This window comes from Blautia sp. 210820-DFI.6.14 (assembly GCF_020558815.1).
Lineage (GTDB): Bacteria > Bacillota > Clostridia > Lachnospirales > Lachnospiraceae > Blautia_A > Blautia_A obeum.
Genome location: NZ_JAJCKS010000015.1, coordinates 1 through 87,964, shown reverse-complemented (window position 1 = coordinate 87,964; position 87,964 = coordinate 1). Strand labels below are relative to the sequence as shown.

The 87,964-nt window shown below is 41.1% G+C and carries 66 protein-coding genes, 1 tRNA gene and 1 riboswitch; of the genes, 16 read left to right on the top strand and 51 right to left on the bottom strand.

All coding sequences use genetic code 11. The annotated features are described in order from the left end of the window. Nucleotides 1-250: 250 nt before the first annotated feature. The 48 genes from LI112_RS11660 to dnaA all read right to left on the bottom strand — a co-directional run bounded on the left by LI112_RS11660 (nucleotide 251) and on the right by dnaA (nucleotide 66,814). Nucleotides 251-338, bottom strand: a tRNA-Ser gene (locus LI112_RS11660). 133 nt (nucleotides 339-471) lie between these two features. Continuing rightward, nucleotides 472-1,785: an ATP-binding protein gene (locus LI112_RS11655; protein WP_022388924.1), complete on the bottom strand. Its 1,314-nt coding sequence runs from the start codon at nucleotides 1,783-1,785 to the stop codon at nucleotides 472-474. Next, nucleotides 1,782-2,498 (bottom strand): LytTR family DNA-binding domain-containing protein, encoded by a 717-nt coding sequence (locus tag LI112_RS11650; RefSeq protein WP_005423966.1) that lies wholly within the window; start codon nucleotides 2,496-2,498, stop codon nucleotides 1,782-1,784. The genes LI112_RS11655 and LI112_RS11650 overlap by 4 nt, the downstream gene beginning before the upstream one ends. 69 nt (nucleotides 2,499-2,567) lie before the next feature. After that, nucleotides 2,568-4,019 (bottom strand): family 43 glycosylhydrolase, encoded by a 1,452-nt coding sequence (locus tag LI112_RS11645; RefSeq protein WP_005423963.1) that lies wholly within the window; start codon nucleotides 4,017-4,019, stop codon nucleotides 2,568-2,570. 132 nt (nucleotides 4,020-4,151) lie between these two features. Further along, nucleotides 4,152-5,462: a hypothetical protein gene (locus LI112_RS11640; protein ID WP_005423960.1), complete on the bottom strand. Its 1,311-nt coding sequence runs from the start codon at nucleotides 5,460-5,462 to the stop codon at nucleotides 4,152-4,154. A 2-nt stretch (nucleotides 5,463-5,464) separates the two neighbouring features. Then, entirely contained in the window at nucleotides 5,465-6,823 is a 1,359-nt protein-coding gene (locus LI112_RS11635; protein ID WP_227190773.1) for an MBOAT family protein, read from the bottom strand. Then, nucleotides 6,820-8,628, bottom strand: coding sequence for a leucine-rich repeat protein (locus tag LI112_RS11630; protein WP_005423951.1), 1,809 nt, complete (start codon nucleotides 8,626-8,628; stop codon nucleotides 6,820-6,822). The genes LI112_RS11635 and LI112_RS11630 overlap by 4 nt, the downstream gene beginning before the upstream one ends. A gap of 135 nt (nucleotides 8,629-8,763) precedes the next feature. Continuing rightward, a complete protein-coding gene (locus LI112_RS11625; protein ID WP_005423949.1) occupies nucleotides 8,764-10,233 on the bottom strand; it encodes an MFS transporter in 1,470 nt (489 codons plus the stop codon). Between the two features lie 4 nt (nucleotides 10,234-10,237). Then, nucleotides 10,238-10,672 carry a hypothetical protein gene (locus LI112_RS11620; RefSeq protein WP_005423947.1) on the bottom strand — a complete coding sequence of 145 codons (435 nt, stop codon included), beginning with the start codon at nucleotides 10,670-10,672 and terminating at the stop codon, nucleotides 10,238-10,240. Nucleotides 10,673-10,684: 12 nt separating this feature from the next. Continuing rightward, nucleotides 10,685-13,750 (bottom strand): glycoside hydrolase family 3 C-terminal domain-containing protein, encoded by a 3,066-nt coding sequence (locus tag LI112_RS11615; RefSeq protein ID WP_227190772.1) that lies wholly within the window; start codon nucleotides 13,748-13,750, stop codon nucleotides 10,685-10,687. A 234-nt stretch (nucleotides 13,751-13,984) separates the two neighbouring features. Beyond that, nucleotides 13,985-16,384 carry a glycoside hydrolase family 2 TIM barrel-domain containing protein gene (locus LI112_RS11610; RefSeq protein WP_227190771.1) on the bottom strand — a complete coding sequence of 800 codons (2,400 nt, stop codon included), beginning with the start codon at nucleotides 16,382-16,384 and terminating at the stop codon, nucleotides 13,985-13,987. A gap of 1 nt (nucleotide 16,385) precedes the next feature. After that, nucleotides 16,386-18,350 carry a trehalase family glycosidase gene (locus LI112_RS11605; RefSeq protein WP_227190770.1) on the bottom strand — a complete coding sequence of 655 codons (1,965 nt, stop codon included), beginning with the start codon at nucleotides 18,348-18,350 and terminating at the stop codon, nucleotides 16,386-16,388. 262 nt (nucleotides 18,351-18,612) lie between these two features. Further along, nucleotides 18,613-19,332, bottom strand: coding sequence for a 1-acyl-sn-glycerol-3-phosphate acyltransferase (locus LI112_RS11600; RefSeq protein WP_138344185.1), 720 nt, complete (start codon nucleotides 19,330-19,332; stop codon nucleotides 18,613-18,615). A 47-nt stretch (nucleotides 19,333-19,379) separates the two neighbouring features. After that, nucleotides 19,380-20,108, bottom strand: a complete 729-nt coding sequence (locus LI112_RS11595; RefSeq protein WP_227190769.1) for a hypothetical protein — start codon at nucleotides 20,106-20,108, stop codon at nucleotides 19,380-19,382. 5 nt (nucleotides 20,109-20,113) lie between these two features. Continuing rightward, nucleotides 20,114-22,660 (bottom strand): DNA gyrase subunit A, encoded by a 2,547-nt coding sequence (gyrA, locus tag LI112_RS11590; RefSeq protein WP_227190768.1) that lies wholly within the window; start codon nucleotides 22,658-22,660, stop codon nucleotides 20,114-20,116. An 11-nt stretch (nucleotides 22,661-22,671) separates the two neighbouring features. Beyond that, entirely contained in the window at nucleotides 22,672-24,597 is a 1,926-nt protein-coding gene (gene gyrB / locus LI112_RS11585) for a DNA topoisomerase (ATP-hydrolyzing) subunit B (RefSeq protein WP_227190767.1), read from the bottom strand. 193 nt (nucleotides 24,598-24,790) lie between these two features. Then, a complete protein-coding gene (locus LI112_RS11580; protein WP_227190766.1) occupies nucleotides 24,791-26,302 on the bottom strand; it encodes a pilin N-terminal domain-containing protein in 1,512 nt (503 codons plus the stop codon). Nucleotides 26,303-26,335: 33 nt separating this feature from the next. Continuing rightward, nucleotides 26,336-27,220, bottom strand: a complete 885-nt coding sequence (locus tag LI112_RS11575; protein ID WP_227190765.1) for a class C sortase — start codon at nucleotides 27,218-27,220, stop codon at nucleotides 26,336-26,338. Between the two features lie 3 nt (nucleotides 27,221-27,223). Further along, entirely contained in the window at nucleotides 27,224-28,096 is an 873-nt protein-coding gene (locus LI112_RS11570) for a class C sortase (RefSeq protein ID WP_227190764.1), read from the bottom strand. A gap of 89 nt (nucleotides 28,097-28,185) precedes the next feature. Further along, nucleotides 28,186-29,577 (bottom strand): SpaH/EbpB family LPXTG-anchored major pilin, encoded by a 1,392-nt coding sequence (locus LI112_RS11565; RefSeq protein WP_055066478.1) that lies wholly within the window; start codon nucleotides 29,575-29,577, stop codon nucleotides 28,186-28,188. Between the two features lie 113 nt (nucleotides 29,578-29,690). Next, entirely contained in the window at nucleotides 29,691-36,572 is a 6,882-nt protein-coding gene (locus LI112_RS11560) for a VWA domain-containing protein (protein ID WP_227190763.1), read from the bottom strand. Nucleotides 36,573-36,692: 120 nt separating this feature from the next. Beyond that, nucleotides 36,693-37,160, bottom strand: a complete 468-nt coding sequence (locus tag LI112_RS11555) for a hypothetical protein (protein ID WP_227190762.1) — start codon at nucleotides 37,158-37,160, stop codon at nucleotides 36,693-36,695. Continuing rightward, the gene (locus LI112_RS11550) at nucleotides 37,157-37,330 is read right to left on the bottom strand and encodes a hypothetical protein (RefSeq protein ID WP_005423923.1); all 174 of its coding nucleotides are present in this window, start codon (nucleotides 37,328-37,330) and stop codon (nucleotides 37,157-37,159) included. The genes LI112_RS11555 and LI112_RS11550 overlap by 4 nt, the downstream gene beginning before the upstream one ends. 293 nt (nucleotides 37,331-37,623) lie before the next feature. Further along, nucleotides 37,624-40,572 (bottom strand): hypothetical protein, encoded by a 2,949-nt coding sequence (locus LI112_RS11545; RefSeq protein ID WP_227190761.1) that lies wholly within the window; start codon nucleotides 40,570-40,572, stop codon nucleotides 37,624-37,626. A gap of 199 nt (nucleotides 40,573-40,771) precedes the next feature. Continuing rightward, nucleotides 40,772-41,998, bottom strand: coding sequence for a bacterial transcriptional activator domain-containing protein (locus LI112_RS11540; RefSeq protein ID WP_227190760.1), 1,227 nt, complete (start codon nucleotides 41,996-41,998; stop codon nucleotides 40,772-40,774). A 167-nt stretch (nucleotides 41,999-42,165) separates the two neighbouring features. Beyond that, a complete protein-coding gene (locus tag LI112_RS11535) occupies nucleotides 42,166-42,498 on the bottom strand; it encodes a hypothetical protein (protein ID WP_049940392.1) in 333 nt (110 codons plus the stop codon). Between the two features lie 299 nt (nucleotides 42,499-42,797). Then, nucleotides 42,798-43,325 (bottom strand): hypothetical protein, encoded by a 528-nt coding sequence (locus tag LI112_RS11530; RefSeq protein ID WP_227190759.1) that lies wholly within the window; start codon nucleotides 43,323-43,325, stop codon nucleotides 42,798-42,800. Between the two features lie 167 nt (nucleotides 43,326-43,492). Then, on the bottom strand, nucleotides 43,493-44,332 hold the full coding sequence (gene rsmI / locus LI112_RS11525) for a 16S rRNA (cytidine(1402)-2'-O)-methyltransferase (RefSeq protein ID WP_055066474.1): 840 nt from the start codon (nucleotides 44,330-44,332) through the stop codon (nucleotides 43,493-43,495). Nucleotides 44,333-44,368: 36 nt separating this feature from the next. Continuing rightward, nucleotides 44,369-45,121 (bottom strand): tRNA1(Val) (adenine(37)-N6)-methyltransferase, encoded by a 753-nt coding sequence (locus LI112_RS11520; protein ID WP_005423918.1) that lies wholly within the window; start codon nucleotides 45,119-45,121, stop codon nucleotides 44,369-44,371. A 22-nt stretch (nucleotides 45,122-45,143) separates the two neighbouring features. Next, a complete protein-coding gene (locus tag LI112_RS11515) occupies nucleotides 45,144-46,004 on the bottom strand; it encodes a stage 0 sporulation family protein (RefSeq protein WP_118198137.1) in 861 nt (286 codons plus the stop codon). A 1-nt stretch (nucleotide 46,005) separates the two neighbouring features. Continuing rightward, nucleotides 46,006-46,995 carry a DNA polymerase III subunit delta' gene (holB, locus tag LI112_RS11510; protein WP_022388860.1) on the bottom strand — a complete coding sequence of 330 codons (990 nt, stop codon included), beginning with the start codon at nucleotides 46,993-46,995 and terminating at the stop codon, nucleotides 46,006-46,008. A 98-nt stretch (nucleotides 46,996-47,093) separates the two neighbouring features. Continuing rightward, nucleotides 47,094-47,681 (bottom strand): guanylate kinase, encoded by a 588-nt coding sequence (locus LI112_RS11505; RefSeq protein ID WP_227190758.1) that lies wholly within the window; start codon nucleotides 47,679-47,681, stop codon nucleotides 47,094-47,096. Beyond that, on the bottom strand, nucleotides 47,674-49,161 hold the full coding sequence (locus LI112_RS11500) for an aminotransferase class I/II-fold pyridoxal phosphate-dependent enzyme (protein WP_227190757.1): 1,488 nt from the start codon (nucleotides 49,159-49,161) through the stop codon (nucleotides 47,674-47,676). The genes LI112_RS11505 and LI112_RS11500 overlap by 8 nt, the downstream gene beginning before the upstream one ends. Before the next feature lie 19 nt (nucleotides 49,162-49,180). Further along, complete coding sequence (locus tag LI112_RS11495) at nucleotides 49,181-49,870, bottom strand: response regulator transcription factor (RefSeq protein ID WP_055056462.1); 690 nt, start codon at nucleotides 49,868-49,870, stop codon at nucleotides 49,181-49,183. Continuing rightward, nucleotides 49,867-51,024 carry a cell wall metabolism sensor histidine kinase WalK gene (locus LI112_RS11490; protein ID WP_173904562.1) on the bottom strand — a complete coding sequence of 386 codons (1,158 nt, stop codon included), beginning with the start codon at nucleotides 51,022-51,024 and terminating at the stop codon, nucleotides 49,867-49,869. Before LI112_RS11490 ends, LI112_RS11495 begins: the two co-directional genes overlap by 4 nt. 176 nt (nucleotides 51,025-51,200) lie before the next feature. Further along, nucleotides 51,201-52,385, bottom strand: coding sequence for a methionine adenosyltransferase (gene metK, locus LI112_RS11485; protein ID WP_055056464.1), 1,185 nt, complete (start codon nucleotides 52,383-52,385; stop codon nucleotides 51,201-51,203). 135 nt (nucleotides 52,386-52,520) lie between these two features. Continuing rightward, nucleotides 52,521-52,623: riboswitch (SAM riboswitch) on the bottom strand. A 92-nt stretch (nucleotides 52,624-52,715) separates the two neighbouring features. Continuing rightward, entirely contained in the window at nucleotides 52,716-54,008 is a 1,293-nt protein-coding gene (locus tag LI112_RS11480; protein WP_005423907.1) for a UDP-N-acetylglucosamine 1-carboxyvinyltransferase, read from the bottom strand. A 185-nt stretch (nucleotides 54,009-54,193) separates the two neighbouring features. Further along, the gene (locus LI112_RS11475) at nucleotides 54,194-54,694 is read right to left on the bottom strand and encodes a shikimate kinase (RefSeq protein WP_005423905.1); all 501 of its coding nucleotides are present in this window, start codon (nucleotides 54,692-54,694) and stop codon (nucleotides 54,194-54,196) included. Between the two features lie 82 nt (nucleotides 54,695-54,776). Beyond that, nucleotides 54,777-55,382 carry a flavin reductase family protein gene (locus LI112_RS11470; RefSeq protein ID WP_005423903.1) on the bottom strand — a complete coding sequence of 202 codons (606 nt, stop codon included), beginning with the start codon at nucleotides 55,380-55,382 and terminating at the stop codon, nucleotides 54,777-54,779. A gap of 15 nt (nucleotides 55,383-55,397) precedes the next feature. After that, nucleotides 55,398-57,068 (bottom strand): putative manganese-dependent inorganic diphosphatase, encoded by a 1,671-nt coding sequence (locus LI112_RS11465; RefSeq protein ID WP_227190756.1) that lies wholly within the window; start codon nucleotides 57,066-57,068, stop codon nucleotides 55,398-55,400. Nucleotides 57,069-57,090: 22 nt separating this feature from the next. Beyond that, nucleotides 57,091-57,996, bottom strand: coding sequence for a S1 RNA-binding domain-containing protein (locus LI112_RS11460; protein ID WP_117639688.1), 906 nt, complete (start codon nucleotides 57,994-57,996; stop codon nucleotides 57,091-57,093). Nucleotides 57,997-58,443: 447 nt separating this feature from the next. After that, complete coding sequence (locus LI112_RS11455) at nucleotides 58,444-58,908, bottom strand: DUF1002 domain-containing protein (RefSeq protein WP_022388851.1); 465 nt, start codon at nucleotides 58,906-58,908, stop codon at nucleotides 58,444-58,446. A gap of 336 nt (nucleotides 58,909-59,244) precedes the next feature. Beyond that, nucleotides 59,245-60,117 (bottom strand): 16S rRNA (adenine(1518)-N(6)/adenine(1519)-N(6))-dimethyltransferase RsmA, encoded by an 873-nt coding sequence (rsmA, locus tag LI112_RS11450; protein WP_005423882.1) that lies wholly within the window; start codon nucleotides 60,115-60,117, stop codon nucleotides 59,245-59,247. 35 nt (nucleotides 60,118-60,152) lie between these two features. After that, nucleotides 60,153-62,711, bottom strand: a complete 2,559-nt coding sequence (locus LI112_RS11445; protein WP_255646981.1) for a hypothetical protein — start codon at nucleotides 62,709-62,711, stop codon at nucleotides 60,153-60,155. 82 nt (nucleotides 62,712-62,793) lie between these two features. Next, nucleotides 62,794-63,882, bottom strand: coding sequence for a DNA replication/repair protein RecF (gene recF, locus LI112_RS11440; protein WP_227190754.1), 1,089 nt, complete (start codon nucleotides 63,880-63,882; stop codon nucleotides 62,794-62,796). A 2-nt stretch (nucleotides 63,883-63,884) separates the two neighbouring features. Next, nucleotides 63,885-64,091: an RNA-binding S4 domain-containing protein gene (locus tag LI112_RS11435; protein ID WP_022388848.1), complete on the bottom strand. Its 207-nt coding sequence runs from the start codon at nucleotides 64,089-64,091 to the stop codon at nucleotides 63,885-63,887. Between the two features lie 33 nt (nucleotides 64,092-64,124). Further along, a complete protein-coding gene (gene dnaN / locus LI112_RS11430; protein ID WP_022388847.1) occupies nucleotides 64,125-65,240 on the bottom strand; it encodes a DNA polymerase III subunit beta in 1,116 nt (371 codons plus the stop codon). A 194-nt stretch (nucleotides 65,241-65,434) separates the two neighbouring features. After that, the gene (dnaA, locus tag LI112_RS11425; RefSeq protein ID WP_005423870.1) at nucleotides 65,435-66,814 is read right to left on the bottom strand and encodes a chromosomal replication initiator protein DnaA; all 1,380 of its coding nucleotides are present in this window, start codon (nucleotides 66,812-66,814) and stop codon (nucleotides 65,435-65,437) included. Nucleotides 66,815-67,380: 566 nt separating this feature from the next. Here dnaA and rpmH point away from each other — a divergent pair. From rpmH to LI112_RS11355, 14 genes are all read left to right on the top strand, one after another. After that, nucleotides 67,381-67,515 carry a 50S ribosomal protein L34 gene (gene rpmH / locus LI112_RS11420; protein ID WP_005423866.1) on the top strand — a complete coding sequence of 45 codons (135 nt, stop codon included), beginning with the start codon at nucleotides 67,381-67,383 and terminating at the stop codon, nucleotides 67,513-67,515. A gap of 58 nt (nucleotides 67,516-67,573) precedes the next feature. After that, the gene (rnpA, locus tag LI112_RS11415) at nucleotides 67,574-67,933 is read left to right on the top strand and encodes a ribonuclease P protein component (protein WP_005423864.1); all 360 of its coding nucleotides are present in this window, start codon (nucleotides 67,574-67,576) and stop codon (nucleotides 67,931-67,933) included. Next, nucleotides 67,914-68,123 (top strand): membrane protein insertion efficiency factor YidD, encoded by a 210-nt coding sequence (gene yidD / locus LI112_RS11410; RefSeq protein WP_005423862.1) that lies wholly within the window; start codon nucleotides 67,914-67,916, stop codon nucleotides 68,121-68,123. The genes rnpA and yidD overlap by 20 nt, the downstream gene beginning before the upstream one ends. Before the next feature lie 68 nt (nucleotides 68,124-68,191). Then, on the top strand, nucleotides 68,192-69,454 hold the full coding sequence (locus LI112_RS11405) for a YidC/Oxa1 family membrane protein insertase (RefSeq protein ID WP_055066492.1): 1,263 nt from the start codon (nucleotides 68,192-68,194) through the stop codon (nucleotides 69,452-69,454). A gap of 24 nt (nucleotides 69,455-69,478) precedes the next feature. Beyond that, entirely contained in the window at nucleotides 69,479-70,417 is a 939-nt protein-coding gene (gene jag, locus LI112_RS11400; RefSeq protein ID WP_055066468.1) for an RNA-binding cell elongation regulator Jag/EloR, read from the top strand. Between the two features lie 167 nt (nucleotides 70,418-70,584). Continuing rightward, nucleotides 70,585-71,958 carry a tRNA uridine-5-carboxymethylaminomethyl(34) synthesis GTPase MnmE gene (mnmE, locus tag LI112_RS11395; RefSeq protein WP_044925332.1) on the top strand — a complete coding sequence of 458 codons (1,374 nt, stop codon included), beginning with the start codon at nucleotides 70,585-70,587 and terminating at the stop codon, nucleotides 71,956-71,958. Nucleotides 71,959-71,974: 16 nt separating this feature from the next. Next, on the top strand, nucleotides 71,975-73,870 hold the full coding sequence (mnmG, locus tag LI112_RS11390; RefSeq protein WP_227190753.1) for a tRNA uridine-5-carboxymethylaminomethyl(34) synthesis enzyme MnmG: 1,896 nt from the start codon (nucleotides 71,975-71,977) through the stop codon (nucleotides 73,868-73,870). Between the two features lie 18 nt (nucleotides 73,871-73,888). Continuing rightward, nucleotides 73,889-74,611, top strand: a complete 723-nt coding sequence (gene rsmG, locus LI112_RS11385; RefSeq protein WP_022388841.1) for a 16S rRNA (guanine(527)-N(7))-methyltransferase RsmG — start codon at nucleotides 73,889-73,891, stop codon at nucleotides 74,609-74,611. Nucleotides 74,612-74,854: 243 nt separating this feature from the next. Continuing rightward, entirely contained in the window at nucleotides 74,855-75,841 is a 987-nt protein-coding gene (locus LI112_RS11380; RefSeq protein WP_022388840.1) for an ABC transporter ATP-binding protein, read from the top strand. After that, on the top strand, nucleotides 75,838-76,701 hold the full coding sequence (locus LI112_RS11375) for an ABC transporter permease (protein ID WP_227190752.1): 864 nt from the start codon (nucleotides 75,838-75,840) through the stop codon (nucleotides 76,699-76,701). Before LI112_RS11380 ends, LI112_RS11375 begins: the two co-directional genes overlap by 4 nt. Before the next feature lie 14 nt (nucleotides 76,702-76,715). After that, a complete protein-coding gene (locus LI112_RS11370) occupies nucleotides 76,716-78,239 on the top strand; it encodes a GldG family protein (protein WP_227190751.1) in 1,524 nt (507 codons plus the stop codon). Next, a complete protein-coding gene (locus tag LI112_RS11365) occupies nucleotides 78,240-79,916 on the top strand; it encodes a DUF4340 domain-containing protein (protein WP_227190750.1) in 1,677 nt (558 codons plus the stop codon). A 116-nt stretch (nucleotides 79,917-80,032) separates the two neighbouring features. Next, nucleotides 80,033-81,058, top strand: coding sequence for a low specificity L-threonine aldolase (locus LI112_RS11360; RefSeq protein WP_227190749.1), 1,026 nt, complete (start codon nucleotides 80,033-80,035; stop codon nucleotides 81,056-81,058). A gap of 66 nt (nucleotides 81,059-81,124) precedes the next feature. Next, entirely contained in the window at nucleotides 81,125-82,078 is a 954-nt protein-coding gene (locus tag LI112_RS11355; protein WP_022388835.1) for an alpha/beta fold hydrolase, read from the top strand. Between the two features lie 133 nt (nucleotides 82,079-82,211). Here LI112_RS11355 and LI112_RS11350 read toward each other — a convergent pair whose 3' ends face one another. Genes LI112_RS11350 through LI112_RS11340 form a run of 3 tightly spaced genes read right to left on the bottom strand, consistent with a single transcriptional unit; the run spans nucleotide 82,212 to nucleotide 85,454 of the window. After that, complete coding sequence (locus tag LI112_RS11350) at nucleotides 82,212-83,360, bottom strand: ABC transporter permease (RefSeq protein WP_055066463.1); 1,149 nt, start codon at nucleotides 83,358-83,360, stop codon at nucleotides 82,212-82,214. Beyond that, entirely contained in the window at nucleotides 83,347-84,471 is a 1,125-nt protein-coding gene (locus LI112_RS11345; protein WP_227190748.1) for an ABC transporter permease, read from the bottom strand. The genes LI112_RS11350 and LI112_RS11345 overlap by 14 nt, the downstream gene beginning before the upstream one ends. A 53-nt stretch (nucleotides 84,472-84,524) precedes the next feature. Beyond that, a complete protein-coding gene (locus LI112_RS11340) occupies nucleotides 84,525-85,454 on the bottom strand; it encodes an ABC transporter ATP-binding protein (protein ID WP_022388832.1) in 930 nt (309 codons plus the stop codon). A gap of 341 nt (nucleotides 85,455-85,795) precedes the next feature. Between LI112_RS11340 and LI112_RS11335 the strand changes: the two genes are divergently transcribed. Next, on the top strand, nucleotides 85,796-86,869 hold the full coding sequence (locus tag LI112_RS11335) for a sensor histidine kinase (protein ID WP_227190747.1): 1,074 nt from the start codon (nucleotides 85,796-85,798) through the stop codon (nucleotides 86,867-86,869). A gap of 40 nt (nucleotides 86,870-86,909) precedes the next feature. After that, nucleotides 86,910-87,530, top strand: a complete 621-nt coding sequence (locus tag LI112_RS11330; protein WP_117739586.1) for a response regulator transcription factor — start codon at nucleotides 86,910-86,912, stop codon at nucleotides 87,528-87,530. Nucleotides 87,531-87,964: the final 434 nt, after the last annotated feature.

The following is an 87,964-nucleotide window of genomic DNA, read 5'->3' as shown; positions in this document are numbered from 1 at the left end:
GAATTTTCGAGAATCGTATGTGTTTCACTGTTTAGTTATCAAGGTTCTTTGTTTGCCGTCTTGCGACAGCTCATTTAGTTTATCACAGTCATTTCCGTTTGTCAAGAACTTTTTTAAGTTTTTTTCAAAACTTTTTAATGGCTTTTGTGATTCGTCGCTTATCAGCAACTCGTTTACTTTATCACATTCATTTCTGAATGTCAAGTACTTTTTTGAAGTTTTTTATTTTTTCAAAATTCAAAACTTCAAACGGAGAAGGAGGGATTTGAACCCTCGCGCCGGTTGCCCGACCTATACCCTTAGCAGGGGCACCTCTTCGGCCTCTTGAGTACTTCTCCTGACTCCGAATTCATAATACCTTATGCAATTTGAAGTGCATTTCTTTCCGAAACGCATGGTTAATTATACATAACTGATTTTACATTGTCAACACTTTTTTTGCATTTATTTTAATATTTTTTTATACAGTCTTTACCTGCCTGCCGGAAGCAGTATTTTAAGTTCAAACCAGTTGTTTTCCTGCGCTGCAACAACAGAACCATGGTACTTTTCTACTGTACTCTTTATACTCTTCATACCATATCCATGAAGTCGTCTGTCCTTCTTCATTGTCACCGGCATACCATTCTTGAAGTGTATCTTCTCATCACAGTAATTTTCTGTACGGATGCGGACAAACTGTTTTTCTCTGGTTACATAAAGCCAGATCAGGCGTTTCTGTTTCTCCTGCTGTTTTTCCGCACTCTCAATTGCATTATCCAGCATATTACCAAATAATGCACTTACATCCATATCATCCATAAAAGACAGTGCTTCCCCGTCTACAATAAATTTCAGTTCAATTTCCTTATTCTGGCATATCATTGCTTTATTTGTCAGCACAGCATCCAGAATCTGATTTCCCGTCTTATTCTGTGTCTCGTATACCCGGATCTCCCGTTCCATCTTTTCCAGATAGCTTGTAGACTTTCCGGTATAAGACTGCGTTTTGAGAATATTGATCTGATGCTTCAGATCATGATATTTTTGATTCACCATATCAATATTTTCTTTGGATAGCTGATAGTTTTTATATTGCATCTCCATAATATTATGCAAAGCATCTTTTTCAAACCGGATCTGAACTTCTTTTACCTGAATATGATATGCATACAGCACTGCAATACCACTCAGATCTACAAGTGTACGGATAATAAAAATATCCATAACAAAGCTTCCACTGAACAATCCATTCTGATCAAGATAGCTTAAGTTACTCATGGCAAATACTGATGCAGCAATGATAATGACCACCAGCAGTTCTCTTCTTGTAATATGTAGTTCTTCAAGATCTTTTTTGAGATTCAGCTCAATCAATGTCAATATGGCAAAAATCACTGCATACACCAGGACCAGTTCCACCCATCTCCAGTGTTCTCCATCCATTCCACGCACATACCGCAGATAATAATAGATCTGCCAGCACATAGACGCAGCAAACTCTCCGTTAATAAAAGCCTTTACACAATAAAATCCAGCCTCTCTGAGCGAAAAATCATTACATATATAAATATATCCAAAAAGTAGTCCTACGATCACCATCATTGATGGAATAAACAGTTCCTGTCTCACGCCATCTGTTTCTGTCATAAAAAATAAAAGGAGGGCAAACTGAACACAGCTTACTGCTGCCAGCTTCCATCTCCCAAGTTTTCTTTCATTCGTACATGCAATCACAAATACGGATAAAGCATAAGCTATGGCATAGTAATACCCTGGTGTATTTAGCACCTCTGCTGTGTTCATTTGCCCACCTCATTCAAATATTCATTTAATGCGTCCAGGAATGGTTTTCGTCTGCTCCTGCTTACCTGAATCGTATCTCCATTGACGCTGACGTCACTTCCCATATAATTATCCACATACTCCAGATTTACCAGATAGCATCTGTTACATCTGAAAAAGCTTTTTGCATCCAGCTGACTTTCCGCATCCCGGATCGTTCCTTTGGTCGCAAAGCTCCCTTCTGTTGTATGATAAAGCAGAAGGTGGTCCTGCACCTCTACATAACAGATCTGTGTAATATCCAGTTTCTTTTTGCCGCCTTTCAGCGCAATGGTGATAAATTCTTTTTCCTGTACGTTTACTCTGTGAAGCGCTCTTCCCATACTCTCCGAAAAAGAGAAATACGAAATAGGCTTCAGCATGTAATCCAGAGCATTTACTTTATAGCCCTGAATTGCATACTGAGGCATATTAGTTATAAATATGATAATAACATCCTTATCCAGTTCGCGGATTTTTTCTGCTGCTTTCATTCCATTCAGGAACGCCATCTCAATATCCATGAGGATCAGGTCATAATCCGCAGAATAATCTGTCACTATATCTTCTCCGTCCCGAAATTCTGTAACCTGAAATTTCAGTCCGTTTTCTTTTTCGTATCGACTCAGGTGAGTTCGTAACGCTTCCAGGTCATTCGCATCATCTTCCACTGTTGCAATACGAAGCATGTTCATCCCCCGTGCCTTTTCTACATAATAATACTTGTAGTATAACAAGAAAAAGCACAGGAAACAATGTATTTTTTATTTCAGAGTAAATGAAATAAAATCAAAGTTTCCCTTTCCTTCGAAGACGAAGAACAAAGCTTCTTTATTTCCCGAAACATGAATATCAGAGGAAAATTCCCTGAGTTCTTTACTCGGGCTGATGGAAATCTCAGCTATAGCTTCTCCGTTTTCACTGGTACGGACATACAGTGTACCTTCCGCATGTCCCTTTATAGTCACACTGATCTCTTTTGTTTCACTGAGATCAAAATATTTAAATCCGGCAAGCGCACCATCACACATATTTGCAATGTACTGATCCGGTCCGGATTCTCTGTCTTTTCCATCCTGGGTCAGGTAAGGACATCCTTTTTTTGGATGCTTGATCATACTCAGGAAACGAGTACCTTTTTTTCCATAAAGATTGCATGCAATGTATGACGGATAGCTTCCTTTTCCTTCCAACGGACCTCCATTTAATCCACAGGAGGTCATTTCTGCCTGATAAAATTTGCCATCTTCAAAGCGGATTTCTTCTGCCATAGCCTGACGTGAAGACTGTTTACGGTTGCTGTGTCTGTGATAAAAAACAAAATATTTTCCATTTAATTCAATGATACTGCCATGTGTATTTCCGGTATTGCATCTCGCATGCTTCACATCCGGTACACCTTCAAAACCTACATCACCGTTACTTACCAGAATACCGCCATACTGAAATCCTTTAACCGGGCTGTCACTTGTCGCATAGCAGAGTTCATGGCTGTTCATTGTGCTGTAAATGAAATAGTATGTACCATTAAATTTACGCATGGAGCTTGCTTCAAGGAAAGAATGTCCCTCATAAGGAGTACCGATGGATTCCTTTTCGCCAGCAACTCCAATATAGGACGGTCCATTCAGTACCGTCAGCATATCAGAAGGATCAAGTTCAAAACACATCGGGCCATGTTCTGTCGGTTTCGATCCATCCAGAAGGATCGGGTTTCCTGCCAGTGCAAAACCTGTATACAGATACAGTTTTCCATCATCATCCATAAAGATACCCGGATCAAACTGGAACGGCTCATTTTTTTTGCCAATTGCAATACCGTCACTGTATTTTACATACCCGTAAAATTCATATTTTCCTGCCGGTTCATCACATACAGCTACGGAGATCATCTTTGTACCACCCATGAAATAGTACAAATAAAATCTTCCATCCGGTCCCTGCACCATATCCGGTGCTGCAAGGCCATTTGTCAGACGGATTCTCGGTGCTGCCGGATCCTGTTCTCTCTTATAAATGCAGCCCTCATAACGCCAGTTACCAAGATCATCCACCGGTGCCGACCAGCAGACATAATCGCCCAGGCAGAAATTCAGTCCGTTGAATATGTCATGAGAACCGTAAACATACACACGGTCTCCTACAACATGTGGTTCTGCATCCGGAACATATTCCCAGCTTGGCATGTATGGATTCACAGCCTGTTTTGTTTTCATGTTTTCCCTCCAGATTTCATATTATCAATTTCACAATCCTGATTTTACAGTTCAAAATTTATAGTCTCACTTTTATCGTATCTGCATTGTATCATGATTTTCCGTATCAGATTTCTTTTGAACGTGGTTGGTTTATTTTTCTGCGTGAGCAGTAACTTTCCCGATCCTGCCGGCATACACTGACCAGAAATAATTTCGCTTATAACTGTCTACAGACATCTGCGGAACAAGGATTTCTGCACCTGTACCATCCAGAAGATGCTGACCCACAATACATTTCGAAGGATCTTTCTGTTCAAGCACAATTTGCTTAAGACCTGCGCAATTCGAAAAAGCATAGTCTTCAATCTGTGTCACATTCTCCGGGATCACGATCGTTTCTTCACCCTGATATGTCTCACTGTCCTTTGCAGTCCATATTCTGGTTTCTGCAGATACATCTCCCCACGTTCTGTGAGGTTTCTCCGGGAGTTCCACAGTTACAGCTCTGTCATCCCCCAGCATCGCTTTCATATCGCGGATCAGCTGCACGGTATTTACCTCTTTTCCTGGCTGATTCAGATGAAAATTGGTGTCAAAAAACCACTCCGCTTCCATCAGACTGTTTTCCGGATTTCCTATAACAGGAAAATCCAGTTTCTGACGCAAAAATACATCATATGCTGCCAGGTCATCCATATCTTCCACAGACAGTTTATTTACCGGACAGTACCGATACCAGACCACAGCCCCTTTTTTTTCAAGTCTTTTGGCCCAGTCATTCATATAGTCCATAAATTCCGGCTGAACTACATCTTCTGTAAATCTTACTTTCTGGTTCACATCATAACCATTCGGAAGGATGTTTTCCCGACATGTATCCAGTTCGATATCTCCGTATGTATTAAAGGATTTCTTCTGATAAATGCTGTCCGTCTGAGGCTTCTGTCCTTTCATTACATAATTCAGCTTTTCCAGTGCAAACCGTGGAAAATTTCCCAGCATCGCGTCAAAGTTTTCACTTTTCAGATCACGAAGCATTCCAAAGGCTCCATCAGCAGCCTGCCACATGTATTCTCCGTTAAAATAATCGGAAAATGTCTGCTCACCCTGCTCCGGGGAAAGGATTACGATATCTCCTTCATGAATATAATTTTCGGAAAGATCCATAACTGCCTTGGTTCCAAGACCTGCATACATACCGAAATTAACTATTTCATATGAAGGAAAAAAATCATCCATCAGGGCACTGTCACAGTCAAAAGCCACTCCGCTTCCTCCGACAAGCACAATTCGCTTTCCCGAAGTTTCCTTCAGCCTCTCATATTTACTTTTCAGTTCTCCCATAAATGTATCCCCGAACTGTACAGGCAGTCCAAAACCGCAGATCAGAAAAAATACCTGTTCAGCCAGAATCACTGCCAGTGCAGTTGCAACAATACGTCTTACTGTTCTTTTATCCATATTTAAAACCTGAAATAAATAAATGCATTTTCACCGCCTGATGCCATCTTGCCAAGCCATGAAAATTCAATCACAGTCACCATAACAACAAAAATCACTGCTGCCATACAAAAGCCTTTCTGAGTCTGGCAGTTCTTATCGATTTCCTCAGGAAGTCGTTCCAGAATCAGCCAGCTAATTCCTGTCGTAAGAAGTCGCAGAATCGCAAATCCCCGAATTCCCAGGAAACTCATAGTCTCAGCTATTCCACTGCCCAGAGGATTCACAAACGGCTGTTGCAGAATCCGCCATGCGCCTATAAGTGAAGGAGCACGAAAGAACACCCACGCAATATTCACAAGAAGCAGCGTAAGAATCCAGCCAGCCACCGGATGAAGGATTCTCTTTTTATCTTTCCTAATCTGTGAAAGGCATATAGCGCCAACCATATAGATCCCATGGATCAGTCCCCATACAACAAAATTCCATGACGCTCCATGCCAGAATCCACTCAGCAGAAAAACGATCAGTACATTCCTGCATCGCTTTGCAAACCCTCTGCGGTTTCCTCCAAGTGGAATATATACATAATCTGTAAACCAGCATGTCAGGCTGATATGCCATCTTTTCCAGAAATCCTGTATGCTTACCGCGCGATAAGGATGCCTGAAATTTTCCATAAGCCGTATTCCCATCATACGTGCCGCACCTCTTGCAATATCTGTATATCCCGAAAAATCACAATAAATCTGAACCGCAAAAAACGCCGTTCCCAGAACCGCTCCAATCCCTCCGGCATCCTGCGGTGCAGCATATACTTTATCAACATATACCGCCAGATAATCTGCCACGACAACTTTTTTGTAAAATCCCCGGAGCATCAGCCAGAAACCATTCAGCAGATTTTCCCCTCTCATTGTATGCTTTTCCTTCAGCTGTCCAAGAAGATTACCTGCTCTCTCGATCGGACCTGCAACCAGCTGTGGAAAGAACGAGACAAACAGAGCATAGCTTAAAGGACTTTTTTCCGCTGAAATTTCGCCACGATACACATCGATCACATATGCCATTGTCTGGAAGGTATAAAATGAGATTCCCACTGGCGGGACTGAATATTTCAGACCGATCAGAAATCCCAGACATACAGTCACTGCCAAAATCAGCCAGGCTCTTCTGTATCTGCCCTTCTCAACAGCAATTCCCGCCAGATACGTGATTGCCGTTGTAAGCAGAAGCAGTCCTCCTGCCCAGGAACTTTCTTTTATGTAAAAGAAATAGCTCACAGCCAGTAGAAAGAGTTCTCTGTATTTCCATGGAATCTTCCAGTACAAAAGCACTACCACCGGAAAGGAGAAAACAAATGTCAGTGATATAAAATTCATTTCTTTTCCTCCTTCGCAAACTGTTCTTTCAGATCCCTTATCACTTTTTCAGTCCGGATCTGTGCCCCTTCCGTAGACAAATGATTATCCGTTCCATACAGATAAATTCCTGTATACAAAGAATCCTCAAGTTCCGAAATGACAGGAACATTCAGCTGACTCTTAAAATATTCATGCAGCCGGATTCTTTCCTCCTGTGTGCTGTCTTCAGAAAGCGCATATTTATTCCTGGGTGAGTAAGTAAAATAAACTTTTATTCCCTGATCCAGAAATCTTTGAAATTCTGTATTTATGGAATCGATATAAGTATCCTTCGGATATGCATTTACTGTATAATTTACCGGAAGTCCGTAAATCGGTTTTTCACTTGTGGAATTCGGACGGTACACTACATAATCCCCGTATTCATTGTAGCTTGGCTCCTCCACTTCATTTCCATCCTCGTCATACTCTGATGCGCAGACATCATAATTTTTTCTTTCCATATCTGCTCTTGCATCCTGATATGCAGTAAAAGCAGTGAAAATCTGTTTATACTCTCTGAGGTCCAGCTGCGCAAACACATCATAATCAGACTCCATCATGGCAAAAGTTGCATAATCCAGTTCCTTCTGATAACAGAACTGCCGGTTTGCCGCATCAAATTCCGGAGAATCCAGAAGAACATCTCCTTCCTTCATACAGGAACGAATCAGTTCAAGCTGCGGAAGTGCCGGTGAATAGGCAAAAACTCCCATATTGACTACTTCATAATCAGGAAAAGCCTGGTCTATCATCTCACTGTCGTAACCAAATCTTGTCGAAGAGCCGGAAAACAGGACAATCTTCTTTTTATCCTTCATACTCAGCAGACGATCATATTTATCCTGGAATGTATCGAAATAATTTCCACTGTAGGCCGGAGCCTCGATTGCGTTGATATGCAGAGTATGCAGCATATCACAGTCCTGAAATGCATAGTCACTGATTTTTTCCAGATCATCATAAAGATACAACTGTTCCAGATGACTGTTTCTGAATGCCCACTTTTCAATTTCATAGATTCCCGGCGAAAGAATCACGGTTTTACAGTCTGTATCTGCAAAAGCATTCTCCCGGATTGTACGTACCGGCAATCCTCCAAGACTGGGTGGAATACAGATCTGCTGTGCCTTGCCGCTATATCCGGTTATGACTGCAAAGCCTGATACTTTTTTGTATATAAAATCTGCCTCGTCTGTCCACGGCGTCCACTGTGCATACAGCACAAGCCCTGCTTTCCACGCGATCCGGCTTCCAAGTCCCACAGCCTGGCCGCTTCCATCAGCCCTGGTATTCCATCCAAGCAGTGTGTAACCCTTTCTGAAAAAGAGATCCGTTCCTATTGAAGTATTGATTCTCTGGTGAGTACCTCGATAACAGATGCTCACTCTGTCTGAATCCCCTGAAGTGTTTTGTCCGCCATTGGCATCATACAAAATCTCATATTTTCCTTTTTCAGCCTGAATGCAGATACTCTCCGAATATTTTACTTCATGCAGAACAATCTCCACGGTTTTTCCATCATCATCTTTTATTATTTCTGTCTCGCCATGATAATCTGTGCCCAGAATCTGCCAGTTATTATCCAGCGTGACTGTAAAGCTCACATTGCTTCCGGATTTTATTGTTCTGACAGGATCCGTTACCTGATACCCATCCCCCTTTTCCATAACAATATGACAAAGCTGTTCTTTTTCGGGCTCTTTCTGCTTACATCCTATCAGACCTGTCACTATCAGAAGAAGGAATACCCAGAATACAGTTTTTAATTTTCTTTTACCCATAGTTCAGTCTCCTCCTTCCGTTTTATCTTATAAATACACAGCGGCCTTCCGGTAGACTTAAGGCACAGCTTTAATTGCTTGCTAACCTTAGTTATACCAGAAGACCGCCTGATTGTACCAGTCTTTTAAGACTCTTTATTTATTGTTTTTTCTTGCTGCAATTGCCTTCTGCTCTTCCGGCAGATCCTTCTCTATCGTAAAGAAGAAAATCAGAATTGCACAGATCACATAAGCAATTGTCTCTACCCAGATATATCCGACAGAGATTGCTGTCTGTGCCGCAGCTGTCTGTGCTGCAGTACCCAGTGCAATGTCTGCTGCCTGGTCATATCCACTGGCATTTAAGATTGCACTGAAAATAGAATTACATACCGGAGTCGCAGCAACCATGATGGAACTGTAAATAGACATTGTCAATCCATCTGTACGGATCCCGAATTTGTACTCAATATGATCAATAACATCCGCAAGCATGGCAAGGATCATGTAGCATGCCGGAGCAGATCCGAGACATTTCAGTGCCACACCGATTGCTACAGGAACAATCTGTCCGTTACCCATAATCGCGATCACACCACCGACAGCTCCCAGCAGCATACCAACCATACATACAATACGTTTTCCAAATTTATTACAGAGAGGTACGATTGCCACTGCTGCCACAGCCATCGGAACCGCACCCATGATACTTAAAAGTGACTGTGAAGCACCCCAGGCATCTGCTGTTCCAAAGAAAGTGTTGTCCATTACCCATTTACAGAAATACGTCATGGAACCGTTCTTCATAGCGCCGCTCCACTGGAAGCCCATGTAGAACAGCATAACGATCCACCACATTTTTTCACTGGTAACTGCGGAAAGCTGTTCTTTCAGAGAAGCAGTTTTGACTGTTTTCTCCTCTTCAGCTCCCTGTGACATCTGCTCTTCTGTTACACGCTCACGTGTAAATTTAAACTGTAAGAAAATGGTAAGTGCAGAAAAAATAGCAATGGCAGTCATCGCTACCAGCCACAGATGCTGATTTTCTTTCAGTGCGAAAGAAACCAGGATCGGGAATACCATGGAACCGGCACCCATAACAGCAAGTCCTGCCACATTTGTGAAGGAAGCCAGTGCACCTCTCTGTTTACTGTTTCTTGTAGATACAGGAATCAGTGTGGAGTTAGCTGTATTGTAGATCGGATAAGCCACGGCATAAAACAGGTTGTAGGCAATCGCGATCCACACCATTTTGGCAGTTCCCTCAAAAGGAACTACAAACATCAGTACAGAGGCAATGGACAGAGTCAGAGCAGACAGCAGGATCCACGGTCTTGCCTTTCCAGCCATTGTTCTCGTACGCTCAATAAGCTGACCTACGATCAGGTTTGCTGCTACGATCAGAATAGTCGAGAACAACTGTAAAGTTGTCAGAAATGTCAGGTTCAGTTTCAGGACATCTGTAAAATAATTCTGAAGGATACTGGTAAAAATACCGGAAGCCAGAAGTGCTCCGAACGGTCCGATAAAATATCCGATCAACATCTCCGGAAGTTTTACATCCTCTGATTTGATTCTGGAACCGGTCAGTGGACCGTTCCAGAAATCTTTATTTGTCTTGCTCATAAAATCAATCCTTTACTACTTTGAAGAAGGAGGAAATAATCGTGAAGATCAGAGCGACCGCACATACGATCATTCCAATGATCGCACCTTTTAAATCCGCCATATTCTGAGCGTTGTTCTCAAAAGTCATGATGGACCCGATTGCAGCGATTCTGCTTCCCACAAAAGCGATCAGCGCATATGCTGTCAGCACACCGCATGCTACCGGAATAATATCCAGAACCGGCTTTGCTCCCATTTTCACAGAAACTATGATCATAACGATTTCAAGAATCGCAGCAACAGCCAGGCAGGCAACGATTGTATTATCAGTACCAGTAGTTTTTACAAAATAGTTTGTTTTGCAGTTCATCATGTACAGAACCAGTCCTGCAACAGTTACTAGAACTGTGATTACACTTAAGACCAGTCCTGCGCCCATTTTTTTCTTTTCAGTCATAGTTATTCCTCCTTACTGCTCTTTCTTTTTCAGTCCAAGCAGGTACATTGCTGCACAGAGTACAGTCAGTACACCAAATCCGATACGAAGACCTGTGATCAGGTTATCATACCATGTATTCAGTTTCTCAATATGTGTAGAGGTTGACATACCATCCATTGCATTTGAGTTTGCAAGTGCATAATTCTGATACAGCATTGCCTGTTTCAGATCTGTCAGAAGTTCTTCACTCTGGCTTGCATTTTCTACACTCCAGTATGGCCATACTGCTTCTACTGCTGCCATGGTGTTGTCACCGGTGTTACATGTCATGGTTACACCATTATGTACTGCCATGTGAATCTTCGTATAAGCCGGATCCTGAATGAAGTCCTCAGACATCAGGCCCTTGAAGCCCCATTCTTTGTGAAGGATATTCAGAAGCAGTCCGGTATGTGCATTACTTGTCACACAGCCGACACGGTTGTATGTAGTCATTACAGCAAGCGCATTTGCATCTTCGATACAGGACTGTGTACCACGAAGTTCATTTTCACGTGCAGCCTGTTCTGTCATAAACTCGGCAATACCGGTACGGTTGATCTCCGTATCATTGAATGCCAGATGTTTCGGTGCAATCAGTACGCCATAGTCATGTCCGGCTTTGATGATTGCTGCACCCTGACCTGCTGTCAGAACTGCATCTTCTGAGAAGTATTCATGGTTACGTGCATTGTATGGTGTACGATGAAGGTTTGTTCCAACGCCCCACCAGATTGCTGTATTTGCCCACAGAGAATAGTTACCTACTGCTTTGCCCCATTCTGCTGCCAGCTGTTTGCTGAATGTCTGGCCAATAACAGTCTCATTTGCCATAACACCCATCTTGTAGTCACGGTTCGGATCATCTTTTGCGATCACACAAGGATCTCCTGTAGAAGCATCGGAGTTTGCATACTGGCCCAGCGGATAAGAGTTGAATCCGTTCGGTCCATCGTTCTGGATTACTTCCGGAGAAGTGATAGATTCGATAACCTTTGTGCTGGTTCCACCAAGTCCAGTACGGATCAGGCATTCTTCCAGAGTAAGCTGATCCATCAGTGTACTCCATCTTTCATCTGTGATATCTTCTACACCCTTCATATTTGCCAAGGTCATTCCATTATCTGCCCCGAAGGTTACAGAAGACGGATCTCCGTTTGCTTCGATATCACTGTAGTCATCAGCCATAGTGCTGATCATCTCATCTGTAGCTGTCAGGTCTTTGTATGTTTCCGGCCAAGTTCCTTCCCAGTCATTTCTGCTTAAGTAAGTAACGGTGTCTTCCATCCAGTTATTCAGATCTGCATCCTGGAGCTGATTTTCTACCGGTGTACCATTTAAAGTTACTGCAAAGGAAGAGGAATCGAAATCACCAAGTTCCCATGTCTGTACATTATCTTTATTTCCTTCAACATCCTGATCCTGTGCAGCAAGCACGTTATTTACTGCCTCATGTGCACCATTTCCAACAGTGAAGTAATAAGTTCCATTGTCCAGTATCCAGTTACCTGTTGTTCCTGCTTCATTCTCGCAGGAACTGTCCCAGCTTGCCATATCCTGTGCATCTGCTGTAATTGTAACAGTCTGGCTTTCGCCTGGCTCGATCATATCTGTTTTTTCATAGTCGAGAAGCTGTACTGCTGATTTTTCTACTTTATTTTCTACATCATAGTCTGTATAAGGAACAGAAGTATACAGCTGCACAACATCTTTACCAGCAACATCTCCTGTATTCTTAACATCTACTTCTGCTGTTACAGTTCTGTTAGCAAGGTCTACATCCACACTCTTGAGAGTCTGCTCGAAAGTTGTATAAGAAAGACCATATCCAAACGGATAAGATACTTCATCATCATAGTTCCATGCTTTGCCTGTAGAACTTCCTACAGTTGCGTCTGCATTTCCCTGTCCAAGTACCGTATCTGCATATCTTGTCTCGTAATATTTATATCCAGCATAAATATCCTCTGCTTCCACTTCTTCTGCATTGATATTTACAGACGGATCTGCATTTGTCCACTCATAGTTTCCAAAATTCTGTGCTGCCGGTGAGTTGGCATTTGTCACAGCATAAGTATCTGTCAGATGACCGGACGGATTTGCTTCTCCGGAAAGGATATCTGCCACACCATAGAAACCATAACCTCCTGGGAAACCAATTTCCATGATTGCATCTACACCATCGTTATTTTTGATCTCATCAATTTCCATTGCATTGGCATTATTCAGCATAACAATGACTTTACCACCGTTGTTCTCTTTTGCTTCAACAGCAGCGTTGATCAGGTCACGCTCATCATCACTTAAGCCAAGCGGGTCAGTCTGATTCAGATCCTGAGATGCATCTACGCCATCCACACCCGGAAGATAAGTTCCGTTCTCTGTAGAAGAACGTCCGATTGTTACAAGCATAACATTGTAGTCCTCCATGGAATCCTTCCACTTGTCATCTACACTGTCCATTTTTTCCTGAGAAGGCTCTTTGCTTGCAAATACACCATCTGTTGCCGGAGCTGTGATGTGGTAATATTCCATAATATTTCCCCACATATTAACTTCTGTCTTGAAATCTGCTTCCAGACTCTTGTAAAGCTTCTGAAGATTCTCATTGATCTTGAATCCCTTTGCATCCAACGCTTCAACAAAATCTACAGTATCTGCATCTGTTCCTTTATTCTCATTCAGGGAGCTTCCCATGTCTCCCCCCTGTACCGGATAGTAGCTGGAAAATCCAAGAAGGGACAGTTTCTGTGTCTCATCCTTTGATAATGGAAGTGCATTGTTCTCATTCTTTAAAAGAACCGTTCCTTCCTCACTCATACGCTCTCCGAGATCCTCGATGGAATCCAGAAGTTCTGTCGTGCTGGAATAATCAGATTTGTATGTGTACAGGTCCTCATCTGTACTGTCTGTTACCATCGCACTGCTCTTTGTGCCAAGAAATTTGTCGATATCTGTACGATAGCTGTCTACTACAGGTCCTGCCGCAACAGAAACGGTCAGAAGAGACGCTGTAAGAGTAGTCAGACCACGCCAGAGATTTCTTTTTCTGCTCATGATTATAGCTCCTTTCTTTCCCTAAATATGGTCAAGCCTCATCGCTCAAGTGCTTCCATACTTTCTATGAACATAAATTTAACATATTTTTAAAAACGCTCCCATTTTTTTCGCAGACTGCACTTTTTCAGCCGTAAATGGGAGCGTTTTTTTATTAAATTTTCACAAACAAAATTTTTTAAGAAATCTTGCACAAATTGTGAAGTTTGTTTTTGTCTATATTGCCCATATGTTTTATTTTGCTACAATTACCGGAATCTCACAGGTATATGTTCTTTCTTCATCAGAAACAGTGATCTTTACAGATCCGGCTTCTCCGGCACGGACTACAGCCATCGCTTCACCGTAATAAGTATCGACCGTATTCTGTGCATAATTTCCTTCTACATAGGAGCAGGCACTTCCCAGCCCTTCGAGCGTAGCATTCTCTACTGTAACTTTCAGATGATGCTTCTCCATCGGTTTCCAGTTTCCGGCAGAATCTCCATACTGTAATGGAATAAACAGCAATCTGCCAGCCTTCACAGTTTTCTGCTCCGGTCTGATATGAAGTACTGTTTCTTCATTTGCTGTCATCAGAGTCTGACGACTGATCTCCTGTCCGTTTTTATCATAAGAAACTGCTGTGATCTCACCGTCTTCATATGGAATGTAGAATTTTGAACGGCATTTCTTTACTTTGCCACGGGCAGCTTTTTTACCATTGACCAGAAGTTCCACCTCTGCTGCTCTTGCAAAAACTTCAACCTCTGCTTTTTCTCCGGCACATCCCCGCCATGACCAGCTTTCCAGTGCTTTGGACAGCGCCCATCCGGTCAATTGCAGATTCTCCTTCTGATAAACAGGTTTCACGGCAATAAACGGACCCGTTTCCCTCTCAAAAGCAACTCTTGTATAAGCAGCCTCTGCACGAGGTTTTCCGAGAAGGTCGATTCTTCCGTTGTTTCCAGTCATTCTGGTATGTGGCATCCTGCCTCTGTAATCTTCATACTCAGCAGCACCATCTCCGGTCTCTCCGATATATTCCCATCCGGACCAGACAAAATCTCCCAGGATTCGTTTATTCTTCTTTGCAATCTCCCAGAAGCTATATGCATCCTTGCAGAAAGTCTCTGTACCGAGGATCAGACGTTTCGGATATTTTTTCAGGTCATGTTTGTATCGGAAAAGTCCGTAGTTGTAACCAGCGATATCCATATTTGCAAAAGCATCTTTTGTTTTCCAGTCACATGGCGGAAGGGTCGCACCAATTTTCATAAAATAGTCGCCAACCAGACAGGCAAGTGTATTATAGAATTCACTTCCTACCGGTTTTTTCTTTTCTTTTTCCTGTTTTTTTGCCTCCTGCTCTGCAATCTCCGCACTTTTTTCTGCTTTATCATCGCTGTAGACACCCATTCCCATGGAGCTTAAGAAGTTAAAGAAAATGTTGATTCCGCAGGTTACCGGTCTGTATGGATCCAGCTTATGAAGATAAGAAGTCATTCTGCCGGTCAGTTCGATTCCTTTTTTCTGTGCAGTTTCTGCAACTTCATTTCCGGTGGAATACATGATCACACATGGATGATTGTAATCTTTCTCCACCATATCTTTAAGGTCCTGCTGCCACCATTCATTCAGATATCCTGCATAGTCATATTTTGTCTTATGAATATACCAGACATCTACATATTCGTCCATCATCAGCATTCCCTGACGGTCACAGGCATCCAGCATGTCTTTGGAACACGGATAATGAGAAGAACGGATTGCATTATAGCCATTCTCTTTGAGGATACGGACTCTTCGTTCTTCCGCTTCCGGATAAGTGCAGGCTCCCAGTACACCATTATCATGATGTACGCAGGCTCCTCTGAGGATTTCCCTCTTACCGTTGATCGTAAGACCTTTTTCCGGATTCCATTCAAGAAGTCGGATTCCAAATGTTTCCTCTACGACATCCTCTCCAAACGTTGCACGCAGAGTATAAAGATTCGGATGATCACAGTCCCAGAGCTTTGCGTTCGGAATTTCCATACGGAAAACCGACGGGTGTCCGGTATTTTCAACCTCTTGTGTAAGAATACAATTCTCTTTATCCAAGACCTCTGCTTTCACCCTGCCCAGGCAGGAAGTTTTTATTTCTACCTCGATCACTGCCGGAGCATAGCTGACTGTATGGATCCTGATTCCATTGACCGGAATGTATTTCTTGTCGCCTGTCCAGAGATATACCGGGCGGTAGATTCCTGTTCCAGAATACCAGCGGCTGTTTGGCTGGTCAGAATTCCGTGCGATCACGCGGATTTCATTCTGTGCTTCGTATTTCAGAAATCCTTCCGTATCTACATAGAAATTTGTATAACCATATGGTCTGTATGCGGCTTTCTTTCCATTAATATAGACTTCTGCATTATGATAAACACTTTCAAACTCAATGAGAACTTTTTTTCCACTGTATTCTGATGGTACAAATACATGTTTTGTGTATTCATAATCGCCACCCAGATACCATCCGGAATTTCCCTCGCTGACACTTTCTCCGGTACGCGGTTCACTCCGCATGGCATCATGTGGAAGTGTTACGGAATATGGTTCTTCATCTCTGGTCAGGCATCTGCAAGTCCAGTTTCTGTTAAAATCTATCTTCTTCATTTCAAATCTTCACCCTTCTTGTTTCTCCTCTGACCAGAGAAATTTTTTCTTCACCGAGTTCCAGAACTCCACCTTCTGCATCTGCAGTCACTTCCAGACATTCTCCATCCCAGGCCAGCCGGACCGTCCCGTCACTTCCCACAGGAAGTGTACAGTCCAGGTCTGTAAAATACTGCATCTGTGGCTTTAATACATAAGTAACCCCATCCTTGTTTACAAGATCCAGTCCGGCAAAATATTTTGCCAGAAAATAGATAGGACTTGCCGCCCATGCATGGCAGAGACTCTTGCCAAAATGATCCCCGTACATATCATACTGTTCTTCCTTCGGCACGGACGGATCATACTCTTCCCAGAATGTGACTGCCCCAAGATCCAGCATGCCACCCCAGTAGGAACGGATCTTGTCCAGAACTTCTGTCAGTTTTCCCATCTGGCACAGTACATCTAACTCAAAGAAGTTAAAGTATGGTGTTGTGATTGCCGGAATCTCATCATTTTCAAGTACATTTGTGAGAATTTTTTCCTGCTTCTGTTTGTCTGCGATATCAAACAGAATTGCAAAAATATTTGCATGTCTCGTTACATTACGTTTTCCGGAAGTAAAAGAATCGATATACGCACCTTTTTCTTCATCCCAGAAGAACTTTTCAATAGCAGCCGTCAGTTTTTCGTATTCCTGTCTGTAAACATTTCCATCTTTGCCAAGCTGCTTGCTGATCTCTGCCATCACACGGAAACATGCTGCATAAAGCATCTGTTCCGCACAGAGCGGACCATCTTTATCCATATCAGCCCAGTCGATATATACCCAGTCTTTTTCTTTTCCGATCAGAAAACCATGCTCCTCTCGTCTGCCATTACAGAACCCCATAAGGGACACCATCTTTGGATAAACCAGTTCCAGAAAATCTCTGTCGCCGTATCCTTCATTGTGATAGTCCACGCCCAGAAGCCACAACAGAGAGTAATCTACAATTGTATTAATATGTCTCGTCATCGGATCATTGCCACGAAGCGCGAGGATCGTTCTCTGATCGATTTCTGCATCTGCCATCAGATAACGGTTTACGAAGAAGCTCTGGTATGCATCTCCCGACCAGATCCATTTATCACGTTTCACCCCATCAATAAAAAAGATTCCACTGCAAAGACGGAATGTATGCTCTGCCACCGACCAGATCTGATTCAGACGTTCTTCTCCACAATGAAAAGCTGCTTTTACCGGGATATCCACATACTGATGATTTGCTCTGAGGATAACTTCTCCCGGCTTACAATCCGGAATATACGCAAAACGTACTGCACAGCATGGACACTTTCCAGTTTCTTTGTCCGGCTGCCAGCTGTAATAGCAGTTTACCGTATCGATTGCTTCTTCTCTGGATTCGCCACAGCAGATCAGTACCGGATGATATCCATTTTTAAATTTTGCCTCCAGAACCGCATTCAGCTCCGTTTCAAATTCATAGAGAGTTCCTCCGTTATACTCCGTTACACTGACTGGTTCATAAACCTTTTCACTGTATTCCCAGACTGTCGGATTCTGTTCCGGTCTGGTGAAATATTTGCTCTTGCCTGCCGGCTGTGGGTCCTTTTCATAATCCTCTGCCATCCATCCTGTATCAGAGCAGATCACATCGCCTTCTATATAAATACATGGAAAAGCCTCAATGCAGCCTGCATGAACAGCTATTGCAACTTCTCCCGGTCCACAGGTGATCTTTTTTCCAAATGGATATTTCTTTTCTCCTGCCAGCACATGTCCGATCGCATTGGAATATACAGTGAAAGATGTTTCTTCCTCCAGATGATAAGTGCGGCGAAAAGCAACACGGTTGCGGAAACCTTCACTCTTCCAGAAAGCCGGCCATCCAAACCCTCGCTCCACACGACTGAAATTCTGCTTCATTCCATGATATAACTCAAAATCTCCCGGATACCAGATCCAATAACTTTTGCTCATTCCCGATTCCTCCAGTTTTTTCTATTTTATTCAATTCCATTTGCACTGAACAGCTGGTTTTGGCATATAATTTCTACCTTAAACTATATGCGTTACTTCTATATAAAGTCAAACACAGTTGACGTACAAAAAGTACCCGTTCACGATATGACCTGCAAAAGTATTTTTTTCGAAATTTATTCCAGCAAAAAACAGCCAGGATTTTACTCCCGGCTGTTCTTATTCATATTTCAAATGTCTTTCAGGCATTCCAGATATTCAGTTAATCCCAGCCACCATATTCTTTGATGGTCTCTTCCACTCGTCGTTTCACTTCTGCAGCAATCTCCGTAGTCTTCATGTCCTTATACTCGTCATAATACATTGGCTTCAGGAAATGCACCTGCACTGTCAGTGGTTCTATGGAACCAGTGTCAAAAGCCTTATACGTATCAATCAATGCAACCGGCACGATCGGGCATCTGGCTTTTGTTGCAGCTTTGAAACTGCCGCCTTTAAATTCCAGTGGATGATTTCCATTCTTACTTCGGGTTCCCTCTGCAAAAATCAGATAGTTTCGTCCAGCCTTAACTTCTTTCGTAACATTAAGGATAATCTGCATAGACTGTCGAATATCCTCTCTGTCCATAATATATGCTTTCATACAGGCAAAAACCTGTCTCAGAAACGGAACATTCCCCACTTCTTTCTTTGCCACTACAGAAAAAGGTGTCGGGCAGGCATCCACAATTGCAAGGACATCATACAGTCCCTGATGATTCGGATAAAACATAAATCCATTTTCGTTCGGTATATTTTCTACACCGTATGACTGAACCGTAATATTTCCACCTTTATTAGCCCGTTGATCTATTTTCTTCAGAAGTGCATAACGCTCTCCCTCTGTATAATTATCAACGTTTTTAGCATATCGGTTCAGCATAAACCATCCCCATGGTACAAACAAGAGATTCCTCAGCACCATCATAATGATTCTTTTCATTCCGCTGCCACCATCCCTTCAAGGATTCTATATTGCTGTTCGCTTAGCTATTTTAATTTTGCAGCTATTTTTTCCTCATATCCAGGATTCTTCTTGATGAACTTATCATAAGCAGTTGTATAATCCTTATATGCCTGTGTATTCATAAAATCAGCATACTTTGTCGCAGCCTGCTTACTCAGATCATCGGTAATCTCCGACGGTGTCATTACATAATACTTGCCGTTATCTTTCTTCTGTACCATGTAAGTGCTGATACAAGGGTAGCTCTGTCCATTCTTCAGAACCAGCTCATAGGTAATATACATATATGTATAGTTACCATTCTGATAAATTTTATCACACTGTGTGATTTCTGTTTTTTCAGCCTCAAATGCACTGAAATATTTCACAGTCGCATCCATCTCCTGCTGCAGAGTATCATCTGCTTTGGATACACCATAGCATTTTTTGACTTTTTTCTCATTTCCACCTGTGTATGATTCGATCAAAGTTCTGACTACTCTTTCCGGAGTCTTATGGCTGACTCCGCATCCCTTTGCAGCAAATACAATGATAATGATCAGAACGATCAGCGCAGCAGCGCCTGCCAGAACCGGTTTCGGTAATCTGGCAATCACTGCAGCTATATCAGAACCTCTGGAAGTTTTACGCCGGGTTCCTGAAGTTTTACGTCTGGTCTGCGTTTTTCTTCTTGCTGATGCGGATTTTGAACGTCCGGATGCACTTGAACCGGATCTGCGTCTGACATTTGTTGCCGCATTTTCCTTATCCATGATTCTTATTCCTCTGTGCTGTCTGTATTTTCGTTACTGTTCTCTTCTGTGGAGATATTTTCAGAGCTTTCCTCTGTCTTTTCAGAATTTTTATCTTCTTCTTTTTCACGGACTTTCGCAAAGCTTGCAACCGTTACTCCATCAGAAAGATTGATCAGTTTGACTCCTGATGTAATTCTTCCAAGGATAGAGATATCAGAGCACTGCAGACGGATAATGATTCCTTCTGTGGTGATCATCATGATCTCATTTTCTTCATTGACAGCTTTTGCTCCGATAACATTACCGGTCTTCTCAGTAATCTTGTAGCACTTCACACCTTTACCGCCTCTGTTCTGGCAGGTAAATTCACTGATAGAAGTACGTTTACCCATACCGTTTTCAGATACAACGAGCAGATAATATCCCTGTGTATTCAACTGCATTGCAACAACTTCATCTCCATCAAGCAGATTAATACCACGAACACCCATCGATACTCGTCCGGTACTTCTGACATCGGATTCTTTGAAGCGGATACACTGACCGTATTTCGTTACAAGGATGATATCTTTCTTGTCATCCGTTGCCTTAACTTCGATCAGTTCATCGTCATCTCTCAGAGAAATAGCTGCCAGACCAATCTTACGGACATTTGCATAATCCTGGATCGGAGTCTTCTTAACAAGACCCTTACGGGTAGCCATCATCAGATACTGACCTTCTTCAAACTTACTGATCGGAATGACTGCTGTGATACGTTCTCCCGGCATCAGCTGCAGAAGGTTGATGATTGCAGTACCACGGGCGGTTCTTCCAGCTTCCGGAATCTCGTATGCTTTCAGTCTGTATACACGACCAGTATTGGTAAAGAACATGACATAATGATGTGTTGTTGTCATCATCAGTTCCTCGATATAATCGTCATCCAGTGTCTGCATTCCCTTGATTCCTCTGCCGCCTCTGTTCTGGCTGCGGAAGTTATCTACTGTCATACGTTTGATATAACCAAGTTTTGTCATGGTAATGACAGTATTTTCTCTCGGGATCATATCTTCCATAGAAATATCAAACGCATCAAATCCGATAGCCGTTCTTCTGTCATCGCCGTATTTCTCAGAAATTGCAAGAATCTCCTCACGGATAACACGAAGAAGTGTATTTCTGTCTGCAAGGATTGCTTTCAGTTTGCGGATCTTTTCCATTAATTCTGCATATTCTGCTTCCAGCTTCTCTCTTTCCAAACCGGTGAGAGCACGAAGACGCATGTCCACGATTGCCTGTGCCTGAACATCTGTCAGTTCAAATCTGTCCATCAATTCCTGCTTGGCTACCTGGACACTTCTGGATCCACGGATGATACGGATAACTTCATCAATATTATCCAGAGCTTTCAGCAGACCTTCTAATATATGCGCACGTTCCTGTGCTTTATTCAGATCATATTTTGTCCTTCTTGTCACAACATCTTCCTGATGTGCAAGATAATATTTGAGCATTTCAGGAAGCGTCAATACCTTCGGCTGAAGGCTTCCGTTTACAGCCACCAGACACAGCATGATAACGCCAAAAGTATCCTGCAGCTGTGTATGTTTATACAGCTGATTCAGAACTACATTCGCATTGGCATCTTTACGAAGATCGATACAGATACGCATACCTTCACGGCTGGAATGGTCATTCAGGTCTGTGATTCCATCGATTTTCTTGTCTCTTACAAGCTCGGCAATCTTTTCGATCAGGCGGGCTTTATTTACAAGATATGGAAGTTCTGTAACGATAATACGTGATTTGCCATTCGGCAGTGTCTCGATATTTGTCACCGCACGCACACGGATCTTGCCGCGTCCGGTACGATATGCTTCTTCAATTCCTCTTGTACCAAGGATAGTAGCACCTGTCGGGAAGTCAGGACCTTTTACGATCTCAAGAAGTTCTTCTATCGTAGTGTCTCTGTCCTCTTCAATGATATTGTCGATGATCTTGACAACGGCACTGATCACCTCTCTCAGATTGTGAGGCGGGATGTTAGTAGCCATACCAACGGCAATACCGGAGGTTCCATTTACAAGAAGGTTCGGATAACGGGATGGCAGTACAACCGGTTCCCGTTCTGTCTCATCAAAGTTCGGCTGGAAATCAACGGTATCTTTGTTGATATCAGCCAGCATTTCCATGGAAATCTTACTCAGACGTGCCTCTGTATATCGCATCGCAGCAGCTCCGTCACCATCCACAGAACCAAAGTTTCCATGACCGTCTACCAGCGGATATCTGGTTGACCAGTCCTGTGCCATATTTACAAGTGCGCCATAGATGGAACTGTCTCCATGCGGATGATATTTACCCATGGTATCACCAACGATACGGGCGCATTTACGATGCGGCTTATCCGGACCGTTATTCAACTCTATCATGGAATACAGCACCCTTCTCTGTACCGGTTTCAGACCGTCTCTGACGTCCGGAAGAGCACGGGAGGCAATAACACTCATGGCATAATCTATATAAGATTTTTCCATGGTCTTCTGCAGATCCACCTCATGGATTTTATCAAAAATATTGTCTTCCATTTTCTATTCTCCTAGATATCCAGATTTTCTACAAAGCGTGCGTTTTCTTCGATAAATTCACGTCTTGGTTCAACTTTGTCACCCATAAGAGTGGTAAATGTCAGGTCAATTTCAGAAGTTGCTGATTCATCCATAGTTACACGGAGAAGAATTCGTTTCTCCGGATCCATGGTTGTCTCCCAGAGCTGTTCTGCGTCCATTTCTCCAAGACCTTTGTATCGCTGGATCTTATTGTTATTGTCACGTCCGATCTGCTCAAGGATGCTGTTCAGCTCTGCATCATCGTATGCGTACCAGACTTTTTTATTCTTTTCGACCTTATAAAGCGGCGGCTGTGCCAGATATACATAGCCCTGCTTGATCAGCTCCGGCATAAATCTGTAGAGGAATGTCAGAAGCAGTGTTGCGATATGAGCACCATCGACATCGGCATCCGTCATGATGATGATCTTGTGATAACGCAGCTTGCTGATATCAAAGTCCTCGTGGATTCCGGTACCAAATGCAGTGATCATTGCTTTAATCTCTGCATTGCTGTAGATTCTGTCCAGACGGGCCTTTTCTACATTAAGGATTTTACCACGCAGTGGAAGGATTGCCTGTGTTGCACGGTTTCTTGCAGTTTTTGCTGAACCACCGGCGGAATCTCCCTCTACGATGTAGATCTCACAGTTTTCCGGATTCTTATCTGAGCAGTCTGCAAGTTTACCTGGAAGAGACATTCCGTCAAGTGCAGATTTTCTTCTTGTAAGATCTCTTGCCTTACGTGCTGCTTCTCGTGCTCTCTGCGCAAGTACTGATTTCTCAACTGTTGCCTTCGCAACCGTCGGATTCTGCTCCAGAAAGATCTCCAGCTGTTTGCTGACTACAAAATCAACAGCTCCACGAGCCTCACTGTTACCAAGCTTCTGTTTCGTCTGTCCTTCGAACTGTGGCTCCTCGATCTTAACACTTACGATTGCTGTCAGACCTTCTCGAATATCATCACCACTTAAATTCGGTTCACTGTCTTTGAGCAGCTTATTCTTTCTTGCATAATCGTTGAATGTCTTTGTCAGTGCATTACGGAAACCAACGATATGTGTACCACCTTCCGGTGTATTGATATTATTTACAAAGCCATAGCTGTTTTCTGTATAGGAATCATTATGCTGCATGGCTACTTCAACCATAACGCCATCTTTTTCACCTTCGCAGTAAATAACTTCCGGATACAGTGCTTCCTTGCTTCTGTTCAGATAGGTAACAAATTCCCTGATACCACCTTCATAATGAAAGGCTTTTTCTTTTTCCTGATCTTCTCTGGTGTCTTTCAGTACAATGCGAAGACCTTTGGTCAGGAAAGCCATCTCACGGAGGCGCTGTTTCAGAATATCGTAATCATAAACTGTCTCTTCGAAGATTTCTTTATCCGGCAGGAAGGTTACTTTTGTTCCTGTCTCTTCAGGATCACAGACACCAATCTCTTTCAGAGGATACATGGTATGTCCTCTTTCATAACGCTGCTGGTATTTCTTTCCTTCACGGCAGATCGTAACCTCCAGCCACTCAGACAGTGCATTTACAACAGATGCACCTACGCCATGAAGTCCACCGGATACTTTGTATCCTCCACCGCCAAATTTACCACCTGCATGAAGGATGGTAAATACAACTTCTACTGCCGGTATTCCCGCCTTGTGATTGATTCCTACCGGAATACCTCGTCCGTTATCAACTACTGTAATGGAGTTATCCGGATTGATGGTTACCTGGATTTCAGTACAAAATCCTGCTAAAGCTTCATCTACCGCATTATCCACGATCTCATATACAAGATGATGCAAGCCCCGGCTCGATGTACTTCCAATATACATACCAGGTCTTTTACGAACAGCTTCCAGTCCTTCCAGAATCTGGATCTGGTCCGCGCCGTACTCTGTATTCTCTCCGCCCATTTGCTTCCTCCTGTCATTCTATATTCATTATAATGGAAACCGACATTTTTCGCATTTGCCGGTTTCCAGATAGGCATAATAATACTAATTTATTATAGCACAAAACAGCCCTCATTCCAACAAAATCCCTTTAAATAAGAAGAAAAAAACGAGAGCCCGGTTTACACCAGACTCCCGTCAAACGTCTTACACTTTATTTCTGTTTTCTCTTTTTGTAAGCAACTACTCCACCTGCGATCACGATCACAGATACCAGAAGAACCAGACCCCAGAATGCCGGATTCATCGGGTCACCAGTCTTAACCGGACGACTTGTTGCACTTCCGCCATGGCTGGATGCATCACTTCCACCGTTAGATGTACCAGAACCACCATTGCTTCCGCCAGGTGTTACAGTAGCATCCTTCTTGGTATTGGTAATCTCGATGCTTCCTTTATACTGATCAGACTCATTCAGCTTAACACTGCCTTCACCACTTACTACATATGCGAAAGAATCTTTATCGAGTACATTACCATCCTTATCGGTTTCCTTAACTGCATAAGTAACAGTAGCTTTTATATCTTCTGAGAATGGAACCGTAACAGTAACTTTATCATTCTGCTTCAGTTCAACGGTGCTTACCGCCTTACCAGAATCATCAAATACAGTTGCATAGAACTTGTCGTCTACAGTCTTTTTCACACCGTCCACTACAACGTTCTTTGTAATCTCGATCTTTCCATTTACAAAGAAGCCTTCCGGAAGAGTTGAAAAAATGTTATTTACATAAGCTGCGATATCTGTAGCAACCGTCTTATCATCCACTACAATACTGTTGTCTTCCTTGTCTGCTGCATTTGTAACATTGTAATGGAAGCTGTTTTCTTTATCAAGCTGCACCTCATCATTCAGCTTGATCGCCTTGTTGTTCTCATCAAGCTCGAATACATAATAGGTACCTCTTTGAACATTGCTGTAAGAAGCTTTGCCTGACTGTGCATTCTGGATATGGATCGTTCTGATGTAATCATCACCATATGGGATCGTACCATCCTTATCAAGGAAAAGACCAACCTTGTAAGTTGCATCGTCAGCAGTTATTTCATCCAGTTCAAACGTATTCGGGTTAATACGATACAGTCTCTTCTCAACTGTAATACCTGCAGTGTTGCTCTTCTCTGCCTTTGGATAAGCCTGTACATCGTAGATCCAGCCTTCCTCTGTGCTTGCAAAAGGAACTGTTAAGAGCATTGGAGTAACCTTAACGGAACTCTTCGCTGCACCGATTACCAGGTACATGCCCTCTTCCATATCGCTGTAAACAACCTTGCCCTGCTCATCCGAAACAGCCTCAACCGGCTTTACTGAAGAAGCAGCTGCAACCTCGGCAAGCTTTTCGGCTGCTGAATACCATTCACTTGCATTCTTGAAGGAATCAAAATCGTATCCTGCAGATGACATGGAGCTAGTCAGTATAAAATGCACATTTCCATCAAATGAAACATCCGCAACTCTGTAAAGCTCTAACTTGACACCTGTCAGCGGTGTTGTCTTGCCATCCTCATCCGTCTGCTGCACCGTCAGATTAAGACTTCCCTTTTTTCCGGCTTCGTAAGAACCTGCCTGAACCGTTCCTGCCAGGCAGCCTGTCAACATGACAAACATTCCCAGGAAAGCCAAAAGCTTATTCCACATTTTAAATTTCTTTTTCTTCTGTTTCACCACGATCGGCCTCCTTGTTATTTTCTGTGATCATTATTCGTCTTTGCGGCTACTCTCCTCTGTTTTTCGGCTTTTACGTCGAATAACTATATAAACAATGATGATCATTATGACCATAGCTACAAGACCAATGATCATAATCTTCACCGGATCAACCTTTGCGATCTGCTGGATCGGTGTCTCCTCAGCTTTCTCCTCCGGTTCAACATACTCCGTCCGGATTCCCCTTATAAGAAGCCTGTGAGTGTTGACTCCATAAGGAGTACAGGTTACCAGCGTCACATGATCCTCTCCCTCGATGATATCCAGCTCACTGGATTCCTCCGGAAGAACCGTTTTAATCTGATCTACTTTGTATGCAAGAGTCTTTCCCAGAACATGGATCAGAAAAATATCTCCATTCTTCATCTGGTCAAGATCCGTAAAAATCTTTGCACTTGGAAGTCCCCTGTGTCCCGCCAGCACCGCATGTGTGCTCGCTCCACCTATCGGAAGACTTGTTCCCTCAACATGCCCGACACCCTTTTCCAGGACCTCTGTACTGAGGCCATGGTAAATAGCAAGTATCAGATTCAGCTTGGGGATCTCGATACTTCCCATCAGCCCGTCACCATTTGGATCAAGGACCTCATCGTAAGGATGACTGAGAACATAATCCTCTTCGTTAAAAGCATCTACGATCGTATTGACCTTATGCTCCGCGTTGTACTCCTCAGCCTCCTGCCAGAGCTTTTCGTACTGGTCATCCGACAGATCACTGACGGATTCGTTGTACTTGGTTACAAGCTGCGCGTTTCGGTACTCATTCCAGTAATTACTGATCGTTGGGTAAGTAAAGATACCCGCACCGACGAGAAAAAGTAATATGATAAATATATTAATAACTATAGAACCTTTTTTCTTCTTTTCTTTTGCCATAATCTATTTTTTACCGCCTTTGTTAACTCGCCTCTTCAGCTTTGTTTCCTTTAAGTATAACACAAAAATAAAGAGTGCGGTAACGGATAGACCAACAAATACCCAAAGAAGATAATTTGTGTGAAGACTGCTTCCACTGAGTACTGTCTTCTCTTCTTTGACTTCCTCTTCTACATAAGGTACTCTGTGACCACGGACCAGAAGTCGTTCTGTATTTACTCCATAAGGAGTACAGGTTAAAAGCGTTACTAAATCCTGCCCATCTTCTACTGCAAGAGCAGTCGTATCTTCCGGCTTTACAACCGAAATCTTGTCTACTTCATAACATAAGGTTTCATCTAATACATGGATCAGAAAATGATCTCCTACTTTCATCTGATCCAGATCTGTAAAAAGTGATGCACTCGGAAGTCCACGGTGTGCAGAAATAACAGCATGTGTGTTTGCTCCACCAACCGGAAGAGAACTTCCTTCCAGATGACCTGCACCCTTATTCAAAACCTCTTCTTCCGTTGTGTGGTAGATTGGGATTTTGATATTGATCTTAGGAATCTCTACACTTCCCATCATCTCATCGCCAGCGATGTTCAGCGTATTCATATAGACCGGATCTACTCCACTTGACTCTGCAAGTGCAAAAGAGTCAGGAAGAACACATGGAAGTAAGGCTTCGTTATAGTCTTCTGCTTTCTTACGCTCTGCATCATAGTCAATTCCTTCTGCTGCTTCCTTATCAGAAACGACCTGTTCATAATTACTGATCAACTGTTTCTGTCTGTAGTTATTCCATTGATTGGCTACAAAGGGATACAGCAGCAAGGACAAACCAGCTAAAAATATGATGCAAATTACTAAATTGCCTGCTTTTTTTTTCATCCGAGCTCTCCTTGCTGTTGTATTATTTTTTTATGAATCCGGGGCAGATGCCCCGGATTCGATATTTGGTTATAAACAATCACGAATGATTATTTGTTTGTTCTTTTGCGGCTTGCAAAGAATAAGCCAGCTGCTGTAACCATGATCAGGCATCCAGCGATTGTGAAGATTGTAGTACCGATACCACCTGTGGATGGAAGAGCGGAGAGTTTGGTATCTTTCAATGAAGTTGGTACAGTTACATTTTTATCTTTGCTTTCTTTAATAGTTGCACTAGCACCATCTACATTGATAGAATATCCTTCTGGTGCTTTTGTTTCTTCAAACCAATATGTACCTTCATCAAGACCTTTTACAGTCAATGTTCCGTTTACTGCAACTAAGGTATCTGTTGAAGTAGCTTCGTTATCTGCTAATGCTAATTTGTAAATGCCATCTCCTAACTTGATAAAGCGTAATGCTGAAACTCCAGAATTTTCTTCCTTTACTTTATCTTTTGTAGCTTTGTATAACTTGAATTCTGCACCTTTAAGAATCGTTTTTCCGTCTTCTGCGTATTTAGTAAGTGTAATTGTTCCAGTATAACCTTTAACTTCAGTCTTACCCATCTCAGTTTCATTTCTGGATGTATTAGCTGTATTAGTATATCCTTCTTCAGATGTTACAATTGCCTTATACTGTACTTCAACTTTTTTACCTGCATTTGTATTGCTTGTTCCAATAGTATTTTTGGTAAATTCAATTGTATACTTACCATCATCTGCTTTATTAGTAGTATAATCTTCATTAGCTTTTAATGAAGTATCACCAATCTTAACGGATGTAATCTCTTGAATATCCAGACCAGTTGGTGTATCAATGATTTTAAAAGTGTTATCTTCAGAATCAGCAACAGTAAAACTTGGAAATGTAGTTGTAATTGTAAATGTTACTTCTTCTCCACGTTTTACAAAACCATCTGCTGCTTCTTTTTTCACATCATAACCTGAGGATTTAGCTACAAGTGTCACATTTTTTGCCTGCATATAAGTTGCAACATCGTTGTATGTTTCTGCAACCATAGGAGAATATGTGATTTTATTACCACTTGCTGTAACAACATAAGCACCTACAGGAACTTCTGAAAACTCTACTTGTGTTTCACCTACAACATGTTTCTGCTGAAATGGTGCTATAGTTTCAGGTACTGCTTTTGCTAACCCTTCAGCATTTGTGATTTCATATTTTTTTCCATCAGTACTTAATCCAATATAATCTTTAGCCCAGTCAGCTACAATCCATTCGTTCTTATCAACATTTAATGTAATTGCTGCATATAAGTTAACTGTTTCTTCTTCCTGTGAAGATAAACCTGTTACTGTAATTTTACTAGAATAAGAAGTAACTGGTTCTGTAACTTCTGCTGCAAATGTTGGAATACTCATTGCGAGTACCATGGCCAGTGTTAATAACACTGCAAAGATTTTTCTCATCTTCTTCATAATCTTGTCTCCTTTTCATTATCGGGCTTTGCCCATTTTTTTTATTGTTCCCTTATGCGGGATAATTACGTTTTTTTGTGGCAAGGAGCCACTGAAAAAATCAATCGTTACAATTATTTTCCCAGCACCTCCCTGCATTTGTTTTTATATAAGATCCATGCGGCTGTAGACATAAGTACCATACCGCCGATCATATACCAGTAAATTCCGTTGCCACCGGTTGATGGGAGGGTGTAGACTTTCTGGTTGGTAAGTGTAATTACCACACCTGTTGCTGCACTAGCCTTGATCTCAGCACCATCCAATGATTTCAAAAGACCTTTTTCAAATACTACCGTCCAACCACTGTCATTTTTCATATAACCAGCTGGAGCTTTGGTCTCATAAATTTTAAATGTTCCATCGAGTGTGTTCAGATTTACATTTTCTCCATTCACAGTTTTAGGATCCCATGTAATTGCTCCACGCTTAACAGATCTTCCAGTTGCATAGACTGTATTGTCCTTCTTCAATTCAAATTCAGCACCGGAAAGACCAACATTATCATCAGCACTCGTTTTCACAGCTGACCATTTTAAGGTATTGGTGATTGTAAATGTATCACCAGCATTAGTAACAACACTTACATAATTATTTTGGTTACTACAATCAGTTTCTGTAACTCTGTATTCATACCCGGTTGGAAGATTCTCAATTACACGTGTCCATTCAGCATCACCAGTGGTATTTTCAGTGATATTATATGTGCCAAAGTCGTTCCAAGTGTGGCCACCATCTTTGCTACCTTCCAGTTTGAACTCTACATAATCCTCAGAGTGGTCTATATTATCAGGCCATATTTTTTGAACAGTTATGTTTTTAGAATCTAGTTTATTACGGAATATTACTTGTGTTGCATAATCGTCACGAGTAATTTCTTTGCCGGTATTTGTGTAATTCTTTATAGCATCTTCCGTTACCTGCTCGCCTGCTATTGCATTTTTCTTTAAAACAGTTGCAGATGTTTCCCAATTCTGGTTTGCGTTTAATGTGAAATGCATATCATCTACTGTTACGTTTAAAGCACCAGGTCTAAGTTCAGCTACATTGTTATTATCATCCCACTCTTTTCTGATATTGAGCTGTTCTGTTTGAAGTACATTTGCAATGTAATAGTTTTCATCTGCACATTTCTCATCATAAGTATTGGTGATTATTACATTAGTAGCATCAGGATCGGTTGTGAAATCATACACGATGTTGCTCTGATATCCTGCCGGAATATTCTTTTCAACGACACCGTATACATATTGTTTTATACTTGTTGTATCTGAACTTTCGGTTACAAGATTTGTCCATTCGCATGACCAGTTATTAGATTCAGTTAAATCAGCTGTATAAAGTTCCTTTGCCTCACCTATAATACCTTGTGAATCTACTTCACTCTGCATAAGAGCAACAGTAACAGTTTCTTTTGGACCATCATTCTTCCAAATCTTTTTTACTTTTACTTTATTCGTTGTTACCTTGCTGTAGTTATTAGTAACAACCGCTTCTGTAGAAGACGGATAGGAATAGGAAGCAGTGTAGTCTGCAACAGGTTTTTTTTCTGTAACGTTTTCAATAGTTTTAGTGACTGGAACATTTTCCGTTGCAGTCCAGCCATTTGTTTTATTCAAAGTTACAGTTCCAGATGTACCATCTGAATAATTTACCTTCAAATCGATAGAATCCACATTAGGATTAACACCAGAAGGCTGCTTCCAAATTTTTGTATAAGTAAGAGTATGCTGTAATACTTGTACAACTGGTTTCTGATAATTTACAGTTTTTGGAGATTCATCAGTACCATTAACTTTGTAAGCCAATGTTGCTGTATCGTTTGAGAAGAATCCCTTTTTTCTAGCACTGGTAGATCCCGTTCCATCATCACCTGTATGTGGATAACCTGTAGATGAAAATTCCGTGTTCGCTTTTTCCGTAGGTTTTACATGGAAGCTTACTGTATAAGTTGCACCTTTTACCAACGGAGCGTTAAATTTAACTTTAACAGTCTTGCCAGTAGTGGTAACAGTATAATCACCACTAGAACTTAAAAGAGTTTCGTTTCCATTTGCATCAACCATTTTTACAGTTATTTCAGGATTAGGACCTGTAAACTCTACATAATCACTTAATGTATCAGTAATTTCTACATCTTTATAAGTCGGAATCACTTGATTAATAATACCGGATAATGCGCTACCAAGTTTATCACCACTACCATCTACAATTGCAGCACCTTTCACTGTATTATTGATGCCATTATTGAATGTTTCCATACCTGATTGTGTACCTTCTGTCAAATATACAGAATAAAACTGATTAACATTCTTTAATTTTGATGAGTTTTTAACTGCGTCGATAGCTTCCGTATAATAAGCTTCATCTGTGGCATTACCATGACCATATTCGTCTCCCCATGAGTTAATTGAATAAGTAGGCCTACCATCTGAAAGGAAGATGACAACTTTTTTATTATTATTAGTTCGCTTCCTTAATACAGAATCAGCTTTCTGCATTGCATAGGTCCAGTTTGTACCGCCTTCTGCTTTTAAGTTATTAACTTTGTTTTTAAAAGTTGTACTGTTTTTTGCTGTATACCAATCCGTTGTTTTTGTTTCGTCAACTCCTGCAAAAGATACATATGCAACTGCGTTTTTGGCATTGGCATTCAATATCTGATCAACAATTCCAGTTGTACCATTTGTACCATTCAATAAGTTTTTCACTGTAGGAAGTAAATTGGTATAAGTGCTGCCTTTTCCTTTACCCATACTTCCAGATGTGTCAATTACAAATAATACGTCAACACCATCTGCAGTACCTTCTGCTCCGGTTACATCCAAATTCAAAGTGTAGTCATTTGTATTTTTATTGTATGTAATATACTTCCGGTGAGCTGGTTCGCCAAGTTTGCTTGTTGTATTGGTAGAATCAGAAACAACTGTTGTTTCATCATCACTAAACATGTTTACAGCTCTTGCTTTAACTTTTGATAAGACACCTTGTTCAGAACTTGATTCAGCAACGTTTGTAGAAGTTGTTGTAATCGCATTAGCATTCCATGTTTTCCATGCCCATGCGTAGTCACTACCGTCTCCGGAAACAGCTTCTCCATTAGAAGGTGATGTATATACATACTCACTGTCAACATTTCCTTCTACTACCGTATAATCAATTTTCACTTTTAAGCCAGTGTCTAAATCTATAACCTTATATACCGGAACTTCCCAAGTACATTTCCATTTATTATCATCCGTCTTGTTAGCATCCGTCAAGGTTTGATCTAAAGTATCTAATCCCAAATCTTGAGCTGTAAGATCTTTTGTGACATATTGACCGTTTTCCTCTACGTCATATGTTGCTTTCAAGGTTACAGTTAAACTAGCCGGTCTGGTATTCCAAGTATTATTATTGTCATCCCAAACTTTAGTGAAGTTTACTTTTTTCTTGTTTGCTGCCTCATATGCATTTGTGAATGAAACGGTAGCAATCGTTTTACCTGTTAATGTAAAGCTGGTTGTATTTTGTGTTGTTTGTTCAGCTGCATCACCAACTTTGGTTTTTGTCTCTGTTGTTGTTTTGAGCTGATAACCAGCTAAATCTGCACCTTTCTCTGTAAGAGTTACGTTATAAGTTGTTCTGTATGCTATTTTTTTGTTGGCCAAAGTATATTTCAAATTTCCATTTGGCTGCGAAGTCATGTTACTTCCGGAAATCTCAAGAGGCGCATTTTCAGCTAACCCAAATAAGTTTCTTACAGTAGTATCATCAACCGCATTACCATTTACATCTGTCACAGAAATTTCAAATTTCAGGCTATTTTTTATGTTGTTAATCTGTGTGCTAGATAATCCAGAGAAGTTTTTGTTAATTTCTATAGAATATTCATCATCTGCTACTGGTGGTAATTCCTGAGAGAAACCTACATTATCAAGGAAGTTACCTTCTGTAAGACTACCTGCTGCTGTTGTACCTGCCATAAAGAAAAATCTTGTCAGACTCGATGTTGGAATATAACCATTAGCTGCAAAGATGGGATGCCAGTTTTGATTACTACTTGTAATTCGTATTATTTTAATTCCATTCTGATTATAAACTACTTCATTTTCTTCCGTAGTTGCAGTTTTAGAGTATGTAACCCCTAAGTTACTTAAATAATTTTTCAAATTAGTTTGAGTGGTCAAATTATTCTCTATTGCTGTTTTAGTTGGCATCATTACCAAGAACATCGTATCATACTGTTTTACGTTTGCGTTTGGATAATATGTATCATCTTCCCATGGCCAGTAAGCTTTTTTTAACACGTATGGGGAATCACCATGTTTTCCTCTTGCACGATGTGAAAGCCAATAGTTTAATGCTGTTCCGTCTTTTGTAAGAACATCCTGATATAATGCTCCTGATGCTTCGCAGTTTAATTCAGCAAACTGGTTACGTTCATATGCTGCATTTGCCCAATCATGACCGTCATCATAACTTCCGTTAGTCGGAGTATATGATGAACTATCAGAGAAATTATTAAAAAGCTTGCCGGACACTTTATTCCAAGCATATGAGCTACTATCATTACTCATACCTTTTCTAACAATTTCTATATCGTGATTTTTCTTATCGTCGATTCCAGTTCCAGTTGTTTGCCATACACCATTTTCTTCTTTATAATACTCATTAGAATATTGATTACTATAGCTAGTTGCCGTAGGGGTTTCAAATCCACCATTTTGTAACTCTCTGAAGTAAGTTACTTGAATTGGCTTCGAAGTTATTTTTTCCCCGTTCGTAAGTTCAACTTCTACATAATACCATTGGCGTGCACCAGTTGCTTCTCCGTTATCATACGCTGGAAATAATTGTTTTTGATCCTGAGAAATATTTGTTTTGATTTCAGAACCGGTATTGTAATTAATAGGATCAACTTTTGTGTATTCACCTGTTTTTTTTGAGTTTCGATACCAAGTATAGGATTTTACAGAGTCAGAAGTACAGGTAGCTTCTAATGCACCACTATTTACAATATTATTTGTAATTGTTACTGTTGTACTAAGGTTCTCAGCTGAATCCAAACTGTCCTGCCAAGCTAGTGCAAACACAGAAAATTTATCAGTAACAAATTCTGCTTTCTGAACACTTCCAACTTCATCTGTTTCTACATTTGCATTTCCTTCCTGGGTCATGTCCACTACATTAACATTGCCATCTTCGTCTTCAACCAGATGCATCATTGTAACTGCCATCTGATTTACTGGTTCTACAGCAGGTTCTTCCTGACTAAGTTCATCTTCCTCAGTTAAAACTACTGTTTCGTTTTCAGTTTCTGATGCCTGAGCAACTTCTTCAGGCACGGATGGTTCTGTGTAGTGCATGGAAACATTTACGGAACCATCAACTGGTTCTATCTTATTTCCATCATTGTCCTGGAAGAAAATATCATATGCAAGGAAACCTGCGATTTCGTATCCATCTTCCTCAGCTTTTTCGTTAAGCTTATTTTCTGTTTCTGCGTACTTGTCAGGGTCTGTTTCCTGTACGATAGGAGTTACAACAAACTCTGCATTATCTGGAAGAACGTCTTTTGCAGCTGTTGCAGTTACAACCACATTGTCGATTGTCTTATAGTAAGTTACTTCGTCTTCGACCTGAACTTCTGCTTCTTCATTTGCATCTTCGTTTTCTGTACCCTGCTCTTCAGTCTCAACAACTTCCGCCATATCGCTTCTTACATAAGCTTCTGCTTCTTCGTAGGAAACTTTGTACCAGGTGAATTCGTCTTCACCGGTTACTGTTTCGAGAAGTGGAAGCTGTGTGTCTGTAGCTACTGTTGCGATCACTTCGGCTTCTGTGGAAGGAGCTACGCGAAGGTTAACTTCGTCTGCGGTGATGCGGATCATTTTGATCTGTTCCTGATCTGGTGTTTCTTCCGGATTCTGTTCTTCCTCAGAGTTTTCTATATTATTCTCTGTGTTGGTTTCTTCTCCGTTCTCTTCGGTATTTTCGGTGTTGGTGTCTGCATTAACTTCTTCGTTATTTACTTCACCGTTTTCTTCTTTATTCTCAGTGTTTTCATTATCATCTGCTGCCGGTGTACTGCTCCATACAAATGTATATGCTGCGGTAGCTGCTGACTGGAAAGCTGCTTTGGTGAGCTGTCTGCTTTCGTTTGTTTCAACTGTAAGCTGGTCTTCTTCGGCTTTGAGCTCTGTCAGTTCCAGTTCGGAAGTTTCTTTGTTGGTTCTGATCATGGCTGCTGTCACTGTAGATGCTGCCGGGTCTGTCAGTTCCGGTGAAGAAGCTTCTTTATAAGTAAAGCTGTAAGTAACTTTGCCTGCCGGTTCAACCGGGTTGCCATCTGCATCTGTAAAAGATACGTTGTAAGCAAGGAAGCCGTCGAGGTTTTTGCCCTGGCTCTGAAGCTGCTCTGTGATCTTGGCTGCCAGTTTGTTGTACTGGTCTGTCAGCTCAGCATCTTCGGTGTTGTTCTCGACAGCCTTGACGATCATCTGTGTTCCGTTTGGAAGGACACCTGCCGGAGCTTCGGCCTTGACCTCGATTGTTTCGTTTTTAAGATTTACGATACAGCTTACAGGCTGTGCTGCTTCTTCGGCTGGAGCGCTGCTCTCGGATGTTCCATCTGTGAACATGTTCTCGCCTGATGAGAAGTCAACATCGCTGGAACCGAAATCATCGGATTCGCTGTATGTTTCGTCCGTACCCTCTTCCGATTCAAAATTCACATCTGTGTCGAGATCGTCTCCTGTATCTTCGGATGTATCGACTGCTGCGGAATCCTCCTCAACTTCGACCATGTCTACCATGTCATCGAAGGAGCTTGCCTGAGATACATAGTCTGTATTTATTAATACAGTCGAGCAGAACAGCACGATTGCAAACATCATACTGAGCACCCGACATGTCAGGCTTCTTTTCTGATTCCGTTTCCTTTTTTTGAATTTTTTATTATTTTCTCTTTTCATATTAACATCCCCTATTATATGCATGATGATAATAAAAAAATTATCGTTAACTGCTTCACGTACAACTTATTTAAGATTTAACGACATTATAACAGGTGAACTGTTTCGTCACCTATTTCGTCAGCCGCTTTCAGCAACATTTTTAGTACTATTTTGACAATTTTCGATTATTTTGAGTAAATCGAGCTCGCTGTTGAAATCTTCCCGCTCGTTGTTTTTCATATGATAGACACTTCCCTGCCATGTAGCGCTCTGACGGTATCTGACATATACAGCCAAGGTGTCTATGCTTCCTCTCTGTTCAAGGATCTGTTCACGGTTGCTGACCTCTGTAAAAGAGATTCTTTTTTCATTTGCTGGTTTCTGCTGTTTGTCTTCGTATGTCCGCAGCTCTGTTGATGACTGAGGAAAGTTCAGCTCGTTCATGAATCGCTCCATATAGCGGAAGAGTTCATGAATACTTCGGAAGAATATAGGATCTTTACTGTAATAACAGTAAAATCTTCCGGACCTTTCTACTCCGTCTATGTTGTCTATGCAGACATTTACGATATTGGAAGCAGAAATGTTGAGCTTTTCTTTCATCATTCATCCACCTCCAGTGCTCCATCAATCAATCTGATCAGTTCAAGTGCACTCCTGAAACTTTTCTTTTTATTGGCTTCCGCCCAGGTCACTTCGCCCTGCCATGTGGCATTATCACAGTGACTCACATGTATTACAAATGTCCCTGTATGTTTTTTTTTGCCTTTTTCCATCTGCTTTGTATCCTCCGTCAAGATCCGATCACGGTATTTTTGTTTTTAACCACACGATAACACGCACTTATTTCAGAGTATTTTTATTATAGCATCGGGGTTATTTCTTCAACTATTTCGTGATTCTGCTTTTTTAACATTTTTTCATATTTTTTCGACAATGTTTCTGATAATTTGCCGGGGATCGACGGGGGTGTATTGGAACATTGCGGAGTAATTTCCTATTAAAAAAAGATTCTGTCACATTTCTGTAACAGAATCATTTTTATCTGCTTTTATACAAAAGCAGCGTCTTATTTAACTTTTACTGCTCTTACCTTACTCCATTTGGAATAATAATTCTTCTTTCCAACCTTTTTGACCGTGCGGATTCTCACATAACAGTACTTCTTACGCTTCAGCTTTTTGAGAGTCGTTGATTTTGAACGGCTCTTTAGCGTTACTGTTTTTGCCTTTTTCATGTTCTTGTAGTTACTGTACTGCACCTGGTATGAAGTGATTCCTTTTACAGCTTTCCAGGAAACGGTTGCTTTTCCTTTGGCCTTTGATCTTACCGAAAGCCTTGATGTATTTGCCGGTGCTTTCACTGCTTTTGCCTTTGACTTTGGTTTTGGAGTTGGTTTTGCTGTTGGTTTTGGCGTTACCTTCGTTGTAGATGAAGGTTTTGCAGTCGGCTTTGTCACAGTTCCCGGAGATGGTTTTGGCGTATTAATAGCCGGTTCAGATGGTTTTCCTTCTATTATAAAGGTTCTGTAAAGCGTTCCTGTATAATTTCCGATACCGGTAACCGTTACAGTTGCCGTTCCTGGCTGGACATTGTTGCTGTAAGAAAGTGTATAGTCTTTTCCTTCCTTCAGTGACATTCCTTGGTAACTCATAACCATTCCAGGCTTTTTCTCTTTGCCGTCATACTGATATTTGTCAGCAGCAAGCGCATCCGAAACCTGTGGATTCATAACATTTATAGGATTGATTACCATTTCTCCGGTCGTTGTTCCGGAATATTTTCCGATACCGGTAACCGTTACCTTAACGGTACCTGCATTAACCCTGTCTCCATCATAAGTAACCTGATAATCGGTGCCTTCTTCCATTTTGAACATGTCACTGTACATATATACATCGACGCTGTGTTCCGTTCCATCATAATTCGCATATCTATCCCCAAATGACACATACACTGCTGGTTCTTCCAGAATATCAACATAAATCTCGGAACTGCATTTTGCTTCCGGATTATATTTATCCTGTACTGTCAACGTTACTTTTCCTGATTTCAAAGCCTTGATATATGCCCATTCGGAACCGGAATATTCCACTTCCAGAACGTCTGGGTCTGAACTCGTGATCTGAAGATCAGAAATCTGCTTCAGAGAAGTATTCTTGAATTTATAATCCCACATTAACCGGTATTTATTTCCACTTTTCAGGAACATGCTGTCTCTCATATGAAAATAAGCTTTGTCCAGAAACAGAAATGTATAATTTACGGATGTCGGAACTGCCAGCTGCTCTGTATCTCCGCAGACACTGCATGTCTTGTCAACATGACCATCCGCTGCCATTGTTCCATATTTATAGCGATGACCATTCTGTATTCTTACCGCATGGTTAACAGACAGATCTGACAGACTGATATCATAAAATACTGTATTTTCATTTCTCCATCCATACCAGATCAGTTTACCGTCAGCAATCGTCGGTACACAGTCAGAAAGGTTTCCCGCCATCTTATGTGTGTTTCCTACCTGCTGCCCGCTTCCGTCCACAGCCGTGTAATATACGTATCCTCTGCTTGTCCACAGTAGCACAAAACTGTTGCTGCCTGTTTTTACCAGCTGAGGCGTTGCCGCACTGTCCTCGGTTCCTGCATAATCCGAGAAATAGCGTACTGTTGCAGTGCCACCATCTTTCGGTATAGAAGAAATAAAAACATTTCTTGCTGAACCCTCTCCATTCGTATCACTGTTTCCGGCTATCAGATAAGAAGAATCTGAGTATTCAAAGCCTCCCTGTGATACACCGGTGTAGTTTTCTCCGATCAGCCCCGGTATATCGAACATTGTGTATTCTGCACATTTATTACCATATGACGGAACAAATTCGCCTTTGCTGATATCTGTCGGATATTTTAATACTAGGAGTTTTCGAGGATACGCATCTCCATGATCACTTCCTACAAGTGTTCCATTATCCACCTGGATAAACTGATTGAAGGAATGGCTCACATATCCATACTTCGTGTTCATAACTCCTGTAAATGCATCTGTCAGTGACATATTCGATGTATCCACGGAAAATGTCACGTTTGCCTGATGTCCATCATACATCTGATGGCAGGTTCTCACAAAAATATAATTTCCGTATCTCGCCATTCTGGCAGAACCGGCACGAAACGGAAGTGTTGTATTTGCCCCGAAAAGGCTACAGGAGCCCTGCGCCTTCCAGTCCTTCGAATACTTTGTAAGCCGATAGACTTCTTTTTTCTTATCTCTTTCCTGGTTGTTTGCTCCGGTAAGGATGTAATAATTATTATCAGCCTCATAGAATGCTCCGAAAATCGGAAGGCTCAGCTGTAAAGTCATCGTCTTCTGCAGATTATACTGTTTGTCATAATATTCGATCAGAAGTGTCTGACTGTCAATTGCCCCGGCCTGTACACGCATCAGACCTCCATCCGGGCTTTGTGTCAGATATGAATTAACTGTCGATGACCACACAGAATAATTCTGTGACTCCAGATTCATTCCGGTATAAAAATTGCAGGATGTTTTTACCGAATCCGAAGCCGGAATATCTGCCTCCAGTAAAGTTCCGTAGCCAACTGCATCTGCTTCATTTTCCGTCAGTGCTCCGGCTTCATTCTGTACCTCTTCCTCTACTTCATCAAATTCCGTTTCCGAATCTCCATCAGAAAAAGCTTCCTCCTGGTCTTCCACAAACTCATCTGAATTTGCTTCCTCCTGATTCTCGGGTTCCTCTTCTTCCAATGTCACATCTGTGTCTGTCTCAGGATCTGCATTTGTCACGGGATTTCCATTTAGATTCCCATTTGTCGCGGGATTTTCATCTTCCTCAACAGAAAACTCTGCTTCTGATGTAGCCTCATCGGATGCCATATTCTGTGATTCCGCCTCTGCTGTTATCGTGTCTGAAGAAAAATCTTCTGCATAGACAGGTGAAGTTCCCAATACACATAACGACAACAGAATGGATAAAATCTGTGCATTTCTTCTTTTCATAGTTCTCTCCTTATGTATTCTCTCTGATGTGGTTCTATATTACTACAACATTCGACAAATGAACAGAGCTTTCACATAATCAGTTACCGGTGATTTTCTAGCAACTGTGAACAGCAATATTTTTATATTTCCTATATACTGGCGAAAAAAAGAGCTTTCTGATTTTCTCTCAGAAAACTCTTCGGATATTTAAGATTTTTTATGAAGTGCGGCGGTCATTGTTTGTCGTCTCTGTATCGCAGACCTCACCGAGTGAGGCAACGTAGTAGTCGATTGATACGTTCTTGCGGCGGGTGAGTCTTTTGTTGAATTCTATGTTGATTCGTTTTGATACGAGTGTGCAGTTTTCCTGGGTTATCCCTATCAGCATTACGAGATACTGCTGGATGTTGTATCGGGTGTAAAAATCGCCTTTACGGACTGCTTTCTGAATGGACTCGCGGAGAAGTTCTGAATAGTATTTCTGATTTTCGTCATCTGTCTCGATATTTATAAAGTCCAGGGTGCAGAGCATCAGGAATACGGACATGCCGGTTCGTTCCATCATACGGCCGAACACGTGGTAAACGTCCACGAAGCTTGGATAGGTGCAGTAGTAAGCGCCTTCGATGGATTCTTTTTCGCGGAGGCGGTACTTGATGTCTTCGATCGCGCCTGCTGCCTGAGAGGTTCGCTCTCCCATAAGTTTGAATCGCTCGAGCATTCCGGCAGATGGTGACAGGCCGAGTTCGTCGAACATCAGCTTGGTTGTTCTTTTGTAGACATCGAGGCCGTCTTTGTAGCGGGACATTCCGATGAGGCTGTCGATTTCCCATATCTGCCAGTCGTAGAATGGATAGATTTTGGCTGCGCTGTGTGCAACACGGTAGAGTTCTTCGAATTTTTCTTCGGTTTTCAGGTAGTGGCACAGTTCTTCGACACAGTCGAAATACATATCTCGACATGCGATGTTTTCGACTGCCGCCCAGTCCTCGTCCATCATATCCGGGAGGAATTCTCCGGTATAGAGTTTCCATGCTTTGGTGTAGATTTCCATTTTGGTCTTTTGGGATTTTTCGTGACGTGCTGATTCGATCGTCTGCTTGAAGTCGCATACGTCTACTGAAGTTTCGATATCCGGGTCCCAGGTACACATTCCACCATTTATATTGATGTAACTGCTTCCCGGAAGCCCCGCTGCGGTGAGCTGCTTTCGGAGCCTGAATATTGTGTTGTTGAGGCTGCCGTTTTTATTTTCGACATCGCTTCGGCCATACAGGGCATCGATGAGTGCTGCTTTGGAGATTCCTCCATCCTGTGTATGTAGAAGTAATAATTGAAACAGCTGTGTGGTCTTTGATACATTGTTACGGTCCAGGACCAGTTCTTTTCCTTTATATTCCAGTGTAAATCCACCTAACATTCGAACTTTCAGTATATTTTTCATACTTTTCTCCTTCAACAGATATCGTGTTCTGTTTCTTGTCTTTTCATTTTGATTAGACTTATCCTTATTTAGCATATCACTCAATATATTAAAGTTCTACCACCAAAATACACAAAAAAAGACTGTTATTATTATTCAATCCGCTAATAACAACAGTCTTTTAAGCTCTATCTAGCAGATAATTCCTTTGCTATCTCATCTATTTTTTCCTGAGTATAACCGGTATACTCTTTTATCTTGTCCATAGTTTCATGATTCATAAGCATTTTCTCAATCAACTCTCTTCGTCCAAATTCAATTCCCTCCTGTTTTGCTTCCTCCCGTAATTCATCAATTGCAAGACACATACTTGTTTCCTCCTTTTCTTCATTGAATTTCAGTTTTGAGTTAGTAAGTGTATTCAGCATGACTACCGTTTCTGTCTTCATGTTCTGAAATCCGTCATCGGTTTGGATCAGGTCAACCAGTTTTTCTTTTTCCTTCGAATATTTGATATACAACAGTACTTCCCGCAGATCTGTGTGAAAACGGTTGATTTCTCTGTTACGACCGAACGGCCGAAGATAATAAGATACAGTTTCCTGTAAAGAACCAAAAGAAATGTGATGCTTTGTTATATTTTAGCACAATATGCTCCGCAAGTCCACGAGAACATTTTGCTCTTTTTTCGACATAAAAAACAATCCCACCGCAATTGTTGTAGGATTCTTAATATCAACTTGGTGATAGGCATCTGCAAATTCATATCCAGCAAGTTGTGGATGCTTCCAACCCCGACCAGGCATCTGCAGCTCCAATACTAGCAAATTGCAGATGCTTCCGATCCTGACCAGGCATCTGCAAATCCAATTCCAGCAAGTTGCAGATGCTTCCAACCCCGACCAGGCATCTGCAAATCCAATTCCAGCAAGTTGCAGATGCTTCCGACCCCGACCAGGCATCTGCACATCCAATTCCAACAAGTTGTGGATGCTTCCGACCCCGACCAGGCATCTACAAATCCAATTCCAGCAAGTTGCAGATGCTTCCGCCCCCAGGATATGCATCTGCAAATCCAATTCCAGCAAATTGCAGATGCTTCCGCCCCCGACCAGGCATCTACAAATCCAATTCCAGCAAATTGCAGATGCTTCCGACCCCGACCAGGCATCTGCAAATCCAATTCCAGCAAATTGCAGATGCTTCCAACCCCGGCCAGGCATCTGCAGCTCCAATTTCCGCAAATTGCAGATGCTTCCAACCCCGGCCAGGCATCTGCAAATCCAATTCCAGCAAATTGTGGATGCTTCCGAACCCGACCAGGCATCTGCAAATCCAATTCCAGCAAATTGCAGATGCTTCCGACCCCGACCAGGCATCTACAAATCCAATTCCAGCAAATTGCAGATGCTTCCAACCCCGGCCAGGCATCTGTAGCTCCCAAAACAACAAATCAAAGATGCCCACCGGTGAATTTTCTTCTCAAATTCGCTGGTGGGCATCTTTATTGCATCTCTATTTCATCAAATAGCTATATATGTCTCTTTTTGATACACCGCGGTCTTTCGCGACCTGTTTCATGGCATCTTTTCTGGACATTCCCTGTTTTTCATAGATTTCCATATGCTCTTCTATGGAAATCTCTTCCCACGAGGCCACTGCTTCTTCTTTCAGTTCCTGACGGCTTTTGCCCTCGATGACCAGCACACATTCTCCGAGCGGTTTTTCTTTCTCATAATGTGTGATCAGGTCATCAATCGTTGAATGAAAGGCTGTCTCATGTTTCTTTGTCAGTTCTCTGCAAAGTGTCATTCTGCGGTTTCCAAGTGTTTCCCTCAGATCACGCAGTGTCCTGACCAGTTTATGCGGAGCCTCATACAAAATGATCGTCCGGGTCTCATTGACCAGCTCTTCCAGAACTTCTTTGCGCTCTTTTTTGTCCATCGGAAGAAATGCTTCAAAAGCAAACCGTCTGGTAGGAAGTCCCGATAATGTAAGCGCGGTAATGCATGCTGCCGGCCCCGGAAGGGATGTTACTTCGATTCCAGCCTCATAACACATAGCAGCCAGTTCTTCACCCGGATCCGAAATTCCCGGTGTCCCGGCATCTGTGATCAGTGCAATGTTCATACCGTTCTGCATCTTCTCAATCAGCGTATATGCTTTTTCAATCTTGTTATATTCATGATAACTGGTCATCGGTGTTTTGATTTCAAAATGATTCAGCAGTTTAATACTGTTTCGGGTATCTTCTGCCGCGATCAGATCCACTTCCTTCAATGTGCGGAGTACTCGAAGTGTAATATCTTCCAGATTTCCGATTGGGGTTGCACAAAGATATAATTTTCCACTCATCCGGGAATCCCCTTTCTCTCAGATTATTTGATTCTTTTATACTCTTCCGTATATTTCAAGAATATCACTGGTATAAACACCTGGTTTCTCATAGACGATCAATGGTCGCTCCACCGTTATTCTGGAATTTCCACCTTTTCGTGCTTCGATCAGAACCATATTAGGTTCACGATCTATGTACGGGTACACCAGCTGCATTCTCTTGGGTTCCAGTTTATATTTCATGAGAACCTGAAAGATTTCTGCCAGACGGAAAGGTCTGTGGACCATATAAAAACGACCTCTGTCTTTCAGCACTGCTGCTGCCTGGCTCACTACATCTTCCAGTGTACAGAGAATCTCATGTCTTGCAATTGCTTTTGCCATGTATGGGTTCTGCAGGCCATGCTGTCCGATCATATAGGGCGGATTGCTTGTCACTGCATGAAAAGAAGCTGCTCCAAAAATTTCAGCAGCTTCCTTTATGTCTCCGCATACAATATCAATATCAGCTTCCAGATGATTGTACGATACGCTTCGTCTCGCCATATCTGCACATTCTTCCTGGATCTCAAGTCCTGTCAGATGTGAACCCTTGTCTTTGGCTTTCAGCAGAAAAGGAATGATTCCCGTTCCGGTTCCCATATCCAGAACCTTTTCATTCTGTCGGATATCTGCAAATCCAGATAACAGAACTGCGTCCATTCCGAAGCAGAACTTTTCCGGATTCTGTATCACATACAGACCATTCTGAAGATCATCAACCCGTTCTCCCGGATATACCAGATCATTCTGCGGATTTTTTTCCATGGGATTTAGAATCTCCTTCTTTTTACTCAATGTCCCTTGTTTCTTTGTCAGTGTTCTTTGCTTTTTTCTTGCGTGACCGGAATTTCAGTTCTCCTACCGGATATTCCTGAATCTCCTTTTCATCATTGACTTCCACGATTACTTTGACTCTCTGTCTGAGAACATTTACACTGTGTACAATTCCCTGTAATCCATCCGGAAGAGTAACCGTATCTCCGGTTCCTGGAAGGCTCTTGTTCAGTGCTTCGTAGGTTTCCTGCTCATTCTTGAGACAACACATCAATCTGCCGCAGACACCGGAAATCTTGGTCTGGTTCAGTGACAGATTCTGCTCTTTTGCCATCTTGATAGACACAGGTGCAAACTCGGAAAGATAGGTGTGACAGCAAAGCTGTCTGCCGCAGATGCCGATTCCCCCAAGAATCTTAGTCTCATCTCTTACTCCGATCTGGCGAAGTTCGATTCTTGTCTTAAAGATAGCTGCCAGGTCCTTGACCAGCTGACGGAAATCAATTCTTCCATCTGCTGTAAAATAGAACAACACTTTGTTATTGTCAAATGTATACTCCGCATCGATCAGTTTCATTTCCAGACCATGTTCGCGGATTTTTTTCTGGCAGATTTTAAATGCATCTTTTTCTTTCAGGCGGTTCTGTTTCTCCCTGTCCTCATCTGCCTGTGTGGCAACGCGAAGGACTTCTTTCAGCGGATGGACCACCTCATCCTCACCCACTTCTTTCGGTCCGAGTACAACTCGTCCGAACTCCACACCGCGGGCAGTCTCTACGATCACATGATCACCGATCTTCATTTTATAGTTTTTCGGATCAAAATAATAAATCTTTCCGACATTTCTGAATCTTATACCAACAATTTTTGTCATTCTATCTCTCCCTGATCGTCAGGAACAGAAGTTCAAGTGCAAGTTCAAAATTAACGTTTGCACGAAGCCTTACTTTTGTTTTTTCCAGTGCTTCCAGAATCTTTTCCAGGTTCTCATAGGAACGCTGGCTCGCCTGTTCCTTTATATAATTGATTTCTTGTTTAAATACCAGGTTGTCAACCTCCTGAGTTGCCTTAAACATAAGAACATCCCTGAACCAGAACTGGAAAATATCCAGATAATCACTGATATTCTGCTTTTCATCAGAAAGTGCCTTGATCTCATCGGACAATTCATATACTTCCATCGTATTTACATACTTGAGAATCTTCAGGGCTTTCTCCGTCATTCTGGAAAACTCTTCTGATGTAGCAGCTTCTTTGGCTCTGCCAATACTTCCCTGTGCAAAGGAAGCATCTATCTCTGCCTGATAATCCGGCACATGAAGCCGTTCCATCAGGTATTTCTTAACAAGGCTGTCATCAACCACCTTCAGATCCAGACGCACACATCTGGACTGGATTGTCGGCAGAAGTGCATCCACATTGCTGGTCAGCAGCATGATCACTGCATATTCCGGTGGTTCTTCTATTGTTTTGAGAAGGGCATTCTGTGCCTGTACCGTCATCATCTCCGCATCAGGAATAATGTAAACCTTGTGCGGACTGCTGTATGGCTTAATCGCAACATCGTGAATCACCTGTTCCCGGATCTCATCAATAGAGATCGTACCAGGTTTCTCATGATTGACCATAATGATGTCCGGATGATTCTTGCCCAGTGCCTTTTTACAGGAGTCACATTTCTGACATGGCTCTGTTCCACCGGCTTCGCACTGCAGTGTCATCGCATATGTGGTTGCAAGAAGCTTCTTGCCGGATCCGGGTCTGCCTGTAAAAATATATGAATGGGAAACTTTTCCCGTCTTCATGGCATTTTGGAGATGCCGGATAATTTCCTCGTGTCCGATAATATTATTGAAACTGACCATTCAGAATCACCTCTCTTGTTTATAGTTTCATATACGAATCTTTGTTCGCTATAGTGTCATTATATCATACTTTATTAGCCATTCAAAACTATTTTTAACTATGACATGGAATTTACATAATTTATAATATTTTTGACACATAAATCCAAATCATCATTAACAAATCGCTTCTGTATTTCTGCTTCCTTTATTTTCTCTTCGGAAAAATCCTCCTCATCCGCAAGAAAACGTCTGCAAAGTTCTTTATACTTTGGTGTTTCCTGTTCCTGCTCTCTTCGGATTGCACGGATCAGACGTTCTCCGTTCTCTACTTCAATGTATATCGGAATAACTGAATCTTTTCCATAGTAATTCTTCATCTTCTGAAAAGACTCTAACGTACCGATTCCAAGATAATTTCCGTTCTTAAGGTCAATCTGTCCGTCATCTGCCGTAAAATACGTCCAGACACCATAAACAGTATTATAAGCACGGGATTCAATAACCTTTCCCGCCTCTTCAAACTCTTTTAATTTCTGATTGTCTGTAAAGTAATACTGTACACCATCTTTTTCTCCGTCACGTACCGGTCTTGTTGTATACAGGATCAGTTTTTTCAGATTCAGTTCTTTATTACCGGCCAGTCTGGAATAGATTTTATCTTTTCCAGAGGCACTTTTACCCATAATATAAAAAATCTTACCCATGAATTTCTTCGTCTTGCTCCTTTGTACTCTGGGGCTGTTGTTCTACCACAAGGATCGTCTTATTTGTATAGTCTTCCAGTCCCTGCAGATATAACCCCTTATCCATGTATATTCTCATATTACGGATAAATTGTCCAGTAATCTGTTCTCCCGGAGTGATCAGTGGAATTCCCGGTGGATACAGATAAGCAAATTCTGCTGAAATTCTGCCGATGCTTTCTTCCAGCGGACATTTTTCTGTCGGTGCTTCCATGGCATCTGCCATAGACATCATCTGCGTCAGCACAAAATGCATGGATCTGGTGTCCAGTTTTTTATTTTCTTCTGCCGGTATTCCTGCTTTTATCAGATCTGCCTGTTCCTGATCCAGTTCTTCGATTGCCTGACACAATCGCTCAAAACCTTCTTCACGGTCTCCTACTGCTGCAATAGCGAGCGCATAATTTTCGGACTCCATTTCCATCTGAATATGGTAGCGGTCAAGAAGGATATGATACAGGTCACTTCCTGACAGTAAAGAAGCTCTGGTAGAAAAGACCAGTTTGGAACGGTCATAATCGAAGACTCCATTCTTTCCTTTGACCGGATCTACCAGGCGGATATATTTGCACACGGAAAGTCTCTTTCTTGTCTGTTCCAGTATTCTGGTGAAATCACGGAACATCTGGTTTCCTTCTGCTGCCATCGTATCCATACAGGCATCGATACTTGCCATCAGAATATACGACGGGCTGCTGGTCTGATAGATTCCCATAAATCTGCGGAGCAGCCTGCTGTCAACGCGGTCGCTGCAGTTATGAAGTACGGCAGTCTGGGTCATAGCCGGCAGTGTCTTGTGAAAACTCTGGATCACGAGATCTGCTCCAAGTTCTGCTGCCGAAGTCGGAAAATAATTTGAAAAATGGAAATGTGCTCCATGTGCTTCATCTACGATCAGCGGCACTCCATATTTATGTGTGATCTCTGCAATCTCTTTTACATCTGAGACAACACCGTCATACGTAGGTGAAGTGATCAGTACCGCCTGTATCTCCGGATTCTCAGCCAGACATCTTTCCACTTTGTCCGGAAAAATTCCGCCGTTTATCCACCACTCACTGTCCATCTGTGGATAAATATAGGCAGGTTTCAAATTTCTCAGATAGATGGCATGATACACTGCTTTGTGACAGTTTCTTGCAACAAGGATCTGGCCATTCCTCGGAACCGCCGCTGAGATTGCCGCAAGAAGTGCTGCGGTACTTCCATTAACACTGTAAAAGCTCTCTCTGGTCCCATATAGTTTCGCCACATTCTGTTGTGCCTCCAGAAGAAGGTCTTCCGGATGATGGAGATTATCAAAGCCTTCTATCTCAGTGATATCTCTTTCAAGAGGGAACTCCCCTCTGACAGATGCGGGATTTCTTTTGTGCCCCGGCATGTGGAACGGATAGTAATCAGAGCGGCTGTATTCTTCTAATTTTCTGTATAATCTCTCCATTAAAGATTCTCCATGTCTGTTATACCTTGAAGCGATAACCTACTCCCCATATAGTCTCTATATACTGAGGCTTCGCTGTATTGAATTCGATTTTTTCACGGATCTTCTTGATATGAACCGTGACAGTTGCAATATCTCCTACAGACTCCATATCCCAGATCTGGCGGAACAGCTCTGCTTTTGTAAATACGCGGTTCGGGTTCTCTGCCAGAAAAGTAAGGAGATCAAATTCCTTGGTCGTAAATGTTTTTTCTTCTCCATTTACCCAGATACGTCTCGCTGTCTTGTCTATCTTGATGCCACGGATTTCAATAATATCATTCTTTACCACACTGGAACCTACCAGTCTGTTGTATCGCTCCATATGTGCTTTTACTCTGGCCACCAGTTCACTCGGACTGAATGGCTTGGTCATATAATCATCCGCGCCAAGACCGAGTCCACGGATCTTATCAATATCATCTTTCTTTGCAGATACCATAATGATCGGGATATTTTTCTCCTGACGTACCTGACGGCATATATCAAACCCATCTACTTCCGGAAGCATCAGATCCAGTATAATCAGATCATAATCTTCATTGAGTGCTTTTTCAAGGCCCACATCTCCTCTGTTTGCTATCTCTACTTCAAATCCGGAAAGTTCCAGATAATCCTTCTCCAGATCTGCAATTGCTTCTTCATCTTCGATGATCAGTATTTTACTCATTTCATAGGTACCTCCTGATATTTTCTCAAAACAAAGTACATGATCGTTCCGATTCCTTCCCGACTGGTTGCCCACACTTTGCCACCATGATCCTCCAGAATCTTACGAACGATAGAAAGACCGATTCCGCTTCCTCCCTTGGATGAATTACGTGAAACATCCGTCCTGTAGAAACGGTCAAAAATATACGGCAGATCTTTGGATGCAATTCCCTTGCCATTATCCTCAATCTCAACCTGTACGAAATCTCCGACATCTTTTACTCTGATCTGTATGATGCCCTTCATTCCATTCTGCTTATCCATATATTTAATGGCATTGCTGATGATATTATGAATCACTCTTCGTATCTGTTCGCCATCCGCAATTACAAGCACATCTTTATCTACATAATTTGCATAGCAGAGCTGGATACCTCTTGTTTCCAGCTCCAGTCCCACTTCTTCTGCGCAGTCAGAGAAATAATCTTCTACATTCAGCTTACTGAATGTATATGGGATACGGTTCGTATCAATTTTAGAATAGAACGTCAGCTCATTGATCAGATGATCCATCTCATTGGTCTTATTGTAAATCGTCCTGACATAGCGATCCATCTTCTCCGGTGTATCTGCCACACCATCCATGATTCCTTCTACATATCCCTTCACCGCTGTGATCGGAGTCTTGAGGTCATGGGAAATATTGCTGATCAATTCTTTATTTTCCTTATCCATGGCGATTTTTTCTTCTGCTGATTCTTTCAGTCTGCGGCGCATCTCTTCGAAATCCCGGCAAAGCTCCGAAAATTCATCTGTTCCCTCGACATCCAGAACAAAATCCAGATTTCCTTCCTTGATATTCTGCGTCGCCTTTCGCAGTTTGACCAGCGGTGCCGCCACACTTCTGTAGATCCACAACCCCACAGAAACGCCTGTGAATATAAGAATGATAAAAGCAGTAAAAAAAAGATCCTTCGTCATGATCTGGATTCTTGCCTGACTGCTTCCCGTATCGGAAATTGTAATATCATAGGATGTTTCCTGTGCAGATTCATTGTTGGCTGCATTCCTGTGCTGTGTCTCACTGATTCCAAACAGGGCAGCAGCAAATAAAAGAAGCGGTACCAATATTACCATCATGAATCCCACAATGATTCTGTTTTTCAGTTTCATGAAATTCCCTCGTTTCTGTAAAACTTATAATTGCTTCTTAAGCAAAAAATGAACGCACAATATCGAAGTTATTCTTCGCTATATATGCGTTCATTATATCATATCACTATATTCTTATCTCTAAATTTTCTATAAAATCCATGAAAAAACGGTAGTTTTGAAAACCGTTGTTTATTTTACAGATATTTCTTAAGATTTTCGACTTTGTCCAGTTTTTCCCATGGAAGATCTACATCTGTACGTCCGAAATGTCCGTAAGCAGCAGTCTGTTTGTAGATTGGTCTTCTCAGGTCAAGCATACGGATGATTCCTGCCGGACGAAGATCGAAGTTGTCACGAATGATCTCAACTAGTTTTGTATCGGAAAGTTTGCCTGTTCCGAATGTGTTCACATTGATGGAAGTAGGTTTTGCTACACCGATTGCATAAGAAAGCTGGATTTCACATTTGTCAGCCAGTCCTGCTGCAACAATATTCTTTGCAACATAACGTGCTGCATAAGCTGCGGAACGGTCAACTTTTGTGCAGTCTTTACCGGAGAAAGCACCGCCGCCGTGACGTCCTGCTCCACCGTAAGTATCAACGATGATCTTACGACCTGTAAGTCCACTGTCACCATGAGGTCCACCGATTACAAAACGTCCTGTAGGATTGATGAAATATTTTGTCTCGTCATCAACCATATCAGCAGGAATGATTTCATCGAACACATATTTTTTGATATCTTCATGAATCTGTTCCTGTGTAACTTCCGGATCATGCTGTGTAGAGCATACAACTGCATCGATACGGATCGGTTTTCCTTCTTCGTTATATTCAACAGTTACCTGTGTTTTTCCGTCTGGTCTTAAATATGGCAGAGTTCCATCTTTGCGGACTTTTGTCAGCTGACGTGCAAGTTTGTGTGCCATGTTGATCGGATATGGCATATATTCTTCTGTTTCATTGGAAGCATATCCAAACATCATACCCTGGTCTCCGGCACCGATCGCATCGATCTCGTCTTCACCCATTTTTGCTTCCAGAGCTTTATCAACTCCCATTGCGATGTCTGTGGACTGCTCATCGATTGCTGTGATAACTGCACATGTTTCTGCATCAAAACCGTATTTTCCACGTGTATAGCCGATTTCTCTTACGGTATCTCTTACGATTTTCTGGATGTCAACATAAGCACTTGTTGTGATCTCACCCATTACAAGTACAAGACCTGTTGTTGTTGCTGTCTCGCATGCAACACGTCCCATCGGGTCTTCTTTCATGATTGCGTCAAGAATCGCATCAGAAATGGCATCGCACATTTTGTCCGGATGGCCTTCTGTTACTGATTCAGAAGTAAATAAAATTTTTTCTTTCTCCATTGTTAACCTCTTTCTGTAAATAATCAGTTAAATGTTCTACGAATTACTCCATTGCTCTGCAATTCTCGTAATTCTGCAATCAACAACAAATAAGACAGCCCCAACAACAGGACTGTCTTGAAATTTATTTCAATCCTCTTATTGTTCGATGTCTCGCTCAGGTTGGCACCTTCCTCATACATAAAGGGGTTGCCGTGGCTTCTCAGATCCTTTGTATCTCCACCACTCTGAATAAAAGGCCGTTTTATTTAGTTATTCTTAGTTGATATTGCAGTACATACAATATACTCATTTTATATAATTGTCAAGTATAAGAAGTGACAATTTTTATCATCCTACGCGAAGACGGAATTTCTGGATTTCTTTCTCGCTGGAAACTTTCTCAATCTCAGCACCGAGACTTCTCAGTTTCTCTTCGAAATTCTCATATCCACGCTGGATATAAACGATATCATCAACAACAGTGATTCCGTCTGCTGCCAGACCTGCAATGACAAGTGCTGCTCCTGCACGGAGATCCGGTGCACTTACTCTTGCGCCTGTCAGTTTCTTGACACCGTCGATGATTGCTGAATTACCTTCGACTTTAATGCATGCTCCCATTCTGGAAAGCTCGTCCGCATATTTGAAACGGTTTTCAAAAATACTCTCCGTAACAATACTGGTTCCTTCTGCAAGTGCCAGAGTTACTGCGATCTGCGGCTGCATATCTGTCGGATATCCCGGATAAGGAAGTGTCTTCACATGTGTGCGGTGAAGTCTCTTGCCTGCACGTACACGTACAGCATCATCAAATTCTTCAACCTCACAGCCGATTTCTTCCAGTTTGGCTGTAGTTGCTTCCAGATGTTTTGGGATAACATTCTTAACGGTAACATCACCACCAGTTGCTGCAGCTGCGAACATAAATGTTCCGGCTTCAATCTGATCCGGGATGATGGAATATTCAGTACGGTGAAGTTTCTCAACACCTTTGATACGGATAACATCTGTACCTGCACCTTTGATGTTGGCGCCCATGCTGTTCAGGAAGTTCGCAACATCAACGACATGCGGCTCTCTTGCTGCATTCTCAATGATCGTACGTCCTGACGCCATAGATGCTGCCATCATGATATTGATCGTAGCTCCTACAGAAACTACATCCAGGAAGATATGACTTCCGTGAAGATTCTCTGTCTCGGCAACGATCGCACCGTGAAGAATATTCACAGATGCACCAAGTGCACGGAATCCTTTGAGATGCTGGTCTATCGGACGACTTCCGATGTTGCATCCGCCAGGAAGCGGTACTTCTGCATGTTTGTATTTACCAAGTAATGCACCCAGAAGATAATAGGATGCACGGATTTTTTTAATATATTCATAATCAACGCTGATGTCGTTGATCGTAGAACCATTGATTTTTACTGTAGATCTGTCAATTCGCTCTACCTGTGCGCCAATACCGGCGATTGCTTCCAATAAAACATTAATGTCTCTTACATCAGGCAGGTTCTCGATAAGGATTGTTTCATCCGTCATAATTGCTGCAGAAAGAATTGCAAGTGCAGCATTTTTGGCGCCACCAATTTCTACTTCTCCCACTAACGGGTTGCCGCCTTTAATTACATACTGTTCCATAAAGCACCTCTATAATTATTTTCACTCCGTAAGCCGAAGCAAATATCAGAAATTTATTATCAGACTTTTAAAAACTTTTAATACTTTGTTAAAAAGCTCAGTTTCGTATTATAACACAAATTTCACATTTGTAAATAAAAATTTCCTCTGTACGCTTCTGCTCCCCTGCTTTTCAATGGTTACTCTTACTTTTCTTTCAGTGTTTTCAAAAGAATCTCCAGACTTGCTTCCAGATCTTTCCCCTCTTCATCTATCACAATATCTGCGTACTTTTCGTACAATGGAGTTCTTTCTTCATACAGATTCGTAAGGGTCTGTCCTTCTCTCAGCAAAACGCCTCTGCCCTTCAGATTTCCGAGTCGCTTTGAAAGAGCATTTAAAGACAATTTCAAATACACAACGGTTCCTATGGATTTCAGATGTTCCATGGCTTCTTCGCAGTAAACAACGCTTCCACCTGTTGCAATGACCGTATTCTCTGCCTCTATTGATGCATTGACACGATTCTCAACATCTTTAAATCCTTTATATCCTTCTTCTTCTATGATTTCGGACAGGCGTCTCTTTTCCTGTTTCTGAATCAGAAGATCGGAATCAAGGAACTGATAGCCCAATACCTTCGCCAGTACAACCCCTATTGTACTTTTTCCTGCTCCCGGCATTCCTATCAACGTTATATTATTCATAAAATTTCTTTTCTCCTGTCTCTTATGAATTGCTTAAAGAATATTTTACCATAAACAGCAGTATTCTGCAATCTCTTTTAAATCAAGGCTTGGCGGTCTTTTTCGTTTTTGGGGGAACAGTTTTTTTACGTTTTTTTACACTGTATCCAAAAGTTCCCAGCTTCTTTCCTGTGCCAAGATATTCTCCATGAGAATAGACCAGCGGTCTGGCTTTGTTCAGGTCAAAACGATTATTTTCGTCCATATAACGTTCGTCTGCATGAACTGCAACAACCTCTGCCAGAAACATATGATGTGAACCAAGCTCTCTGATTTCTTTTACTCTGCATTCGATTGATACCGGAGCCTCTTTTATCATCGGTGCTTTTACGATATCCGCCTTTTCTCTCGTAAGTCCAGTCTCTTTGAATTTATCTACATCACGTCCGGATCTGACTCCACAGTAATCCGTTGCTGCAGCAAGTTCTTCTGTTGTCAGATTGATCACGAATTCTCCGGTTTCTTTTATCATGTGATAGGAAAAACGCTCCGGTCTTACTGAAATATAAGCCATCGGAGGATTGGTACAGATGGTACCGGTCCATGCAACCGTTATAATATCATCCTGCCCTTTCCCATCTGTAACGCTCACCATGACTGCCGGGATCGGGTAGATCATATTGCCTGGTTTCCATGTTTGTTTTGCCATTTGTTTTCCTCCGATTTATACGTAATCGCTGCCGATCATCTGTGCGGCCTCCATAAGTGGCGGAATCAGCTGTTTCTTACGTGATACGACACCTTTCAGATAAATCGTTCCATCCTTAGGTTCAATCTTAAATGCATTGACAGCCATTTCCTCACTTTCCTCGCCATAGAACAGAAGTTCTGTAGACTGCTCCATAATATCTGTCAGCATAAAGTATACTCTTGATACACCGTGACGTCCGCATTCGCTGACCATAAACGGAATCAGACGCTCTTTGATCTCGCGCAGTTCATCTGCATCCATGGAGCTGATCTGACCTACACCGAAGCAGATATCTCCCTCTGCAATAAACTTCTTGTAATCCTGATAGAAGATTTCCTCCGGAGATTTGTCTTTCAGATTGCTTCCTGCCTTAAACATTTCTCTTGCAAATTCTTCAATGGAAATGTCTGCAATAAGTGCAAGTGCACCTGCAGCCATTTTGTCCTGCAGTGTACAGGTCGGAGAACGGAACATCAGTGTATCAGAAATGATCGCAGCGCAGAGAAGTCCGGCGATTTTAGGCGGAATCTCCAGTTTCTGTTCTCCATACATCTGATACATGATCGTGCCTGTACAGCCAACCGGCTGATTGCGGAAACTGATCGGCTGCATTGTCTGCAGTGTGCCCAGTTTGTGATGATCAATGATCTCCATGATATCAGCCTTATCAATATTATCTACAGCCTGGTCTTTTTCATTATGATCTACCAGAACCACTTTTTTCCTGTGCATGTCCAGGAAATTACGTCTGGAAATCGTACCAATACATTTGCCTTTTTTGTTGATGACCGGGAATGCACGATGACGATGTTTGATCATTACTTCCTGAATATCATCTGTAAAATCTTCTGTGTTAAATGTAACCAGATTATCTGTTTTCATGATATATTTAACAGGAATACTCTGATTGATCAGACGTGAGATCGTAAAGGTATCATACGGAGAAGAAATAATGACGATATCTTTTTCGTGAGCCAGTTTCAGAACTCTTTCAGTAACTTCGATTCCAAGTCCAACAATGATGCAGCTTACATTCTGCTCGATTGCCTGCAGGTGATCTTCTTCACGGTTTCCCATGATGATCATATCATTTTCTTCAACATATTCTTTCATTTTATCCGGATTGGCAGTACCAACCATGATCTTGCCCTGGATAAAATATCCATGTGCGTTACCTTCGATCACTTTTCCTCCGATTGTCTCAGCGATTCGCTGATACTGCGTTCTCGCTCTGGAAAGAAGATAACTGTCTGTTGTATCCATATATGTTTTTGCAATATCACCAATTGTGATCAGGCCTTCCAATGTGCCGTCTTTTTCACGAATCGGCAGAGAAACGATGCTGTTTTCCTGCATCAGATCCCATGCATTTTTCAGTGACATGCTCTTATTTGCTTCCGGACTCAGGCGGATATCCATATCCTTTACCTGTGTTCCGATATTGCTTAAGTATCCTGGTGGCTGTACTCCAAAACGATTCAGTACGTATTCTGTTTCTTCATTGATCTGTCCTGCACGTTTTGGAATATATCTGCTTTCCTGCGTAGTTCTGTTTTTGATATCACAATAGGCGATTGCAGAACAGATGGAATCTGTATCCGGATTTTTGTGTCCGATAACAAAAATTTTTTCCTGATTTTTCATAAAAATAAAATCCTCTTATTAATTAATCTAATTTAATGTTTGCAAAAAGTGATCCCAGAGAAGTCGTTGCCTGCTCTCCTGCATCCGGCACTTCGTAAACCTCTTCTTCGATTTCCTTTGCCATCATATCTGTTGCTTCTTTGATGCTGAGACTGAGTTTGCCATCTTTGATCGCAGTAACTTTGACCTTTACCGTATCTCCCACTGCCAGAACCTCTGATGGTTTCTTGATCCTTTTTTCACAGATCTGTGAAATGTGAACCAGGCCGGAAAGTCCATTTCCAAGATTTACAAATGCCCCATATGGCTGAAGACTCTCTACAGTTCCTTCTGTTACAAGACCAATCTCCAGGTTTGAAACTTTATTTTTTCTTTCTTCTTCCTCTTTTGCTCTGAGAATTTCTTTGGCAGAAAGAATCAGTTTCTTACTTTCTTTGTCTACATCCAGCACCTGTACCTGAATCGGTTTATTCAGATATTCTTCTGTGTCCTCCACATAATTCAGTGCAAGTTTGGATGCTGGAATAAATCCCCTTACACCTTCCACATACGCAATAACACCGGCATTTGTGATTCCTTTTACTACAACATCCAGCACTTCACCGGATTCTTTCAGTTCTTTTAATTTATCCCATGCCAGCACGTCTACTGCCTCAACTCTGGAAAGAAGAATATTTCCCTGTCCATCGTCTTTTCTTACAACTGTTGCAGAGACTTCATCTCCTTCATGTACTTCATCCTTCAGGCTGAATCCCGGTTCTCTGCTGTAGTTTTCTGCCGGAATCACGCCCTCTGCATAATATTTCAGATCAAGGATTACTTCTTTTTCATCTACACTGATTACAGTCCCTGTAAGAATATCGCCTTCTTCTATTGTTTTCATAGACTCTTCCAGTTCTTTTTCATAATCTTTCATTGATTCAGCCATGATTTTCCGTTCTCCTTTACTTATACTTGTTATTCTTTATTTATTATCTGTATTATAGCATGCCACATGTTTTCGCAATGCATTTCCTTCAATACATTCTTTTGTACCCTTATATCAATTATATTATAACCTGTAAAATAAAAAAAGCCCCCAAAATAGGGGCTTATAAACGAGGAGTGCCCCGGCAGTGGTTTACCGGGGCGATTATTATGAAAAAATTTATGTGTAATGAAGAACATTACAACGTCTGTTTTGTGTAGCTCTTTCGAACTATCCTTATAGTACCAGTCATTTATGAACATAGTATGAACAAGTCATGAACCTTTCGTGTATTTGCACAATTTTTTCGTTTTTCATCCTCGTTTTTTATAAAAATGTAACATATGGTTTTTTTATGTTATTTTACTTGTTGTGTATTTTATACATTGTCATATAACAGAACTCTTCTTAGTTCAGAAATCCTTTTACAAGCTCAACAAGTTTGCCAAGAATTCCCTTCACATCTTCTTTCGTAATTCCAAGGCTTTCCAGTTTGTCATACACTTTGTTTACCTGAGATCTCAGCTCATTCTCATCCAGATCCATGTTTTTGAATTTATTGTACAACTGAATTAATGTGGATTTGTCAGAATCAGAAAGAGTTACCCCTAATTCTCCAGCTGCAACATCCAGTGCACTGCTGATCTGATCATCTGTTACATTTACTGTTCCCAGAGTTTCTTTGGCAGCGATAATAAGATCTACCACTTTATCCGGATCTGATAACAGGTCATCTACTCCACTCTGCTCCAGAAGTTCTACTGCCTGATCTACAGCAGCATCGGTTGTCTGATCTGCATAAACCATGGCAGGTGCAGTACATGTAAGAGCTCCTGCAAGAATAAATGCGCTTAATTTGTTTATTTTCATCATTTTAATTACCTCCTGAATAAATACAATTACATTTTCTATCAATGATACGAACTGCATTATAACACACTCTGAAAAAAAAGCTGTAAAATATTCTTAATTCATAGAACTTTCGACAATCGTTCACTTTTTTTTCATAAGTTAAACATGATTCCATCACAATTTCTGGATATACTAAGACCATAAAAATAATACAGCCAACATTATTTTTATAAAATTTTCTTTTTCATATGTTGATTGCCGAAAAGCAATCAACTCTCCTTCCTTTTAAATTTAATAAATATTACTATAAAAGGCATCCGACCAGCCACCGGATGCCTTTTATAGTTGTTATTTTTATTATTTCATATCTACAAAAATATCTGCCAGTGCAGCAAACTGTTCCAGGGTAAGAGCCTCACCTCGGATATTCAGTGGAAGTCCACATTCCGTGATTGCCTGCTCAACCTGTTCTTTGGTAAACTGCAGCTCCTGTGAATTTTTTAATCCGTTTGCCAGTGTCTTTCTTCTCTGGTTAAAAGAAGCGCGGATAATACGGAACATCAGCTTTTCATCCTTTGCCTGTACCGGCGGATTCTGATGTCTGGTCAGCCGGATCACTGCACTGCCAACCTTCGGTCTCGGCATAAAACAGTTCGGCGGAACATTTGCCACGATCTCCGGTTTTGCATAATACTGTACTGCCAGTGATAAAGCGCCATAATCCTTGGATCCGGGACCTGTCTGCATTCTGTCTGCAACTTCTTTCTGAACCATTACCGTAATGGAATCTACAGGCACATGACTTTCAAACAGTCCCATGATGATCGGTGTTGTTATATAATACGGCAGATTTGCCACAACTTTGATCGGACGTCCCTGATTCTTTTCATCTGCGATCTTCCGGATATCTGTCTTCAGGATATCACCATGTATCACAGATACATTATCCCACTCTTTCAGCGTATCCTGAAGAATCGGGATCAACGCGTCATCAATCTCAACTGCAGTAACCTCTCTGGCCGCATCTGCCAGATACTGAGTCATCGTTCCGATTCCTGGTCCGATTTCCAGTACAAAATCATCTTTTGTAATTTCAGATGCCTCAATGATCCTGTCCAGAACACGGGTATCAATCAGAAAATTCTGACCAAACCTTTTCTGGAACACAAATCCGTACTTTTGAAGAACTTCAATGGTATATTTCGGGTTTCCAAGATAAGGTCTGGTCATAATTTCCTCCTGTTGCGTATGCTCATTTTAATTTTTCAGCTGAAATCTTTCTCGTAAAGTACCATGTATCCGTCAGGATTGACTTTCTTCTTGCCTATCAGCTTGCGAAGTCCGCCTTTGGATTTTGCAATGGCATTATCAATGATTTCTTTGACAGCGCCTACATTCATCGGCTGATCTTCTTTCTGGCTTGTACTGATCAGATTATACAGTGCAAGCATACCCATCTGATCAATAGTATATCCATTTTCTCTTGTGTACACTTTTGCAAAGTTAACAAGCTCATCATTGGTAAATACCGGAATATTGATCATAGATGTAAATTTGGATGTAAATTTCGGGAATCTCGCAATCAGTTTACGCATACCGATCTTTTCATCTTCGATGATAACGATCAGACCGTCTGTACGGAATTCCATTGCTTTGTTCAGCTGATTTACTGTTTCTTTGGTAAGCTGATTTGCGTTTTCGATAACCAGGAATCCTCCTGCCATCTTGCTGACGATCTCTGCAATATTCTTGCCATTGATCTGATCTGCAAATACATAGGCAACTTTGGATGCATCCAGATTCAGCTCTTTGCAGATTGCAGGAATCAGACTTGAGATCAGGCGGGTTTTTCCGGTTTCACGACCACCCATAACAATCACGTTACCTGTTCTGGATGTTTTATCTGCAGCACCCATCTGTACATCACAAAGCGTATCAAGGATCTGTTCTTTCAGTCCAGGTACTTTTGCAAAGTATGTAAAGAGCTTCTCTTCATCCTCTGTAAGTACTTTTTCCCTCGTAATTATATCTTCTGCATTTTTCTTAGGCTGCATAGAATCGATCAGCTGTTCCATTTCTTCTTCTTCTGAAACCGGTTTTTTTGCTTTTTTCGCAGGTTTGGATTTCTTAACTTCTCTGACAGGAATCTCCATTGTCTCTGCATTATCAATATCATTGAGGAAATCCATTCCTTTCAGCAGATCATCCTCATCTTCATAACCATCTTCTTCTCCGAAATCTTCATCATCTTCCATCAGAGAATCAAATTCATCTGTTTCCGGTTCTTCCTGATCATTCTCATCGGATTCCGTTTCATCCTGTTCCGGCTCGGCTGCTTTTCCTGCCGGACCATTCATAAATTCATCCTCTGCACTCTGAAGATCTTCTTCGGACATATATTCTTCATCGTCCTCCGGAACAGTTTCCTGAACCTCTTCAGCTGGTTTCTTTGCCGGAATCGGTCCTTTCGGAATTTCAATTCCCTGGGCAGACGCAGCTGCAAGGATCGTATCTTCAAGATTAAATTCAAAATCATCTGAAGATGCATTTTCTGCACCTGGCAGGCAAATATCCGGTGCTTTTGGAATTTCTATTTCTTCAGGATTATCCAAATTCATATTCTTCATGGATTCCGGAATTTCAAGCTCCGGCATTTTCATTTCAACCGGCTGTTTTTCTGTATTCTCAGCCGCTTTATCTTCCTTCTCAGCTTCAACATTTTCAGCAGGCTCAGCTGCTTCCAGAGTATCCTCTGATTCCAGTATCTCCGTATTTTCTCCGGCAGTCGGTTCTTCCGGACCGCTCTTGATTTCCTCTTCGGTAACCTGCTCGATCATTTCTTCCATATTGCTGAAAACAGACTGTCCTGGATTCTTAGGCGGATGGATCATTGCATCTTCCGGCTCAAGTTCCGGAACATTCACATCAGTCTCATCAGAAGAAATGTCTTTGATAAGTTCCTCCTGGACTTCTTCCGGAGCTTCCTGTTCTTCTTTCATGAAATCTTCTTCAGTTTCTTTCTTTTTGTTTCCACTGAAGATATCTCTGATACCTTTCGAAATTTTTTCCTGAAGACTTTCTGCACTGTTGACATCTCTCTCATCGATTGCTACGCTCTCGATCACAGGTCCGTCCTCTTCTGCAGTTTTCACTTCCTGCGCAGGCTTTTCTTCATTGATAGAATCCGCATCTTCTACAGGTGTAAGTTTTGGAATAAACTGACTGTCATATTTTTCTTTTTCTTCTCCCGTCAGCATTCCCATTCTGTTCTTGAGATCCAGTGCCTTCATAACGTATTTTCCGTCACTGAACCAGAGAACCATTTCATCACAAAGACTCAGACACTTCTGAGTATCTCCATTCTGATAATACAGTTTTGCCAGTTCATAAGACCAGCGCTCTGTAAATTCTTTCTCTTTGTATTCTTCCAGGATTCTGATCTGTTCATCCAGAGAAACCTGTTTTTCCTTGCAGATTTTGTACTTGAGGATATATCTGGTGTTATCATTTGGTGCAACCTCCAGAAATTCCTCATAAAATTCTTCTGCTTCGCTGATATCCTTCATCTTGAGGGATACTTCAATTAAGCGATATAAAATATTTTTGCCAATCGGTGCTCTGTGATAAGCCAGAAGGAAGATTTCCTTACTGTCTTCGTATCTTTTATTTGCTGCATAGATTTCTCCAACAACACATAAGGTACGAACATTCTTAACACGACGCCAGTCAATACTGTCTACCACTTCCATGGCATCCTTGTAATTTTTCTTTTCTACAAGACGATTTATTTCTTCGAGTTTGATCCGAAATTCCTCTTTATCCAATGCCTTCACCAACTTTCCAATATTAAAAACAGTGTAACATATGCCATAATGCTTGTCAAAATATGATAACCACAAAAATGCTTTAATTTACAGGGTTAAACACTTCTCCTTTTACCACTTTGAAAACTTTGTTGATATGAAACTGGTGGCTCACAAAATCATCCAGTCCCGTACAAGTGATCAGTGTCTGTATATCATGAATGCTGTCCAGCAGATATGTCTGTCTGTTGCTGTCCAACTCTGAAAGTACATCATCCAGAAGAAGTATCGGCGTATCTTTGATTTTTTCTTTTACCAGATAGATTTCTGAAAGTTTCAAAGACAGGGCCGCTGTTCTTTGCTGTCCCTGTGAACCAAATTTTCGGATATCGATCCCGTTTACCATAAAACACAGATCATCTCTGTGTGGACCGGCAGATGTCATTTTCATCCGCATATCACGTTCTCTGTTTTTTTTCAAAGTTTCTTCAAAGCATTCTGACTCTGTACTCGGTTCGTAAATGACCTCAAGATGTTCTTCTCCACCCGTCAGATTACGATGGATATCCTGAATCACATCATTCAGGTCTCTGACAAAATCCCGTCTTTTATCAATGATCTTTTTTCCGTACTGCAACATCTGAATATCCCAGATCTCCAGTGTTTCCCGTAAAGAAGGATTCTGGTAAAGATCTTTCAGAAGACGGTTTCTCTGATTTACGATATGATTATATCCTGCCAGATCCGTCAGATATATCTGGTCAAGCTGGCATAATTCCAGATCCATAAATCTTCTTCTCTCACCAGGTCCGTTTTTGATGATATTCAGATCCTCCGGTGAGAAAAAAACAAGATTTACGATTCCAAATAATTCCCTGGCTTTTTTAATCGGTAATCCATTGATTGCCACGCCTTTTGCCTTATTTTTACGAAGATGCATATCGATCTTATAAGAAAGCTCATCCTTTTTTACCATCATTCGAATATGAGATTCTTCCTCTCCAAAACGAATGATTTCTTTGTCTTTACTTCCTTTATGTGATTTCGTTGTCCCACAAATATACACAGATTCCAGAATATTGGTTTTACCCTGCGCATTATCTCCATAAAAAATATTGGTTCCTTTATCAAAATCCAGCTGCAGATCCTGATAATTTCTGAAATTCTTAAGTTCTATCGATTCTATATACATAATTATCTGATGACTTTGATTTCCTGATCTTCAAAAGTGATCACATCACCTTCATAAACCTTACGGCCTCTTCGCTGGTCAACTTCACCATTTACCTGAACAAGACCATCCTGAATCGCATACTTTGCTTCCACTCCGTCTTCTACGACTCCGGCAAGTTTCAAAGCCTGTCCGAGTTTTATAAATTCATCTCTGATTTTGATTTCCAAATCATTCACCTCTTATCTGGACTGATTCTATTTTTATCTATTCTGATTCTGACTGATATTTACCGGCAGGATCAGGTATGTGTAGTTTTCTTCATCATCTCTGATAAAACATGGTGCTTTCGGGTTCATCAGATACATATGAATTACTTCATCATCAATAACTTTCAAAGCATCGATCAGGAATTTCGGGTTGAATCCGATGAGAATATCTTTACCATCTTTTTCAATATCAATCTCTTCATTCATGGAACCCATAGCAGAATCGATTTTCAGTTCCATGCTGTTATCTTTGATCTCGATTACGATTGGTTTTTTGTCGCCTTCTCGTACCAGAAGTGTTGCTCGGTCAATACAGTCAAGGAATTCTTTTTTGTTTACGCTGACTTTTGTATCGTAATCACTGGAAAGCATCTGATCAATGCGGAAATATTCTCCTTCGATCAGTCTGGAAACAACCATCGTCTGATCAAATTCAAACAGAATATGATTTTTTGTAAAATAGATACTTACCTGATCGTCAATTTCACCGGACAGGATCTTGCTGATCTCACTTAATGTTTTTCCCGGAACAACGATCTTGCGATCTGAATAATCTTTTTTCAGAGGCATCTTACGGATAGAGATACGATGACCATCCAGAGAAACAATTTTTAGACAATTGTCTTTAATTTCAAATAATTCCCCGGTCATCAGGCGGTTATTTTCATTAACTGCAATGGAAAAGATTGTCTGACGAATCATTTCTTTCAAAGTAAACTGAGAAAGAGTCAGTGATTCATCTTTTTCAATAACCGGAAGATATGCAAAATCTTCGCCTGCTTTGCCCGGAATTGTAAATTTGGCTTTTTCACAGGTGATCGTAGCTACGAAATTGCTGTCTGTGGTAATGGTTACATCATTATCCGGAAGTCTTCGAATGATTTCATAGAAGATTTTTGCATCAAGAGCAACCATACCTTTTTCTTCAATATGACCATCAACGATTGTTTCAATACCAAGTTCCATGTCATTGGTAGTAAATTTGATCTGGTTTGTTGTTGCATCCATAAGAATACATTCAAGAATTGGCATTGTTGTTTTGGATGGTACAGCTTTCAAAGATATATTTACGCTTTTTAAAAGATTACTTTTGGAACAGATGATTTTCATGATGTGTATAACTCCCTTCCTGTTTCAGAATTGGCTTTATAAATAAAAATATATAAAGAAATCCGCCGTAGCCGCCTTAGGGGGGTGTGAATATGTGAAAAAGTCTTTCAAACCTTGAAAAACGGGGATTTCTTTACTGTATAACTCCGTGTATAAACGACTTTCAAAGTTAAAAGTGTGTGTGGAAAAGTCTCTTAACCTTGTGGATTAATTTTTTTCCTTAACGTATCAATGGAGTTTTTGAGGTTATCATTTGTCTTTAATTCGTTCTCAATCTTCTCTATCCCGTGCATAACTGTGGTATGGTCACGGTCTCCCAGATTTTTGCCGATTGTTTTGAGCGAAGTATCTATAATATCACGGCACAGATACATTGCAATCTGTCGTGGCATAACGATTTTGGAGCTTCGTTTATTGCCGCAGAGATCTGCAACGGTTACGTGATAATGCTCAGCAACTACAGAAATAATGTAATCTGGAGTGATCACCTTCTGTTCATCCGGTGAAATAATGTCTTTTAATGCCTGTTCGGCAAGTTCCAGGGTTACTTCTTTCTTTTCCAGTTTGGAGCTGGCCATGACTTTGTTGAAAGCACCTTCCAGTTCTCGGATATTGGATTTGATATTTGTTGCGATATATTTGATGACTTCTTCGCTGATATTATAGCCTTCCAGTTCTTCTTTTTTATGAAGAATAGCCATTCGTGTCTCATAATCCGGAAGGGTGATATCTGCGATCAACCCCCATTCGAATCTGGAACGGAAACGTTCTTCCAGGATTTCCATATCTTTTGGCGGTTTATCAGAAGATATGATGATCTGTTTTTTCGCACTGTGCAAACTGTTAAAGGTATGGAAAAATTCTTCCTGTGTAGATTCCTTTCCTATAATAAACTGAATATCATCGACAAGAAGAACATCGATGTTTCTGTATTTTTCACGGAATTTGGACATTGCTGAGTTGTTTCCGTTTCGGATCGTTTCAATCAGTTCATTGGTAAATTCTTCACTGGTAACATACAAAACTTTGCTGTTTTCATCGTGCTCAATAATATAATGAGCGATGGAATGCATAAGATGGGTTTTACCAAGGCCGGCACCTCCATAGATAAACAGCGGGTTGTATGTATCTCCCGGAGATTCAGCAACTGCAAGGGCTGCGGCCTGTGCAAATTTATTATTGTTACCGACGATAAAGGTATCAAAAATATATTTGGGATTGAGGTGAGCTTCTTCACAGCGACGGTCAATATCGGTAAGACCTGTTTCTGCTGCAGCATTAGTATAAGAAGAAACTTCTTTTTTGGGTGCCTCATCAGGAGATATGAATTTGACTTCGCATTCATCCATGCCGGTTATTTCGCAAATAGTAACCTGAAGGAGAAGCTTATACTTCTTATTAAGAAGGTTTATTAAAACAACCTGTTCTGAAGGAACAAGAATCGTAATCACATTATCCTTGACATCATAGACTTTTAGCGGCTTCAGCCAGGTATTAAAGGCAACATCGCCTACATCGTAATCTGCTTTAACGGTTTGCAGAATTTTATCCCAATTTTCAATCACTTTATCCATGTTTCTATCTCCTGGTTTTTTGAAAGTTTATTGTATAAGTCAAAAGACATAAATATCCTTTTATATATTATAATAAATTCGCGTGATTAGCAACGGTTAATTGGGGGTATAAAGGGGGAAAATTCACAGGTTACGGGGATAGTTTTCCACTTTGTCCACATGTGTATAACCATGAAATGGTGGATAAAATGCCATAAGTTTACATAACATAGGAAATAGTGGAAAAATGACTATGGGGATTGTGTATAAGTGTATCCACACTGAAAAAGATGTAAAATAAAGGCTTTTTTCAGGATACTGTGTAAAAAACAGTCGAAAAATGGGGATAAAAACACAGGAAAAATTAGAGTTATCCACAAGTTATCCACAAAAAGTGGATAACTTTACGTTAACCATAACTTTCCACATAGATGTGTGGGTTAATCCACAATTGGCTGAAATGCTGATATTTCTTGAGATTTTTAATATTTTGGCTTGACGAACAGGGTCATTATGAATATAATTGAAATGATGTTCTAGGAAAATATTACGAATACGCTATAATAGATAAAGGAGGTGCTTTACCTATGAAAATGACATTTCAGCCAAAGAAAAGATCCAGAGCTAAAGTTCATGGATTCAGAGCTCGTATGAGCACAAAGGGTGGCCGTAAAGTATTAGCTGCCAGAAGATTAAAAGGAAGAAAACAGTTATCAGCCTAAAGATATAAGACCGCAGTTGATGTGGTCTTTTCTTCTATAATGAAAAAAGGAGGATTCGATGAAATATTCAGAGTCCTTAAAGAAAAACAGAGATTTTCAACAGGTTTACAAGCGTGGAACATCAAAAGCAAATCGGTATCTGGTGATGTACGTGCTGCCTAATCAGCACATGATGAATCGTCTGGGAATATCAGTAAGTAAAAAAGTAGGGAATAGTGTGGTTCGCCACAGACTCACCAGGCTGATCAGAGAAAGCTATCGTTTAAATGAAGAAAAATTTGACAGAAATCTTGATATTGTAGTGATCGCCCGTAATTCTGCAAAGGACAGAAGTTATCAGGAGATTGAGAGTGCCTTTATGAATCTGGCACAGAAGCATGCAATTGCAGGAGGAACGGATGAAGAAACTTCTTATTAAAATGATACGACTCTATCAGATCTATATTTCACCGATGAAGAGAACGAAGTGTCCTTATATTCCCACATGTTCTCAATATGGTTTGGAAGCAATCGAAAAATATGGTGCGCTTAAGGGAGGATTACTTGCAGTATGGAGAATATTACGCTGTAATCCTTTTTCTCATGGAGGATATGATCCCGTACCATAAGGTGGATGAGGTGGTTTCAGGTAACTGCTTCATAAGATTATCCAGGAGGAACTAGAAAATTGGAAAGTATGATTTTGGCTACTAAGAGTGGTACCCCGATCATTGGTCAGATTGCAGTCGTAATGGGATGGATCATGAATGCAATCTACAAAGTACTGGATATGGTCGGAATCCAGAACCTTGGTCTTTGTATTATCATTTTCAGTATTCTGATCTATCTTTGTATGACTCCTCTGCAGATCAAACAGCAGAAGTTTTCTAAACTGAGTGCGATCATGCAGCCTGAGATTCAGAAAATTCAGAAGAAATATCAGGGTAAAAAAGATCAGGATTCTATGATGAAGATGCAGGAAGAAACACAGGCAGTATATCAGAAATATGGTGTATCTGCGACAGGAAGCTGTGTACAGCTTGCTATCCAGCTGCCGATTCTGTATGCTCTGTATCAGGTAATCCAGAACATTCCTGCATATGTTGGCAGTGTTTACAATGTATTCAATGGTGTCTGCACAAAGATCCTTGCAGTAGATGGATTTACAGATATCATCAATAATTTTATTGCAGATAACAAAATGACACGAGTAAGACAGGTTACAGATAATGCAGATTCTATCGTAGATTTCCTGTATGCTCTGTCTCCATCACAGTGGAAATCCTTACAGGATATCAGCCAGTTTTCTGGATTTTCAGATCAGATCAGCAAGACTGCTTCTGAAATTCAGAAGATGCAGACATTTGGTGTTCTGAACATTGCTGATCAGCCACTGAGTTATATCAAAACAGGATCACTGATCCTTATTATTGCAGCTCTTGCAATTCCGCTTCTTTCATGGGCTACACAGATGCTGAATCTGAAGCTTATGCCACAGGCAGCGACGCAGAATGGCAATGATGATAACAATGCCATGGCAAGTTCCATGAAGACGATGAACACAGTAATGCCTCTTATGTCCGCATTCTTCTGTTTTACCTTCCCGGTAGGTCTTGGTATTTACTGGATCGCCAGTGCGGTAGTAAGAAGTATTCAGCAGCTGCTTATCAACCGCCATCTGAATAAGATGAATATCGATGACCTCGTAAATGAAAATATGAGAAAAATGGAAGCCAAGAGAGCAAAAGAAGGACTTCCGCCTCAGAAGATCACAAACCAGGCTCATCAGAGTGCCAAAAATATCAATAAAGTAGAAAAAGGCATGAGCGGTACTGATGAAGCAAATCGTGCAAAAAAAGTAGAAGAAGCTTACAAGAATGCATCTCATGCAAAAGCCGGAAGTATCACAGCCAAGGCAAATCTTGTAAGAGATTTCGAAGAACGTAATAAGAAGAAATAAGGAAAGGAAGGTCGGGTTTTTACTATGGATGAATATATGCAGTTTTCAGCCAAAACAAAGAACGAGGCAATTACAAAGGCATGTATTGAACTGGGTGTATCCAGTGATCAGCTTGATATTCAGGTAGTCAGCGAAGGAAGTTCCGGATTTTTTGGAATCGGAAGTAAACCGGCAATTATCAAAGCTCGTAAAGTAGATGATAATTCTGAAGAAAAAGAAATCGAAAAAATCGTTGATTCTGTTAAAATTAATGCTTTTAAAGAAGATACCGTAAAAGAAACACAGAAATCTGCACCGAAATCCGTTTCCAGACAGAACGATGTGAAACCGGAGACTAAGACAGAAACCGCAAAAGCATCAAAAGAAGAAAAACAGCCGAGACCTGCAAAAGAAAAACCTGCAAAAGAGAAACCGGTAAAAGAACAGAAAGAAAGACCGGCGAAAGAAAAACAGGTAAAAGCATCAAAACCGATCGAAATCATTACAGATCCGGAAGAAATCAAAGATATTGAAGAGAGAGCACTTGTATTCCTTCGCGATGTATTTGGTTCCATGGATCTTGGAGAAGTTCAGATCACTTCAAAATACAATACAACAGACGGTTGTCTGGAAGTTGATTTTGAAGGAGAAGATATGGGCATCCTTATCGGTAAGAGAGGACAGACACTGGATTCTCTCCAGTATCTGACAAGCCTTGTTGTAAATAAAGGCAAATCCGATTATATCCGTGTCAAACTTGATACAGAGGATTACAGAAGACGTCGTAAAGAGACTCTGGAAAACCTTGCAAGAGGAATTGCCTACAAGGTGAAAAAGACCAGAAAACCTGTTGTACTTGAGCCGATGAATCCATATGAAAGAAGAATCATCCACTCTGCACTGCAGGGAAATAAATTTGTTGAAACAGTCAGTGAAGGTGAGGAACCTTACCGTCATGTAGTTGTTAAATTAAAAAGATATTAATATATGAATCTAAAAAAGATGTTATTCTAGGTGAAAGCGTGAATAACACGTCTTGACGTGTGTGCTTACCTGGGGTAACATCTTTTTTGTAAAGTTCTGAAAGCAATCGATTTTGTAAAAATAAATATTAAAATATCTGTGTTAACAGATATTACCATGGAGGAAATATGGACGCAACAATTGCAGCAATCTCTACAGCAATGAGTGCTTCAGGTATTGGTATTGTCCGTATCAGTGGCGAAAATGCTATGGATGTGATCGCGAAGATCTATCGTTCCAAAAACGGAAAAAAAGATATTCGTACAGTCGTCAGCCATACCATTCATTATGGATTTATCTATGATGGAGAAGAAGTTGTAGATGAAGTACTGGTTATGATCATGAGAGGACCTCACACATATACGGGTGAGGACACCGTAGAAATAGATTGTCATGGCGGTGTATATGCCATGAAACGCGTTCTGGAAACTGTTCTAAAAAATGGTGCGGTGATCGCAGAACCGGGAGAGTTTACAAAAAGAGCATTTCTGAACGGAAGGCTGGACCTGTCTCAGGCAGAGGCAGTTATGGATGTCATTCAGGCAAAGAATTCCATGGCACTCAAAAGTTCTGTCGAACAGTTAAAGGGTTCTGTACAGCGGGCTGTTAAAGAAATTCGTGCAAGACTGCTTCACCAGATTGCATATATAGAAACGGCACTGGATGATCCGGAACATTTTGACCTCACAGACTATCCACAGGAACTGCAGAAAATTGTGGAAAAAGAGAGTGAAAATATCAGTGAACTGTTGAAAACAGCGGACGATGGAAGAATGATACAGGAAGGAATCAAGACGGTTATCCTTGGAAAACCAAATGCAGGAAAGTCATCTCTTCTGAATTTTCTGGTTGGAGAAGACCGGGCAATCGTTACAGAAATTGCCGGAACGACAAGAGATATTCTGGAGGAATATATTTCTCTGAACGGGATCACGCTTCGCGTGATCGATACCGCTGGAATCCGTGAAACGGAAGATGTTGTCGAAAAGATCGGAGTCGGTAAGGCAAAACAAATGGCGGAAAATGCAGATCTGATCCTTTATGTTGTGGATTCTTCACTGCCGCTGGATGATAATGACCGCGAGATCATGGAATTACTTTCCGGACGGAAGAGTATCGTAATTTACAATAAAACAGATCTTGAGGCGGCTGTTGATATTGAAGAATTAAAGGAAAAAACAGGAAGCCCGGTCATTCCGGTATCTGTTGTGGAAGAAACCGGAATCAGTCAGCTGGAGGATGAGATTAAGAGGATGTTTTTCCATGGAGAGCTTTCCTTTAACGATGAGGTATATATTACAAATGCCCGTCATAAGGCCGCACTTGAAGAATCAAAGGAAAGCCTGAAGCTTGTAATGGACAGTATTGCTATGGGAATGTCCGAGGACTTCTTTTCCATTGACCTGATGAATGCGTACGAGAGTCTTGGACGCATCGTGGGTGAATCTGTGGGAGAAGACCTTGTAAACGAGATTTTCAGCAAATTCTGCGTTGGTAAATAAGAAGGGAAGATAAATAATGGAGACAAAAACACTGGAAAAAACCTGTGATATTGTTGTAGTAGGAGCGGGACATGCAGGCTGTGAAGCATCACTTGCCTGTGCACGTCTGGGACTGGATACAGTAATGTTCACGGTAAGCGTAGACAGTATTGCCTTAATGCCATGTAACCCGAATGTCGGCGGCAGCTCCAAGGGACATCTGGTAAAAGAACTGGATGCGCTTGGCGGAGAGATGGGAAAAAATATCGACAAAACTTTTATTCAGTCAAAGATGCTGAACAGTTCCAAGGGACCGGCAGTCCATTCACTGAGAGCACAGGCAGACAAACAGGCCTACAGCACAGAGATGAGAAAGACTCTGGAAAATCAGGAAAATCTGACCATTAAACAGGGAGAAGTCACAAAGCTTCTCGTGGAAGAAGGCAAAATTACAGGAGTGCAGCTTTATTCAGGTGCAGTTTATCACTGCCAGGCAGTTGTACTCTGCACAGGAACGTACCTGAAAGCAAGATGTATCTACGGTGATGTCAGCAATTATACCGGACCAAATGGACTGCAGGCGGCCAATTATCTGACAGATTCACTCAAAGAGCTTGGAATCGAGATGTTCCGCTTCAAGACAGGAACACCGGCACGAATTGCCGGAAATACGATCGATTATTCCAAAATGGAAGAGCAGTTTGGCGATGAAAGAGTAGTTCCATTCTCATTTTCAACGGATCCGGAGTCTGTACAGATCCAGCAGAAGTCCTGCTGGCTGACTTATACAAACGAAAAAACGCATGAGATCATCCGTAATAATCTGGACCGTTCGCCATTGTATTCCGGTATGATTGAAGGTACCGGACCGAGATACTGTCCATCTATCGAGGACAAGGTCATTCGTTTTGCGGATAAAAAACGTCATCAGGTATTTATTGAACCAGAAGGACTTTATACGAATGAAATGTATATTGGAGGTATGTCCAGTTCTCTTCCGGAAGATGTACAGGATGAAATGTACCATTCTGTTCCGGGACTGGAACATGCAAAGATTGTTAAGAATGCCTATGCAATTGAGTATGACTGCATCAATCCACGGCAGCTGTATCCGACGCTGGAATTCAAAAAGATCAAAGGTCTGTTCAGTGGCGGACAGTTTAACGGAAGCTCCGGATATGAAGAAGCAGCAGCACAGGGGCTGATTGCCGGAATCAATGCAGCCATGGAGGTAAAAGGCCGGGAACAGCTGGTTCTGGACCGTTCCGAAGCTTATATTGGAGTACTGATCGATGACCTGGTTACAAAAGAAAACCATGAACCGTATCGAATGATGACAAGCCGTGCAGAATATCGTCTTCTGCTGAGACAGGATAATGCAGATCTTCGTCTCCGTAAAAAAGGATATCAGGTTGGTCTGATCGATGAAGAAACATATCAGGCAGTTCTTCGAAAAGAAGAGGCAATTCAGAAAGAAATCGAGCGTACCGAACATGCAACGATCGGCGGAACACCGGAGGTCCAGAAATTGCTGGAAGAAAAAGGAAGTACACTTCTGAAATCCGGAACAACGATTGCAGAACTGATCCGCAGACCGGAATTGAACTATGAAGATCTGGCACCAATTGACAAAGAAAGACCGGAGCTTTCATGGGATGTGAAGCAGCAGGTAGAGATCAATCTGAAATATGAAGGATATATCAAGAGACAGCTGAAGCAGGTAGAGCAGTTCAAAAAACTGGAAGCAAAGAAAATTCCGGAAGACCTGGATTATGAAAAGGTTGGCAGTCTTCGTATCGAAGCAAGGCAGAAACTGGAAGAATACCGTCCAATCTCTATTGGACAGGCATCTCGTATTTCAGGCGTATCTCCTGCGGATATCTCTGTACTGCTGGTTTATCTTGAACAATACAGAAGAAATTCAAATTCCTGAGAATAGGAGGATATAATATTGTCTTATGATCTGAAAGTACTGGAGCAAGGGTGTGAAGAACTCGGAATTGCTCTGAATGATACACAGAAACAGCAGTTTATTGCTTTTTATGAATATCTGGCAGAAAAAAACAAGGTCATGAACCTGACTGGTATTACCGAGTTTCAGGAAGTGCTGGTAAAGCATTTCCTGGACAGTCTTGCCTGTGTGAAGGCAGTAGATATGACAAAAGTCAGCAAAATTATGGATATAGGAACAGGAGCCGGATTTCCGGGAGTACCACTTAAGATTGCGTTTCCGCATCTGGAAGCCTGTCTTCTTGACTCATTGAAGAAGAGAGTTAATTTTCTCGAAGAAACATTTGCTCTTCTGAAACTGGAAAATATTACTGCAATTCATGGCAGGGCAGAAGAATTTGCCAAAAATAAAGCATACCGTGAGCAGTATGATCTGTGCGTATCCCGCGCGGTTTCCAATCTGGCTACGTTGTCTGAGTACTGTCTTCCATATGTAAAAGTGGGCGGAAATTTTATTTCTTACAAGTCTGGAACGGTTCAGGAAGAACTGCAGCAGGCAGAAAAAGCAGTTAAGATCCTCGGCGGCAAGATTCAGGATGTAGTTTATTTTAATCTTCCGGATTCTGAAATCCAGCGTTCTCTCGTTGTGATCGAGAAAATGAAACCAACACCGGGCCGCTATCCGCGTAAGGCAGGAACACCACTGAAAGAGCCTCTTTCATAAACAGAAACTGTTTTTAGAAAAACTATTTCAAAAATACGTTTTATTTTCACAAAATCATCACAAATTTATCCAATTTTTATCACAACTTCCTCATAGAATATTTTCAGAGCAGACGTTAAAGCCGGCTCATGATGGAAGATGCTTCCAGGTACCCCCTATCTCTGTTTCACCTGGAGGCATCTTTTATTTTGTAAATATTTGCAGAATACAATATTCTGTTTAAAGAAAAAGGAGGAGAGACTTGTGATTGAAGTAAACAATCTGGTCAAACGCTATGGAGACCATACGGCAGTTGACCACCTTTCTTTTAAAATTGAGAAAGGCAAAATCTACGGCTTTCTGGGGCCAAACGGAGCTGGTAAATCTACGACTATGAATATGATTACTGGTTATATAGCATCTACAGAGGGAACGGTAACCATTGATGGTCATGACATACTGGATGAACCGGAGCAGGCAAAAAAATGCATCGGCTATCTGCCGGAGATGCCGCCTCTTTATTTCGACATGACAGTAGGCGAATATATGAATTTCGTTGCTGATCTCAAAAAAATCCCAAAAGATCAAAAAAAATCCATGGTAGAAGAAGTCATGGAAATGGTAAAGATTACCGATATGAAAAACCGTCTGATCAAGAATCTGTCCAAAGGTTACAGACAGAGAGTTGGACTTGCACAGGCAATTCTTGGCTATCCGGAAGTAATCATCCTGGATGAGCCAACCGTAGGTCTTGACCCGAAACAGATCATTGAGATCCGTGATCTGATTAAGAGCCTTAAGAAGAAACATACAGTTATTTTAAGTTCGCATATTCTGTCAGAAGTCAGTGCTGTCTGCGATTATGTATTGATCATTTCTCATGGAAAACTGGTTGCCAGTGATACACCTGAGAATCTTGGAAAACTTGCAGAAGGTTCCAATACCTTAAATCTGCTTGTGAAAGGTGATAAAGATCATATTCGCATTGCACTTGGACAGATCAGTGATATCAAAGATATTAAGATAGAGGATGCAAAGGAAGAACATGCATGGAATGTAATGCTTTCTACAAAAGAGGATATGGATATCCGTGAAGAGGTGTTCTTCAAAATGGCAGATGCGCACTGCCCAATTCTGGAAATGCAGTCGAAGAAAGTATCTCTGGAGGAAATCTTCCTTGAACTGACTGAAGATGATAAGAAGAAAAAGAACGAAAAAGAGACAGACAAAAAGGAGGGGGAAAATAAATGATCGCAGTATATAAAAGGGAGCTGAGAAGTTACCTTACTTCTATGCTCGGTTACCTGTTCATATTTTTTATCCTGCTTCTGACAGGTATTTATTTTTCAGCATATCAGCTTGGAGCAGCATATCCGCGTTTTGAGTACACATTAAGTGCACTGACCTTTGTATTTCTGATCAGTGTACCGATCCTTACCATGAGAGTCCTTGCAGAAGAACGTAAACAGAAAACAGATCAGCTGCTTCTTACAGCACCGGTGTCTATTGAAAAAATTGTTTTTGGTAAATATTTTGCACTGGTTACGATCTTTGCGATTCCGATGCTGATTATGTGTCTGTATCCACTGCTCATGACAAAATTCGGAACAGTATCTCTGGGAGCAGCATACACTGCGATCCTTGGATTTTTCCTTCTGGGATGTGCAAATCTTGCAATTGGTGTGTTTATTTCCTCATTGACAGAAAGTCAGGTAATTGCGGCAGTACTGACATTTGTTATTCTGTTTGCTTTTTATATGATGAATGGAATTTCCTCTTTCTTCTCAGAAGGAGCACTTTCTACCTGTGTTACATTTGGACTTCTGATTCTGGCAGCAGTGATCATAATCTATACAATGATCAAAAACTTCCTGATCTCAGCAGTCATCTGTGTAGTTGGTGAGATTGCCCTGGCAATTGTGTATGTTGTAAATTCCAGCTTCTTCTCAGGCGGAATTCAGAAAGTGCTGGATATCTTTAACCTGAGCAGCCATTTTGACAATTTTGCAAATGCAATCTTTGATGTCAAAGGCGTTTTGTATTTCGTGTCTGTGATTGCAGTCTGCCTGTTCCTGACTGTACAGTCGATTGCCAAGAGACGTTGGAATTAAGGAGGTGGGAGACAATGAAATTTACGGAAAAACTGAAAGCAAAGAAAGCAGATAAGATTGAAAATCCGGCAAAAGAGACAGCCAAAAAAGAAAAGAAACCTTTAAAACAGAAAATAAAGGATTCCATGAATAAAAAATACATCAAGAACGGTTCTTACAGCGTTGTTATCAGTGCTGTTTTTGTAGTGATCGTTCTTGTGGTAAATATGATCGTTGGTTCCCTTCCATCTAAATATACAGAAGTGGATGTCAGCGAACAGAAACTTTACAGTATCGGGGATGACACAAAGAAATTCCTGAAAGATCTGGACAAAGATGTGACCATTTATCAGGTCGTACAGAGCGGTTCTGAAGATGAAACAATTAAAAAGTTACTTGAGAAATATGAAGAAGGATCAGATCATATTAAAGTAGAACAGAAAGATCCTGTTGTAAATCCGAAATTTACGTCAGAATATACCAGTGATGATGTTGCTGCAAACAGCCTGATCGTGGTATGTGGTGACAGAAGCAAAGTTGTAAATTACAGCAGTATTTATGAATCTTCGATTGATTATAATACGTATCAGTCCACAACGACAGGATTCGATGGAGAAGGACAGATCGACAGTGCTATTTCCTATGTAACTTCCGAAGACCTTCCGGTTCTTTATACACTGGATGGACATGGTGAAAAAGACCTGGATTCTACTCTTCAGGAAGATATCCAGAAAGCAAATATTGATATTAAATCTCTGAACCTGATCACAGAAGAAAGTGTCCCGGATGATGCTGCGTGCCTGCTAATCAACGCACCAACTTCCGATATTTCCGAATCTGAGAAAGATGCGATCATTGATTATCTTGAAAATGGCGGAAAAGCTATGATCTTCTCTGATTATACAGAAGAATCCATGGATAATTTTGATGCGGTTCTCAAGAACTATGGAGTAGAGAGAACAGAGGGTATTGTAATTGAAGGCGATTCACAGCATTATGCGCAGATGCCTTATTATCTGGTACCGACAGTCAACAGTACTGATGCAATCTCAGACTTTGCATCCAAAGGTTACTATGTACTGATGCCTTATGCACAGGGAATCAAAAAGACGGACAGCGTCAGAGACACTGTTACGATCAACAGTCTTCTGACAAGTTCTGACAGTGCTTATTCCAAAGTGGATGTCAATAGTGGAACGATTGAAAAAAACGATGATGATATTGATGGTCCGTTTGATCTCGGTGTAAGTATCACAGAAACATTGGATGATGACAAAGAGACACAGATCGTTTATTATACTTCTTCAAATCTGATGGACAGCCAGATCAACCAGATGGTATCCGGTGGAAATGAGCAGATGATCATGAGCTCCCTGAACTGGATGTGCAGCTCCGATGAGACTTCTACAATTTCTGTTCCATCTAAAAACCTGCAGATTTCCTATCTGACACTGACTGCTTATGATGTAAGCTTCTGGAAGATCATGGTAATGGGAATCATCCCGGTAGTATTCCTGGTAATGGGATTTATGGTATGGCTGAAAAGGAGAAAGGCATAAATGAAGAAAAAAACAGTCAAACTGGTTTCGGCAGTAGTCGTATTGGGAGTGCTGTGCGCAGCGTATGAAGGCGTAAACTTTTATGTTACCTCACAGGAAGAAAAAGAAACTGAAGAGAATGACACAAGCGTAGATTTGGTAAGTCTGGAGGCAGATGATATAACAGCAGTTTCATTTACCGCAGACCAGAATGAAGTAGAATTTGATAAAAAAGATGATAGCTGGACAGAAAAATCTGATGCGAATTTTCCGGTGAATCAGGACACGGTTGACAGTGCAGTAAAGGGAGTTGCATCCCTGACTGCTGACCAGGAGATTTCCGATGTGGAAGATATGAGTCAGTATGATCTGGATAATCCGCAGAATACCATTACGCTGACAACAGCTGATGGTGATACAAGTCTTCAGATTGGAATGGAATCTTCAAATAATCAGTACTATGTGAAAAAAGAGGATGATGATAGAAATGTTTATCTGGTATCCAGCAGCTCAATAGAGCCTTTTATGGGAACTTTGTATGATTTTGCGGAGAGTGGCACATTTCCATCCGTAACATCCGCTACGATCACAGATGTTAAAGTAGATAAAGAGAATAGTTATGAGCTTACACAGGATGCAGACAATCTGTTCTGGAATGTGTCTGATGGTAAAACTACAGAGAAGGCAGATACTACAAAAGCAGGAACTGTAACTTCAGCGATAGGATCTCTGGCATACGATAAATTTGTAGATTATAACTGCACCGACGATTCCAAGTATGGATTTGACGATCCGTATGCAGTTATCACTGTGAAGTATACCGAGGAAGAAGCTGTAGAGAGCGATGAGGATTCAGAAGAGTCCACAGATGCTGATACAGAAGAAAGCACAACAGATGAAGCGGCTGCAGATACTTCAGAAGATGCGGATGTATCAGACGAAGACTCTTCCGAGGATGAACAGGAAACACAGACGGTAGAGAAGACGCTTACCATTTATGTGGGAGATGAGACCGGCGATGACCGTTATGTGAAAGTAGATGACAGCAAAGAAGTTTACACGATCACGAAAGATTCTCTGACAGATATCCTCGACAGTACAATGTCTGATTTCTACAACCTGTCTGTAAGCTATGTATCGGTTAATGATCTGGATTCCCTGGAGGTACAGAGTGCAGATGGAGATCATACAATAAACGTTGTAACGGAAACCGTAAAGGCAGAAGATGAAGATACCACAGACGATACAGATTCTGATACTACAGATGAAAGCAGTACAGAAACATCGGATGAGAGTTCCACAGATACAGACTCCTCTGATGAAAGTTCTTCTGATGATGAGGAAGAGACTACTACAACAACTTACAAGTTAGATGGCGAAGACCTCGATGAATCCACATTCACGACTTTCTACAATAAACTCATCAACATGACCGCACAGGAACGTCTTACTGAGGAGTATACTCCAGAAGGAGATCCGGCATATACCTTTATCTTTAAAGATACAGACGGAAAAGAAACTACGGTCAAGTATTATGAATATGATACAAACTTCTATGCGGCGGTAGTTGAGGATAAAGTTTATCTGGTGAACAAGATGAATGTAAAAGATCTGGATGAAGCTTATCAGAAGATGGTGAATCCGGATACGGAAGATGCCGAAGAAAGTACATCCGATACAGCTACAGAAGAAAATTAAATTTATACGAACCTGCCCCGCGAGTTGCTCGCGGGGTATTTTTTTGTTTGCCAGTGGTAAAAAAATCTTCCTGGTGATAAAATAGAGTCGATTTTATAATAAGCGAGGAATCAGAGATGTTATATTTTTTAAATGATTATTCAGAAGGTGCACATGAAAAAGTCCTTCAGCACCTGATCGATACCAATATGGAGCAGCTTCCTGGATATGGAACCGACCATTACTGTGAAGAAGCAAAAGAAAAGATCAAGAAGGCATGTGGCTGTGAGGACGCAGAAGTCTTTTTACTGACAGGCGGCACGCAGACCAATCAGATTGTCATTGATACGATGTTACAGCCGTATGAGGGCGTTGTAGCGGCTCAGACGGGACATGTCAGTACACATGAAGCCGGTGCGATTGAATTTACCGGTCATAAAGTCCTGACACTTCCAGAAAAGAATGGGAAAATCAATGCAGCGGACCTTAAGAATCTGATTGAGACATTTTATGGTGATGAAAATCATGAGCATATGGTATTTCCGGGAATGGTCTATATTTCTCATCCGACAGAATATGGAACACTGTATACAAAAAAAGAACTGACGGAGCTTTCTGCAGTATGCAGGGAATATAAAATTCCTCTTTTTATGGACGGAGCCAGACTGATCTATGGTCTTGTAAGTAAAGAAACAGATGTGACTTTACAGGACATTGCGAAACTCTGTGATGTATTTTATATCGGAGGAACCAAGGCAGGTGCTTTATGTGGAGAAGCTGTTGTGTTTACCGGAAACAGTATGCCAAAGCATTTTCTTACAAGAGTCAAACAACATGGAGCCCTGCTTGCAAAAGGCAGACTTACGGGGGTACAGTTTGATGCACTTTTTACAGATGATCTTTATCTCGAAATTGGTAAAAATGCTATCGAAACAGCTACCGTTCTTAAAGCGGGATTGAAAGAAAAAGGATATACATTTTACATAGATTCACCTACTAATCAGCAGTTTGTAGTTCTGGAGAACCGTAAGATGGAAGAATTAAAAAAAGATGTCCAGTTCAGCTTCTGGGAGAAGAAGGATGATACACATACGGTAGTCCGATTTGCAACCAGCTGGGCAACCAGAATGGAAGATGTAGAGAAACTTCTTTCTCTGTTATAGATTGTAAAAAGACCTTTTTTATCGTATAATATAGATATTCAGGTGATGGAAAAAGGGAGGTAGAACATGAAGAAACACAGCAAACGTCTGCTGACTGCAGCAGCACTGGTTATGACAACAACTGCCACTATTCATATTATAAATAAAGTGATCGCAGCATCCGCCTGTCTGAAGGAAATGCTGGACACTGATGTAAGAAACTATTATCATTGGCGCTTTGGTGATATTTATTATACAAAAAAAGGCAAAGGAAGCCCGATCCTTTTGATCCATGATATGCTTCCGGGTGGTTCCGGATATGAGTGGGGTAAGATCGAGGATGATCTTGCACTGGAACATACGGTCTATAACCTGGATCTTCCGGGATGCGGACGTTCTGAGAAGTCAGGAATAACTTATACAAACTTTGTTTATGTACAGGCTATCTGCGATTTTATTAAAAATGTGATCGGAGAGAAGACAGATGTTATCGTGAACGGATATGCAGTATCTTTTGTTGTGATGGCATGTCACAATGAAAAAGATCTGTTCAACAAGATTATGATGGTAAATCCGGTCAGTCTTTCAAGTCTGAAACAGATGCCTGGAAAGAAAGAAAAACTTCTCCGCAGATGTCTGGAAATTCCGGTGTTTGGAACATTGGTTTATCACATGGTCGTATCAAGAGATGCTGTTAATAACGAATTCATTGAGAATTATGCATTTGATCCGTTCCATCCGGACAGAGACCTGCAGGATGCATATTATGAGGCAGCGCACAGAGGCGGCTGTTATGCAAAGAATGTTTATGCAAATAAGGCATCCAAATATATGAATATTGATATTACCCGCGGACTGAAAGAAATCGATAACAGTCTTTATATTGTTGAAGGCGAAGCTGAGAACAATGGAGAAGCGATCGTAGAAGCATATAAGAACGTCAATCCGTCTGTTGAAGCTGTAACACTTAAAGAAACTAAGCATTTTCCACATGTGGAAGTGCCGGAACAGTTTCTGGAGCAGGTTGGAATCTTCTTCTGACAGAGCTGACTGTTCGACTTGAAAAAAAAGATAAAAGAAAGAACTCATGCTTATGTTGATTTTCACAGTAAAATGTGATGAATAACACAAGAGCAGGAGTTCTTTTTTTCTGGAGAAGTGAGGGTACATTGCCCTACTTCTGCCGTTTATATTTCGAAAGAGCCAGAATGACAGAAACAAATGCCAGAGCAAACATAACTTCGATTCCCAGAGATTTCCAGATATCTGTGGCAATATTGCCAGAAACGCTATGATATCTGGCGAGCGTTTCATTGATGTCCTCATACCAGTAGACTGGAAGAAACTGTGCTATTTTAAGTACTTTTTTATCCATAACACTCATTGGTACAAAAACACCGGACAAAAAGCACATGCCAAGAGAAACAATATTGGAAAGTCCATTAAGCATGTTGCTGTTTTTTACAAAAAGTCCGAGCAGATAAGACAGAGACAGCGAGACCATCATCATCACAAAGGTATTCAGGAGATAATAGGTCAGAACACCGGAAGCCAGGAGATCTTTCTGATACATGACAATTGCACCTGTGACGGCGATCAGCCATAAACCGACTCCGATCGTAAACATGGCAAGCAGTCCTTCAAGGTTCTGCCGGCGAATGGAAACGGATGAAGCCTGCATACGTTTTTGGATATCTTCTTTCTGAAAAGCAAGAAGAATATAGCCCATGGAATAGCACAGAACAGCCAGAAACAGATAGGGAACATAACGGAAATAATAGGTATATGCCGGTGTTTCGGAAGTGGTTTCGGTGTCCTGATACATGGAAACCCTGGAAGAAGGCTGTTCCAGAGCGGCTTTTGCAGCTTCTTTCTGAGAAAAACCAGAAGCAATGTATGTGCGCACATTATTCAGCCATGCATTGATCTGCTGGTCTACATAAAATGAAGTATAGGATCCGGGAATCTTTGTGACGGAAATCGGGTTATCCTGTACAATGCAAGTTTTATAGAAATCTTTTGGAATCTGTACAATATATTCTGCATTTCTGTAAAAAAGCTCTTCCTGCATAACAGAAGGATCACTGGAAATCTCAGAAACATTATGGATTGTTTTGAGATAGTCTGTTAAAGCATGAGAAAGAGTACTCTGATCATTATCTGCAACGGCAATATCCACTCGCGCTTTTTCAAAATCTTCCAGATGCTCTTTGCTGGCAGCTGCCTGAAGAGCCATGGCAACGGAGAAAAAAATAACCAGATATATGATCACCAGACCGATATTCTTTTTTAATATTTTCATATAGCCTTTAAATACTGTCATAGCGATTCCTCCTGATCAGTAAAAATGAAGCCATAATAAAAGCAGCGCTCATAACTGCAAGTGTGACAAGATTGCGGTAATAGCGGGCTGTATCATTGTAAACATTGATACAGTAAAATGCATCCGAAATCAGGGCAGCAGGATTGATGCGGTTGATGATCGGAGCATGTTTTTCTACGAGATCTTTCATGTTACTGTTCATGAGTCCTGCAAGAAAACTGCAGACCATGGAAATCGCAAGGATAACAGCAACTTTTATACCTTCACTCAGTTTGCCGAGACTTCCGACAAACAGTCCCACAGAAACACCGATCAGGCTTCCGAACAGTGAAATGATAAGCATTTTTCCTATTTGTCCCTGAAAATCCAGTTTCAGTATGATCCTGAGATAAATGAGTAAAATAATTACATCGGTATATCCAAGCAGAAAGGAAGTAATCTGCTCGGATAAAATCAGTTTGAGTTTATGGGTGGGAGTAACACAACGTCTTGCCGCCAGAGCTGTTAAATTGGCCTGTAACGTGATCGCGGCGCCAAAGCCGATAAAACATCCATACAGGCACGCCATGGCGATCAGAGCGTAAAAAAACTGCGAATTACCATCGATCGTTTTTCCACCCAGGGAAAGTTCCTGTACAAGATCGCGGGTATCTGCCATCTGTGAAAGTCCTTCCAGAATTCCGGAAGGATGTTTTTTCAGGATATTCTGTATCGTGTGCAGGTTGTTATTGTAACTTTCCAGAACAGACTGAAGGATACTTTCCGGAATGCCATGTGCATTAACTGTCAGAGACGGAGTCATTTCATTGTAATAGATACCAGAGATTTCCTTGTTTTTTAAAGCAGTAAGCGCTGCAGATTCATCCATCTCCTGAATGTTCAGAAGATCTGAATTACTTTTTTTAACCTGGTCTATGTAAAAGCTGAACAGTGGATTAGGGCTGGTTTCCTGCACCATAGCTACCTGAACGGTCTCAAAATCTGCATCATTCAGGTTTCCAAATGCAAAAAAGAAGAAGGTACCAAGAATCAGAGGAAAAACAAGCGGCCAGAAGGTCATATTAAAGTTACGTAATTTAACCAGAAGATTATACTTTATTAAATGCAGCATAAAAAATCCTTTCTGTGAATTTATGCATATTCATGTATAAATATACATAAATATTAATCACGAAGCTGTTTTCCTGTAATCTCCAGAAAGACATCATTCAGAGTTGGAAGTTCGGAAAAGACTCTTCCAAAAGTAATGTCCTGGCTCTGAAGGTAGTTCAGAAGACGAATCAGATTATGCTGAGCACCTGTGCAGCGGAGAGAGAGAATCTGATTTTCATAATGCACATCAAAAACATGAGAAAGATTCCTGATATCCTGAAGGTGTTTTTCTTCGAGAAGAATTGCTTCCACTGTGATCGTTTCGCCTGTTTTGATCATTTTCTTCAGTTCCTCAGTGGTTCCGGATGCAATTACCCGTCCGTGGTCCATAATTGCGATGCGGGTACAGATCTGTTCTACTTCCTCCATGTAGTGGGAAGTATAAATGATAGTGGAACCCTGTTCGTTCAGTTTCTGGATACCTTCGAGAATTTTATTACGGCTTTGCGGATCAACTGCAACGGTAGGCTCATCCATAATGATCAGACGAGGCTTGTGAGCGATACCGCAAGCAATATTCAGCCGTCGCAGCAGACCGCCAGAAAGTTTCCCGGGGCGGGTTTTACAGTAATCTTCGAGCCCGACAAACTGAATTGCCTCATTGACCAGTTCTTTGCGGCGTTTTTTATCAGAAACATATAAACCGCAGAAATAATCGATATTTTCATATACTGTCAATTCGTCAAAAACAGCGACATTCTGCAAAACAATGCCAATCTGCTGTTTGACCTGATAACTCTCAGGGGTCATAGGCTGGCCAAAGACTTCGATCGTTCCTTTGTCATATTTTAAAAGAGAGAGGAGACAGTTGATCGCGGTTGTTTTTCCGGAACCGTTAGGGCCAAGCAGACCAAAAATCTCTCCTTCATGAATATCGAGATTCAGATGATTCAGAGCAACCAGATCACCATATCTTTTTACCAGATTTTCTATATGAATCATAATAACTCCTTCCATACAAAAAGTTTAAATCATGCGTATCTGACAGGGGCAGATATGCATAAATACCGGAAGCAGACAAGTGTTTCTTCCTGACTATACTATAAGATAAATTGTGTGAAATACCAAGTGCAGGATGTCACAGAAAAAGGATGACATTTGTCACTGAGCGGAGTGAACAGTAACCATTTGTCACGGAATGGAGACAAAAATGGAGAGGTGACATTTGTCACTTTGAATATACTGGAATGTGTTATATTATAAATATGTAAAAGAAAAACGTAATAAAAGACAGGCAATGAAAGAGAATAAATTTTTTGCAGAAACCTTTAGAATGGAGGAATATGGGATATTTTCAGGATATGGGACTACTGTTTATATATAGTCTGATAGTCCTTTTGTGGAAAGAACCTGACAGGACGCTGATTTTTGCGATTCTCTGGGCGGTAATCCTGATTTGCGGAATCTATTTCATACATAGAAAAAGTACAAAAGTTTTGGTTTGTACAGTATTTGCTTTAATGGCACTTGTAGTGCCAGAAATAGAAATGTTTTATCCGATTCTGATATATGCACTGATAAAAGAAATAAACTGGCAGATGGGACTGGCCATAAGTATGGCAGGGGGAATTCTGCTGGGGAAATATGGGGATATGCACATAGAAATAATGGCAAAATATGTGGTTGGATGTCTGCTTGCGGCTATATTGGAAAGAAAAACTTATAAGCACGATAAAATGGACATTGAATTACGAAAAACTGTGGATTCAGGAGAAGAAAAAGCACTTCTTTTGTCAGAAAAAAATAAGGCGCTGGCAGAAAAACAGAATTCCGAAATTTATGCAGCAACGCTTCGTGAAAGAAATCGAATTGCAAGAGAAATCCATGATAATGTGGGACATGTGCTGTCTAGAACGATTCTGCTAACCGGGGCCGCCAGAGCCATAAATAAGGATCAGAATCTGGATAGTCTTTTAAAAGGGCTGGATAATTCACTTAATTCTGCCATGGATAGTATCCGCTCAAGTGTGCATGATCTTCATGATGATGCAGTGAATCTTCAAGAAACAATAAAGGGGATTATAACGGACATAAAGATGGAAAATGTAGAATTTGAATACGATATGTCCGAAATAATACCCAGAGAAATAAAAAATTGTTTTATCAGCATTGTAAAAGAAGCTATATCGAATGCTATGAAATATAGTTCTGCGACACAGATTAAAATTATTATGAGAGAGCATCCGGCAATATATCAGCTATGCATTGAAGATAATGGAAAAGGCTGCGCAGATTATGACAAAAATACAACAGGAATCGGATTGAAAAATATGCAGGAACGTGTAAATACATTGAATGGAAATCTCCAGATCAATGGCGAAAAAGGATTCCGTATTTTTGTTGTGATTCCGAAATAAAATAGAGCAGAATAGCAGAAAAAATGAGGATTTACAGGAAATGAAAATAGTGATAGTAGATGATGACTGCCTGGTTACAGAGGCTTTGAAAACAATCCTTGAAGTGAATGAAGACGTACAGGTGCTGGCAACAGGGTCCGATGGCAGAGATGCGGTATGCCTGTATGCAGAATATAAGCCAGATGTCTTGTTAATGGATATTCGAATGAAGAATATGAATGGACTCGAGGCTTCAGCTGAAATATTAAAAGCAGACGCAAAGGCTAATATATTGCTTCTTACAACGTTCCTTGATGATGAATATATTGTGAAAGCGTTACGCCTGGGAGCAAAAGGGTATCTGCTGAAACAGGATTATGCAAGCATTTTGCCGGCATTGAGAGCAGTGTATTCCGGGCAAACTGTATTTGGACAGGAAATTGTGTCTAAAATACCGGATTTGATTCAAAAGAAGGAAAATTTTGATTATAGTGTCTGTGAAATTAATGAAAAAGAAAAGGAAATCATCCGTCTGGTTGCAAATGGATACAGCAATAAGGAAATTGCTGCGGAAATGTACCTGGGAGAAGGGACAGTGAGAAATTATCTGAGCGCAATTCTGGATAAATTGCAGCTCCGTGACCGTACACAAGTAGCTGTTTTTTACTATAAGCATCGTTGAAAAAAGAAAAATGCAGGAATATATTATGCATAATTATGAGAAAAATATACATATTGGAGATGTGAAAAGTATAAAAAGTAAAAGAAGAGCCGTGGACGGGGAGGATGAAGTGCAGGAGATATGTGAAGTAGTAGAGGAAAATGGGATTCCTATGAAAATTGTTTTGTGAAGATGTGGATAAGTGTTGTGAAATCGGTGAATGTAAAAGACATATGTACGCGTGATGAAAACATTACTACGTGCGAGACAAAACCATTGCTGAAATAATAGAAAACAGATGAAATTTATAAAAAATGTCAGATAATAATATAACCATTCGCCGCTGTAACCATTGACATCTGTATAAACAGCAATAAAAAGATATCCTGCCATCAACTTCCTGCAGGAGTTCGCAGAAGTACTTGGTGATGTTCTGACTGCGTAATCCATAATAA

Bases quoted from the DNA above. Each gene is read 5' to 3' on its own strand.
- LI112_RS11655 (WP_022388924.1), bottom strand. From the start codon at position 1,785: ATGAACACAGCAGAGGTGCTAAATACACCAGGGTATTACTATGCCATA.
- LI112_RS11650 (WP_005423966.1), bottom strand. From the start codon at position 2,498: ATGAACATGCTTCGTATTGCAACAGTGGAAGATGATGCGAATGACCTG.
- LI112_RS11645 (WP_005423963.1), bottom strand. From the start codon at position 4,019: ATGAAAACAAAACAGGCTGTGAATCCATACATGCCAAGCTGGGAATAT.
- LI112_RS11640 (WP_005423960.1), bottom strand. From the start codon at position 5,462: ATGGATAAAAGAACAGTAAGACGTATTGTTGCAACTGCACTGGCAGTG.
- LI112_RS11635 (WP_227190773.1), bottom strand. From the start codon at position 6,823: ATGAATTTTATATCACTGACATTTGTTTTCTCCTTTCCGGTGGTAGTG.
- LI112_RS11630 (WP_005423951.1), bottom strand. From the start codon at position 8,628: ATGGGTAAAAGAAAATTAAAAACTGTATTCTGGGTATTCCTTCTTCTG.
- LI112_RS11625 (WP_005423949.1), bottom strand. From the start codon at position 10,233: ATGAGCAAGACAAATAAAGATTTCTGGAACGGTCCACTGACCGGTTCC.
- LI112_RS11620 (WP_005423947.1), bottom strand. From the start codon at position 10,672: ATGACTGAAAAGAAAAAAATGGGCGCAGGACTGGTCTTAAGTGTAATC.
- LI112_RS11615 (WP_227190772.1), bottom strand. From the start codon at position 13,750: ATGAGCAGAAAAAGAAATCTCTGGCGTGGTCTGACTACTCTTACAGCG.
- LI112_RS11610 (WP_227190771.1), bottom strand. From the start codon at position 16,384: ATGAAGAAGATAGATTTTAACAGAAACTGGACTTGCAGATGCCTGACC.
- LI112_RS11605 (WP_227190770.1), bottom strand. From the start codon at position 18,350: ATGAGCAAAAGTTATTGGATCTGGTATCCGGGAGATTTTGAGTTATAT.
- LI112_RS11600 (WP_138344185.1), bottom strand. From the start codon at position 19,332: ATGAAAAGAATCATTATGATGGTGCTGAGGAATCTCTTGTTTGTACCA.
- LI112_RS11595 (WP_227190769.1), bottom strand. From the start codon at position 20,108: ATGGATAAGGAAAATGCGGCAACAAATGTCAGACGCAGATCCGGTTCA.
- gyrA (WP_227190768.1), bottom strand. From the start codon at position 22,660: ATGGAAGACAATATTTTTGATAAAATCCATGAGGTGGATCTGCAGAAG.
- gyrB (WP_227190767.1), bottom strand. From the start codon at position 24,597: ATGGGCGGAGAGAATACAGAGTACGGCGCGGACCAGATCCAGATTCTG.
- LI112_RS11575 (WP_227190765.1), bottom strand. From the start codon at position 27,220: ATGGCAAAAGAAAAGAAGAAAAAAGGTTCTATAGTTATTAATATATTT.
- LI112_RS11570 (WP_227190764.1), bottom strand. From the start codon at position 28,096: ATGAAAAAAAAAGCAGGCAATTTAGTAATTTGCATCATATTTTTAGCT.
- LI112_RS11565 (WP_055066478.1), bottom strand. From the start codon at position 29,577: ATGAAGAAGATGAGAAAAATCTTTGCAGTGTTATTAACACTGGCCATG.
- LI112_RS11560 (WP_227190763.1), bottom strand. From the start codon at position 36,572: ATGAAAAGAGAAAATAATAAAAAATTCAAAAAAAGGAAACGGAATCAG.
- LI112_RS11555 (WP_227190762.1), bottom strand. From the start codon at position 37,160: ATGATGAAAGAAAAGCTCAACATTTCTGCTTCCAATATCGTAAATGTC.
- LI112_RS11550 (WP_005423923.1), bottom strand. From the start codon at position 37,330: ATGGAAAAAGGCAAAAAAAAACATACAGGGACATTTGTAATACATGTG.
- LI112_RS11545 (WP_227190761.1), bottom strand. From the start codon at position 40,572: ATGAAAAGAAGAAATGCACAGATTTTATCCATTCTGTTGTCGTTATGT.
- LI112_RS11540 (WP_227190760.1), bottom strand. From the start codon at position 41,998: ATGAAAAATATACTGAAAGTTCGAATGTTAGGTGGATTTACACTGGAA.
- rsmI (WP_055066474.1), bottom strand. From the start codon at position 44,332: ATGAGTGGAAAATTATATCTTTGTGCAACCCCAATCGGAAATCTGGAA.
- LI112_RS11520 (WP_005423918.1), bottom strand. From the start codon at position 45,121: ATGGAAAAAAATCCGCAGAATGATCTGGTATATCCGGGAGAACGGGTT.
- LI112_RS11515 (WP_118198137.1), bottom strand. From the start codon at position 46,004: ATGACAAAAATTGTTGGTATAAGATTCAGAAATGTCGGAAAGATTTAT.
- holB (WP_022388860.1), bottom strand. From the start codon at position 46,995: ATGGTCAGTTTCAATAATATTATCGGACACGAGGAAATTATCCGGCAT.
- LI112_RS11505 (WP_227190758.1), bottom strand. From the start codon at position 47,681: ATGGGTAAGATTTTTTATATTATGGGTAAAAGTGCCTCTGGAAAAGAT.
- LI112_RS11500 (WP_227190757.1), bottom strand. From the start codon at position 49,161: ATGGAGAGATTATACAGAAAATTAGAAGAATACAGCCGCTCTGATTAC.
- LI112_RS11495 (WP_055056462.1), bottom strand. From the start codon at position 49,870: ATGAGTAAAATACTGATCATCGAAGATGAAGAAGCAATTGCAGATCTG.
- LI112_RS11490 (WP_173904562.1), bottom strand. From the start codon at position 51,024: ATGAAACTGAAAAACAGAATCATTGTGGGATTCATGATGGTAATATTG.
- metK (WP_055056464.1), bottom strand. From the start codon at position 52,385: ATGGAGAAAGAAAAAATTTTATTTACTTCTGAATCAGTAACAGAAGGC.
- LI112_RS11480 (WP_005423907.1), bottom strand. From the start codon at position 54,008: ATGGAACAGTATGTAATTAAAGGCGGCAACCCGTTAGTGGGAGAAGTA.
- LI112_RS11475 (WP_005423905.1), bottom strand. From the start codon at position 54,694: ATGAATAATATAACGTTGATAGGAATGCCGGGAGCAGGAAAAAGTACA.
- LI112_RS11470 (WP_005423903.1), bottom strand. From the start codon at position 55,382: ATGGCAAAACAAACATGGAAACCAGGCAATATGATCTACCCGATCCCG.
- LI112_RS11465 (WP_227190756.1), bottom strand. From the start codon at position 57,068: ATGAAAAATCAGGAAAAAATTTTTGTTATCGGACACAAAAATCCGGAT.
- LI112_RS11460 (WP_117639688.1), bottom strand. From the start codon at position 57,996: ATGGCTGAATCAATGAAAGATTATGAAAAAGAACTGGAAGAGTCTATG.
- LI112_RS11455 (WP_022388851.1), bottom strand. From the start codon at position 58,908: ATGATGAAAATAAACAAATTAAGCGCATTTATTCTTGCAGGAGCTCTT.
- rsmA (WP_005423882.1), bottom strand. From the start codon at position 60,117: ATGACCAGACCTTATCTTGGAAACCCGAAATATACCATTGAAGTTCTT.
- recF (WP_227190754.1), bottom strand. From the start codon at position 63,882: ATGTATATAGAATCGATAGAACTTAAGAATTTCAGAAATTATCAGGAT.
- dnaN (WP_022388847.1), bottom strand. From the start codon at position 65,240: ATGAAAATCATCTGTTCCAAAAGTAATCTTTTAAAAAGCGTAAATATA.
- dnaA (WP_005423870.1), bottom strand. From the start codon at position 66,814: ATGGATAAAGTGATTGAAAATTGGGATAAAATTCTGCAAACCGTTAAA.
- rpmH (WP_005423866.1), top strand. From the start codon at position 67,381: ATGAAAATGACATTTCAGCCAAAGAAAAGATCCAGAGCTAAAGTTCAT.
- rnpA (WP_005423864.1), top strand. From the start codon at position 67,574: ATGAAATATTCAGAGTCCTTAAAGAAAAACAGAGATTTTCAACAGGTT.
- yidD (WP_005423862.1), top strand. From the start codon at position 67,914: ATGAAGAAACTTCTTATTAAAATGATACGACTCTATCAGATCTATATT.
- LI112_RS11405 (WP_055066492.1), top strand. From the start codon at position 68,192: ATGATTTTGGCTACTAAGAGTGGTACCCCGATCATTGGTCAGATTGCA.
- jag (WP_055066468.1), top strand. From the start codon at position 69,479: ATGGATGAATATATGCAGTTTTCAGCCAAAACAAAGAACGAGGCAATT.
- mnmE (WP_044925332.1), top strand. From the start codon at position 70,585: ATGGACGCAACAATTGCAGCAATCTCTACAGCAATGAGTGCTTCAGGT.
- mnmG (WP_227190753.1), top strand. From the start codon at position 71,975: ATGGAGACAAAAACACTGGAAAAAACCTGTGATATTGTTGTAGTAGGA.
- LI112_RS11375 (WP_227190752.1), top strand. From the start codon at position 75,838: ATGATCGCAGTATATAAAAGGGAGCTGAGAAGTTACCTTACTTCTATG.
- LI112_RS11370 (WP_227190751.1), top strand. From the start codon at position 76,716: ATGAAATTTACGGAAAAACTGAAAGCAAAGAAAGCAGATAAGATTGAA.
- LI112_RS11365 (WP_227190750.1), top strand. From the start codon at position 78,240: ATGAAGAAAAAAACAGTCAAACTGGTTTCGGCAGTAGTCGTATTGGGA.
- LI112_RS11360 (WP_227190749.1), top strand. From the start codon at position 80,033: ATGTTATATTTTTTAAATGATTATTCAGAAGGTGCACATGAAAAAGTC.
- LI112_RS11355 (WP_022388835.1), top strand. From the start codon at position 81,125: ATGAAGAAACACAGCAAACGTCTGCTGACTGCAGCAGCACTGGTTATG.
- LI112_RS11350 (WP_055066463.1), bottom strand. From the start codon at position 83,360: ATGACAGTATTTAAAGGCTATATGAAAATATTAAAAAAGAATATCGGT.
- LI112_RS11345 (WP_227190748.1), bottom strand. From the start codon at position 84,471: ATGCTGCATTTAATAAAGTATAATCTTCTGGTTAAATTACGTAACTTT.
- LI112_RS11340 (WP_022388832.1), bottom strand. From the start codon at position 85,454: ATGATTCATATAGAAAATCTGGTAAAAAGATATGGTGATCTGGTTGCT.
- LI112_RS11335 (WP_227190747.1), top strand. From the start codon at position 85,796: ATGGGATATTTTCAGGATATGGGACTACTGTTTATATATAGTCTGATA.
- LI112_RS11330 (WP_117739586.1), top strand. From the start codon at position 86,910: ATGAAAATAGTGATAGTAGATGATGACTGCCTGGTTACAGAGGCTTTG.